Origin of the sequence: Peteryoungia rhizophila (genome assembly GCF_004912145.1) — a bacterium.
In the GTDB taxonomy this organism is placed as follows: domain Bacteria; phylum Pseudomonadota; class Alphaproteobacteria; order Rhizobiales; family Rhizobiaceae; genus Allorhizobium; species Allorhizobium rhizophilum.
The window spans coordinates 166,687-279,434 of sequence record NZ_STGT01000001.1; the positions used below are offsets into that span (position 1 = coordinate 166,687).

A 112,748-nucleotide genomic window follows, 5' to 3' on the forward strand; every position below is an offset into this window, starting at 1 on the left:
CGACCTGGGGTTCGCCCGCAGCGATCGCTGCGGACACGCCAAGACAGATCGCCACCGTGGCGGACAGAACGACTTTCAACTTCATCCGTTTTTCTCCATGAGCTCGGCCGGCGCACCGGCGATCGTTAGCGGGCAAGGTATGTTTGCCGTCTCCAAACATGTGAATGAAGTCACAAAGGAGTGATGCAAGGCACTGGAACCAACTTTCGGATATATATGACGAATTTCCGACAAAACTCTGTCAGCATCCTGTCAGGAAAGGTCGGTTTTCAAGGTCCTGGATGGCGCGAGGGGAAGGCTGCGGCTTGGTTCCCGGCCGTGGCCTGCAATCTCGATGTGGTCGTTGAACAGCGACAGGATGGCGAAGGCGTTGTCATGTTCGGTGTCGACCATGCCGTGAAAGTTGACAAAGTGGACATCGTCACGTTCGGCGCAATTGCCGCGGTGATCGTGACCGCAGAGATAGGCGATCGCAGCAGGAGACGCGGTGACCAGGTCGGCGAGGTGCTCCGCGTCCCACAGGGCATGATCGGATAGTGGATAGATGGGATAATGCCCGAGCAGGATCACTTTCTCGCCGGCCGCCTCCGCCGCCGAAAGCCGCGCAGCGAGCCAGCTCACCTGACGGTCGGACATACCACCATTCCAGTCATTGGCGTTCGGCGCGTCCATGGCCTTCATGCCAGCCAGACGCTGCTCGGCCTCCAATCGTCGGCTGTCCCCCACAGGTGGCGCAAACAAGGAGATCTCGTTGCCGTCGGTGACGAGCAGGCGCAGACCTTTGAGCTTTACCTCGTGATAAGGCGCCGGCATGCCAAGGGCGGCATGGACCGCAGACAGCCGGTCGGGCTCGACCAGAAAGTCGTGATTGCCCGGCAAGAGAATGCGCGGCGCATCGAGCGTGTCGAGGATTTCGAGCACCGGCGCCAGGCTTTCCCAATCACGATCGATGAGATCGCCCAGCACCACCACTGCGTCCAGCGCCTGGGTGTTGAAATGGGCAACCGCCTCGCGGAGCTTGGGCAGCGATCGGCGAAAATAGCGGTTCAGTCGGGTGTTCGGATCGAGGTCGGCATATTGGGGATCGGCGATGATGCCGAGCCTCAGGCGGGGTGTGTCAGTCGTCATGGCCCATCCTTACGGCTCCGCTCATTGTTCGGAGCGGAGCCATAAGGATAGCCCATGACGACCGGATGACACTCAGCCCGGCAGGTTGGGCTGTATCTTCGTCGGGGGCATCAGTCCGCCGTAGACCGTCATGCAGATCAGGGTGAGCGGCACGGCAAGCATGGCGCCGACGGCACCCCAGAGCCAGGTCCAGAAGACAATCGCGATGAAGAGCATGAAGGCGTTCATCTCAAGACGCTTGCCCATGACGGCCGGTATGAGGAGGTTTTCCATCAATCCGTTGAGCGTGAAGAAAACCAAGGCGGGCAGCAGGCCCAGCAGCAGGGTATCGTGCACCAGCAGCCCGGCAACGGCCATGGCGCCGGTCACCATGGCGATGCCGAGGAAGGGGATGAAGCTCAGGAGGAAGGAGGCCACGCCCCAAAGCGCGGGATTGCCCAGGCCACCAAACCAGGCCACGAGACCGGCCACCACCCCGAATATGCCATAGACGATGACGGCAGTGGCGAAATAGTAGCCCAGCGCTTCTTCGACTTCGTTCAGCATACGGATGGCCTTCAGGCGACGATCGCGGTGGGAAAAGGTGCGGATGAGCCCGCGCCGCAGCGCCAGGCGCGAGGACAGGAACAGCAGAAGGCTGGCGATGAAAATGAAAATCTGGATCAGGGCCGGCGTCACACCCGTCGCCACGGTGGACAGAATGGCGCCCGAGTTTTCCAGCATGGCTTCCATCGACTCCGGACCACGCGAAAGCACCCGCAGGGGGCCTTCGAGCCAGGAGACCTGCTGCAGGTATTCGATGGCTCGATTGACCATGTCCGGGCCGGTTTCGATGAGCATGCTGATCGGCGACCAGATGATGCTGACTAGAAATCCGAGGATGACAATGAAGAGGCTGGAGAGAATGATCGCCGTCAGCATCGGTGGCGAACCAAGTTTTCCGAGGCGGTCGGCGGCAAGCCCCAGGATGAGACCAACCACAATTGCCATGGTGAGCGGAATGAGCACGAAAGAGGCGAGATGCAGCGCGACCAGCGCGAAGATCCCAAAGAGGCCGATCACGCTCCAGGATACGACATAATCGAGTCCCGTCTTCTGGAAACGGACCTTGCGCGGCGGTTTTTGAAGATCAGCGACCTCGACGTTCACCGGCATGTCTCCGATGCGAGCCTGCAGGGCTGGCGTGACTTCATCATGACGTTGTTCCCCCTTCGAGATGCCTCTCAACGCTCGGGAACAATTTCCGTTCCACCAGGGAAACAAAGGACCTCGGGGGCCGGAGCCGGCCCCCTCCGGATCACGCCTGGTCGGCCACCAAGGTAATGCCGATGCCCCAGGGATCGGTCAGGCGATAGCCTTCGGCGCTCCGTTCGACCCTGATCTCGAGACCTTCGAGCGTTGTGAGCACCTTGTCGAGGGTCTCACGGTCGTTGAAGGCGAGCGCATAGTCCTGCAGACCCGTCATTGCGCCAGTGCGGGCGGGCGCATTGCGGCTGTTCCAGACATTGGCCGCCACATGATGGTGATAGCTGCCGGAGGCGAAGAAACTGGCGCCGGGATAGCTCGCCATCTTCTTCAGGCCGAGCACGCCTTCGTAGAACCGGTCCGCCTCGGGCACACTGCCGACCTGCAGGTGGATGTGGCCGAGTGCTGCCTCAGGTGACATGCCGGTCCAGGGCGTTTTGGCGGCGCTGTCGTAGAGCGCCTGCAGGTCGAGGCGGTTGGTTGCCATCTCCACCGTGCCGTCGGCATGATAGGTCCATTCCTCCGGCTTGCGATCGCGATAGACCTCGATGCCGTTGCCTTCAGGGTCCGAGAGGTAGATCGCCTCGCTCACCAGATGGTCGCTCGCGCCTTCGAATTGCAGGCCGAGTTTCGCGGCATGGGCGAGCCAGTGGGCGAGTTCGGCGCGATCCGGCATGAGGAAGGCGTTGTGGAAGAGACCGGCTGCATTTCGCGGCGCTTGAGCGGCATCGCCACGTGTGGTGAGCGTCAGCAGGGCGCGCTCGCCGGCGCCGAGTTCAACGCCGCTCGCGCTCTGCTCGAAGCGCTTCAGCCCGAGCGCCTGTTCGTAGAAGCCGGCCATGATGTCGAGGTCACGAACGACGAGATGGGCGCGCCCGACATGGACGGGGCGGCTGAGGGCAAAGGACTCGGCTTCACTGGTTCTTGCGGTCATCGGATAGTCTCCTTCTGCCTGTGCGGCACATGCACATGATATGGCGCAATTGCGTCGTTCACAAAAGATGGCAATCAATCGATAGATTGTTCGATAAAGCTTGACGATCAATCGCATCCCAAAGTTGATCTTGATCAATGCGTATTGCGCCGCCGAGACGCATTCTCTCCTCACAAAAGAGGAAGCACCCGGTGGGTGACAAAGGAGAGCAAGATGTACAAGAAAATCATCGTTCCGGTTGATCCTGCAGCTGCTGACGTTGGCGAGCGGACCCTGACCAAGGCCAAGTCCCTGCTCGACGCAGGCGGTGAGATCGTGCTCCTGACCATCATCGAGGATATTCCGGGCTATCTCGCCATCGACGTTCCCGTCGATCTGATCGAAGGCGCGATCAACGATGCCAAGGCCAAGCTCGTCGAACTCAAAGAGAAGACCGGAGTGACGGCCCATATCGAGATCCGCTCCGGTGCGCCCGCCCGCGAGATCCTGGCGACGGCCGAGGAGCACAAGGCCGACCTGATCATCGTCGGCTCGCATGTGCCCGACTTCTCCAACTATTTCATCGGCGCCACGGCCGACCGGGTGGTGCGCCATTCGAAGATTTCCGTTCTGGTCGACAGGTGAGATCATGCAGAACCCCGCACAGCCCATGGACACCGCCCATTTCGAACGCATCCTGCTCGCGCGGAAAGACGAGATCGGGCGGCGTCTGAAAAAAATCGACACAGACCTCGGCACGCTGAAAAGCGCCGATAGCACCGAGCGCGCGACGGAGTCCGAAAATGACGAGGTGCTGGAGGAATTCGGCCAGGTCGGCGAGGAGGAATTGCGGGCGATCGACGCCGCTCTGGACCGGATCGCCAATGGGCGGTATGGTCAATGCGTCACATGCGGTGAGCTGATTTCGATCGAAAGACTGAATGCCGTCCCGCATACGCCATTCTGCAAGGACTGCGCAGCCTCCCACTGAGAGGCGCTTTTCGGGGGCGATGGGCAGGCCGGAGTGATGAGCTCCGGCCTGTTTCTATTTGAGCGTTATTTCTTGCGCATGGCTTCGGCGAGTGCGGCCCCAAGGCCGCCCATGGCCGGCTGCTCCGGCTTCGGCGGGCGGGCGTTGGAATGCTTCATGGCATTGGCATTGCCCTTGGCATCGCCGCGCAGGGAGGGTTGCTGCGCCTCGCCGCCGTCTTTCCGCATGGTGAGCGCGATGCGCTTGCGCTTGACGTCGACTTCGACGACGCGAACCTTCACGACATCGCCGGCCTTCACCACCTCATGCGGATCTTTGACGAAGCGGTCGGCAAGCTGGGAGACGTGGACCAGACCATCCTGATGCACGCCGATATCGACGAAGGCGCCGAAAGCGGCGACATTGGTGACCGTGCCTTCGAGCGTCATGCCGATCTTGAGGTCGGTGATTTCGTCGATGCCTTCGGCAAAGGTCGCCGTCTTGAAGGACGGGCGCGGGTCGCGGCCGGGCTTTTCCAGTTCGGCGAGGATGTCCTTGACGGTCGGCAGGCCGAACTGATCGTCGATGAAGCGCTTGGGGTCGAGGCTCTTCAGCGTGGCGCTGTCGCCCATCAGCGAGCGCAGGTCGCGACCACAGGCGGCGACGATCTTCTTCGCCACGCCATAGGCTTCCGGGTGGACGGATGACGCATCGAGCGGCTCCTTGCCGTTCGGAATACGCAGGAAGCCGGCGCATTGTTCGAAAGTGCGGGCGCCGAGGCGCGGGACTTTCAGCAGATCCTTGCGGCTGGAGAAGGGACCGGTCTCGTCGCGATGGGAGACGATCGCTTCCGCCGTCGTCTTGCCGAGGCCGGAGACGCGAGCAAGCAGCGGGGCGGAGGCCGTATTCACATCGACGCCGACGGCATTCACCGCATCTTCAACGACGGCATCCAGCGAGCGCCCGAGGCGGCCCTGGTCGACATCATGCTGGTACTGGCCGACGCCGATCGACTTCGGCTCGATCTTGACGAGTTCGGCGAGCGGATCCTGCAGACGGCGGGCAATCGAGACGGCGCCGCGGAGCGATACGTCGAGATTGGGGAATTCCTTGGCGGCCGTTTCCGAGGCCGAATAGACGGAAGCCCCGGCTTCAGACACGATCACCTTGGTCGGCTTCGGCGCGGTGGACGGGAACTGGGCGAGCATATCGGCCACCAGCTTTTCCGTCTCGCGGCTGCCGGTGCCATTGCCGATCGAGATCAGCTCGACATTGTGCTTGCGAATGAGGCTCGCGAGTTCGGTCTGGCTGCCGCGGATGTCGTTGCGCGGCTGGAAAGGATAGACGGTGGTCGTCTCGACCACCTTGCCGGTGCCGTCGATGACGGCGACCTTGACGCCGGTGCGGATGCCGGGATCAAGGCCCATGGTCGGGCGGGAGCCTGCGGGAGCTGCGAGCAGCAGATCCTTGAGATTGCGGGCAAAGACATGGATTGCCTCTTCCTCGGAGCGCTCGCGCAGGTCGCGCATCAGGTCGAGCGAGAGGGAGACGGAGAGTTTGACGCGCCAGGTCCAGCCGGCGACCTCCATCAGCCATTGATCGGCGGGACCCTTGCCGGCGACGTGATAGGCGGCGGCGATCATGCGCTGGCTGGTCTTTATCGGGGACGTGTCGTCGCGGTCGACCTCGATGGAGAGCGACAGGAACTCCTCATTCCAGCCGCGCAGCATGGCGAGCGCCCGGTGGCCGGGCACGGTTGCCCAGCGTTCGAAATGGTCGAAGTAATCGGAGAACTTCGCTCCGGCCTCGGCCTTGCCATCGACGAGTTTGGAATAGAGGATCGCGCGATCCTTCATGTCGTTGCGCAGGCGACCGATCAGATCGGCGTTTTCCGAGATCTGCTCGGCGATGATGTCGCGGGCGCCTTCGAGCGCTGCCTTCACGTCAAGAACTTCCTCGGTGATATAGGCTGCGGCCAGCTTCTGCGGGTCGCTCGTGCGGTCGGCAAGGATGGCGTCGGCCAGCAGCTGCAGGCCCTTTTCGCGGGCGATCTCGGCGCGGGTGCGGCGCTTCGGCTTATAGGGCAGATAGAGGTCTTCGAGCTCAGCCTTGGTGGTGACCTGGGCGATCTTGCGGGCGAGGTCGTCGGTCATCTTGTCCTGGCCGTCGATGCTTTCGAAGATCGACTTGCGGCGGGCGGCAAGCTCGCGCAGATAGATCAGCCGTTCAGCGAGATTGCGCAACTGCGTATCGTCGAGACCGCCGGTCACTTCCTTACGGTAGCGGGCGATGAAGGGAACCGTGGCGCCCTCGTCCAGCAGGCCGACGGCCGATATGACCTGGTCGGGCCGGGCGTTGATCTCGGTGGCGATGAGGGCGGCAATGGATCTGATGTCGTCGGCCATGGGTCATCCGTCTGATCTGGTAAGCGGCGGACCATAGCGGGCGAATGCGGCAAGGCAACGGGCATGCGGCCCACTTCACAGGAAAGCATGGCCTTTGGAGGTCAATTCGGCTTGACCTTTGCCCCCTTCCCCCTTAACCGCCGGGCATTCCCTTGTGGCACTGGAGGCTGGTGATGAAGGTTTTGTTGATCGGTTCGGGTGGACGCGAACATGCGCTGGCCTGGAAGATTGCCCAGTCGCCTGATCTCACCAAGCTCTATGCCGCCCCCGGCAATCCCGGGATCGCCGAAGAAGCGGAACTGGTTGTCCTCGATACCGAGGATCACGCTGCTGTCGTCGCCTTCTGCAAGGACAAGGCCATCGACTTCGTCGTCGTCGGGCCGGAAGCACCGCTGGTGGCGGGTATTGCCGACCGGCTGCGCGAGGCCGGGATCGCCGTCTTCGGACCTTCCGCCGCCGCGGCCCAGCTCGAAGGCTCCAAGGGCTTTACCAAGGATGTCTGCGCCCGGTTCAACATTCCGACCGGCGCCTACCAGCGCTTCAACAATGCGCCGAAAGCCAAGGCCTATGTGCGCGAGCAGGGGGCACCGATCGTCATCAAGGCCGACGGGCTGGCTGCCGGCAAGGGCGTGACGGTTGCGATGACGCTGGACGAGGCGCTGGCGGCCATCGACGATTGCTTCGAGGGCGCATTTGGGGCTGCCGGTGCGGAAGTCGTGGTCGAAGCGTTCCTCGATGGCGAGGAAGCGAGCTTCTTCTGCCTCTCCGACGGAAAGTCACTGCTGCCGCTTGCGACCGCCCAGGACCATAAACGTGTGGGTGATGGCGATACCGGCCCGAACACCGGCGGCATGGGTGCCTATTCGCCAGCACCGGTCATGACGGCAGAGATGGTCGAGCGGACGATGAAGGAAATCATCGAGCCGACCATGCGCGGCATGGCGGAGATGGGGCATCCCTTCCAGGGCGTGTTCTTTGCCGGGTTGATGATCACGGCCAAGGGTCCGGAACTGATCGAATACAATGTCCGCTTCGGCGATCCGGAATGCCAGGTGCTGATGATGCGGCTGAAGAGCGATCTGCTGCCGATCCTCCATGCTTCCGCCACCGGAACGCTGGATAAGGTGACGGCCGAGTGGAGCGACGATCCGGCGCTGACTGTGGTGCTGGCCTCGAAGGGCTATCCGGGCGCTTACGACAAGGCGACGCCCATGACTGCTGTGCCAGAGGCAGGCGATGGCGCGAAGGTCTTCCACGCCGGTACGGCGCTTAAGGATGGCCAATTGGTCGCGACCGGCGGGCGTGTGTTGAATGCCACGGCGCGTGGCGCAACGGTGGCCGAGGCCCAGGCTGCCGCCTATGGCCTGGTCGATGCCGTCCAGTGGGAGAACGGCTTCTGCCGCCGCGATATAGGCTGGCAGGCGATTGCACGCGAAAAGGCCTGATTTGCGGCCGTTTTCCGGGTTCTTCGGGAGAAAATCCGTCCGTTCGTTCAAATTTTACCAAAGCTCCTGACCGGATCGAAAGAAACGCTTGCTAACGTTCATCCCAACAATCGGGGAAAAACGTGATGCGCCGTATCGCTTCGACAGCCATGATCCTTGTCACTTCCATGATCGCCACGCCGGTCCTGGCGGGATCGATCTCGATCGTCACCGGAATGGCGGCGAGCCAGCCGAGCGTGCTCGAGATCGACTGTGCCCATTGCCCGGCACCGGTCGTGAAGGCATCCAAGTCAGATTACCAGGTGCCGACTGTCCCCTCCGGCAGCCAGACGGCCGAAGTGGTCGATGTCAATGGCGAGAAGAAGCTGAAGCGGGTCGAAAGCTGGCTCGGCGGATCGCCGGTCGTGGTCTACACCTCGGCATCCGGCTGGGCGACCGACGGCTCGGCCATCGTCGCCGGCGCCTTGCCTTTGCAAAATGAAATCGACCATGATGCAACGACCGCTGCGGTCGACGCGCCCCAGGACGAGAAGCCTGCCCCGGCGCTGGCCGGTTTCGAACTTCGACTGAACTGATCCATTTCTCATCCGCCCGCCAAACGATCCGGGCGCGGCGGTCTCTCGTGGTCGACACGGACATAACGCCCGGCCCAGTCCCGGGCGTTATGCCGTAGGCACCCCCAGATTTTACCAGTATATTTTTATAGCGCCATATATTCAGGTGCTTAAAGTCATCTCAATCTTTGGCGATGAGACTCTGTCGCAATCCGTCGACACATGAAGTGCCGATCCTGTTCGCTTGTTCCTCCCCCGGCGCCCGAACCGCTCGACAGACGAAAGCTTCCCTCGCCATGAAGAATCTCAGGATTTCACTTCAGCTCATCATGCTGATCGGTGGACTGATGGCCGCCTTTGCGGCAGCTACCTTTTTCCAGGTCCGCTCCTCCACCGAAACCATTTACGAACAGCGCTACGAACTCCTGAGAACCCAGGTCGAGTCGGCGCTCTCCGTGATGAAGGACTACAACGAGCGGGCCGCCGCCGGTGAGTTCACGGTCGAAGAGGCGCAGAAGCTCGCTTATGGCCAGGTCGGCAAGATGCGATTCGAGCCGGATGGCTATTTCTTCGCCTATGACTACGACGTCGTGATGGTCTTCCATCCGAACACCAAGCTGGTCGGCAATTCCAGCAAGGGCAAGGGCGATACGAACGGCTTCCTCTACCGCGACGAACTGGTCAAGCTGGGCCGCGCCGGCGGTGGCTTCGTCGAATTCATCGGCCCGAAACCAGGTCAGGATCCGAACGACTACAGCTTCCCCAAGGCCGCCTATGGCAAGGCCTTCGAGCCCTGGAACCTCGTCGTCGTCACCGGTCTCTACACGGACGACCTGAAGGCCGAAATCCGCTCCAGCATCATCAAGACCGTCAGCCTGTCCGTCGGGATCTTCCTGTTCGCCCTGATCGCCGCATTCTTCGTCATTCGCAACATCACCAAGCCGCTCAAGGCCATCCATGATGCGCTCGAAGCTGTTGCCGACGAGAATGTCGATATCGCCATTCCGCACACGGACATGGGCAACGAGATCGGCATGATGGCCAAGGCGACCAAGAGCCTGCAGGACAAGGTACGAGAGCGCCACGCCATGACCGCCCGCCAGGAAGAGCAGCAGCGTGAGCTCGACAGCGAGCGCAGCCAAAATGCCGAGGCGCAGCTTTCCGAAGCGCGTCAGCAGGCGCACGTCGTCTCGACCATCGGCCAGTCGCTCGAACTTCTCGCCGATGGCGATTTGACCGTGCGCTGCGCCGATCTCGGCCCGAAATATGCCGGTCTGCGCGACAACTTCAACGAAGCGCTCGCCCGCCTCGAAGAAGCCATGGCCCGCGTCAACCTCAAGGGCAACGACATCGCCGTTTCGAAGGAAGAGATCCGTCGGGCGTCCGGCGAACTCGCCACCCGCACCGAGCGTCAGGCCGCCAATCTCGAAGAGACCTCGGCTGCCCTCGACGAACTGACCGTTGCCGTCCGCCAGACGGCAGACGGTGCACGTGAAGCGGCCAACCGCGTCGGCTCGGTCAGCGCCGAGGCCCGCCAGAGCGACGAGATCGTCACCAAGGCGATCAACGCGATGAGCGGTATCGAGCAGTCCTCCGCCGAGATCACCAAGATCATCGGCGTGATCGACGAGATCGCCTTCCAGACCAACCTTCTGGCGCTCAATGCCGGTGTCGAAGCGGCGCGCGCCGGTGAAAGCGGCAAGGGTTTTGCCGTCGTCGCCCAGGAAGTGCGTGAACTGGCCCAGCGCTCCGCGGCTGCCGCCAAGGAAATCAAGGACCAGATCGCCCGATCGTCCGCCCAGGTCGAACAGGGCGTGCAGCTGGTCGGCCAGACGGGCGAAGCGCTGAAGCGCATCTCCGGCCAGATCGCCAGCGCCAACGATATCGTCTCGAAGATCTCGCACAGCGCGCAGGAGCAGGACACGACCCTTCGGTCGATCTCGTCCGCGGTCAACCAGCTCGATACGGCGACCCAGCAGAACGCGGCCATGGCCGAGGAAACGACGGCTTCGGCCGAGGTTCTCGCCAACGACACCGGCGACCTGCTCGAGCTGATCCGTGGCTTCAAGACCAGCCAGTCGGGGGCCGGCCAGCAGCAGTATCGCATGGCGAGCTGAGTCTGGACGACATCAGAGATTTGGGGCCGTCGGAGCAATCCGACGGCCTCTTGCTTTTCAGGCGGTACCGTCCACCCGGGCTGCGAGCCTGTCGAGTTCGCGGTCTGAGAAAACCTCGATACCGGCTTGGCACATCAAGGCCGCCGTGACGCCGAAGCCGGGATGGCGGATGCCGGAGAAGGAGCCGTCATAGATGAAGCCGGAGCCGCAGGACGGGCTTCCATCGATGAGGAGTGCGAAACGACAGTTCTCGTCCTGCGCAAAGGCAACCGCCCTCTTCCCGCCTTCGATGAATTCCGCCGTCACATCGCCGCCCGTCACCTCCAGCACGCGTGCGCGGCCGGCCAGCACATCCTCGCCATTCATGCCGCCTTCGATCTCCGCCGGCGGACGCGGGGTCGACAGGCCACCGGCCTGTTCGGGACAATAGCCGACGAGGCGACCCTCGGCCTTCCAGCGCTCGATCAGCGGATCATGCAACGGCTTGCCCTTGCCGTCATAGCGGACGGGGCGGCCGAGCAGGCAGGCGCTGATGAGGATCTTGGGTGGCATGGAGATCATTCGTCTAGCATGCGCGAGATGTCTGCGCGCTCGTGAATGATACGAACGACCTCGACCATGCTATCCGCAAGAATTATATAGAAAATCAGATGTGAACCGGACCGGCGGCGGCGATAGCCTTGTCGAAGTGTGCCCATATCGGTACCCGAATACGGATGAGTTCCGATTTCGGCAATCGTACCCAGGATTTGCTTCAGGTAGTGCTCCGCCTGGGCCTCGGACCAACGATCCCGCGTGTAGTCACCGATATCGAGAAAGTCTAGTCGCGCTGCAGGACTGAGCCGGATCTCAAACACGGCTTTTCCATCTTTCCCAAACGGAAGTCATTAGATCTTCTGGATCGAAAGAAACGGAGGGCCCACTGTTCTCCCCCTCGATCAGCGCGTTGCGCAGCCATTCGATCCGGGCCTGCTCCTCCTTCAGAAGCTGCAAACCGGCCTCAACCACTTCTTCGGCCGATTTGAACTCGCCGCTTTCGAGCTGGGCATCGATAAAGCTGTCATAGGGTTCGGCGATGGTCACCTGGACGGGCTTGTTCATGCGGGTGGCCTCCGGCTTTCTTCGCGTCAAGAGTAACACAAGATATCGAGGTCGGAAAACGGTCACTAGAACTGAAAAACCCCGCCGAAGCGGGGTCTCAAATCGTCAGCCTGTGATCTTGGAGAAGTCCGCGACCGTTGCCGTCGCCTCGCGGATCGCCTTCAAGAGGGCGAGGCGGTTGGCGCGGATGGCGGCGTCCTCGTCGTTGACCAGGACGTCCTCGAAGAACTTGTCGACCGGGCCGCGCAGTGTCGAGAGCGCCTGCATGGCGGAGCGGAAGTCTTCCGCGGCGACCGCGTCAGCAGCCGATTTCGACGCCGACTGAATGGCCGCGAAGAGGGATTTTTCGGCGTCGAGCTTGAGCAACGCCTCCGAGACGCCATCGGCGACGACGGTGCCCTTCTTCTCTTCGGCAGTCAGCAGCTGGGTGGCGCGCTTGGTGCCGGCCAGCAGGTTCAGGCCGTCTTCCGAGGTGATGAAGGCGGTCAAGGCTTCGGCCTTGCGGGCGACCATCAGCAGGTCGTCGGCCTCGGGCGTCAGCACGGCATCGATGATGTCGTGGCGGGCGCCCTGGTCGCGCAGGTAGACCTTGAGACGGTCGTGGAAGAAGGAGAGGAGGTCGGCATCCTTGGCAACCGAGGCGATCGGTAGACGGATACCCTTCTCCAAAATCATGCGTACCACGCCGAGCGCCGCACGACGCAGCGCATACGGATCCTTCGAGCCGGTCGGCTTCTCGTCGATCGCCCAGAAGCCGACAAGCGTATCCAGCTTGTCGGCGAGCGCGACGGTGAGGCCGACGTTGTCTTCCGGCAGGCGGTCCGAAGGGCCGTTCGGCTTCCAGTGGTCTTCGATGGCAGCGGCGACGGAGGCATCTTCGCCCTGCAGGAGCGCATATTTGCGCCCCATGGCGCCCTGGAGTTCGGGGAATTCGCCGACGGCTTCGGTGCGCAGGTCGGCTTTCGCCAGCACCACGGCGCGGTCGACGAGGGCGGCATCAGCGCCAACGATCGGGGCCAGCACCTTGGCCAGTTCGCGAATGCGGGCGACGCGCTCCCCTTGCGTGCCGAGCTTGGCGTGGAAGGTGACGTTCAGCGCATCGAGCTTCGCCATACGCTGGTCGAGCGGCTTCTTGAGATCCAGGTCGAATTTGGCGGCCGAGGCCGTCAGCGTATCGAGGTCGGGCAGGTCGCCCTGGTCGCGCTTCCAGAAATGCAGAGCATCCGACAGGCGGGCGCGCACGACCTTGCCGTTGCCATGCATGATTTCCTTGCCGCCATCGGTGGCCTGGATGTTGGAAATCAGGATGAAATGGTTGGAGAGCTTGTCGGTCTCGCCTTGCGGCCGCACGACAAAGCACTTCTGGTTGGTCTTGATCGTCAGGCGGATGATCTCGGCCGGGATCGAGAGGTAATCCTCTTCAAACGTGCCGAGCAGAACCTGCGGCCATTCGACAAGGCCGGAGACTTCCTCCAGCAGGCCCTCGTCCTCGACGAGTTCGAGACCATTGGCGAAGGCGATGTCGCGGGCGTCGTGCAAGATCATGTCCTTGCGGCGCTCGGCATCGAGGATAACCTTGGCGCGTTCCAGGTTGGTGACGTAGTCGTCGAAGCGGCGCACGGTGATGGCGTCGGGCGCGTGGAAGCGGTGGCCATAGGTGATGTTCGAGGCGACGATACCGTCGATCTCGAAGGGGATGACCTGGACTTCGTCATGCTCGGGGCCGAAGGTGCAGACGATCGACTGCAGCGGGCGGACCCAGCGCAGGCTTTCCATGCCCTTGCCCTCGATGCCGCCATAGCCTGAGCCCTTGGGCATAGAGGCAAAGCCTGATCGCATCGATTTGGGCCAGGGGAAGGTCCGGATGATGCCGGGCATGACATCGGCAATGATCTCTTCCGCCGCACGGCCGGGCTTTTCCAGATAGGCGACGTAGAAATCGCCCTTCTTCGGATCGGTCTTGATGATCGCCTGATCGATCGAAGTGAGGCCGGCGCCGCGCAAAAAGCCGTCGATCGCACCCTGGGGGGCAGAGATGCTCGGACCCTTCTTCTCTTCCTTGACGTCGGCCGAGCGGGCGGTGAGGCCACGGATATCCAGCGTCAGGCGGCGCGGCGTCCAGTATTCGCGCGCGCCCTCATAGGTCAGACCCGCATCGACCAGCGCATCGGTGACCATCTTCTTCAGATCGCCAGCCGCCTTGCGCTGCATGCGGGCCGGGATTTCTTCGGAGCGGAGTTCGAGCAGGAGATCGGGCATCGATTGAGACTTTTTCGCTTGTTGCAGAAGGCTGCGGCGGACTTAGCAAGCCGCGCGGCAAAAGTCATCCATGGATGCGTGCAAAATGGCGGGTGGATCAGGCGGCGGACAATGGGATCATCAGCATTCAGCCAGTGGTCACCCCCACCCGCCGCTTCGCGGCGACCTCCCCCCTCAAGGGGGAGGTGGGTGGTGCGACGCCAGCGTCTCAACCACCCTCCCCTTGAGGGGGAGGGTCGGAGCGAAGCTCCAGGGTGGGGTGATCCGGCGGAGGCTGACGAACAGTGTTGGATGCTGGCACCGATCCGGGCCGGGCCGTTCTGCTGGAAGGCCAGACATTCGGGTGCAGTTCGAAGAATATCTCGCGTTCGCGGACCGCAGCGTAGATTGTGTCCAAGACGGCTTCGAGTTCCGTCAGAACTTCGGCGTTCCAGAAGCGGATCACTTTGTATCCCTGCTTCTCCAGAAAGGACGTCCGTGCAGCATCTCGCACCAATTCAGCATCCTTGGCATGCTGAGAGCCATCCAGTTCAATGATCAGCCCGATCTGGTGACAAGCGAAATCCGCGATGTAGGGCCCGATCGGAACCTGGCGACGGCAATGGCTACCGTCGATGGGAATGCGCCAGAGATGGCGCCAGAGTTTTCGCTCGGCATCCGTGCTGGTAGATCGCAGACGCTTGGCATTGGCGCGGCGAAAGCGATCCATGGAAGTGGGAGGTCTGGGCATGTCGCTGGTTCCCGAACCGTCATCTGTCCATGGAACTTCGAATCTCAGCGCGTTGCAACTCCGGGGATTGAGGGGAAATGCGAGAGCTTGGCCAGGATCACCCCCACCCGCCGCTTTGCGGCGACCTCCCCCTCTAGGGGGAGGTGGGTGATCACCACCCTCCCCCACCGCCGCCGCCGCCGCCGCCGCCGGAGGAGCCGCCGGAGAAGCCTGAGGAGGACGAGGAACTGGAAGGGGGTGGTGTCGGGATGGTCGAAGCAATCGTCGAGGCCATGGACGACGAGAAGCCGCCGATGCGGTCACCGAAGCCCCCGGGATTGCTGCCATGATACCAGACCGGGCTGTAGGCGGCGGCTGCAGCGCCGGCGGCGGCCGTCGCAAGCCAGGTCTCAAACGTTTGCGACCAGGGCTTTTCGACGCCCAGCGCGACAGCATAGGGCAAGAGCTTTTCGAAGTGGCTGGGCGACATGGTCGGGGCGCCTGCCATGTTCATGCGGTCCTTTTCGGCGAGCGTCAGATAGATGCGCAGACCCTCGATGCCATCCATCAGTTTGCGGCCGAGCGGCGTCGGCGCGCCCATGAGGTAGAAGAAGAGCAGGTTCACCAGGAGGATGCCGCCGAAGGCGATGAGGACCGGGAACTGGTGGGTGGATTCGAGATTCATCCACATGGAGATCAGCATCAGACCCATGGTGGAGAGCGCGACGAAGCCGATGAGGGAGAGCGCCACGATGGTGATGATCTTGCTGAATAGGGAGCGCCCGCGGCGCAGGCTGCGCCCCAAACCGATTGTGAAGGTGCCGAAGAACAGCGAAAAGAAGGTCGGCACGAAGATCAGCGCGTAGACGTCCTCGTTGAGGTCGCCGAAAATGAAGAGGGCGGCGACCACGGCGATCGAGAGGCCGATGCCGAGCGAGGTGTAGCCGGCATTGCCCTTGTAATACTTGTTGCGGTGTTCCTTTTCGATCGCCTGGCGGAAGCGATTGCCGACCGATTGCACCTTCTTGCCGTTGGCCTTGTCGATGACGAGCGTGTCATCGGCCGAGGGTATCTCGGCGATCAGGGCTGCCTGCCCCGCCGGTAGCTTGCCGTCCACCGGCTTTGCCGTTCGGCGGATGGTGATGCTTCTTTCGAGATCGTCGAGCTCGACATAGCCCTTGACCGCGAGGTCGAGCGCGGAGGCCGAGAGCGCTGTCCAGCCGGCACCGGAAAAGCCGGTGTTGTCGATATAATTGACCAGTGCCGGCGAGATACCATCGGGCGGATCCCAGCGCGGAACGACGACGCCCTTCGCGGGATCACGGCCGACTTTGAGCCAGGAGCGGAGGTAATAGAGGAAGATGACGGCGAGGCCGCCGAAGCCGATAATGGTGTTGAGGTTGTCGCGGATGAACCACCAGGTGCTGTCTTCCGACGTGGGCGCTGCGACCACCCCCTTGCCGAAGGCGAGCACGATGGTCAGGCCTTCGGCCGGGCCGAGCGGCTCTGTCGTTTCGAATTCCAGGCCGTCTGAGCCCGGGATCTCGCGGGCATCCTGCGCAGTCGAGCCGGAAGGGCCGGTATAGACAGTGGTTCTCGTCGGCACCGCATCGTTCGGCAAGGCAACTCTAGCACTCGCCTCTTCGATCGGGAAGAGCCAGCCATTGCCGGTGACGTTCCAGTAGAGTTCGTCGTGATCGTCGAAATAGCGGATCTGGCGGCCGGTGCGGTAGGTGATGGTGTAAGTGTATTCGCCCGGCTGCAGGAGGACATCGCCGGAGCCGGCATAAATGCGGATGCCGCCGCTCACCGACTCGGTGTGATTGGCTTCCGGCCGACCGTCGCGCTCGACCGAAATCAGCTCGAAATCGACCTTCTGGCGGTAGCCCCGCGCGTCCTGCGCGTAGAGCGGAAAATCGCGGAAAATGCCGCGCCTGATCTCATTGCCTTCGGCATTGACCGTGATCGTCTCCGTCACCTCGACCGTAGCGTCAGGCAGGACGGTGATGTCGGCATTGTAGTCGCGGATCACCTCTTCGGCCTGCGCGCCGCATGCCATCCAGATGAGGAGAAGGAAGGCGGAGCACAGGCGGAAGAGCGTGGTCATTTCTGGTCGTTCCTGACGAGGTCGACGCCGAGGGAAGCCAGCGCATCCCAGTAGCCGGGATAGGTCTTGGCCACACAGCCGGGGTCGAGAATGGTGATGTCGCGGATTTTGAGACCCGCGAGCGCAAAGCTCATGGCGATGCGGTGATCGGCGAAGGTGTCGATCTCGGCCGGCAGCGACTGGCCTGCGAGCGAGGGGGCAGAGAAGACCAGGAGGTCGTCGCCCTCTTCCTTGGCCAGACCCTCGCGGATGTTGTTGAGGCCCGTCGAGACGGCGCGGATGCGGTCGCACTCCTTGACGCGTAGGTTCTCGATGCCGACGAAACGCACCGGCGTCTCGTTGAAGGCGGCAAGCACCGCGATCGTCGGGATCGCGTCCTGCATCTGGCTGCCGTCGATTACGGCGGGCATGTTGGGGAACTGTGCGATCACGTCATAGGCCTTGGCGTCCGGCTGGGTGAAGTCACCCGACGGCGTGCCGATATCGATCTGGCCCTTGGTCAGCACTTCAGCGCCCCAGAGATAGGTGGCAGCAGACGCATCCGGCTCGATATGGAAATCGGTCGCGGTGTAACCGGTCGGCTGGATGACCCAGGACGACGGTGTCGGTTGTTCGACCTTGGCGCCGAAGGCACGCATGGCTGAAAGCGTCAGGTCAATATAACCGCGCGCGCCGATATCGGCACCGGCAAGCTCGATGGTGAACGGCTCGGAACCGCAGGCCGCTGCCATCTGGAGGGCGGAAACATACTGGCTGGAGAGGCCGGCATCGATCACGACGTGGTTCTTCCCGAAGGCACCCTTGGCATCGATGGCGACCGGCGGGCAGCCCGAGGGGGCGGCAATCGCCACGCCGAGCGACTGCAGCGCTTCGACCAGCGGCTTGATTGGGCGCTTGCGCATGTGTTCGTCGCCATCGACGACGTAACGGCCCTGGCCGAGCGCCAGCGCTGCCGTCAGGAAGCGGGTGGCGGTGCCGGCATTGCCGAGGAAAAGCGGCGCTTCGGGTGCCTTCAGTTCGCCAGTGCTGGTGACGACGAAGGTTGTCGCATCCGGCTCCTCGACGGTCACGCCCATCTGGCGCAGGGCTTCCGCCATGTAGCGGGTGTCGTCGCTCTTCAGCGCGCCGGTCAGCCGGCTGGTGCCCTTGGCGAGGCCTGCCAAGAGAAGCGCGCGGTTGGTGATGGATTTCGAACCCGGAGGGCTCACCTTGCCGGTCAGGGCATGGGTGGGCGGAAGGATGGTCACACTGTCAGTCGTCATGATCTCGGTCTCTAAAGGGACATCCGCCGAAGGACGTCAGAACTTGACCGTCGGTACCGCACGGTCGGCCTCGTTGGCAATCTCGAAATAGGGTTTCTTCGAGAAGCCGAACTGGCCGGCGACGAGGTTGTTGGGGAAGCTCTCGACCTTGACGTTGAGGTCGCGGGCCGCGCCATTGTAGTAGCGGCGCGACATCTGGATCTCGCCTTCCACGGTTTCGAGCGAACGCTGCAGCTCGAGGAAGTTCTCATTGGCCTTCAGATCCGGATAGGCTTCGGCAAGCGCGATGATCCTGCCCAGCGCCGCCCCGAGCAGGCCCTCAGCCTGGGCGCGGCCGGCGACGTCGCCTGCCGGCACGGCCTGCGCCTTGTTGCGCAATTCGACGACGTTCTCCAGCGTCTCCTTCTCGTGGCCGGCATAACCCTTCACCGTCTCGATCAGGTTGGGGATCAGGTCGGCACGGCGTTTCAGCTGCACATCGATGCCCGACCAGGCTTCCTCGGCCATCTGCCGGGCCTTCACCAGGCCATTGTAGATGAAGACGAGGTAGGCGCCGATGGCGGCGATGATGGCAAGCGTCGTGAACATGGATGGCAGTCCTCCCAAGAATTTCGCAGACGTTACACCAATATTCGCCGACTGGAAGCGGCATATTGTGACGGAAATGCTCGGACCGATCGCCGGCGCTGCTGCTTACGAGCGTGACGTACGGGATCGTTTGCAATTGCACTCAAAGGGAAAGGAAGCCAGGAGGACGGATAGAGCGATCGGTCGGCGCGCATCAATTTGACCGCAATGCGCGCCGAAGCGGCACTACTTTTCGTTAAAGACGGTGCAGAACAAGCGCAACCCCGAAGCGGCCCGCCTAAAAACGGTATAGGAAGCCAGCTCGAAGCCCCTGGATTTCCAGTATTTCTTGTTTTCTTCGAGATTGTTCCAACCATCGATACGCCAGTCGATGTTCTGACTGTTCGGCTTGTAGTGCAGCCGGACCAGGGCGCTTTCGACGCCCAGTCCACGCTCGCCACTGTCCTTGCATTCCATCTTGGTGACGATCATGCCATTGCTGCCGAGCTTGTCCGCGTATTTGAAAACGACCTTGCCCGACATCCAGTCGGAAGTTTCGGCCTGCGCCAGACCAGCTGCCGATGCGAGCGAGACTGAAAATGTAGCGAGAAATACGAGAGAACGACCGATATTCATTATGACCCCTATCCATAAACCCGAGGGGATCCTAACCAATCTCGACTTCAATTCAAGGTTGAATTTCACTGGGCTCACCAAGAGTTTTCAGTCCCTTAGGATCCGCCCTGGTCAGGCCGCCCGGCCGAAATTCACCCCACCCGCATCCGTCAGCAGAAACGCTTCGCCGCAGCTTTTTGCGAGCGTCCGGACACGGCCGATATAGGCCTGGCGCTCGGTGACCGAGATGACGCCGCGGGCGTCGAGCAGGTTGAAGATATGGCTTGCCTTGATGCACTGGTCATAGGCCGGGAAAACGCATTTGTGCAGGCGCTGGTTCTCGCTGTCAGCGGGGGCGCCGGCGGCAAGCAGGGCCTGGCATTCCTTCTCGGCATCGATGAAATGGCGATGCAGCATCTCGGTGTTGGCGAATTCGAAGTTGTGGCGGGAATATTCCTGCTCGGCCTGCAGGAAGACGTCGCCATAGGAGATCTTCTCTTCGCCTTCGCGACCGTTGAAGTTGAGGTCGTAGACGTTGTCGACGCCCTGGACATACATGGCGAGACGCTCGAGACCATAGGTCAGTTCGCCGGCGACGGGCGAGCAGTCGATGCCGCAGACAGCCTGGAAGTAGGTGAACTGCGAGACTTCCATGCCGTCGCACCAGCATTCCCAGCCGAGACCCCAGGCGCCGAGCGTTGGGCTTTCCCAGTCGTCCTCGACGAAGCGGATGTCATGCAGAAGCGGATCAAGCCCGATCGCCTTCAGCGAGCCGAGATAGAGCTCCTGGAGGTTGGACGGGTTCGGCTTCAGGATGACCTGATACTGGTAATAATGCTGCAAACGGTTGGGGTTTTCGCCGTAGCGGCCGTCGGAAGGGCGGCGCGAGGGCTGCACGTAAGCGGCGCGCCAGGGCTTGGGGCCAAGAGCCCGCAGCGTAGTGGCCGGATGGAAGGTGCCGGCGCCGACTTCCATGTCGTAGGGCTGGAGAACGGCACAGCCCTTGTCGGCCCAATAGGCATGCAGCGTCAGGATCAGCGCCTGAAAGGAGCGCTTGGGGTCCATGTGCGGGGCAAGGGGCATGGTCATCGGGCTATCCATCGGGTTGGCTCAGGTTGCGGCCCGTCTGGTGCCATGCGCAGAGAAAAGGGTCAAGCGTCTCGGCTGCCGGGACGCTATCTCAGGTCCGAATGCCGGTGCTTGTATCGGCCTTCAATGCTCGAGATCTGCCATCTGGTGCAGCTTGCCGACGAGCGAGAAAGCGACACCATCAGGCGCGAAATCGATCTTGGCCTGGCCCTTGAAGAGATCGGAGACGATGCGCTCCGTCAATCGTGAGCCGAAGCCGCGGCGGGTCGGTTCGACGACATGCGGCCCCTGACTTTCGCGCCAGTCGAAGGTGAAGTCGTCGCCCGACTGGTGAGACCAGGTGATATCCACCCGCCCCTGCGGCACCGACAGCGCCCCATATTTCGTCGCATTGGTGGCCAGTTCGTGGACGGCGAGCGACAGGCCCAGCGCCTGCTGGGCAGACAGGTAAACCGAGGGACCGGTGAGTTGGATGCGGTCGGCGCCGTCGCGGTGCGGGGCGAGGGCCGCATCCGTGATGGCGGTGATTTCGGCGGCTGTTACGCTCATGCCGGTCAGCAGGTCCTGCGCCTTGGCCAGGGTCTGTATGCGGGCTGCGATAATGGCGCTGGCATCGGCCACGGACGACGCATTGCGCAGGCTCTGGCTGACGATGGCCTGCACCATAGAGAGCGTATTCTTCATCCGGTGCGCAAGCTCGCGGTTGAGAAGCTTCAGCTCGCCTTCATATCGCGCACGCTCATCCAGATGCTTCTGTGTATCGAGATAGGCCTCCTCCAGCCCCTTGCGGTCAGCGACCGCTTGGGTGGTCTCGGTCACGGTATTCAAAAGCCCCGCGACGCGACCGTCGTCGTCATAGAGAGGGCTGTAGGAGAAGGTCCAATAGGTCTGTTCTTCATAGCCGTGGCGCTTCATCACTAGCGGCAGGTTTTCCTGCCACGTTCCCTCGCCCGAAAGAGCGGTCTGAATGAAGGGATAGACGGCGTCCCAGACATCGGGCCAGACCTCGCGAAAAGGCCGACCAACCGAGTGATCGACCCGGTTGCCCAACATGGGTAGATAAGCATCGTTGTGAAATTGCAAGAGGTCGTCGCCCCACCAGAAGGACATGGGCTGGCGGGAAGACAAGGCCGTGCGCACGATGGATTTGAAGGAAAGCGTCCAATCTTCGACCGGCCCCAGAGGAGTTGCCGCCCAATCCACCGCGTTCAGATGCCGCGCCACGTCACATTTGACGCCCAGGAATTCGTCGCCGTACTTCATCAAACTCCCGCGCCAGGCTCCAGGACAGCCATTAAAGGCGTCCGATTAGAAATTGTTCCCTAGCCATGGCAAAAAATCCCGGTTCTCGCTTGAGGCGAACAAGCTCAGACCTCATCCTCGCGGCGCGGGCGATATTCGCCTGTTTCGGGATCTTCGATCAGCGTGCCGACGGCCTGGTTCTCGCGTTCCTTTTCCTCGGCGCGGGACTTCGCCGCCAGCTTTTCAGCATCCGCCACGAAACGGCGGTAGAGTAGCCACGCGCCGCCTACCAGGATCGTCAAGAATATAAGCTGCGCCATGTCCCCTCGCCCGTCAGAACCGATGTTTCGCGCCGGTCAGAGACCGTAGCGACCCCATAGTGCCTTCTCTTCGAGGGTCTCTGCAAGACCGGCGACGGCCTGAACCGCGATCTGGTCTACCGATCCGAAGGCGCCGATGCCCGGTGCGCGGCGACCGAAAAGGCCCTTTTGGGCTCCGACGAGTTCCAGACGGGCATCCTTGCCATAGCGCGTCTTGATCTCCTCGCGCATACCGCCGAGGCGATCGACGAGGCCGAGTTCGAGGCCCTTGCGGCCGGTCCAGAAAAGGCCCGAGAACAGGGCGGGATCATCGGTAAGCTGCGCGCCACGGCGAGCCTTGACCATGTCGATGAAGATCTCGTGGATCTCCAGCTGCAGGGTCTTCAGGTATTCGATGTCGCTTTCCTTCTCCGGCTGGAAAGGATCGAGGATCACCTTGTTCTCACCGGCCGTATAGACGCGGCGCTCGACACCGATCTTCTTCAGCAGCTCCGGAAAACCGAAGCCGCCGGAGACGACGCCGATCGAGCCGACAATGGAGGTGGCGTCTGCGATGATCTCGTCACCGGCAATAGCGATCATGTATCCGCCGGATGCCGCGACGTCCTCGACGAAGACGAGCACGCGCTTGTTCTTTTCTTCGGCGAGTGCCCGAATGCGGTCGTAGATCATCCGCGACTGGACGGGAGAGCCGCCAGGCGAGTTGATCGAGAGCGCCACGGCGGGGCTATCCTTCATGCCGAAGGCTTTCTCCAGCTGGCCGGCGATCGAGGAGAGGTTGAGCGCCGGACGAAACCGCGAACCGCCGCTCATTATCGGACCGTGCAGCCGGACGACCGGAATGACGACGCCCTTCTTCTGGAAGCGCTTGGGAACCAGTCGTTTCAGAATGTCTGCCATGGTCGCGTTTCAACTCCTCACGATCTCTAATCTGACCCGAGATGTAAGGAGCCGGGGGCCGAACACAATGGTTCGGGCGAAAAATCAGTCTTTTCAACGCAGCCGTGAATACCCAGCCCGACCGTTGTTGAGGCTGTCGACGACAGGCGCGAAAGCGTGACTGTCGGGCCGGTCGTGCATCAGGAGCGGCGCACGCATCTGAAGGCGCGCGCGCGACCCCTTGATCCCGGTCACGAGGATCCGGGTGGCGTTTTCCCCTTCGCGCGGATGGATCGCCGTGATTTCGAGACCGCCGAAGCGACGGCCGCAAGCGGCGATGATCTCGGCGATCGACTGAGGCCGCGCAATCAACGAGAGCTGGCCACCGGACACCGTAATCCCGCCCGCAGTGCGGATCCAGCTTTCGAACAGGTTCCCGGTCATCGCATGGGCTTCTGCCTTCAAGGCATCCGGCGTCTTGCGGTCGCCGGGATCGTTGAAGGGCGGGTTCATGATGACATGGTCGAAACTGTTGTCGGCGAGCCCGACTTCGGCACGGGCACGACCGGTCAGCGTGACATCGGCCTCGATCACCGCAGCCCTTGTCGCGAGCTCCGCGTTTTCGGGCAGGGCGAGGCTCTTGCGAGCAAACTCGGCCATATCCGGCGAGCGCTCGACGAGGATGATAGACGCTCTCGAAAGACGGGAGGCGACGGCAAGCCCCGCTGCACCGGCACCAGCGCCCAGATCGGCGACGCGGACAGGCCGATCGTCAGCCACCAGGGAGGCGAGCAGCATTGCATCCATGCCGGCACGGTGACCGCGGCCGACGGGCTGGACGAGATGGAAACGGCCACGGTGGAAGGCGTCGATCGTCTCGGGCACGGCCTGTTGCTGATCGAACACGCGTGTCGCGACCATGGCGGGATCAGACCTCGCGGTCGCGCAGCTCGGCGCCGAGGCCAGCATCGGTCAGAATGCGGCGGGCCTGATCGATGCAGTCGGCATCCACAAGCAATCGACGCTGGAGCATGCCGAGCGAACCTTCCAGGATGCTCATCGACTGATCGGCGATCATCATGGCGATGCCGGCGTCTCGCATCAGGCTTTCGGCGAAGGACAGAAGGACGACGTCGTTGCTGCGAATGATCTCATGCATCGAATTCAGAACTCACTGTTAACGGGTAAAACCGGGTTCCAGCCGCCAGCCGAGGCAATTCGCCCCTTGCCGTGGCCTTCCCGGCTTTTTATTGTCGGCGACCAAACTGAACAGGAGTCCGGTGCGTTGGGCGTAGTCATACCGCTTGAGGAAAGCAAAAACAAACAGGCATCCGTCAAGCCTCTGGTGGACCTGACCAAAAACGGCATGGAGCGCGTCAATCAGCTGATCCTGTCGAAGGCCGGCTCCGATGTGCAAATGATTCCGGAAGTCGCCAATCACCTGATCTCGTCCGGCGGCAAACGCTTGCGTCCGATGCTGACGCTCGCGACAGCTGCGATGTTCGGCTACGAGGGCGATCATCACATCAAGCTCGCGACCTCGGTCGAATTCATGCATACGGCAACGCTGCTGCATGACGACGTTGTGGACGAGAGCGATCTGCGCCGCGGCAAGAACACAGCCCGCACCATCTGGGGCAATCAGGCGAGCGTCCTTGTCGGCGATTTCCTGCTCGGCCAGGCGTTTCGCATGATGGTCGAAGTGGGGTCGCTCGACGCGCTCGATGTTCTCTCGACGGCGGCCTGCGTGATCGCTGAGGGCGAGGTGCTGCAGCTTTCCGTCGCCAAGAACATGGAAACGACCGAAGACGACTATCTCGCCGTCATCCGTGCCAAGACGGCAGCGCTCTTTGCGGCCGCCGCCGAAGTCGGCCCGATCGTCGCCGGCACGGACAAGGCCACGCGCAGCGCGATGAAATCCTATGGCATGAATCTCGGCCTCGCCTTCCAGCTGGTCGACGACGTGCTCGATTACGGCGGCAAGGCTGCCGAGACGGGCAAGAATGTCGGCGACGATTTTCGCGAGGGCAAGATCACGCTGCCCGTGATTCTCTCCTACCGCCGGGGCACGGCTGCCGAGCGGGAATTCTGGAAGGAATCGATCGAAGGTGGGCAGAACGATGATGCGAGGCTTGAAAAGGCCCTCGGTCTGATCGGCAAGTATGGCGCCCTGTCTGAGACGATCCAGCGAGCGCAACATTACGGAACGATCGCACGGGATGCGCTGGCCCCCTTGCCGGAAACGCCTTGGAAGAGTGCCCTGAACGACGTGATCGATTTCTGCATTTCCCGCGTCAATTGACGCAGACGCCGCGATCGCCTTGCGGGGCTGCTTCAAAAAAGCCATTCTGTCCATGAATCATCGCTGATTGTCCGATCACGGACATCAGCGATCGAACCCCGGTTCTTGAAAGGCTCGTCATGCGGCAAAGCCCCGCCCTTCGCACTCTCGCCGGCACAGCGCTGGCACTGCTCCTGAGCGTCTCGCACGGACAGTTCGCGTCAGCCTCCTCGGCCCCAAACCAGGCGGGCTCGGAGAGCTTCGACATCCAGGGTGTCGATTCCTATGCCGGGGCCTTCCTGGCCGCGCGCACGGCAGAGGCCGACCGCGACTATCCGAGTGCGGTTAAGTTCTACAAGAAGGCGCTGGAATTCACCCCGAACGAGCTGGAATTGCAGCAGCGGCTGATGATCGCGCTCATCATGAACGGTGAATTCGATGAAGGGGCCGACCTCGCCAAGACGCTGGAAAGCGATCCGGCCGTGGAACGGGTCACTTCCGTCGCGCTCGGCTTCCGGACGATCCGCGACGGCGCCTATGCCGATGCCCTCAAGCATTTCAAGTATGAGGGGCCGAACGATCTCGACCGACTGATGAACCAGCTGCTCATCGCCTGGGCCATGGTTGGTGACGGCAAGGGCAAGGAGGCGCTGAAGCTCGTTCAGGATCTTCAGGGCCCTAGCTGGTATGGTATCTTCCGCAACTACAATGCCGGCGTCATGGCCGCGCAGATCGGCGACATCGATGCCGCCCGCAAGGCGCTGACTGAAACGGTGACGGATCGCAATGGCGGGGCAACCGCTCCCGACACATTCGCCCGGGCCGTCATCGCGCTCTCCACACTCGAGGCCGGCGCCGGCAACAAGCAGAAGGCGCTCGATGCGCTCGCGGCCGGCGACGAGCTGATCACCAATTTCGCGCCTTTCAACGCGCTACGCGACGCGATCGAGGCCGGCCGTCAGCCGGATCCCGTCGTCGCCAACGCGGCACAGGGGGCGGCCGGCGTGCTCTTCTCGATCGGTGGAGCCCTCAACCGTGAGGGTGCCGAAGACACGGTCATGCTTTACCTCCAGCTCTCCCATGCGCTGGACAGGGATGCGGCTGACACGCTGGTATTGCTCGGCGGCATCGCCGAAAACGCCAAGCAGCCGGAAAAGGCGATCGCCTTCTATCGCCAGGTGCCAGAGACGTCGCCGATGCGGCGCGTCTCCGAGCTGCAGCTTGGCCTGACGCTGGCCGAAACCGGCAAGGTCAAGGAAGCCCGTGAACACCTGCAGGGGCTGATTGCCTCCGACCCCGAGGATATCCGCAGCTATCTCGCCTATGGCAGCGTGCTGTCCGACGCCAAGGACTATGCTGCCATGGCGGAGAATTACGACAAGGCCGTCGAGATCATCGGACAGACGCCGGCGCGGAACCACTGGTCGGTCTTCTTCCAGCGCGGCATCGCCTATGAGCGCCTGAAGAAGTGGGACAAGGCGGAGCCGAACTTCAGCAAGGCGCTGGAACTCAATCCCGACCAGCCGCAGGTTCTGAACTATCTCGGTTATTCCTGGGTCGACATGAACCGCAACCTCCAGGAAGGCCTGGAGATGATCAAGAAGGCCGTCGAACTGCGTCCCGACGACGGGTACATCGTCGATTCGCTCGGCTGGGCCTATTATCGCCTCGGCCGTTTCGAAGAGGCGGTGGTCGAACTGGAACGGGCGATCGAGCTGCGCGCCGGAGACGCAACGATCAACGATCACCTCGGCGACGCCTATTGGCGCGTGGGCCGCAAGCTGGAAGCCACCTATCAGTGGAAGCGCGCGCTGGCATCCGAACCCGAAGAGGCGGAGGTGCCGAAGATCCAGGCCAAGATCAACAAGGGCCTGCCGCCGATCGAATCGGATGCTGCCAAGGTTGAGGCCAAGCCGGTCGACGAGCCGAAGAAAGACGACAAGAAGACCTGATCCGCATGAAATCTGTTGCAGAGCGCCGGCCGGAGCGGATCATCGAGACGGCTTGCGCCAAGATCAACCTCGCTCTGCATGTGACGGGCCGGAGGGATGACGGCTATCACCTGCTGGACAGCCTCGTCACCTTTGCCGAGGATGGCGACGAACTGGCCTTCGAGACGGCCGAGAGCGACAGTTTTCGCCTGATCGGCCGCTTTAGCGGCGAGCTCTCCGACGCCAACAATCTGGTTTTGAAAGCACGCGACCTGCTGCGTGCAGCGCTCGTCGATGCCGGTCAACCGCAGGGACCCGTCTCGATCACCCTCGACAAGAGCGTGCCGATCGCATCGGGTATCGGAGGGGGCTCGGCGGATGCGGCAGCTACACTTCGGGGCCTGCTCAGGCTCTGGAAGGCTGATCTGCCGGAGGCCACACTGCAACAGATCGCGCTCCAGCTCGGTGCTGACGTGCCGATGTGTCTCGCCTCTGTGCCGCTGCGCGCCCGGGGAATCGGCGAGACGATCGAAAAGGTGGTAATGCCGTCCGTACCCCTGGTGCTGATCAATCCGTTGAAACCGGTCTCGACGCCGGAGATATTCCGCAGCCTCACCCAGCGCGACAATCCGCCGATCTGCGAGGTATCCGGGACTACCGATGTTTCGACCTGGCTGCGCTCGCTGTCCACTCTGCGTAACGACCTGCAGCCGCCGGCGGAGACTCAGGTGCCCGAGATCGCAGAAGCTTGCGATCTTTTGGGTCAAAGCCTTGCGGGTTTCGTGCGCATGTCCGGCTCCGGGGCCACCTGTTTCGGGCTCTACGAGACGGAGGCGGCTGCGATGAAGGCGGCACTCGCGCTTTCCGCCTATCGACCGAACTGGTATGTGCTCCTGACGCGCACCATTCCGGGAGAGGCCTGATGAGCCGCATCGACGAAAGCCGCCTCTTCGTACCGGTCGGCATTGCCGTGCTGACGGTGTCCGACACCCGCAGCCTGGCCGACGACAAATCTGGGGACACACTGGTCGGCCGCATCGAGGAGGCAGGTCACCGGCTCATCACACGGGCGATCGTGAAGGATGACAGGCATGCGATCCGCGATCAGGTCGAGGCCTGGACGAAGCTGAGCGAGATCGATGTGGTGATCACCACAGGCGGCACGGGCTTCACCGGCCGCGATGTGACGCCGGAGGCGCTGGAACCGCTGTTCGAAAAGCGCATGGATGGCTTCTCGGAAGTCTTTCACCGGATTTCCTATGACAAGATCGGAACGTCGACCATCCAGTCGCGCGCGACGGGTGGTGTGGCGAACGCCACCTTCATCTTCGTGCTGCCCGGCTCACCCGGCGCCTGCAAGGACGCCTGGGACGGGATCATCAAGCTGCAGCTCGACTATCGGCACATGCCCTGCAATTTCGTGGAGATCATGCCGCGGCTCGACGAACACTTGAGACGCAGCCAGGGTTGATCAGCGGCGCGCTTCGCGGGCGACCCAGGACGGGATGATTTCGGAGGCGAGGCGGCGTGGCTTGTGGCCCATTGCCAGCTGCAACAGCTCCCTGCCCTCGCCCGCCAGACCAAGAGCCTGGCGCTTGGGAATCAGCAGACCGTTTTCCAGCAGGGGCCGGCTGCGGGTCAGGCGCCGATAGAAGGGAAGCCTGTAGAGACGCGATTCGGCAAAGCGGGCCGGCGCCTTGTTCACGGCGACATATTCGGCGACTTCATCCACCCATCCCTGGCACAGACGGGCCCCCGGCTCGATCAACAACAGCCATTCACCGCGCGCTGTCGCCAGCAATTCCTTCATGTCCCACTGCTGATAAAATCGGCAGCCGGCGGCATCGGCGACGATGGACGAGCCGTCGCTGGAGCCATGATCCAGCACGATGACATCGCTGACTAGGCCTTCGACTGCGCCTGCAACCAGCACGGACAGGGTCTGTGCGAGCTCGGGCTCCTGGTCGTGGCATTCCATGATCACTGTCAGCATTGCCTATATCTACCGCATTGCACAAAGTTTTGCCACAGTCCGTTTCCTCGAAGTTTGTTCTTGCAATGTTCTCTTTTCCGCAGTAGGAATATAGTCATTGAACGGGCGTGCCTAACCCGTGAGGAGCAAACATGAACGAGCTGTCTCTTGCGAGCCAGGCTGCCTTTCAGCCCGGCAATACGGCAGATATTGCCGATGCGCTGATGAACGCCTCCGGAATGCGGATCGACATCGATCGGCGGCGGGGCCGTGCGGCCGGGATCAATCCGGCCGGCCGTTTCGAGACCAAGGAACGCGTCGCCTTCGACGATGGTTGGCAGACGCTCGAAGACATGCCGCCTTTCCGCACCGAGGTGCAGGTGGAGAAGCCGCGCACGGTGATCACCCGCAACGACTCGCCCGATATTCCCTTCGACCGCTCGATCAATCCTTACCGCGGCTGCGAGCATGGCTGCATCTATTGCTTCGCCCGGCCGACGCACAGCTATATGGGCTTGTCCGCAGGGCTCGACTTCGAGGCGAAGCTGTTTGCCAAGCCGGACGCGCCGCGCCTTCTCGAGCGGGAGCTTTCGAAGCCGGGCTACAAGGTAAAACCGATTGCGATCGGCACCAATACCGACCCCTACCAGCCGATCGAGCGGGAATGGCGCATCATGCGGCAGATCCTCGAAGTGCTGGACAAGGCCAACCACCCTGTCGTGATCGTAACCAAGTCATCGCTCATCCTGCGGGATATCGACATTCTGGCGTCGATGGCCAAACGTGGTCTGGCCAAGGTCGGAATTTCGGTGACGACGCTCGACCGCAAGCTGGCACGGACGATGGAGCCGCGCGCTTCGACGCCGGCCAAGCGGCTGGAAGCGATCAAGGCTCTGTCGGAGGCCGGCATTCCTGTCGCCGTAATGATGGCGCCGGTCATTCCGGCTCTCAACGACCACGAGATCGAGCGCATCCTTGACAGTGGCAAGGCCGCCGGTGCTTCCGAGGCGAGTTACGTTCTCCTGCGCCTGCCGCTGGAGGTGAGCCCGTTGTTTCGCGACTGGCTGCTGCAGAACTATCCGGACCGCTATCGCCACGTGATGTCGCTGGTGCGCTCCATGCGTGACGGCAAGGATTACGACGCCGAATTCGGCAAGCGGATGAAAGGTGCCGGTCCCTATGCCTGGCAGATCAGCCGCCGGTTCGAAATGGCAACCAAGCGGCTCGGCCTGATGCGCCGCAGCCTGCATTTGCGGGAAGATCTGTTCGTCTCGCCGAATAGCGACGGGGTGCAGCTCTCGCTGCTCTGACAGAGTGTGATTTTGTAATTCCGGTGCTGTTGTCCGCCGCCTCGCACCGGATGTTGTCCCTGGTAAGCCGCCCCTGTCGCCATGATCGGCGATCGGGACCGGGGACTTGCAGGAGGTCGGGTGCGCGTGCGATTTCTGCCGCATGAAAATGCGCACGCCACCCGATTCTCCTGGCCTCTTTCCCGACCTGCCGCTGGTGCCGGATTTCTCCCTGGAAAGCCGCGCCAAGCGACGTGAGCTGTGGCCGGTGGCAGGTACGGACGAAGCAGGGCGAGGACCTCTGGCAGGCCCTGTGGTGGCAGCCGCCGTCATCCTTGACCCCAAGCGCATTCCTGAGGGCCTGAACGATTCCAAGAAACTGTCCGCCTCCCAGCGCGAAGTGCTCTATGAGCGGATCCTCTCCATGGCCACGGTTTCCATTGCCTCGTCCTCACCGAAACGGATCGATCTCATCGATATCCGCAAGGCGAGCCTGGATGCCATGCGCCGAGCCGTGGCCGGTTTGAGCCTCGAAGCCCGCCATGTGCTGGCCGACGGAAGAGACGTGCCCATGGGCCTCACCTGTTCCGGCGAGCCAGTGGTCAAGGGCGATGCGCGTTCGGTCTCGATCGCGGCCGCCTCGATCATCGCCAAGGTCATGCGCGACCGGATGATGATGCGGGCCGGTCTCGTCTATCCGGATTATGGCTTTGAAGTTCATGCCGGCTACGGGACCGATCGCCACCGCAGTGCCATCGTCACCCATGGCCCCTGTCCGCTACATCGGATGAGCTTTCGGCCTCTCAAGCTGGCAGCGATCGAAAGTGCAGGCGAAGGACCCGACTGACATGCGCCAACCGCCTGCGGCCGCCGGAAAGCTGAGCGCTCCATTGCCGCCGTTCAAGGTGCGCAGACCGCCAGAAACTCGCGGGCCGCATTCCCGGCGCTTGCCAGGGGGAGTTCCGTCACGTCCTTGCCAACGCTGACCTTCAGCACACCGGTCCCACCGAGCAGGCCCTTCAGCTCTTCGCCTCTCGGCAGGCGACCCTCCAGCATGAAGAGATCGTCCATCTCCATCCGGCTCCCGGTGGTCTCGGTCGTGAGAGCCTGGCTTCCGTTCTCGAGCGTTAGCCGGTAGGCGGATCCGTCCTGTGCACCCGCGGGTTCGTAGGGGAAAAACAACATCACAGGGCCGTCCGCGCTTTCACATGCCAGGGACAGGAGCACGTAATCGCTCTCCGCCATGCCGTAAACGAGCGACGCGGCGCCCTCCCCTGACCAAGCGTGCCAAGTGAGCTCTTCCTCGGCGAAAGAAGGTAGAGGTGCTGCCAGAAGGACGAAGGCAGAGAGTGCCGACAGCGATGAAAGGCGAATAATCTTCATTCCCTGTCCCTCCAAAAAGAAAACGCCCCGACCGGGCGAACCGATCGGGGCGTCGTGATCAGACAGCCTTTGAAGGCCCGTCGGCCGAACTCAGTTCAGGCGCGACTTTACCTCACCGACAGAGGCCCTGAACAGCGCCTGCTGCACAGTATCGTCGGTCTTCTTGGCAAGCACCTTCTCGGCGGCAGCGATGGCGAGATCGACGGCCGCAGCGCGAACGGCGTTCACGGCTTCGGTTTCGGCCTGCTTGATCTTCTGCTCGGAAAGCGCGTTGCGGCGGGCAACGAATTCCTCGGTCTTCTGCTTGGCTTCAGCCGTCAGGGCCGCCGCTTCGCGCTCGGCAGCTGCGACGATTGCAGCGGCTTCGGCTTCGGCTTCCTTGCGCTTGCGCTGGTATTCGGCCAGCAGGTGCTGGGCCTCTTCACGCAGGCGCTTGGCTTCGGCGAGCTCGTCGCGGATCTTGTCCGCGCGCTCGTCCAGCGCCTTGGCCATCATGCCCGGAACCTTCAGGTAAGCGAGCAGAACGAAGAAAAGAACGAGGGCAACGAGTGCGAAAAATGAAGCGTCCATGATGCTTACGCTCCCTGCTTGGCGACGCCGGAGACGGCAGCCTTGATGTCGGCTGCGGTCGATTTGGCGCCGATGAGTTGCTCGACGATCGTACCGACCGTGTCGATGGCGATCGTGTCGACTTCGGCAAAGGCGCGCGCCTTGATGTCGGCAATGCGGCTTTCGGCAGCCGTGATCTTGGCGGAGAGTTCCGCTTCGATGGCGGCGCGCTCGGCGTCTGCCTTGGCCTTGGATGCATCACGAGCGGCAGAAGCGATCTGGCCGGCTTTCGCCTTGGCCGCGGTCAGCTCGCGCTCATAGGTTTCGATGGCGGCATCGGCTTCGGACTTCAGGCGAGCTGCCTCGTCGAGATCCTGCGCGATACGGTCGTGGCGATTTTCGAGAATGCCACCGACCCTGGGTACGATGACCTTCTGCATGAGCATGTAGAAGACGCCGAACGCGATCACCAGCCAAAGGATCTGGGACGGAAAGGTCGTCGTATCAAACGGACCAAATACGGTCGCGCCGTGGCCATCGTCATGGGCAACGCCGGTCTCGGTGTGAAGCTGGCCTTCTGCAGGGGTTTCCTGGGCAAAGGCGGGGGTCACAAACATGCTCACCTCCAGGTGTATGCTCAAATGCGCGAGATCACGGCTGCCTTATCGGCGAGCCGTGATCTCGAACTCCAGCCGTTGATTAGACGACGAACAGGAGAAGGAGAGCAACGAGCAGCGAGAAGATGCCCAGAGCTTCCGTAACGGCGAAGCCGAATACCAGACGGCCAAACTGGCTGTCGGCAGCCGACGGGTTGCGCAGTGCGCCCGTCAGGTAGTCACCGAAGATACGGCCGAGAGCGAGAGACGTGCCAGCCATGCCGAGGCATGCGAGACCCGCGCCGATGTACTTTGCTGCTTCCGCTTCCATATGGATACTCCTTCGAATGGGTTGTTGCGGCTGTTTTTGACGCCCGGGTGGCCGGGGCCAGCGACTTTATTCTCAGTGACCACCATGCACGGCGTCGTTCAGGTACATGCAAGTCAGTACCGCGAACACGTAAGCCTGCAGGAAGGCAACGAGAAATTCGAGACCGGTCATCGCGACCGTCATGATCAGGGGCAGGACCGAGCCGGCAATGCCGAGGGGCCCAAGCGCGCCCATCGTAGCAACGAAGCCGGCGAAAACCTTCAGCGTGATGTGGCCGGCCAGCATGTTGGCGAAAAGACGAACCGAGAGGCTGATCGGACGCGAGAGGAAGGAGACGACCTCAATCGCAGACACGATCGGCAGAAGAGCACCCGGCACACCTGAAGGCGCAAAAATCGAGAGAAAGTGCAGCCCGTGCTTGTAGAAACCATAGACCAGCACCGTCAGAATGACGAACATAGCGAGCGCGAACGTCACGATGATCTGGCTGGTGATGGTGAAGAAATAGGGGAACATACCGAGCAGGTTCGCCGTCAGAACGAACATGAACAGCGAAAACACCATCGGAAAGAACTTCATTCCCTTGGCGCCTGCACCTTCGCGCAGCATCGACGCGATGAATTCATAGGCCATTTCGGCGACCGACTGCATGCGCGTCGGGATCAGACCACGGTTCGACGTCGACAGGTACAGGAAGCCCGAGGCTGCTGCGACCGTCGCCACCATGAACAGCGATGCGTTGGTGAACGAAAAATCAATCCCGCCGATTTCGATCGGTACAATCGGCTTCACAAGGAACTGGGAAGTGGGATCGTTTGCCACGTTCTGCTCTTTCGTTTTCGCCGCCGAGGCGGTCCATTCTCGTTCCGGGCCAGCCGCGTCAGCGACCGTCGCCCTTGTCGTCCAAGTCCATCTTGCGATCAGCCGGATGCGGCGATGCCACATATCCGACGACGCGCATGACGTTCAATACGCCGGCACAGAAGCCGATCAGGAGCATGACGATCATGCCCCACGGCCCCGTACCCACAAAGTGGTCGAAAAGATAGCCCAGAAGCGCACCGACGATGATAGCGGAGATGAATTCGCTCGAGATCTTCATCGCCATTCCGTAACCCTTGCGGGTCTGTTCGGCGTTGCTCTCGGCGCGTCCCTCGTCCCTGGCCTTCCCATCTCGCACCGCGAGTTCGCTGGCCAGTCGTCTGCGGCGCTCTTCCAGATCTTCTTCCCGGTGTTCCGTCATGGCTCTCTCCGTTACCTGTCTCAAGGGCCGTTCTTGCGCCCGAATTGAATGCAGAAACGGCGAGATAGAAACCTTTCTGGCCCGCTTTGAAGTCGGCCGCACCATAATTTTGAGCCCCTGCATAGTCAAGGCATCACAGCGCCAAGTTTCACCACAAATTAACCCCGAAAAATCATAGACTTAAGTCCAATATGGAGATTCATCGCAGATGACGGACGACAAATCCGGTCAATTGGCCGCAAGGAGCGGCCAGAATCTGCCATAATCATGGGGACAGCCGACGAATGTGGCATTCGTCGGCCGGAGGTCTGCCTCGACCTGCCGCGGGCGATGACAGTTCGGGTGATCGCCGCCGCATTTTCGGCAACGAGAGAGGTGGGAGATTCGGCGCAATCTGCTGCGCCTGATCGGATCAGCTCCAGCCGCCGCCATAGGTGCGATAGAAGATGTGCTTGCCGATCTTCTCGACCCGTTTCATCGTCGGGCCCCAGGCCGGGCGGACATAGGTCGCGTGGTAGTGGGTGGCCGAACCGACGTCCTTGAACCAGATCTTGCCGGCAGTCACCGCCATGGCGATATCCTTGGCGACCTTCCAGTGACGTGGCGAGGCGATGATATCCGGGATGCGGTCGCAGGCGAAGGAAAACTGGCAACGGTTACGCCAGTCCTCGTTCTGGTAGACGACGCCACAGATGCTGTCCGGATAGTGCGGGTTGCGCACCCGGTTCAGGATGACCTGGGCGACGGCCGCCTGGCCTTTGACTGATTCTCCGCGAGCCTCGAAGTAGATGCCCTCTGCGAGACACTTCTGTTCCTTGTCGGAAAAGACGCCGGCTGGCAGCGGAGTGGCGGCCCAGGCGTGATCCTTCGGGTCGATGTCGGGAATGAAGCGACCCTGGTCCGGCTGCTTGTCGGCAAGGATGCTGTCGAAAGGGGAGACGGAGGCATAATCCGGCGGCGGGGGCGCGTAGGCGGTCGCCAGGACATCCGGAATTGTGTTGGTGACGAGATCCGCGATCATGGACGGCATCGAAGGATCGATCGCTGGCTTCTCACGCTTGAAATAGAAACTCGCAAGTTCGACAGGCTTCGTCTTGTCGCCTTCACGGGCAAAGATCGATGGCGTCTTCAGTGCCGGCTCCATGAGGGAGCTGGAGCGCTGCAGGATCGATCCAGCGGAGAAGGCGCGTGGCGGCAACATCTGTTCGACGGCGACCACCCGGCCCTTCTTCTGGTCGCGGGTGACGCGCATTTCGTCCGGGATTGAATCAGGATCCGCCTTGCCGCCATCGAAGGCGATACGGCGGCCATCAGGCAGGATGAGGCCTGCGCCACCGGACAGCGCCTCGGAAGCCTCCCCTTCGGAAAATGCGAGATTGGCTTCGTGGATCGACCCCGCTGGCGTTGTCGTCATCACCATGCGCCAGTTGCTGGCGCCGCGATCGACACCAGCGAGAAGGCCAGCCAGATCGGCCTGAGCGGCGACGGTTGGGAAAATCAGCCAGGAAGCAAGGCCGAAGACCAGGGGAGAGGTCCAGTTCTCCAATCGGGAGAGGACCTTCTTCGAAGGACGAAACTTGGGACGCAAGGCCACACTCCAACTCATACCGACACGGGCTCCGGCGTGCCGGTCCCCAACAGGATTACATTAGAGAAATATCTCCTGTTAACCTTGATGCTTGGTTAACACCGGATCACAGGTTCGAGAGTGCGACAAAGATACGAAAAAGACCGCCGGTTGCGCCGGCGGCCTTTGCTGTTTTCGTGTGCGCGATCACCCTCAGATGACGACGTGCGAACCCAGTTCGATGACGCGGTTCGCCGGCAGGCGGAAATAGTCCGAAGGATCGGCTGCGGCTTCTGCGAGCGCGATATAGAGGCGATCCTGCCAATGGGGCATGCCCATGCCAGCGCCCACCACCAGCTTGCGACGGCCGAGATAGAAGGAGGTCGACATGATGTCGAACTTCAGCCCACCGCGGCGCAGGCTCGCCAGCGTCTTTGAGACATTCTGCGTTTCCATGAATCCGAAGCGAATTTCCACCCGCGAGAAGCGCTCCGAGATTTCGTCCACTGCGAAGCGATCCTGCTCGGCAATGCGCGGCCGGCCGAGCGTGCGGATGGTGAGGATGATGTTGCGTTCGTGGATGACGTGGTTGTGCTTCAGATTGTGCATCAGGGCCGCCGGCGCGCGGGTCGGGTCACTGGTCAGGAAGATCGCGGTGCCGGCAACGCAGGCCGGGGCATGCTCGCCCTTCTTCTCGATCATGCGGACGAAGTCTTCGAGCGGAATGTCGTCGCGGCGCGTCTTCTGGAAGATGATCGCCGTGCCGCGACGCCAGGTCCACATGACGATGGTGAAGGCGGCGGCAAAAAGCACGGGCACATAGCCGCCGTCGTGGATCTTCAAGAGATTGGCGCCGAGGAAGACCAACTCGAGAACAAGCAAGGGTGCGAGCACGCCGACTGCGAGCGGCAGGCTCCAGTTCCACTTCTTGCGGACGAATTCGAAGGCCATGATCGTGGTCACCACCATGGCCCCGGTGACGGAGATGCCATAGGCGGTGGCGAGCGCTTCGGAACTCTCAAACAGCAGGACGAGTGCCAGAACGCCGACCAGGAGCAGGGTGTTGACCGAGGGTAGATAGATCTGGCCGGTCTGGGTCTCCGAGGTGAAGAGGATCTGCATGCGCGGCAGGAAGCCGAGATGGATCGCCTGGCGAACCAGCGAGAAGGCGCCGGTGATGACTGCCTGGCTGGCGATAATCGTGGCGAAGGTCGCGAGAATGACGATCGGCAGCAGTGCCCAGGACGGGAACATCAGGAAGAAGGGATCCGACATGGCCGAGGGGTCGCTCAGCACCAGCGCGCCCTGCCCCAGATAGTTGAGGACCAGCGCCGGAAAGACCAGCGCGAACCAGGCGAGCTGGATCGGCTTGCGGCCGAAATGGCCGAGGTCGGCATAAAGCGCTTCCGCACCTGTCACCGTCAGGAAGACGGCACCAAGCACGACGATGCCGAGGAAGCCTTCTCGCACCATGAAGCTTGCCGCGTACCAGGGATTGAAGGCGGCGAAGATGCCGAGATCATCGAAGATGTGATAGATGCCGCCGGCCGCCATGACGATGAACCAGAGGGCTGTGATCGGTCCGAAGAAGCGGGCCACCGCACCTGTGCCGCGCGACTGAACGGCGAAGAGGCCGATCAGGATGGCGAGTGAAATCGGCACGATGTAGTCCGACAGGTCAGGGGCGACGAGCTTCAGGCCCTCGACCGCCGACAGCACGGAGAGCGCCGGCGTGATCATGGAATCACCGAGGAAAAGGGCGGCACCGATCAGGCCCAAAACCATCAGGATCGGCCCGTGGCCATTGGCGGTCTTCGACAGGAGCGCCAGCAGCGACAGCGTGCCGCCTTCGCCGTCATTGTCGGCGCGGAGCAGGAAAAGGACGTATTTCAGCGTGACGATGATGGTGAGCGACCAGATCATCAGCGAGATGACGCCGATGACCTCGATGCGGGTGATACCGTCGACCCCGATCGGCTTCAGCGCCTCGCGGAAGGCATAGAGCGGGCTGGTACCGATGTCGCCATAGACGACACCGACCGAGCCGAGCGAGAGGAGAAGCAGGCTGCGGGCATCCTTCGGACCAGCATGGGGCTGGTGATCGATCTGTTGCATGGGACTACAGGCTCTTCAGAGCCAGCCTTTCCAACGGAAAAACAGGAAGGGGATGATGGCGGACAAAAGCATGGCGAAAAGCGCCAGCGGGTATCCGAAGTTCCATCCGAGTTCCGGCATAAACTGAAAATTCATGCCGTAGATCGATGCGACCAGGGTGGGGGGCAGGAAGACCACCGAGGCGATCGAGAAGATCTTGATGATGGCATTCTGCTCGACATTGATCAGGCCGAGCGAGGCATCGAGCATGAAGGTGATGTTGGTACCGACGAAAGCCGCATGCTCGCCGAGCGACTGGATGTCCCTGGCGACGATGGTGCAGAGTTCGGCGGCCTCTTCCTCATGCCGCACGATCGGCTGCGACTGGAGGAAAATCACGAGGCGCGACAGCGAAACGAGGCTGTCGCGCAACTTGCTGACCAGCTGGTGATGGCTGGCGATATCGAGAAGCTTGTCTTCGAGAAAGCGCGGCGGCCGGCGCTTGGCAGCTTTTCGGTTGACAAAGATGGTGATCGACAGGGCATCGAGGCGGGCAGCAAGCATTTCCAGGATCTCGGCGGTGCGGTCGACGATTGCCTCGAGAAGGTGGCCGAGCAGCTTTGCGCCGGTATCGCACTGGCCATTCATCCGCAACAGGCTGGCGCTGAACAGCGCGAAGGATTTCGGCTCGGCGTAACGGATGGTGATCAGACGGCCGCGATACAGGATGAAGGCGACGTCGGTCAGCAAAGGATAGGTGGAATCTGTCCGGTACAGCAGCGAAGCAGTCATATAGATCGCGTCGTGCTCGACATAGAGACGGCTGGACGGCTCGATATCCTTCAGCTCTTCCGGCGTCGGAAGCGGAATCCCGATCCGGTCCTCGACGAGATGCTCTTCCTCGCGGGTCGGCTTGATCAGATCGATCCAGATGATGTCTTCGGAAAAATCGCCTTGTGCCGGCTCCATGCCGATGACTTCGACACTTCCGTCTCTTCGATAGGCCCTGATCAAGGACTGGTCACCTTCATGGCACGCGGCGCAATTAAAGCACGGACACAATCATAGACCCGGAACGAAAGCCAAAGCAATTGCTGCAGCACAGCAATGCAGCCGGTGCACGACTGGGCCCTACAACACGAGGGGGCCTTGCGGCGCTGCCGCCTCAGATCACTCGAAGACGATCGAGGGCGCCGCGCGACCGGAGCGGGCCTTCACCTGCTCCCAGACCTTCGTCGCGATGTCGCGATAGATCTTCGCCTGCGGACCGTCGGGCTCGCTGACCACGACGGGCGTTCCGGCATCCGAGGTCTCGCGGATGGAGATGGTGAGCGGCACCTCGCCGAGGAAAGGCACGCCGATGGTCTCGGCTTCCGTCCTCGCACCGCCATGGCCGAATATGTCGTAGCGATTGCCGGTATCGGGAGCGATGAAGTAGCTCATGTTTTCGACGATGCCGAGCACCGGCACCTCGACCTTGTTGAACATGTTCAACCCCTTGCGGGCATCGATCAGGGCCAAGTCCTGCGGCGTAGAGACGATGACGGCGCCTGACAGCGGCACCTGCTGGGCCATGGTCAGCTGCGCGTCGCCGGTGCCGGGCGGCATGTCCACCACGAGCACGTCGAGATCGCCCCAGGCGACTTCGCGCAGCATCTGCATCAGCGCCGACTGGACCATCGGCCCACGCCAGATCATCGCCGTGCCCTCGTCGACGAGGAAGCCCATGGACATGACCTTGATGCCATAATTTTCCATGGGCACGATGATGCGGTTCTCGATCTGCTGCGGGCGACCGGTAATGCCCAGGAGGCGCGGCATGGAGGGGCCGTAGACGTCGGCGTCGAGAATACCGACACGCAAGCCGTTGGCTTTCAGCGCGAGCGCCAGGTTGACCGCGGTCGTCGACTTGCCGACGCCGCCCTTGCCGGAGGCGACCGCGATGATGGCATCGATGCCGGGTACGCCGGCCTTCGTGCGTTGCGGACCACTCGGGGCCGGCCCATGATTGTGGGCGTGTCCATGCGCGGGCGCCGACGGCTGCGGCCGGGGCGGTGGTGGTGCAGAGCCCTGCTTGCGCTCGGCGGTCAGGCTGACCACGGCGCCCTTCACGCCCGGCAGCGCCTTGACCGTGCGTTCGGCGGCCTGGCGCAGCGGTTCGAGTGCCTGGGCGCGCTCGGCCGGCACATTGATGGAAAAATAGACCTTGGCGTCGGAAATGAAGACATCGGAGACCATGCCCAGATCGACGATATTGCCGTCGAGATCGGGCCCCCGGATTCCCTTCAGCGCCTCAATCACCTGATCACGCGACAGTTCGGTCATTTCAATATTCTTTCCGCTCGGTCTTCCATGTCTGCGAATGCAGATAATGGAGCAGGAGGCGTTCGCCAACAGCAAAAGCGGCGACGAGGTGCGACCATTGCGGCAGAAACAGACAAGCCGCCTGCGGAGAGCACCCCCCGCGGCGGCTTGTCAGGCTGCACCCTTTGTAGGGTGTCGTGCAACGTCCCCTCTGGACTGACACTTTGAATGCAGGAAGCGTGCCAGACGAAAAGTAACCGGAAATGCAGGCTGAAGGCGACACAAGGCGCCGAAGACAGGGCAAAATGCCAGCAAAGTAGGCGGCGCCCAGGCATGGCGCACAAAAATGCACCAGCGTTTACACTTACTTGATCAAGCCGAGGCGCAGCGCCTTGGCGACCGCCTGGGTGCGGTTCACCGCGTCCAGCTTTTTGGTGGCACGGTTGAGGTAGTGATTGATCGTGTGCTCGGAGAGGGTCAGGATCTCGGCGATCTCGACACTGGTCTTGCCGGCGGCCGTCCAGTTCAGGCAATCGAGCTCGCGTTCGGTCAGCATGTCGCTGCTGCGGCTGTCCATCTCGCGGATCTCGGCGAGCCGATTGAAGATATGGGCCGCGAGATAGGCGAGCTCCATCATTTCCCGGGTGTCGAAAGGCTCGCGATCACCGATGAAAGAGATGGCGCCGCGGGCGCCGGCCGCATCGTGAACCGGGAAGTAGGCCCCGCGGTTCATGCGGAAGCGGGTGAAAAGAGCCTTGGAAACTTCGCCGGACTTGGCGTCGCGCTGAAGTGCCACATCGTCGATGTCGAAGCGCAGCGGGATCGAAGAGCGCCGCAGATGCGCAAGCACTGGGCTTCCCGCCAATAGCGACACCTGATCGAATTCCGTCAGAAGATCGGCGGGCCAGTTGGTAATGATCGAACTGCTGCCCAGGTCCTGCGCGGTGGAGCCTGGCATGTTGAGCACCATGAAGGCGCGGGCGCCATAGAGTTCGGTCACGCGCTTCATGAAACGAAAGACGTCGAACTGGGTCTTGAAGACCTTTACATCGGCGACCAAGCCTTCGACGCGGGCGGCAGATGCCATGTCCTGGTTCGTCATCACACACAGATCCTAACCGGATCACCGGTCATGATTTTCGGGAAGCTTGTCGAAGACGTATACGTCAAATGTTTTAGCTACCTGCCATTGGCCACAAATCGGAAAGGCCTGATGAACTCCAAGCGTCACGCCATCACTTCAAGTCCGGCCACACACCTGTTCTTCGGACCTGCAACGGACTGTGAGAAAGACACCTGAGGTGATGCGAAAACGAATCTCTTCCCTCGGGTGCTGGAGCATAGACTTGTAAAGCTCACAGGGTCCAGATACCCCATCAATTTTACCGTAAACGGCTGTCTGCGACCGGAAACGCGCGGCTAGGTAGAGATCACCATCGACAAGGAGGACAGGCGTGATTGCGACAGAAAGCTTCAACGGCAAGGTACTGACCGAGGACCGCATGGAACTGGGCGAAGGTCCGACCTACGACCCGCTCTCAGGCTCGCTCTTCTGGTTCGACATCCTCGGCAAGACGCTGTGCGAACTCGACGTCAAAGCCGGCGGCCTGAAGAAACATGCGCTCCCTTTCCTCGGCAGCGTTCTGGCCGTGATCGACGAGACGCGGCAGTTGATCGCCTCCGACCAGGGGCTCTTCCTGCGCGACAGCGTCAGCGGCACCCTGTCTTCTTACGCCGCGATCGAAGACAAGCCGCAGAACCGTTCGAATGACGGGCGGGTGCATCCGAGCGGTGCGCTGTGGATCGGCACGATGAGCCGCACGGCCGAAACGGGAGCGGGCGCGATCTACCACGTGGCCGGCACCGTGGTGACCAAGCTTTTCAACGCCGTCAGCATTCCGAACGGCATCTGCTTCTCGCCCGACGGGTCCGTCGGCTATTTCAACGACTCGAAGGTCAATCACATGATGCGGGTGGCGCTCGACCCCGCGACCGGGCTTCCGGTCGCCGAGCCGACCGTCTTCATCGACCAATCCCAACGCGATGGCGTCATCGACGGCTCGGTCGTCGATCTCGAGGGCACGATCTGGAATTCGAACTGGGACGGCGGCGGCGTCGACCGCTACAGCCCGGACGGTCGCCATATCGCCCGCTACGCAGCTCCGATGCGCCGCCCCACCTGCCCCGCCTTCTTTGGCGAAGGTTTGGACCGGCTCGCCGTCACCTCGTGCTTCGAGGGACTGTCGGACGAGGAGCGGGCAGCCGATCCGCTTGCAGGAGCGACATTCGATCTCGGCGTAAGCGTGAAGGGCAAGGCCGAGCCACGCTTCAAGCTTTGATTTCATTCCGCAATTCAAGAAGTAGCCGGCCCTGATGCGGGGGCCGGCAAACCGCCGAACGGTCATTTTGTTCCCGTCAGACGGGTAAAATAAACCTGCATCTTCTGACGGAACGAAGCCGCCCCCCGGACATTTTCCTCTCGAACCGACGCCGCCGCAGTCACCAAGACAACAGGCAGCGTCAGTCGCAGACCATCTCAGAGGAAAGGTAGGTCCATCATGAACAAGTCTCTCAAGACCCTCGCCGCAGCCCTGCTGCTTAGCTCCACCGCCATGGCTCCGTTTGCCGTCGCACAGGATGCCACCGGCACCACGATGACTCCGCCGGCCGCAACCGATGGCGCAGCCACCCCGGCTCCCGTCACCCCTGACGCTTCCACGGACGGCACGACCGGCTCGATGGGCACCACTGCTCAGACCACGCCCGACGCTGCCGGCTCCGCCACCTATCTGACGGAACAGGCCGAAAGCCAGATCTCGGTCAACGATTTCATGGGTCAGCCGATTTACACCGCCGACAACCAGTCGATCGGTGACATCAACGACCTGCTGGTCGAAGACAATGGCGGCATCGTCGCAGCTGTCGTCGGCGTGGGCGGCTTCCTCGGGATCGGCGAAAAGAACGTCGCCATTCCGTTTGACAAGATCACCATCTCCCGCGAGATGGACGATTCTGCTGCCATGAACACGACGGACGGCACGGCAACGACCGGTACGGCGGCCACAACTGACACCACGGCGACGACGGATGTCGAACGGGTTGCTGATGCCGAAGTTCGCCTCACGACGACGGAAACTGCCGAAAGCCTGACCAACGCGCCGGAATTCCGCACGCTGGATGATCAGGCTGCCGATGCAAGCAGCACGGGCGGCACGACAATGCCGACCGACGGCACCACGACCTCTTCGACGGACAATTAATCCTCGAACGAGGGGCGTATCTCGGTCCTGACGGGCGGCGCTTCGGCGCCGCCTTTTCCGTTTCTGCTACAGCAAACTGCAATAACGCAGCGCATCATAGATTGCCGCATGGATATTGCGGCTCTCGACCGCATCGCCGATGCGCAACAGCTCGAACTCAGCCGCCTCGTCCTTCATCGGCAGCGGATACTGCCGTGCGATGAGAGCCGAATAATCCACAGCGCCCCGATTTCGCGACAGGGGCTTCAGCTCAAGGTAAAGATCGGCATTGGCCATGGTGCCATGTTCGACCACCACCTGGGCGACGCGGCGTTCCACGGTCACATCCGAAAAATCCGAGCCAAGCGTGGCGACCAGTCCATTGCCTTCCCGGCGAACACCGGCCAGCCTTGTATTGATCGTGACCCTGACGTTCTTCTCCGCAAAGGTCTTTGCGTAGGGCACATGGTTCATGCCGCCCATCTCGGGCGCAAAGAAGCGCTCGGGCGAAACCAGTTCAAGCTCGACACCCGCATTGGCGATGACTTCCGCAGCACTCATGCCCTGATGGCCGCCATTGTCGTCGAAGAGCAGGACGGGGCCTTCCGGCTTTACGGCACCGGCCAGGATATCCCAGCTCGACGTGACGAGATCCTCGCCATGTTCGAGTTCCGACGACTGGGCTATGCCGCCGGTGGCGACCACGACCACATCCGGCTCGAAGGCGAGCACGTCGTCAGCGCCAGCATAGGTGTCATAATGGATGGTCACGCCGAGACGATCCAACTCGGCCAAGCGCCAATCGACGATACCAACCATTTCCCGGCGGCGCGGATTGCGAGTGAGCAGGTTGACCTGACCACCGGCCTTGCCCGAGGCTTCGAGGACTTCGACCTGGTGGCCGCGCTCGGCCAGCACGCGGGCAGCTTCCAGCCCGGCCGGCCCTGCCCCGACGACCACGGCCTTGCGAGCTCTCTCTGCCTTGGGCAATTCGTGGGGGATCAGTGCTTCACGGCTGGTCGCAGCATTGTGGATGCAGAGAGCTTCGCCCCCTTCATAGATGCGGTCGAGACAGTAGGTCGCACCGACGCAAGGGCGGATCTGGTCCTCGCGGCCCTCGACGATCTTCCGGACGATGTGCGGATCGGCGATATGGGCACGGGTCATGCCTACCATGTCGAGTTTGCCCTCGGCGATCGCATGGCGGGCCGTTGCGACATCGGCAATGCGGGCGGCGTGGAAGACGGGGAATTTGGTCGCCGCGCGGACGTCGCCGGCGAAATCGAGATGCGGCGAGGCCGCCATGCCCTGGATCGGGATGACATTGTTGAGCGCGGCGTCGTGCTCGATGTGGCCTCTGATGATGTTCAGGAAGTCGATCTTGCCGCCAGCCGCGAAGCGCTTGGCAATTTCCACGCCCTCGTCGCGGGAAAGGCCCTTATCCCAGTCCTCGTCGGCGACCATGCGGATGCCGACGATGAAATCCGGGCCGACAGCCTTGCGGACGGCCTCAATGACCATGTTGGAGAAGCGCATGCGATTGTCCAGCGAACCGCCGAATTCGTCGTCACGGCGATTGGTCGCAGGCGACCAGAAGCTGTCCATCAGGTGGCCATAGGCTTCAAACTCGATGCCATCGAGGCCGGCCTCCTGCATGCGGGCGGCGGCACTCGCATAGTCGGCGACGATGCGCTCGATGTCCCAGTCCTCGATTTCCTTGGGGAAATGGCGGTGCGCCGGTTCTCGGATCGGCGAAGGTGCCAGCACCGGAAGCCAATCCCCCTTGTTCCAGTTGGTGCGACGGCCAAGATGGGTGAGCTGGATCATCACGGCGCAGCCATGCTCGTGACAGTCGTCGGTCAGGCGCTTCAGATGCGGGACAACCTCGTCCTTCCAGGCGAGCAGGTTGCCGAAGGCGGGCGGGCTGTCGCGGCTGACGCTGGCGGAACCCGCCGTCATGGTGAGCGCAATGCCGCCCTTGGCCTTTTCAACATGATAGAGCCGGTAACGCTCGGTCGGCATGCCGGCTTCCGAATAGGCCGGCTCGTGCGCCGTCGACATGATGCGGTTCTTGAGGGTGAGGTGTTTCAGCTGGAAAGGCTGGAGAAGCGGGTCCCGGCTCTCATTCATGCTTCATGCGTCCTATTCAATACCAGGCGTCCGGCTTGGCGCGCTTCGTCCGATCCACATAGTCTAGGAGCGCCTCGTCGATGGCGATGTCCAAAGGCGGCGCTTCGTATTCGGCGAGCGTCTTTTTCCAGCGCGCATTCGCCCTTGTCGCCATGTCGGTGGAACCGGCCTCGGACCACTTCTCGAACGGTTCGTTGTCCGACAGTGCAGAGTCCCAGAAGGCGGTCTGGTAATTGCGCATCGTATGGGCCGAGCCGAGGAAATGGCTGCCCGGGCCGACTTCCTCGAAAGCATCCATGGCGAGCGTGTTGTCATCCACGACCACACCGGCGAGGTAGGAATGCAGGGCGCCGCAGAAATCAGTGTCCATGACGAATTTCTCGTAGGACATGGCAAGCAGGCCATCAACGAAGCCGGCCGAATGCAGGACGAAGTTGGCCCCGCAATGCACGGCCGAAAGCATCGACATGACGCCCTCCTGCATGGCCTGGGCATCGGGCAGCTTGGAATTGGAGAAGTTGCCGGCGCAGCGGAGCGGTAGTTTCAACCTTCGCGCCAATTGCCCGATGACCATCGAGCCGATCGCCGGTTCCGGCGTGCCGAAGGTGGGCGAGCCCGAACGCAGCGACATGGAAGACAGGAAATTGCCGAAGATGACAGGCGCGCCACGGCGCTCGAGCTGGGTGAGCGCACAGCCGGCCATGGTTTCCGCCAGGGCCTGGGCGATCGCACCGGCATTGGTGACCGGGCCCATGGCTCCGCCGAGGATGAAGGGCACGATCACCGCGGCCTGATTGGCGCGGGCATAGGCCCTGAGAGCCCTCGTCATCGTGCCGTCCCAGACCAGCGGCGAGTTGACGTTGACATTGCCCAGGATGACGCAGTTGGCGTCGACGAAATCGGCGCCGAAGAGGATGCGGGCCATCTCGATCGATTCCTCGGCGCGGTCCTCGGCGGTCACCGAGCCCATGAAGGCGCGGTCGGAATATTTCATATGGCTGTAGACCATATCGAGATGGCGCTTGTTGACGGGAACGTCGACCGGCTCGCAGATCGTGCCGCCGGAATGGTGCAGCCAGGGCGAGGACTGGGCGAGCTTGATCAGGTTGCGGAAATCCTCGATCGTGCCGTAGCGGCGGCCCTTGTCGAGGTCCATGACGAAGGGCGAGCCGTAGGCCGGTGAGAAGACCACGGCATTGCCGCCGATCTCGACATTGTTGGCCGGATTGCGCGCGTGCTGGGTGAAAATAGATGGGGCAGAGGCAAGAATTTCGCGCAGCATGCCCTTGGGGAAACGAACGCGAAGGCCATCCATCTCGGCTCCGGCCTCGCGCCACAGGTCGAGGGCTGCCGGATCGTCACGAAACTCGATGCCGATCTCGGCCAGGATGCGATCTGCAACCGCCTCGATCCGCAGCAGGTTTTCCTCCGACAGGATGTCGTAGGTCGGGATGTTGCGCCGGATGAAAGGCACCACCAGCGGCGAGACGATCGCTCCACCGCGCCGCGTTGGGCGCTGTCTGCGAGTTGCCGGATTTTCCGCAATTGCCTGGTCCATGGCTTTTCCCCTCATTTTTGAGAAGGCTATTCGAGGCCTACCTCCCTGTGACGCTGGAAAAATGCTGGAGATGCGATAAGCTCACCTTATGACAAGCTTTCGCAGTCTCATTCCCTCGGCCAATGCGCTCGTGATCTTCGAGGCGGCCGGCCGACACGAGAACTTCACCCGTGCAGCTCAGGAACTGGGCATGTCGCAGGTCGCGGTATCCTATGCGATCCGCGGTCTGGAACAGCAGCTCGGGACACCGCTCTTCGAACGTCAGCACAGGGCGGCCAGACTGACCGAGGTGGGCGAGCGGTTTCATGCCGATGTTTCGGCTGGACTTTCGCGCATCGGGCGGGCGGCGGAGGAGATCCGCAGCAAGGGCCGCGAGGTGAACGTCACGCTGGCTGCTTCCACGGCATTCGCCTCGATGTGGATGTTGCCGCGGCTTTCGGCGCTTCGGGACGACCTGCCCGATATCGATCTCAGGATCCAGACGAGCGTGCGCGATCTCGACCTCGATGAGGAGGATATCCCGCTCGGGGTGCGCGGTGGCGATCCCACGGACTGGCCGCATTATCATTCGGCCGAACTCGCCGCCGAAGTCGTGTCAGCCGTTGCGAGCCCCGCTTTCGTCGAGGCGAACGGGCTGCCGGACAGCCCGGCGGCTCTATCGCGGCATCGGCTGATCTGGCTGGAAGAGCCGGTACGCCAAGCCTGCAGCTGGCCGGAATGGTTCGCCTCTGCCGGCATCGATTATCGGCCGACCGGGCGGCGGCTCGCGATCAACGACTATGTGCTTGTCATCCAGGCGGTGCTGGCGGGCCAGGGCATATCGCTCGGCTGGCGGCATCTGGTGGAACGGCTGGTGAGCCAAGGACAGCTCGTCGAGGTGGGCGGTCATGCGCTCCGGACAGGGCAGGCCTTCCATGTGGTCTGGCCAAGGTCACGGGAGCTGAGTGCGGCCGCGACACGGGTGCGCGACTGGCTGCTGAAGCAGACCTGAGCGACAGCAGGATCAGGCGGTCGCGCGATCGACGAGTGCGAAGTCGTGATGATGCTCGGCGAGGTAACGCAGGGTGGTGGCGGCATCCGCAGGCCTGCCGAAATAATATCCCTGCCCCATGCCGCAACCGAGTTCTCGCAGCTTCTGCGCTTCGCATTCCGTCTCGATGCCTTCCGCGACGACCTCGAGGTCGAGACCTTCGCACATGCTGACGATCGCCTTGATAATGTGTTCGGAGGTGCGGTCGGTGGTGATCGCCGAGACGAAAGCGCGGTCGATTTTCACCTTGTCGAAGGTGAATTCGCGCAGGCGACCGAGGCTCGACTGGCCAGTGCCGAAATCATCCAACGAGATGCGGATGCCGGCATCCTTCAACTCCTTGATGATGCGCCGAGCGGTGTCGGCCGAGGACATGACCGCCGTCTCGGTGATTTCGAGTTCCAGCCGACGCGGATCAAAGCCGACGCTGTTGAGGATCGAGAGCGTGTTGAAGGATGTCCGGAGGTCCATCAGCTGGACCGAAGAAAGATTGAAGGAGAGGAAGAGATCGCGCGGCCAGGCGAGCGTCGCTTCGGCGGCCTTGCGCAGCAGCGTTTCCGACAGCGTGTCGATGAAGCCCCGCTCTTCGGCGAGCGGTACGAAGACGGCCGGCGAGACGAAGCCGAGATCAGGATCGATCCAGCGGGCAAGCGCCTCGAAGCCGACGACCCTGTTGTCGCGCAACCGGACGATCGGCTGGAAGTGGACATCGACGGTGTCGTTGATGATGGCGTTGCGCAGCGCCTGTTCGAGCTGCGTCGCCTGTTTCATCTCCTGGGCGATCTCACGGGAATAAACGGTGATCTGGCCACGGCCACGGCGCTTCGAGCGGTAAAGCGCCGTCTCGGCGCTCTTCATCAGCTCTTCGAAATCCTCGCCGGCAAAGGGATAGACGGCGAAACCGAGGGACGCGGAAAGGCGCACATTGCGGTCGCCAAGGTCGTAAGGGGCCGACAGGACGTCCTTGATCAACTGGCCGGCGCGTTCGGCGCCGAGGCGCTCGAAGACCAGCGGCAGGACGATGGCGAATTCGTCGCCGTCGTGGCGGGTGACGGTGGCACCGTCCGGGGCGCAGGCTTTCAGGCGGTGGGCGACCTGGCAAAGGATTTCATCGCCGGCGGCCTGGCCGAAAAGATCGTTGATCGGTTTGAAGCCATCGAGATTGACGATGCCGACGGTGAAGGGAGCGGGATCGGTCGCGCGATCGGCGGCAAGCTGGCGCACCTTGTCGCCCAGCCGGTGGCGGTTGCCGAGGCCGGTCAATCGATCGGTATAGCCTGTCGTCTTCTGGTCGCCCTGACCATGCGGGTCAGAGGCGATTCCGGCGGCACCCATTCATGCTCCTGGTACGGTTCTATCCACGCGTGCCAGAATGGGGCTAAAACATTAAAACTATCATATCGATACACGCAGAGCAGACGCCAGAAACACCTCAATAATCGGGTGTTCAGGCGGTCGAGGCGAGCCGGGCGATGTCAGGTACGAGGCGGCGGATCGCCTGCTCGATGACATCGGGGCTGAGCGGCTTCAGGATCACATCGTCCATGCCGGAGGCGAAACAGGCCTCGCGGTCGCGATCGAAAGCTTGCGCGAGAACACCAATGATGGGTGTTGGTGCCTGCCCCACCTGCGGCATTTGACGGATGCGGCGGGCCGCCTCAAAGCCGTTGATGCCGGGAAGCGTGACATCCATCAGAATGATCGCCGGCTTCAATTCACCCGACAGGCGGACCGCCGTCTCGCCATCGACACAGATGCGGTAGGCATAACCCAGACCTTCGAGGATCTGGGAAAAGACGATCTGGTTGATCTCGTTGTCTTCCGCGACGAGGACCAGCGAGGGAGACGGCGGGGCAGCCGCCGGAGCCGGGACGGGGTGGCTGCTGATATCCGGGAGCCTCGCCTCGGGACGCGGCACCTGGGCAGGCATGGGCGGCGGCGGGGACTCTTCCGTGGAGATTTCCCAGTCGTCTGCCGGCAGGGGGGCAGCCCTGAGTGCGGTCATGCGATCGAGCACACTGAAGGCAAGGTCGCCGACGATCTCCGATGCCGGCAGCGTGATGTAATCGACATCAACCGCCTGCAACAGTTCGAGGCAGCGCATGTCGAGATCGACGTCGACGATCGCAAGATCGACCACCACGCCGACCGAACGGGCAACGGACAGGAAGGCGTCGAGCTCCTGGTCGTCGCGGACACAACAGCTGTCGAGACCGAGCAGCTGCAGGATTTCGAGGGCGCGGGTCTCGAATTCGCGGTCGCCTGTGACGAGCAGGGCCTTGCGGCCGGTGAGCCGTCCGTCGACCACGCCATGATCATGGGCGGCATCATATGGCGAGGCGACCGGCTCAACCGGATAGGAGGGTTCCATGTCCGCCGTGACGCCCACCTCACCGAGGCTCGCCACGACGAGGTAGCGGCCTGGCTTACCGACACGCTGCACGTGAACGAGATTTGGGCGCGCCGGATCACCATAGAGCCGCATCGGCACGGTGAGCGAGGATGTGACGCCTGTCTCCAGGACCTGGAGCGAGGCGGCCGACAGTCGGGCGGCGACCTCGGGCTCGAAGAAACTGGTGATCGATCCGCCAAGCGCATTGTCCGCGCCGACGGCAACGGCCGAGCAGAAAACCTTATTGACTGCGACGAGCTGGAGATTGCGATCCTGGACGAAGACCGGATGGGCGAGATTGTCGAGGATTTCCTCGGTCAGCTGCACACGCTCGATATCGGCGCGCCACTGGTCCTCGCGGCGCTTCTGCTCTGTGATGTCGCTCATCAGGCAGAAGCCGAAACCAGTCGAAAGGCGGCGCTTGGAGAAGCGGGTCCAGCGCTTGCCATCGGACGTGGACTGAAATTCCGAACGTTCTTTCCAATGGGCGGCGATCTGGCCGGTCAGCCATTCCTCACGGCTCAGCGGAGCGCTTTCGGACTGACCACTGGCCGCATGGCGAAGCCCCGCATCGTAAGCTGCACCGAGAATGTCTCGCAGGCGGGTTCCGGGCGTAAAAAAGGACGACGGCAGCGGCATGAACTGGCGGGCGCTGCGGCTGGCGAAAATCAGACGGTCGTGGCGATCGTAGACGATGAAGGCCGCGGAAAAGGCTTCCGAAACGGCATCCAGCAGGGCAGCGTCGAGGGAGGCTTCGGTCGACGGAGTGTCGTGCCCCTCAACTCTCTTGTCCAGGCCGGGGACCGGTGGAAACTCGCTCACACTGCTGCCTCTGGGAACCTCGCCGCTGATGGCAGCGAGTATTGCATCGGGCCGATGCCATGACGGACGCATGCCGGGGAGCCTTCGGGCAGGGGTGAAATCGAGGAGCACTCCGGCCCGTGTCCTCATTCCGCTGCCAGCAGACCTGCTGCAGAGACATTGCAAGTCATTGTTCAAACTAGAGACATTCCGTTAAGGCCCGCTTAATGATGGGCATGAGCGGCCACATCTTGCGATTTCACCTTTCGTCGGCGACCCGAATCCGCGAAAATGGTCCGATGAACATCAAGCAGCTCTCCGAAACGCTCATCAACCAGATCGCAGCGGGCGAGGTCATCGAACGGCCGGCCAGTGCAGCGAAGGAATTGATCGAGAACGCGATCGACGCAGGCGCTACCCGGATCGAGGTGGCGACGGCCGGCGGCGGCAAGACGCTGTTGCGCGTGATCGACAATGGCTGCGGCATGGGGCCGGAGGATCTGGCCCTCGCCATTCGCCGGCATTGCACCTCGAAGCTCAGCGAGACGCTGTTCGACATCCGCTCGCTCGGTTTTCGCGGCGAGGCCCTGCCATCGATCGGCTCGGTCGCGAAGCTGACGATCACCAGCCGTCCGTCCGGCGCCGACAGTGGCGCGGAAATCGCGGTTGTCGGCGGCAAGATGGGCGATGTGCGCCCGGCAGCGGCCAATCCGGGCACGACGGTCGAGGTGCGCGATCTCTTCTTTGCGACACCCGCGCGCCTGAAGTTCATGAAGACCGAAAAGGCCGAAGCGGGCGCGATCACCGAGATCGTCAAGCGCATGGCGATTGCCTTCCCGGCAATCCGCTTCGTGCTTTCGGGCACCGACCGCTCGACGCTCGAATTTCCCGGCACCGGCGACGACCATCTGGCGCGCATCGCGCAGGTCCTGGGGGCCGAGTTCAAGGACAATGCGATCGAGCTCGACGCCGAGCGCGAAGATGTGCGACTTTCCGGCTTTGCCGGCGTGCCGACCTTCAACCGGGGCAATTCCGCCCATCAATATGCCTTCGTCAACGGGCGGCCCGTGCAGGACAAGCAGATCCTGTCTGCGATCCGCGGCGCCTATGCCGAGACGATCCCGCAGGGGCGCTATCCGGTGGCCGTGCTTTCGCTGACGCTCGATCCAGCGCTGGTCGACGTCAACGTGCATCCGGCGAAATCGGATGTGCGCTTTCGTGATCCGGCGCTGGTGCGCGGCCTCATCGTCGGTGCTATCAGGCAGTCCCTGCAAAGAGAAGGCGACCGGGCGGCGACCACGGGCGCCGGCGGCATGCTGCGCGCCTTCCGTCCCGGGTTCTCGCCGCAGCCGGCCCAGGCGTGGTCGCCGGCCAATTCGCCGTCGCGGCCGCTCTACGGCAGTGCGCCGAGCTTCAGTGGCGGCTTTGCTGCTGCGGCGGCACCTGCCGCACATGGCTTTGCCGAGGCGGCGCAGGTTGCATTCGACAGCCTGTCCATGCCAACTGCCCGGAGCGAACCGGCTCCGGCCTCCCCTGCCCCCCAGGGCGGTTCGGTCGAGGCAATCGCGAGTTATCCGCTCGGGGCCGCGCGGGCGCAGGTGCATGCCAATTACATCGTGGCGCAGACGGAAGACGGGCTCGTGATCGTCGACCAGCATGCGGCCCATGAGCGGCTGGTCTTCGAGCAGATGCGCAAGGCATTGACCGGCCGCCGTCTTCCCTCGCAGGGCCTGCTCATTCCAGACATCGTCGATCTTCCGGAAGAGGATTGCGACCGGCTGATGACCCATGCCGAGAGCCTGGAGCAGCTGGGGCTTGCGATCGAGCGCTTCGGTCCGGGAGCGATCGCCGTGCGCGAGACGCCGGCGATGCTGGGCGAGATGGATGCGGCGCAGCTGGTGCGCGACCTCGCCGACGAGATCGCCGAATGGGACACGGCCGACCGGCTGTCGGCCAAGCTGGAACATGTCGCAGCGACCATGGCTTGCCATGGGTCTGTACGATCAGGCCGGCGACTGCGGGTCGAGGAGATGAACGCGCTTTTGCGGCAGATGGAGCAGACGCCGGGCTCCGGGCAGTGCAATCACGGGCGCCCGACCTATGTGGAGCTCAAGCTCTCTGACATCGAACGGCTGTTCGGGCGTAGCTGAGCGGCCGGATGCCAGGTTTTGCGGCGAGCCATCTTTCAATCGCCCGGAGGGCGCTGTATTGCAATTCCGTGACACGCGGCGCAGGAGAAGAGTGATGAACCGTTTCGAAGGCGGCGGCAACCGCGAGGCCAAGATCCGCTATCTCGATGCCGATTTCCAGATCCTGACACCGGGGACCTTCGTCACCTGCGCGATCACCGGGCGCCCGGTGCTGGTCGACGAATTGAAATACTGGAGCGTGGCGCGGCAAGAGGCCTACGCGGATGCAGCCGCTTCGCTGGAAGCGGAAAAGCGCGTGGGCGCCCTGCCCAACCAGCGGCGCTGAGGCTCAGGCCTTCGTGCCGAGACGCCGGCGCCGGCAGGCCTCGATCGCCCGGTCGATGATCAGGTCCGGCGCCTTCGGGTCGTCGAAGATCATATCGACATCCACGACCCTCGATCTTTCCTGAAGCTCCCCAGACCTGCCATGGCCGCCCGACAGACGGACACTGTCCTTGGCCGTGGTCACCAGCTGCAGACCCTGCCTTTCGGCGCGGGCGAGCAGATCGGCGATTTCGTCGTCGGCCAGGTGATGGTGGTCGGGGAAATCCTGGCGGTCGGCGATCACCGCGCCCAGTTCCTGCAGCGTGCGATAGAACTTGTTGGGATCGGCAATGCCTGCGTAAGCCAATACCGACCGACCGATTAGATCCTCGCCTGCCTGTGGCACGACATTGGCGACCAGGACCGGCTTGCCGCTCCGCGAGGCCTGACGGACGAACTGGTCAGCGGCGTCGCCCTTGCCAACCTTCAGGATGGCGTCGAGTTGGCGCATCTGGACGCCGAGCGGCGCACGGACGGGGCCTGACGGCACGACCCAGCCATTGCCGATGCCGCGCATGCTGTCGACAACGATCAGCGCATAGTCGACCAGGAGACGGGCGCTCTGGAAGCCGTCATCCATGATGACCAGGTCGACGCCTTCCGCCACCAGCTTGTCGGCCCCGGCCACCCTGCGGCGGGAGATCACCGTCAATGCCTCGCGGGCGAGCAGCAGCGGCTCGTCGCCGACGGCGGTCGAGCGGTGGTGATGGGGATCAACGACAGTGGTGACATCGAGGGAGCCGCCATAGCCGCGACTGAGAAAACCGGGGGTCAAACCCTTCGCCTTTGCGGCCCGTGCAATGGCGATGGCGGTCGGGGTCTTGCCAGCGCCGCCGATGGTGAAATTGCCGATACAGATCACGGGGACCGGCAGGACGTGACCGCGTCGATGGCGCATGACTGCGCCTGAAATCCGACCGTAGACGAAGGAGAGCGGATAAAGGCAGATCGCCTGCCAGCCGGTCTTGGTCCACCAGAAAGGCGGTGCCTCGGATACCATTCTCGTCCCTGTCCGTCCTCGGCGCCCCTCTGGCGCCTTCCCTTGGGCGCAACAAGAACCACTGGCCCGCCCGATGGTCAAGCGGAGCCGTGCCGAAATGACACGCCAACCCTCAGTTGATCGCCGCTTCGAGCTCGGTGATATCAGCCAGGACCAGGTCGGAGTGAAGGGCAAGCGTCTCCCGCGAGCCGGTTCCGGAGAGAACACCGATCTTGAGTCCGGCACCGGCATTGTGCCCCATGTGCAGGTCGTGATTGTTGTCGCCGACGACGGCGACCTCGGACGGCACAAGACCCGTCGCGGCACAGAAGCCGAGCACCATGCCGGCCTCCGGCTTCTTGCCATGGCCGCTGTCGTAGCCGGCGACGAAATCGACATAGGGCAGGATGCCAAAGCGTTCGGCGGCGACCCGGATTGAGCGCTCATTATCACTCGAGGCGATGCCGAGACGCAGACCCTTGCCATGCAGCCTGGAAAAAAGCGGCTCGAGCTCGGTGACCGGCACGGAGAGTTGGGCTGCTTCAGCGAAGCAGTCGTCGATCTTCGGCACCAGGGCATCCCGTGTGAAGGGGGAGCCGGCGTCGATCATGCCGTCGGCGATCTCAACCGTATTGGCAGATGCAAACAGGCTGTCCGGCACAATCGCACCGGTAACGGGATCCATGCCGCACGCGGTCAGCAGGCGGTCCGCAAGGGCCGCGTCGCCATCGGCGGCCATGAGTGCCACCCGGCGATTGACGGGGCCCCAGCTCGCGTCGAAATCGAGCAGCGTCCCGTCCTTGTCGAACAGAATGCCGGCAATTCGGGGCTTCTCATGCATGGGCGAGATCCTGGTTCAAGTATCAGCCCTGGCTGGCACTGCGCGGTTCGAGTTTGGCCTTGACCGAGAGCGGGCTGACATAGGGTTCGAGCCCCTTCAGGGTCGCCGTCAGCGCACCGCGCATTTCCTGCATACTCTCGAGGCCGGCATCGATCATCTTGGACCGGGCCACATCGTTGCTCAAGAGGAAGTGTACGGCCTTGGCGAGCATTTCGGCATCGCGGATGATCCGGGCCGAGCCCTTGCGCACGAGCCGCTGGTAGCTCTCGCGGAAATTGCTGACCTGGGGGCCCGACAGCACGGCGCAGCCGAGCATGGCCGGCTCCAGCGGGTTCTGGCCACCCTCGGCCGAGAGCGAGCGTCCGACAAAGGCGACTTCGGTCAGACGCAGATAGAGCCCCATCTCGCCGATCGTATCGCCGAGGAACACGTCGGTTTCCGCCGTGATGACATCACCGCGCGTGCGCCGGGCGACCACGAGCCCTTTTTCCACCAGCATGGCCTCGATCTCGTCGCAGCGGTCCGGATGGCGTGGCACGAGCACCGTCAAAAGCCCCGTATGGGCCTTCAGCGCCCTATGCACCATGGAAGCGACCTTTTCCTCGCCTTCAAAGGTGGAGATCGCGGCCCAGGTCTTGCGCGTGCCGATCTGCTGGCGGTAGCGCTCCAGCACCTGCTCGTCGCAGGGCGGCGCATCGCTGTCGACCTTGATATTGCCAGAGACGCTGACCGGCCAGGCGCCGAGATCGCGGAAACGTTCCGCATCGAGATCGGATTGCGCGATCACCAGAGCGAGCTTGCCGAACAGGGTTTCGGCGATCGCCGGATGGCCCTTCCAGCGGTCGAAGGAACGATCGGACATGCGGGCATTGACGAGGATCTGGGGAATGTGACGCCGATGAAGCTCGGCGAGCGTCGTCGGCCAGATCTCGGATTCGACGCCGATGGCGACATCCGGCTGCCAATAATCGAGGAAGCGGCGGACCGGCGGCAGAAGGTCGAGCGGCACATATTGATGCAGAACCATGTCGCCGAGACGGTTCTTCGCGACCTCCGCGGAGGTGACGGTACCGGTTGTCAGGAGAACATGGATGTCGCGGCGGCGAAGTTCACGCATCAGGGCCAAAACCGCCGTCGTCTCGCCGACGCTTGCCGCATGGATCCAGACGAGCGGCCCCGCAGGCCGGGGCAGGCTCGGATTGCCGAAGCGCTCGGCCCGGCGGGCACGATCTTCCTTGCCCTTGGCCGCACGATAGGCCAGCAAGGGTCGCGACAGAGGATAAGCCGCAAGACCCAACCAGCCGTAGGACGTCAAGGCAAAGGAGGCCAGGCCATCGCTCAGTGCCATCGGTCGAACCTGCTCATCTTCATCGAGAATGCCATTCTGCCCGTTCAGGAGGCGCCACTACGCCACAAGTGAGAGATGCAAGAAGACTGAGTTCAAAACGTGACCCTTACGGGCCATCCACAGCGGCCTTCAAAGGACCGCCGCCCTTGGGCTCACTTGTCCGACGGGTTCAGCAGCCGGTGCATGTGCACGATGAAGTAACGCATATGCGCATTGTCGACCGTTGCCTGGGCTTTCGCCTTCCAGGCCACCAGGGCGCTGCCGTAGTCGGGAAAGATGCCGACGATGTCCAGCCCGTTGAGATCACGGAACTGCACTTCTTCGAGATTCGACAGTTCACCGCCAAAAACCAGATGGAGAAGCTGCTTGTTTTGGTTGGTTTCCGTCATGTTTTCTGCCTGTCCCATTCATAAATAGTCGTCACCCATCTGCGCGATTTCGCCCCAAAGGTCAACTCCGGGGAATTCGGGAGATGTTCTTCAGCAATGCCGGAAGAATGTCGGCCGATGCTGCACAGAGCACCGGATGCGTCACGTCTTCCCTGTTGTATACCAGTGATTGTCCATCGAGATCGGTGACCGATCCTCCGGCCCGCGCAAGGATCAGGTCGGCGGCTGCGAGATCCCAGTCATGCGCGCTCTTCTTGACCAGCGTCGCATCGATGCGCCCGTCGGCGACGAGCGCCAGCCGATAGGCGAGCGAGGGGATGTGGTCCACCCGTTCGATCCGGGGCCGCAAGATCGGGCTGAAAATCGCGACCATGTCCTGGGCCGAAGCGAGTTTGAGGCTGTCCTCGATGCCGGCCGTGGAAACGGCGATGTCCTGGCCGTTGCGACGGGCGGGCCCATCGATCGTCGCGGTGAATTCCTCATGGAGCGACGGCGCGACCAGAATGCCAGCGACCGGCTTTCCCTTGTGGACGACGGCCACCGATACGCACCAGGTATCCTTGCCGGCAAGGAAGGCGCGGGTGCCGTCGATCGGGTCGATGACAAACAGCGTGTCGCAGGACAGGCGCGCCGGATCGTCGTCCGTTTCCTCGGACAGCCAACCATAATTCGGCCGGGCATGGCGGAGGATTTCTTCCAGAATGCGATTGGCGGCATAGTCGGCGGCGCTGACCGGCGAGCGGCCCTCGTTCTTCCACCAGACCTCCGGCGACTGGCCGAAATGCGCCATAGCCACCTTGCCGGCCTCGCGCGCGGCATCGGCGATCAGGGCGAGATCCGCCTGCCAGTCGAAGCGCGGCGCCGCCGGGGCCAGAGGCTTTTTGTCAGATTCCGGCAAGGGTCATACCCTCGATGGCAAGTGTGGGAGCGGCGACGCCGAACTTGCGGTCGATGTCGTTGGCCGGCGTGATCCGCATGAACATGTCCTTGAGATTGGACGCGATGGTGATCTCGGAGACAGGATAGGTCAATTCGCCGTTCTCGATCCAGAAGCCGCTGGCGCCGCGGCTGTATTCACCGGTGATCATGTCGACGCCCTGGCCGATCATGTCGGTTATGTAGAGACCCGTGCCGATGTTGCGGATCAGGTCTTCTGGCGCGATCTCGCCGGGCTCCACGGCGAGATTGGTGGAGGACGGCGAGACCGATGTACCGCCACGGACGCCACGGCCGTTGGTCTTGAGACCGAGCTCGCGGGCAGCGGAGGAGGACAGGAACCAATGCTTCAGCACGCCGTCCTCGATCATCGTGAGCGGCTTGCCCGAGATGCCTTCGCCATCGAAGGGACGCGAGGACGAGCCGCGCACCTTGAGCGGATCATCGGTAATGTTGAGGCCTGATTTCAGGACCTGCTGGCCCATCTTGTCGCGCAGGAAGGAGGTCTTGCGAGCCACCGAGGCGCCGTTGATCGCGCCGGCGATCGTGCCGACGAAGCCACGGGCGACGCGCGGGTCGAAGACGACAGTGAGGTTGGATGCCGTCGGCACCTGGCGCGGGTTCAGCCGGCGGATGGCGCGCTCTGCCGCACGGCGACCGATTTCCTCCGGGCTGTCGAGCTCGGCGAAATAGAGGCGGCTGTCATAGTCATGGTCGCGCTCCATCTTCGTGCCTTCGCCGGCGATGACGCCGACGGAGCGTGAGAAACGCGAGCCGGCATAACTGCCGGAAAAACCGTGCGAGGTGACGAGCACCAGGCCACCCATGCCGGCCGATGCACCGGCGCCGAGCGAATTGCTGACGCCATTGACGGCGCGGGCCGTCTCTTCCATGGCGAGCGCGCTCTCGCGCAGCTGGTCGCTCGACACTTCGGTGTCGTCAAAGAGTTGAAGATCAGGAATGTTACGGGCGAGATCGCTCTCGTCGGCCAGCCCGGCAAAAGGATCCTCGGGCGAGACCTTGGCCATGGCGACGGCGCGCTCGGCCAGCGCCGTGAGGTCGAAGCCGGGATTGGCCGAGACGGACGCCACCTTTCGGCCGATGAAGACGCGCAGCGAAAAGTCGTCGCTCTCGGAGGCCTCGGTCGATTCGACCTTGCCGAGGCGGACGCTGACCCCCTTGGAGCGGGAGCGCACGACCACCGCGTCAGCCTTGTCGGCACCCGCCTTGATGGCGAGGTCGACGAGCTGTTCGGCGCGTTCGAGGAGGTTGGCGGAATCGATTTGATGGGGCATGGGTTGGCCTTTCCTTCCCGCTCCATTTATTGTGCCTTACAAGGGGCATCAAGGGCGGTTCGGGCTTTTCCGTTCACTTGCCCGGCATAGGTTCCATTCCAGTCCGCTCGATCCCGGAAAACGAGGAGAATTCCCTTGGCCAGCGCAACCGAAGCCCTGTTCGCCCAACCCCTGCTCCTTCTCGGCGGCGCGGTCATCGCAGCCCCGATTTTCCGCAAGCTTGGGCTCGGGACCGTACTCGGCTACCTAGCGGCCGGCGTGGTGATCGGGCCGGTGCTGCACCTCATCGGTGGCTCCGGCGAGATCCTGGCTGTGGCCGAACTCGGCGTCGTGCTGCTGCTGTTCATCATCGGGCTGGAGCTCAAGCCCAGCCGATTGTGGCACATGCGGCGGGACATCTTCGGGCTTGGCACGAGCCAGGTCGTGTTCACAGGCCTCATGCTGACGGCGCTGGTTTACGCAGCCGGTCTGCTCGACTGGCGCGGAGCCTTGGTTGCCGGCTTTGGTCTCGCATTATCCTCCACCGCGTTTGCGCTGCAATTGCTCGAAGACTATGGCGACATGAACAGCCGCTATGGACAGCGCTCCTTCTCGATCCTGCTCTTTCAGGACCTCGCCATCGTGCCGCTGCTCGCCATGGTCTCGGTGCTCGGCGCACAGGGCAGCGAGGCGCAGCAGTCGCCCGTGGTGGAAATCGGGATCGCGCTCGGTGCCGTGATCGGCATGATCCTCGCCGGTCGCTATCTCCTGACCCCCATGTTCCAAATCATCGCCCGGACCGGGGCACGCGAGGTGATGATTGCAGCCGCCCTCTTCGTGGTCCTGGGATCGGCTTATCTGATGCAGGTCGCCGGGCTTTCGATGGCCATGGGCGCCTTCCTCGCCGGCGTCATGCTGGCCGAATCCTCCTATCGCCATGAGCTGGAGGCCGATATCGAGCCTTTCCGCGGGCTGTTGCTCGCACTTTTCTTCATCGCGGTCGGCCTGTCGATGGAATTGCAGGTCATCGTCGACAACCTGGCTCTGATCGCCATCGCCGTGCCCGTGCTGATGGCGGTGAAGGCGCTCGTCATCTTTGCGATCTGCCGCGTCTCAGGCTCTTCACGCAACGACGCGATACGCATCGGCATGCTCCTGCCCCAGGGCGGTGAATTCGGTTTCGTGCTCTTCACCACGGCGGCAGCCGCCGGCCTCTTCTCGGGCGCGCAGTCGTCCCTGCTCATTTCCATCGTCACCCTCTCCATGGCGCTCACGCCGCTGACCGCATTGATCGGCCAACGCTTGCTGGCCCGTGACACACGGGAGAAGGAGGAGATGGAGGAGGATTTCGAAGGGGCAGGATCTGATGTCTTGATGATCGGCTTTTCCCGTTTCGGCCAGATCGCAGCGCAAATCCTGCTGGCCAGCGGACGCGACGTCACCATTCTCGACGACAGCCCGGATCGCGTGCGCCAGGCGGCGACCTTCGGCTTCCGCATCTATTTCGGCGACGGCACGCGCCTCGACATGCTGCGGGCCGCCGGAATCGAAAAGGCAAAGATCGTCGCGGTCTGCACGCACAGAAAGGATATCACCGACAAGATCGTCGATCTCATCCGCTCCGAATATCCTGATGTGCGTCTGTTCGTGCGGTCCTATGACCGCATCCACAGCCTCGAACTCAGGGCCCGCGACGTGGAATACGAGCTGCGCGAAACCTTCGAGTCCGGTCTGCTCTTCGGGCGCCGCACGCTGGAAGGGCTCGGCGCGACCGAGGACGAGGCTTACGAGGTGGGCGAGGACATCCGCCGCCGCGACGAGGAGCGTCTGAGACTGCAGGCGCAGGAAGGCATTCTCGCGGGCCGTGAACTGATGCACAAGCGGCCGGTGAAGCCCGAGCCGCTAATCAAGCCGAAGAAGCCGATCCAGGCGGTCGAAACCCCGACGGAAGCGCCCGCCGCCTGATCGCTCAGCGGCGGACGAAATCCTCGATGCGGGCGGCGAGATCCCGCTTCAGCGGTTCTTTCAGGCGATCGCAGATTTCGAGGATCTGCCGGGCCTTGAAGAAGTCGAGCACCTTGTAGCTGTTGACCTCCGGCCGGATATAGATGTCCGGCTGGCAGATCTTCATCTTCAGGGCGATATGCGACTGCATCATCAGCTGCGAGGCGCCGAAGAGGCTGTCGATGCGGTTGGGCATCAGCGAACCATCGCCCTCGGGCGCACCGATCACGTCAATGGCGACCATGATGTCGACCTTGCCGACGAGGTGGTCGTAGGGCACCGGATTGAAGATGCCGCCGTCAATCATTAGCCGGCCGTCGATGGTGACCGGCGCAAAAAGTGCGGGAATGGCAGCCGAGGCGGACAAGGCCTCGTAGAGGTCGCCTTCGTTGCGGACCATCTCGCATTGCCCGTAATAGTCGGTGGCGATGACCGTCAGAGGGAGCTTCAGCTTTGCAAAGTCCTCGGGGATGGCAGGCGGCAGGAAAGCGCGCAGCAGCCGTGGCAGGTTGAACTGGCCGAGACGGAAGCCGCCCAGAGCGCGGATGCTGGCCGGTCTGAGGCCCCAGAACCGGTTGAGGACGAGCCCCCTGTTGTCGGCGAGTTCCAATGTATAGTCGCGGATGTCGCGACCGCTCATGCCGGCGGCGTAGCCGGCGCCGAGGATCGCGCCCATGGAAGAGCCGGCGATCAGGGCGGGTTTGATGCCGAGTTCGTCAAAGACTTCGAGAACCGGAATATGCGCGAAGCCGCGTGCGCCCCCTGCCCCAAGTGCGAGACCAATGGTCGGATCGGCCTTCACGGCATTCGACGGAATGGGGGTTTTAGCGACGAGATCCATGGGCCAGCTTTTCTCCGTTTCGGGGATCAGGCTGGCCTATAGGAAAAGAAGTACATTTTCGTGTCACCGAAGGTGCGCTCTTCCAGGAAGGCGAAGACCGGATCGAGGAAAACCTGCACGTCGCCACGCTCCTCGAGGATGACGAGGGCATCCTTTGCCAGCCAGCCGCCCCGATGGGCCGACTGCAGCGCCTTCTCGCCCAGACCCTTGCCATAGGGCGGATCGGCGAAGACCAGTTCGAAGGGCTCGATGTTGTTGGACGGGCCGAGATCGGTGGCGTCGCGCCTCAGCATGCGGGCACGGCCATGCAGGCCGAAGGCATCGATGTTTTCCCACAGCAGGCCGCGACCCTCGACGCTGTTTTCAACAAAGAGCGCAGACTTGCAACCCCGCGACAGCGCTTCGATGCCGACGGCACCTGTGCCGGCGAAGAGGTCGAGGATGCGGGTGCCATCGAGCACGCCGGGATGGGCGTGCGCGAGGATGTTGAACAGGCTCTCGCGCGTCCGATCGACGGTCGGCCGGATGTCATTGGACTTCGGCGTGGCCAGCGTGCGGCCACGAAATTCACCGCCGACGATGCGCATGCCGGCTTACCTCTTGCCCTTCGGGGCGCCCGTGCGGGGACCGGAGGGCTTACCGCCCGGGCCGCCAGAGCGTGGGCCACCGGAGGCACGTCCGCCCGGCTTGCCGCCGAAGCTTTTTCCACCACCGGGCTTGCCGCCAAATGACTTGCCAGCCGGACGGCCAGAGGGCTTGCCGAAGGACTTGCCTGCAGGCTTGTCGCCGAAGGAGCGGTCGCCCGCGGGCCTTGCGCCGCGCGGCTTGTCGCCGAAGGGCCTGTCGCCGGCCGGACGCTCGCCCCGGGGACGATCATCACGAGGTCTGGCGTCACGAGGGCGGTCGTCACGCGGCCTGTCATCGCGGGCGCGATCCGGCGTGAACCGTTCCGTGCGCGGACGATCCGGCTTGTCGCCGAAAGGCTTGCGAGGACCGCGATCGCCGAAGTCCTTGCGCGGGCCACGGTCTTCACCTTCCCGGCGCGGTGCACGTTCGGCACGATCACCAAAATCACGCTTGGGGCCGCGATCGGAACCCTCACGACGTGGAGCACGATCGTCACCGTCGCGGCGAGGCGGACGGGCGCCGAAGCCGCCAGGCTTTCCACCACGGCCGCCATCACGACCGCCGGGCTTCTGGTCCGGGCCGTCGGCGCGGATCCAGTCACCCTCTTCGTCCCGGGCGCGGGTAATCTGAACGGTCGAGGTCGGACGGTCGTCGAAGCGGTCTGCGGGCTTGGCGCCACGCGGATCGGGCCTGCGGCGGGCGGCGGCAGCTGCCGCCTTCTCGCCGAGCGGACGGGCGCCGGGCGCCATCCAGACATTGGCGGTGCGGCCCTTCGTGTTGCCCGCTGGGCGCTTCGGCTTGTCGGCGAACTTGTCGCCGGGCTTGCCATCGTCGCGGCGAGTATCGAGGCGTCCAAGCGCACGCTCGCGGCGGTCGCCCTTGTCGGACCAGTCCTTAGGCGCGGCGCGCTTCTTGTCTGTCGGCCGCTCGTCGCGAGCCCACTCCGGCTTTGCCTCGCGGCTGGGCTTCTTCGCAGAGGCCGCCGCCTCTTCCTCGTCGACTTCGACACCATGGGCGTAAATCGGCGCGTCGAAATTGGCCTTGGATTCCTCGATCAGGCGAGGGCCGAGCTGGTCGCGCAGCATGCGGCCACGCACCTCCTGGACCTTGCCTTCCGGCAGGTCGCCGAGCTGGAAGGGACCGTAGGACACGCGGATCAGGCGGTTGACCTCGAGGCCGAGCGCGCCGAGCACGTTCTTGATCTCGCGGTTCTTGCCTTCGCGCAGACCCATGGTGATCCAGACATTGTGGCCCTGCTTGCGGTCGAGCGTTGCGTCGATCGCACCGTAGAGCACGCCGTCGACGGCGATGCCTTCCTTCAGCGCGTCGAGCGCCGGCTGGTCGACTTCGCCATAGGCGCGCACGCGGTAGCGGCGCAGCCATCCGGTGGTCGGCAGTTCCAGCACGCGGGCAAGGCCACCGTCATTGGTGAGCAGCAGCAGGCCCTCGGTATTGATGTCGAGGCGGCCGATCGACATGACGCGCGGCAGTTCTTCCGGCAGGTTTTCGAAGACCGTCGAGCGGCCTTCCGGATCGGAATTGGTGGTCACCAGGCCAGCCGGCTTGTGGTAGAGCCAGAGACGGGTGCGCTCGATGCCACGGATTGGCTGGCCATCGACTTCGATCGTGTCGGCAAGCGTGGCGTTGAGGACCGGGGTCTCCAGCACCTTGCCGTTCACGGAAACGCGGCCTTCCATGATCATGCGCTCGATGTCGCGCCGCGAGGCGACGCCGGCGCGCGCGAGCAGCTTGGAAATGCGCTCCGGCTTTACGACATCCTCAGCCGCGGAGGCTTCGGCGCGGGGAGAGCGGGCGGGCTTCGACGCGGGCTTGTCTTCGAATTGATCGGCCGACTTGGCGGACGGTTTTCTGGTTTGCGGCTTGCCGCTGCGGTCGGAGGGCTTGCCCGCCGGACGCTTGGACTTGTCTTTGAATGTCATTTGTTGTTTGCCTGTGGTTTGGGCTGTCGTATCAGGTCACGCGGCTCGGGTTAAGTGGAAAGTTCGTGCATGGGGAAGACAAACGGCTTCATGGAGGCGGCCTTCGCGGAGGCGCGCGCTGCAGGCGCCCGCGGCGAGGTTCCCATCGGTGCCGTGGTCGTGCGCGACGGCGAGATCATCGGGCGAGCCGGCAATGAGACGCGGTCGCTGAACGATGTCACGGCCCATGCCGAGATCCTTGCCATCCGACGCGCTGCGGTGACCGTGGGCGACGAGCGCCTTGTCGAGGCCGATCTCTATGTCACGCTTGAGCCCTGCACCATGTGCGCTGCGGCAATCTCCTTTGCCAGGATCAGGCGACTCTATTATGCTGCGGGGGATGCAAAAGGCGGGGCGGTGGAGAGCGGCATACGCTTCTACCAGCAACCGACCTGCCACCACATCCCGGAAGTCTATTCCGGCATTCGCGAGAGCGAAGCCGCCGAGATGCTGAAGGGCTTCTTCCAAGACAGGAGGGACTGATGATCTATGCCGCGCTCATCCTGTCGATCGCCGGCATGGCTGCCATTGCCATATGGGCCTATCGCAATGTGGCGCCTGAGCGGGCGCACCTGCCGATGCAGTGGTCGACCAACGGTACTGTCAACTGGCGGGCACCGCGTCTGGTCGCCATCGCCGCGACACCTTTGCTGATGCTCGCCCTGATCGGCCTGGTTTTCGTGCTGTCCCGCGATGACCATGCCGAACGCGACATGGCGCTGTTGTGGATTTCCTTCATCGCTCCCGCACTGCAGGCGATGCACATGGCGCTGGTGGCGCGCACGGTCGAGAACGAGGAGTGAGTCAGAGCTCTCGCCTGCGTCAGTCGGCGCGGGCGAAGGTTTCGAGCTTGTCACCGGCCAGCCGGTAGCGGATCCATTCCGTCTGCGGTTCGGCACCGATAGCGTCATAGACGCGGATGGCCGGGGTGTTCCAGTCGAGAACGCTCCATTCGAAGCGGCCACAGCCCCGTTCCACCGCAATGCGCGCGAGATGTTTCAGAAGCAGCTTGCCGGCACCCGAACCGCGGTAATCCGGCGAGACATAAAGGTCCTCCAGATAGAGACCGTTCTTCGCCTGCCAGGTGGAATAGCTGTGGAACCAGACGGCAAATCCAGCCGGGTGGCCATCGGCCTCCAGGATCACTGCTTCCGTCACCGAGCCTTCGCCGAAGATGGAGGTGCGGATCGTCTGCTCGGTCGCTTCCACCTCATGGCCCGCCTTTTCATAGACGGCGAGTTCGGTGATGAAGCCGAGAATGGTGGCCGCGTCCTCAGGCGTTGCCGGGCGGATGGTGAAGTTCATGGGTCGACCTCAAGCAAAAGGGCAGGTCGTTTCCGCCCTGCCCTGGAGAATTCTAGATCGGAAAGCGCTTATTGGAACGGCATCCACCAGGAGCTGTTCTGCTGGGCTGCCTTGGCTTCCTTCTTGCGGCGCTTTTCCTTCTTGAGTTCCGGCTCGCCGAGATCGGTCAGCGCGACTTCCTGCGTCTGGCGATATTCGGTCGGCGGATCGGAGAGAAGGCGGCGCTGGTCGAGATAGGCGCCCTTCTGCAGCTGACGGGCGTCACGGAATGCCTGCCACTTCTGCGTCTCGGTCATGGTGCCGGCCGTGCCGTAACCGGCGAGCAGCGGCGAGCGATAACGCGGGTTGTCGGCATTGGCGTCGGCTTCGGCCACGAGACGCTCACGCGCCTCTTCCGGCGATTCCACCCATTCGGGATTGTTTTCGCGGCTGGCGGCCGACTGTTGCGGTGCGACGAGCCCGGCCGTCTGGGCGCCACCCGGCGGCAGGACCAGATCCGGACGCGGATTGTATTTGGTGCCCTTGTTGGCGGCTTCGCGCGGGGCAATCGAGACGGCCGAGCCGACGTCGTCCACCAGCTGCTCCATTGCCGTCTTGTCGGTGCCATAGGTCGGGCTGCCGACGCAGCCGGAGAGACCGGACGTGACGCCGACAAGGCCAACCAGACCGAGGCCAACTCTGAACAGATATGCCGATTTCATGAATGCCTACCAGTCTCGCCGCAGTTTCATAAGTCGTGCCGAATACACGTGACCAGCCCTGCCGGTCGATTTCGGCCAATTTCAGGCAGTTTTACCGGATGACCCGCAAAAGCGCAAATCATCCGGTCAAATTTCCTTATCCGCGTGCTGCAAGCTCGCGGAGCGCCTGGGCGTCGCGGGCCGAAACATCAGGATACTCGGCATCCGAACCGACATCCTTCGTGATCTTCCAGGAGCGGGCACACTTCGTGCCCTCGGCCAGCTTCGGCTCGACGGCGACCTTGGTGCCATCGTCGAGACGGAAGGCTTCCGCCGGGCCCTCACCCGAGACAACAGAGATATCCGAGGTGATGCAGATCTCTGCAAAGTCGAGACCGTCGAGCGCCTTCAGGAGCTCGGCGTCCGCCACATGGACGACCGGGGCTGCTTCCAGCGAGGAGCCGATGCGCTTTTCCTTGCGCTCGCTTTCCAGCGCGCCGGTGACGGTACGGCGGACGGCGCGAACGCCCTTCCACTTTTCGGCAACCGCCTCGTTCGACCAGTCGGCCGGCACGGTCGGGAACTGCTCGAGATGCACCGATTCGGCCTTGGGATCACGCGAGAGCCAGGCTTCTTCCGTCGTGAACGGCATCATCGGGGCAAACCATAGGACCAGGCAGTCGAAGAGCTTGCGGATGACGAAGAGGGCAGACCGACGCTTCAGGCTCGACGGGGCGTCGCAGTAAAGCGTGTCCTTGCGGATGTCGAAATAGAAGGCCGAGAGTTCGACATTGGCGAAATCCGAGAGTGCACGGACGATGCGCTTGAAGTCGAACTCGTCGTAGCCCTTGCGCACGATCTGATCGAGTTCGGACAAGCGATGCAGCATCAGCTTTTCGAGTTCCGGCAGATCGGCATAGGCGATCTCGTCGCCATGGTCATGGGCGAGCGTGCCGAGCATCCACCGAACAGTGTTGCGGATCTTGCGGTAGCTGTCGATGTTGGTCTGGATGATCGTCTTGCCGAGGCGCTGGTCTTCCCAGTAGTCGGTGTTCATCACCCAGAGACGCAGGATATCGGCGCCCGACTGGCTCATGACTTCCTGCGGCGTCACCGTGTTGCCGAGCGACTTCGACATCTTGCGGCCGTCTTCGGCCATCGTGAACCCGTGGGTGACGACGGCATTGTAAGGCGCGCGGCCACGGGTGGCGCAGCTTTCGAGCAGCGAGGAGTGGAACCAGCCGCGATGCTGGTCGGAGCCTTCGAGATAGACATCGGCCGGCCATTTCAGGTCCGGGCGATCTTCCAGGGTGAAGGTGTGGGTCGAGCCAGAGTCGAACCAGACGTCGAGGATGTCTGACACCATCTGCCACTCTTCGCCGCCGTGCTCGGAGCCGAGGAAGCGTTCCTTCGCGCCTTCGGCAAACCAGGCGTCCGCGCCTTCCTTCTCGAAGGCTTCGAGGATGCGGGCGTTGACCGCCTCATCCTGCAGCACATTGCCTTCGGCATCGGCGAAGACGCAGATCGGCACACCCCAGGCGCGCTGGCGGGAGAGAACCCAATCCGGGCGCTGCTCGATCATGGCGCGCAGGCGGTTCTGGCCGCCGGCGGGGACGAAGCGGGTCTGGTCGATCGCGTTGAGCGCGCGGGTGCGCAGCGTCGTGCCGTCGGCGAGGTCCTTGTCCATATAGACGAACCACTGCGGCGTGTTGCGGAAGATGACCGGCTTCTTGGAGCGCCAGGAATGCGGGTATTCATGCTTGATGCGGCCACGGGCGAAGAGGTTGTTGGCCTTGATCAGCGCGTCCATGACGCGTTTGTTGGCGTCGCCCTTCTTGCCGTTGTCGTCGAGCACGCGGGCGGCGCCGCCTTCGGCCGAGGGGCCAAAACCGGGGGCGTCTTCGGTGTAGAAGCCGGCGTCGTCGACCGGGAACGGGATCTTCACGTCGATGCCAAGGGCTTCGAGCGGACGGACATTCGCCATCCAGGCTTCAAAGTCTTCGCGACCATGCGACGGGGCCGTGTGGACGAAACCGGTACCGGCGTCATCAGTGACGTGGTCGCCGTCGAGCATCGGGACGGCGAAGGTGTAGCCGAGGTCGGCCAGCGGATGGGCGCAGGTGATGGCTCCGAGTTCAGCACCGGTCACGTCGCGGACGAGCTTGAAGGTCACCTTGGCCTTGGTTGCCGCATCTTCGGCGAGGCGCTTGGCGAAGATCAGCTTTTCTCCCGGCTGCGGGCCGAAGTCATTCGTCGCTTCCGTGATCTCGTAGAGACCGTATTCGATCTTCGACGAATAGGAGATCGCGCGGTTGCCGGGAATGGTCCAGGGCGTGGTCGTCCAGATGACGACGGAGGCACCATAAAGGTCATCATTGAGTGAACTCGTGTGTGTCATCACCCGGTCCATTTTCTCCGGATGCGTCCGAGTGATGGCTTCAACCACCGGGAACTTCACCCAGATCGTGTCGCTCTCGACCTCGGCATATTCCACTTCGGCTTCGGCCAATGCCGTGCGCTCGACGACCGACCACATGATCGGCTTGGAGCCGCGATAGAGCTGGCCGGACATGGCGATCTTCAGCAGTTCGCCGGCGATGCGGGCTTCCGAGTGGAAGGCCATGGTCGTGTAGGGATTGTCGAAATCACCCTCGATGCCGAGGCGGCGGAACTCGTCCGACTGCTTGTCAATCCATCCTTGCGCGAACTCACGGCATTCCTGGCGGAATTCGTTGACCGGGACTTCGTTCTTGTCCTTGCCCTTCTCGCGATACTTTTCCTCGATCTTCCACTCGATCGGCAGGCCGTGGCAATCCCAGCCGGGCACGTAGTTCGAATCGAAGCCGCGCATCTGGAAGGAGCGGGTGATGACGTCCTTCAGCACCTTGTTCAGCGCATGGCCGATATGGATGTTGCCGTTGGCATAGGGCGGGCCGTCATGCAGGACGAATTTTTCGCGGCCGGCGGCGGAGGCGCGGAGCTTCTTGTAAAGACCCATCTCTTTCCACTTCGCCGCCATTTCCGGCTCCTTCTGAGGAAGGCCGGCGCGCATCGGGAATTCGGTCTCGGGCAGATAGAGGGTCTTGGAGTAGTCGATCTTTTCAGGGGTATCGGTCATGGATCAGCCATCGGATGGGGCGACCTCAAGCGGTCGCGGAATTATGTCATGGGTTGGCGGCAAGCGGGCGCTAAGGCTTTCAGACCCAACGCCAAAAACCCGGACCTTCCCGCAGCTCTTCAAGCCGCCGGGAGGGCCGGGCCAATAATTCGAATGATCCGGGCCGCCGAAAGATACGTCATGGCCGCGTTCTTTAGGGGTTTTTCGCGCCGAAAGGAAGGGGCAAGATGGGCGAGATGGACAGGGCCTGGCGACATGCCTAGACTGTGTTCATCACCCCATGTCTGCGGGCCATTTAATATCAGGGCGGAGACGGCATGACACGCAAAGCGCAGCTCCAGGTCGACCTCGACGCCAAGCTCGCCGATGACTTTGCCGCGGCGGTCACATCCGCACAGACGTCAGAAAGCGACGTCCTGCGGGAGATGGTGCAGGATTATGTCGAGAGGCAGAAGGTCGATAGCGACTATCGTCAGTTCCTGGAGGCTAAGGTTGCGCGTGGTCGCGAAGACGTGGCTGCGGGAGAGGTCGTAGCGGCAGACGATGCCGAACGGATGTTTGCGGCGCGACGGGAAATGGCTCTCAAAGCGAGCCGCTCATGATCGTTCGATGGACGCGCCAGGCCATTCGTGACCGCGCTTCCATCTTCGACTATCTTGCGGAAAAGAACCCGCTTGCCGCACTGTCCATCGACCATACCTTCGAACTGGCTGCCATTCAGCTTGGCCAGTTTCCCCATTCCGGCAAAATCGGCCTAGTCCTTGGCACTCGCGAACTCTTGCCGCATCCGAGCTATCGCCTCGTCTATGAGGTGACTAACGGCCAGCTCGCCATTCTCGCAATCGTCCACACCTCACGGCAATGGCCACCGACCGACAGCGATTGAAACCATTGCCGGCTTTACTCGCCGCCGTCAGCCTCGACGACCGCACGCAGAGCATCGTTGATGCGGTCCTGCCAGCCGGGGCCGTCCTTCTGGAAATGGGCGAGGATTGCGCTGTCGAGCTTGATCGAGACGAGTTCCTTGACGTCCGGTGCTGCGCGGCGCTCGACCGCCGGGGCCACGGGTTTTGGAGCCGGCCGGAACAGGGCTTCTGCGGCATCCTTCGGGTTCACGGGTCTGCGCGGCGTCATGGCCATGGGGTGCCTTTCGGGCTGTCTCAAGGGATTTGATGGGCGCACTAGGCGGCAATGAAGAGGCAGCGTCAAGCGCCATCGGCTCGCTACAAGCGTCAGAAGGCGATTGCCGCGTCCAATGCTCCGATTGGCTTCACGCCCGAAAGCAATCCCCTCGCTTCGTCCGCATCCTTGTGGATCTGGGCGACCAGCGGATCGAGGCCGTCGAACTTCCACTCGTCGCGCAGGAAGCCGAAGAGCGAGACGGAACAGACCTCGCCATAGAGATCGCCGAAGAAATCGAAGACGAAGGTTTCGAGCCAGGGATCGCCATTGCTGGTGACGGTGGGACGATAGCCGAAGCTCGCGACGCCATCGCGGATGATGCCGTCGGGACGACGGAAGCGGACGGCGTAGATGCCGGGTCGTAACGTCGCTTCCGGCGGCAGATGCATGTTGGCGGTCGGGAAACCGAGGGTCCGGCCGAGCTGCTGGCCCTTCATCACCTCCGCTTCGACCGTGTAGCGATAGCCGAGGAGACCGGCGGCCTGTGAAACGTCGCCGTCTGCGATCAGGCCGCGGATACGGCTAGAGGAGACGACCTCAGTGCCCTCATCGCGGAAGGCGTCGACGAGGCTGACGCCGAACCCATGGCGGCCGCCGGCCTGCATGAGATAGGCGGGGCCGCCTTCCCTGCCCTTGCCGAAATGAAAATCGAAGCCGGTGACGACTTCGCGGGCACCCAGCCAGTCCCGCAGGATCGCCTCGACAAAGTCTTCCGCCGAGCGCTGCGAGAATTCACGGTCGAAGGGATATTCGATCACCGAATGGAAGCCCATGGCTTCCAGGATGCGGGCGCGCAAGGATGGCGGCGTTAACCGGAAGACAGGCTTGTCGGGATTGAAGACGGTGCGCGGATGCGGCTCGAAGGTGAGGACCAAGGCAGGCACGCCGAGCGCTTCGGCCCGCTCCAAGGCCCGGTTCAACACCGCCTGATGGCCGCGATGCACGCCGTCGAAGTTGCCGATCGCCACGACGCCTCCGCGCAGGGCATCGGGCAACGGCTCCTTCTTTTCGTTGCGGTGAAAGACTGTCATCGATGCCTGCGCCTCATGCCAGCCTGTGCATCCAGAATTGCGGCGCGACCTTTTCCCGTTCCAAGAAGAGATTGAGCCTTGCCTCGTCGGTCACGTTGTTCGTCGCGTAGTCGGCGGCGTGAATGCCGCCCGAGATATAGAGAAGGTCGAGGCCTGCATCGACGGCGCCCTTGACGTCGGTCGGCATGCCGTCGCCGATGGCGAGCACGCGGGCCTTGTCGAAATCGCCGCGGGCTTCGCGGGCGGCAGCCAGCGTTGCTTCATAGATCGGCTTATGGGGCTTGCCGGCGATGCGGGTTTCGCCACCGAGTTCCGTGTAGAAGGCAGCGACCGCGCCAGCGCAGGGGATGATGCGATGGCCGCGCTCGACCACCAGGTCGGGATTGGCGCAGATCAGCGGCACCTTGCGTCCGACGAAATCTGTCAGCATGTCGCGGTAATCTTCCGGCGTCTCCACCTCGTCGTCGAAGAAGCCGGTGCAGACCACGCAATCGGCCTCTTCCCTGGAGACGACCTCGACATCCAGGCCATCGAACAGCGGCAGGTCGCGCTCGGGGCCGAGCAGGTACACTTTCTTCGGGCCAGCGGCGATCAGGGTGCGGGTGACATCGCCCGAGGTGACGATGCGGTCATAGGCGCTGTCAGGCACGCCAATGGCGCGCAGCTGCGGAATGACGCCGATGGCGGGCCGTGGCGAATTGGTGATGAGGACGACGGTCAGGCCCTTGGCGCGGGCAGCCTCCAGCGCCTCGGAGGCAAGCGGAAAGGCATCGATGCCGTTGTGCAGCACGCCCCAGACGTCGCAGAGAATGACGTCGTAAGCTCCGGTCACGTCGCCGAGGGTGGAAATGCTGCGGGTCATCGTGTGTCCTGACTGCTGAAACTGTGTTCGGTGACATGGCAAAGGACGGGCGGCAAGGCAAGGGGCAAGCGTGCCGGAGGCCGAAAATGGCAACCCATGCTTCCTTGTCAACTCAAAGGAGGAAACGCGCGGCGAGCCCGAGCAGACCTGCCACGATCAGTGTCTTGCCGATGCCGAGATGGAAGCGGAAGATCATCACGGCCGCCACCAGAGCGATCACCAGGGCCTGCCAATCCAGAGACGACCAGACCGGGAGCGGGACGGAAAGCGAGAGTGGTCCGAAGTTCGCGAGATTCACCGGCTCTACGCGGGTAAAAATGACATGCAAGGCGAACCAGACGGCGAGATTGAGGATGACGCCGACGACGGCGGCAGTGATGGCCGACAGGGCTGCACTGAGGAGACGGTTGCCGCGCAGCCGCTCGATATAGGGAGCGCCGGCGAAGATCCAGATGAAGCTCGGGATGAAGGTGGCCCAGGCGGCGATCACGCCACCGAGCAGCCCGCCGACCAAGGGATTTAGTACCCCGCTCTCACGAAAACCGGCGAGGAAGCCGACATAGGAGAGCACGAGAACCAGCGGGCCGGGCGTCGTTTCGGCAAGTGCCAGCCCGTCCAGCATCTCGCCGGGTTTCAGCCAGGCATAGTGATCGACCGCGACCTGGGCGACATAGGCGAGCACGGCATAGGCACCGCCGAAGGTGACGAGCGCCATCGTGGAGAAAAACGTCTGGACCTCGGGAAGTGCGGTTTCCGGAAGGAGCAGCCAGAGAAGCGGCAGGGGTGCCAGCCAGACGGCGACCCAGAACAGCAGTGTTGCGAACTGGCGGAGAAGTGGTGGCCGTGCGCGGACTTCCTCGGAGATCTCGACGGCCGCTGATGGTACGCCTCGGGCGTGGACGAGGCCGATCATGGCGGCCGCAAGCACAACAAGCGGGAACGGCAGGGAGAAAAAGAAAAGCGCGATGAAGGCGGCCGCCGCGAGGCCGCGGTGGAAACCGCTCTTCAATGCCCGTTTGCCGATCCTCACGACGGCTTCGACGACGATCGCCAAGACCGCCGCCTTAAGACCGAAGAACATGCCCGTGACGAGGCTCGCCTCCTGATAGAGCGCATAGAGACTGGACAAACCGAGGATGATGGCGAGCCCCGGCAACACGAAGAGCAGACCGGCGACGATGCCGCCGCGCACTCCATGGAGCAGCCAGCCGATATAGGTCGCGAGCTGTTGGGCTTCGGGGCCAGGAAGCAGCATGCAATAGTTCAGGGCATGCAGATATCGGTCTTCGTCGATCCAGCGCTTCTCCTCGACGCAGATCTTATGCATCAGCGCAATCTGGGCTGCCGGCCCGCCGAAGGACATGAGGCCGATGCGGGCAAAGGCAGAGACGAGTTCGGCAAATGTCGGCCGGATCTCGGTGACCGTGTCCGGACCGTCTACGGCGATGCTCATGGCTTTCCCTCAGTGCGCGGACCGCGGGCGATCCAGTCATGCTTTTCGTCCATGGCGTCCCGCGCCCATCGGTACAGGGCATCGTAGATCACGAGCCCCTGCTCCAATTGATGAAGGTCGCTGGAATGAAGCCTCGACAGGCCAAGCGAGACCGCCAGCAGGCCGGCAGCCTCCGGCGCGAGATCGAGCCGGTTGGTATCGGCGCCACGGACGATGCGTGCCAGCGTCATGAGCGCTGGCGTTTCGAGCCCGAATTCGGCGAGCATGGTATCGAAGGTGCAGAGCTCGCCGCGATGGCTCCAAAAGCCTTCGTCCATATCGAACGGGATCGCGCCGAACCGCTCGGCGACGGCGTCGACTTCCGAGGGAGACACGAACAGGAAGCGGGCGAATGGATCGACGAAACGGCGGATCAACCAGGGGCAGGCGATCCGGTCTATCTTTGGCCGGTTGCGCGTCACCCAGAGCGTCCCGCCGGTGCGCGTCGGGAGATGCACCATGGGTACGCGGGGCAGCCCTGCCTCAGCCCAGGCGAGGGTGCCGCCATCCAGCACCTCTGCCGAGATCCCCAGAAGGCGCAGATGTGCTGCCACACCTTCCGAGAGCTTGCGCCCCTTCTGGCAAATGACCACGACGGAGGAGGATTTGATCTCGGGAGCCCATTGCTCGACGGTGCGATGATCGCGCCGAACGGCTACCGGCAAAAGCATGGGGTCGGCCTCGACATCCTCGTCGATGCGCACGTCCACGAGAAGGGGCGACTGGGATGAACCGAGCAAGCGAAAGAGTTTGTCTGCGGAAATTGCGCCAAAGGGTGCCATGTTCGAGGTCCGTTGTCTGGAGAATGACGGATGCGAAATTCCGGCATGGCGCCTCATGGAGGTTTCGCGCACTCCACGCCTCGACATTTTCAGATCTGAATGGAGCTGTCAAACACTTCAATGGCTTGCGGGGGACGAGACGGAGCCGGCTGGGAAGCCGGCCAGCGGCGAGTCGCCAGGCAATCGTCGGGACGGAAAAAGCGCATCGGCGGGACGGGACAGCAGCGATGTTTTTCGTCAACGCGCTTGACTCGGTCGAGCGCTGTTCTTATCTCAAGCTCGCTGGCACTCACCAAGAGCGAGTGCTAACAGTATCGATGCGGACCCGCTCTGCGGTCCGCGAATGTCATTTGATCGAGGGATTAGACAATGGCAAGCACAACTTTCCGTCCGCTGCACGACCGCGTTGTAGTCAAGCGCGTCGAGTCCGAAGCAAAGACCAAGGGCGGCATCATCATTCCTGACACTGCCAAGGAAAAGCCTGCTGAAGGCGAAATCGTCGCTGTTGGCCCTGGCGCCCGCGACGAAAGCGGCAAGCAGATCGCTCTCGACGTCAAGGTCGGCGACCGCGTCCTGTTCGGCAAGTGGTCCGGCACCGAGGTCAAGCTCGACGGCGAAGACCTGCTGATCATGAAGGAAGCCGACATCATGGGCGTCATCGGCTGATCTCAGCCTGATACCCGTCTTCCTCTTTAACAATTCACCAATGGGCTAGATGCCCGGGAGTTTTGACAATGGCTGCTAAAGAAATCAAGTTTGGCCGCACCGCGCGCGAAAAGATGCTGCATGGCGTCGACATCCTCGCTGACGCCGTGAAGGTAACGCTCGGCCCCAAGGGTCGTAACGTCATCATCGACAAGTCCTTCGGCGCACCGCGCATCACCAAGGACGGCGTATCGGTCGCCAAGGAAATCGAACTTGAAGACAAGTTCGAGAACATGGGCGCCCAGATGGTCCGCGAAGTTGCTTCGAAGACCAACGACATCGCCGGTGACGGCACCACGACTGCAACCGTTCTTGCCCAGGCCATCGTTCGCGAAGGCAACAAGGCTGTTGCAGCCGGCATGAACCCGATGGACCTGAAGCGCGGCATCGATCTGGCCGTCGCAGAAGTCGTCAAGGACCTCCAGGCCAAGGCTAAGAAGATCTCGACTTCGGAAGAAGTCGCACAGGTCGGCACGATCTCGGCAAACGGCGACGCACAGGTCGGCCGTGACATCGCTGAAGCCATGCAGAAGGTCGGCAACGAAGGTGTCATCACCGTCGAAGAAGCCAAGACCGCTGAGACCGAACTCGAAGTCGTCGAAGGCATGCAGTTCGACCGCGGCTACCTGTCGCCCTACTTCGTGACCAACCCGGAAAAGATGGTCGCCGATCTCGACGACGCCTACATCCTCCTGCACGAAAAGAAGCTCTCGAACCTCCAGGCTATGCTGCCGGTTCTCGAAGCCGTCGTTCAGACCGGCAAGCCGCTCGTCATCATCGCTGAAGACGTCGAAGGCGAAGCTCTTGCTACGCTCGTCGTCAACAAGCTGCGTGGCGGCCTGAAGATCGCTGCCGTCAAGGCTCCTGGCTTCGGTGATCGCCGCAAGGCCATGCTGGAAGACATCGCCATCCTGTCGGGCGGCACTGTCATCTCGGAAGACCTCGGCATCAAGCTCGAGTCGGTCACGCTCGAAATGCTCGGCCGCGCCAAGAAGATCTCGATCACCAAGGAAAACACCACGATCGTCGACGGTGCCGGCCAGAAGTCGGACATCGAAGGTCGCGTTGCGCAGATCAAGGCGCAGATCGAAGAAACCACCTCTGACTACGACCGCGAAAAGCTGCAGGAACGTCTTGCTAAGCTCGCCGGCGGCGTTGCCGTGATCCGCGTTGGCGGCTCGACGGAAATCGAAGTCAAGGAACGCAAGGACCGCATCGACGACGCGCTGAACGCAACGCGCGCTGCCGTTCAGGAAGGCATCGTCCCCGGCGGCGGTACCGCACTCCTGCGCTCCTCGACGAAGATCACCGTCAAGGGTGCAAACGACGACCAGGAAGCTGGCATCAACATCGTGCGCAAGGCCCTGCAGTCGCTGGTTCGCCAGATCGCAACCAATGCCGGTGACGAAGCATCCATCGTTGTTGGCAAGATCCTCGACGGCGACACCGACAACTTCGGCTACAACGCCCAGACGTCGGAATATGGCGACATGATCGCCATGGGTATCGTCGACCCGGTCAAGGTTGTTCGCACGGCCCTGCAGAACGCAGCTTCGGTTGCCTCGCTGCTGATCACCACCGAAGCCATGATTGCCGAACTTCCGAAGAAGGAATCGGCTGGCGGCATGCCAGGCGGCATGGGCGGCATGGGCGGCATGGACATGATGTAAGACCCATCGGGTCTTACAATCTGAGCCAACCGGTTCAGTATTCGAGAAGGGCGGCCCTCGGGTCGCCCTTTTTCATGGCCAGCGCTGCTAGTTCTTGAAAACAGTGCAAGGAACGCCCGCAGCCCTGATGTCGGCGCAGAGCTTGTTCGCCTCCTGACGGGTTTCGCGGCCGATCCTTGCGGCATAGCGGGGGCTGTAGCCGAAATTGCCGCCGCGCTGGCGCACGATCAGGGCGCGCTCGGCGTTGAGTGGCGCCGGCAGGCGGCTGAGGGCGCGCGTGAACAGCTGGTCGACGATGGCTGGGCGGAAATGTGCGGCCAATTGCACGCCCCATGGCGCCCAATCAGCAGAGCCTGCAAAGACTGGCTCCTTCATCCGGCGCTTGTCTGCGAGAACCACACAGGCATCCTGAAAGCTCGAGGTTTCGTCCAATGTCGGCGCTGCGATCTCCGGCGGCTGATCCCGCCACATCTCGACCGTCGCACCAGTGATGGCGAAGACATAGTCCCGCGTTTCGATGGGCAGGCGCTCGGTGGACAGGAATCGTGAAAAACCATTTTCGCCGGCGTTGTACGCTGCCGCAGCGAAGCCGAAATTTCCGAAGCGGGTCCTCAGTTCGACCAGATAGCCGGCAGACGCATCGAGCGCCTCAAGCACGTCAAAACTGTTGGTTAGCCCGCGCATGCGCGCTGTACCGGGCATGAACTGGGCGATGCCTTCCGCCCCTTTCGGACTGACCGCCTCTGGCCGGAAGAGACTTTCCCGCCAGATCAGGCGAGCGAAAAACGCAGGAGGCACGTCGTGCACTTCCGAAAAATGGCCGATCGCGCGGCAGAGATCGGCGTTGAAGCTGTCACGCCTGATACAAAGAGAAGACGAGCCATAGATGCCCGCATAGAGGCATGCCGGCTCGTCTGTTGAAATCGGCGGCTCGGCATGCGCGCTCGTGGTGCCGGACGCGACCGCTGTCACGAGAATGCCACCCGCAAGAATGAGGGCTCGCCGCGTGATATCCATCCAGACCTGCCCCCCGTCGACGGAAAGATGGATCCGATCGTATTCGCTTTCGCCACCAGCGCAATCGATTCGCCTTGTCGGCCTTTCATCTGGACCAGAAAGTTCAGTCTTCGAGAAGGGCGACCCCGGGTCGCCCTGTTTACGTGCTGGCTCGTGGTGCGCCCAAAGATGGAGCAGCCGCATCTGTCAGCAGCGGTTGACAGTAGCCTGCCCCATGCAACAAATTGCGCCGCACCGGAGATCGGCGGCAAGTCGAGTCGAGTTGCCCACCTTATCCAATATTCTTAATATTTCATCATTCTAATACTTTTAAGCTTTCAGAATTGAAACAGTTCCTGCACCAATTCGGAACGTGAGCCGTTTTCACGTTGAATAAATCATGGTATCGAAACCGTTAATTCCGGCGCGTGCAAGATTTTCTTCTTCAACCTTCTTGTGGGAGACGGTTGAAAGCCTGCTCTAGCTTGCGCGCAAAGAGCACGCATCGTGGCGACGGGGGCAACTCGCGACGGTGGTTTACGCCTGCTGACCCTTCGGATCGACCGAAAGGTCTCAGCATCGACATCGTGTGTTCCCGAAGGACGGAAGCACGGTGTCTGCGGTTTGGCGGATCGCTTGAGGAACCTGGTGAACGGGCATCCGTTCGCCAGCGTTTCCGGTTTTGGCCGGATGGGGGTCGGCTTTGGAGAGCAAATCTCCAGGGCTGGAAAAATTGGGGCCAGTTCTGGCTATCGACTTGGGGATCGCCTTGTTCAAAATCGCGAATGCAGATCTTGCGACCACCTTTATGGTGAGCGAACAGGAAGGAGACGGCTTGCTGGGACAGCATGCCTGCCGCTTCGGCCTGTCGGAAGACTGGACGGGCGACCTGACTAACGGCCTTCTGAAACTGGGGGAGAGTGCGCGCGCGCTGCACGGCCTCAACACGCATGAATGCGGGCTGCTGACGGTCATGCGCTGCTATGATCCGGCGGATCGCGGACACATTCTGCGGCTCTTCGAACAGGCCGCCACGCAGCCGTCCCGCTTCTGCTACTCGACCACCATCGTCGCGGCATCCCAGCACCGCCAGCCGGTCTTCTGCATCGGCGAGTCCTCCGGCTTCGAAAACACCGGCGGCAACATGGTCGGGCTTTTCATCTTCCCGCGTTTCCAGTTGCCGACGACAGCCTCCGTCACGCCCGCCTGAGATCCCGCCAAGCCAGCACCCTGTGGCCTCAATCAATGGGGGGGCATGGAAGCTGATGCTGGCCTCTTATCGTTTCCTTTTTGTGAACGATCAGTCAAAGACTGTTCATCTATGCCTGCGACAAAAAAGCAGGCATCTAGGCTCCCGGAACTGAGACCACCGGTGAAACAGGGGTTTCAGGCATCAACGCCAAATGGAGCCTCCCCCATGTCGTCCACCAATAATACACTTCTCGTTCTCGTCCGCGTTCTCCTCTCCTTCATGTTCATCATGTCGGGCTTCGGCAAGCTTGCCGACCCTGCCGGAACCGCCGGCATGATCTCGGGTGCCGGCCTGCCTGCTGCCGACCTGCTCGCCTACGCCGCCGGTCTCTTCGAACTCGTCGCAGGCCTCTTCATCCTCGTCGGCTTCCAGACCAAGATCACTGCCTGGACCGTCGCACTGTTCTGCGTATTCACCGGTCTCGTCTTCCACACCGGCACGGTTGCCATCGAAGGCTGGCCGGAAGGCGCACTCGGCTGGATCAACACGCTGAACCAGATCATGGTGATGAAGAACATCACGCTGGCCGGCGGCTATATCGCGCTTGCCATCGTCGGCGCCGGCGCCTACTCGATCGACGCACGCCGCGGTTCGGCACAGGCCGTCGCCGCCTGATATCCCTGCCCCACAAGGCAAAAAGAAACCCGCCGGAGCGATCCGGCGGGTTTTTTCGTATCTGTGCCTGCCACTAAGCCTTTTGCGCCAGCCAGACGGTTGCGCCGCCGCATGCGGGGTCTTCGACCACGTGCTGCAGGACCACGAAGCCGTTTTCCGACAGGAGGGATCGATACTCCTCGGGATCGAGGCTCGCGTGATAGAGTGGCTCGCCCTCGAACTCGCCGATTGCCACAGCGGCTGCCGGTCCCGATGTGAACATCAGGGTGCCACCACTGCCGGCATGTGATGCGAAGCGCGGAAACATCGCCCGCTGTGCCTCAGGCGTGAGATGGAAAAAGCTGTGCCAGGCGACGATCGCATCGAATGTCCGATCGAGAGACAGATCCCGCATATCGCCGACATGAAAGTCGTGTGCCGGGAACCTCTCACGGCAGAGGCGGACAAGGGGTTCGGACACGTCGAGCCCGGTGACGACAAAGCCTCTGCCGATAAGGTCCGCCGCGATGGGTTCGCCAGAGCCGCATCCGAGGTCGAGCACATGGGCACCGGGCTGCAACGGTGCGACAAGCCGATCGAGCCAAGGACGCTCGAAGAGGTCTCTTCCCCGCACGCGATCAAAGGCTTCGGCGTGACGCGCATACAATCCTGGAATGGCATCCGCGTGTGACATGGGGCCCTCAGAGCACGCCGCTGATGGCCTCGACGATGCGACCGATCATAGGATTGCCCTCATGCTCGGGCTTCCTGGCGCGCACGAGGCAAGCTTCGGAGCGCAGGATGACTCCATCTGACAGCACCTTCAGGTGGTTGGCGCGCAAAGTCGAGCCAGTCGAGGTGATGTCGACGATGATATCGGCCTGGCCGGCAGCGGGGGCGCCTTCGGTGGCGCCCAGGCTTTCGACGATGCGATAAAGCTGAATGCCGTGCTGGCGCGAAAAATGCTGCTGCGTCAGGCGCCAGTATTTGGTGGCGATCGCGAGGCGCCGGCCATGGCGGGTGCGGAATTCGGCGGCGACGTCGCCGAGATCAGCCATGGTGTCGACATCGTACCAGACCTCGGGCACGGCCACGATTACATCCGCATGGCCGAAGCCGAGGCGGGCCGATATCTCGACGCGGGCGTCTGCTTCCGCCAGCCCCTCGCGGATCAGGTCTTCGCCGGTCACGCCGAAATCGACGGTGCCATTGCCGATCTCGCGTGAGATCTCGGAGGCCGAGAGATAGGCGATCTCGACTTCATCGAAGCCTTCAACGCGACCGCGATAGGAGCGGTCATTGCCGACGGCAACGATCTTCATGCCGGCACGCTCGAAGATGGCGGAGGCATCGTCCTTCATGCGGCCCTTGGAGGGCAGACCGATGGTGATGGTCATTTTGCGCTCCTTTCCATCTCGATGCGGTCCAGCCAGAGCGAGAAGCCGACGGCCGGAATATGGGTCTCGGCGCCGAGCAGCGTCAGCAGTCGGTCGAAGCGGCCACCACCGGCGAGGACTGCGGGTTTGTCCTTCACCGCCACTTCGAAGACGAGGCCGGTATAATAATCCAGCGGACGACCGAAGGCGGCGCGGTAGGTGATCAGGTCGAGATCGACGCCGGTGCTGGCAAGCGCCGCAACGCGCTCGTCGAAGCGGCTGAGAGCTTGCCCGAGCTTCAAGCCGGCGGCATCAGCAAAACCGGCAAGGGCTGCCGAAGCATCGCCAAGCGGCAGTTCGAGCGAGAGGAATTCGCGCAGCAGCAGCAGGGCCGCACCGTCTAGCCGGGTCTCCGAGAGCTCCAGCTTTTCCTTCAGGCGGCGGGCGATCTCGGCCGGCGTGCGGCTGGCATTGGTGAGATAGCCGGTTTCCTGCATGGTCGCATCGATATGCGCAATCAGGGCGTCCTGGTCGCCGCTTGCGAGCAACTCTGACACTTGCGGATCGAGACCTGGCACCGGCGTCGGCGTGGCAAGCTTCCGCAGCAGCTGGTCGATCTGATCGGGATTACCGAAGGCCTGGATCAGGCGCTTCTGCCAGCCGGCGGGCAGGCCGAGCGCCTTGACCACGGCCTCAAAAACGGACTGGTCGCCGAGGGTGACTGCGAGCGGCTTGGTCGGCAGCAGGCGGGTGAGGATGGCGACGCTGTCTGAAATCGCGCGGGCATCCGAAGCGGCGACCGCGATGTCGCCCAGGTCTTCAATGCCGGCCTGGTAGAATTCCTGCGGGCCTTCCCGGCGCTGGCGGAAGACTTCGCCGAGATAGGCATAGCGCTTCGGCGTTCCGGTCGCGGTTTCGATATGGCGCAGGCAGACGGGAATGGTGAATTCCGGGCGCAGGCAGAGGCTTTTGCCGCGCTCGTTCTCGGTCAGGAAGATGCGCCGACGCAGGTCTTCACCCGCCATGTCGAGGAAGGGGGCGGCCGGCTGGATCACGGGCGTGTCGACGCGGGTGGTGCCGCGCGAGACGAATTCCTGCAGGATGGTGCCGGCGAAATCCGGCATGTCGGTCAGTGGCATGGGGTTGGTCCTGCGATTGGGAAGGATTGCCCCTCATCCGCCTGCCGGCACCTTCTCCCCGCAAGCGGGGAGAAGGCGAAAACGGCAGCGTTTCGGCCAGACGCCGTCCGCGCCTGGGGCACGTCCCCTCTCCCCGCTTGCGGGGAGAGGGTTAGGGTGAGGGGCAAGCTTCGCATAGGGTGCTTTATCCCTTCGCCCGACGACGGTCTTCCGCCTGGGCGGCGAGGATTTCCTTGACCTTGGCGACCAGGTCCGCCTCGGCCACGACTTCCTGCGCCACACGGGCTTCGCGCCATTCGGCATTGTCGGTGATCTCGCCGGAGAGACGCTTGCCCTCGATCAGATCCTTGATCTGCACCACTGGAGGGAGAGCGTTTCCGTTCTCATCCTTGGGCTCGCGCTCATCTTTGCCCTGAATGATCGCAATGGGAGCATTGCGGCGGTCGGCATATTTCAGCTGGTTGCCGAACTTCTTCCAGTTGCCCTGGTACATTTCGGCGCGAATGCCCTTCGGGAACATTTCGCACTTGGCGTCGCGCAGTTGTTGCGTGAAGCGCTGGTAGCGGCCCATGCTCTCGACATCGCCATCCATGACGGTGACGAGGACGGGGCCGAGCACGTCGTCCTGTCCGAGCTTGCCGAGGTTCTTCAGCGCCGTCATCAGGCGCGAGACGCCGATCGAGAAGCCCGTCGCCGGGACCGGCTGGCCCATGAAACGAGAGACGAGGCCATCATAACGCCCGCCACCACCGACCGAGCCGAAGACGACCTTTTCGCCCTTTTCATTGGTGACGTCGAAGGTGAGTTCGGCTTCGTAGACGGGGCCGGTGTAGTATTCGAGGCCGCGGACGACGGACGCTGTGAACCAGATGCGACCTGGTCCGTAACCGGCGCTTCTACACAGTCCGATCATGTGTTCCAGCTCGCTGACACCTTCTTGGCCTGTTTTGGATTCACCGACGGCATCACGCCACGCGGTGATAGACATGTTGTCCGAAGGATAAACATCCTCACCCGGAAAATTCATCAATGGGGAGGTCTCTCCACCAGCTCTAGCGGCCTTAGAGATCTCCGCCGAACCCTCGTGGTAACCAGTCGTTACGTAACGCAAAACTCGATCAATGTTCTGCTCGCTCAGTCCTGCCCCCTTGGTGAAGTCCCCGGACTCGTCCTTGCGACCTTCGCCGAGCAGCAGCTTCACGCCTTCCGGGCCAAACTTGTCGAGCTTGTCGATGGCGCGCAGCACGCCCAGACGCCGCCCGGCATTCTCTTCGCCGCCAAGGCCGATGGCTTCCATCACGCCGTCCAGAACCTTGCGGTTGTTGACCCGGATCACGTAGTCACCGCGCTTGATGCCAAGCGCTTCCAGCGTATCGGCCATCATCATGCACATTTCGGCATCGGCCTGGACGCCCGGCGCACCGACGGTATCGGCGTCGAACTGCATGAACTGGCGGAAACGGCCCGGGCCCGGCTTCTCGTTGCGGAAGACGTAGCCGGCGCGATAGGTGCGGAACGGCAGCTGGATCGCTTGAAAATTCTCCGCGACATGGCGGGCCATGGGGGCGGTCAGGTCGTAGCGCAGCGACATCCACTGCTCGTCATCGTCCTGCAGCGAAAAGACGCCTTCGTTCGGGCGGTCGCTGTCGGGCAGGAATTTGCCGAGCGCGTCGGTATATTCGAAGAGCGGCGTCTCGATCGGGTCGAAGCCGTAGCGCTCATAGACCTCGCGAATGGTCTCCATCATCTGGTTGGCAGCGCGGATGTCGGCAGCCTCGCGATCGACGAAGCCGCGCGGCAGGCGGGCCTTCAGCTTCTGGGGCTTCTTGTTCTTATCGCTCATGATGACAACCGGAATTTTCGTTTCAAAAAGGTGCCGGTGTCTTAGAGGATCAAGGATTTGGCGGCAAGGGCGAAGGCGGGCGCGGCTGAGGCCGGATGCTGGAAAACGGGTGTGTTCGGTGGTAAGTTTGCACTCGAAACCAGAGGTTGGACCGATGAACAAGCGCGTCACGCTCGAGATGCCGGAAGAAATGCATCAGTTGATCGTCGAATACGCGTCAGAGGCGGGTGCCGAGCCGGATGACTATCTGCGTCAGATGATCCAGCGCGAACTGGAGAATCTGCAGGATCTCGCTGCGGCGGACGAGGCCATGAAGCGCATCAAGAGCGGCGAGGACAAGGTTGTCAGCTCCGAGGAGTTCTGGCGTGGCCTGGACGATTGAGTATCGTCAGCCCGTTCGGAAAACGATCGACAAACTCGATCCCGTCATTCGCCGCCGTATAAAACAGTTTCTGGAAGAGCGGCTTGCCAAACACGATAATCCCAGAAGCTTTGGAGACCCGCTCCAAGGGAGCAAACTCGGTGCCTATTGGCGCTACACAGTTGGCGACTACCGGATCATCTGCGATATCCAGGACGGCAAACTCATCGTGCTCGTGGTCGAGATCGGCCATCGCAGCTCCGTCTATCGGTAAGACATGATCCTCGAAGCCCTGAACTATGCCGCGAGTTGGCCGCTGACCTCGGCCGCGCATCGGCTCTTCATCCGTTCCTCTGTCAATCTCTGGGCGCGGGCAAACCGTTGCGCCACAGCCTGGGCCGAGCACGAGCGCCGGACGAAGGCGGCCATTCTCGCGGCGGCTGAAGGATGCCGGCAGCGGCGGACGGTGGTGGTCCTCGGTTCCGGGCTGTTGCGCGATGTGCCGGTCGTGGAGCTGTCGCGCTTGTTCGACACGGTGGTGCTCGTCGATCTCGTGCATCTCGCCAGCGTGCGGGGCTGGCTGGCGATGAAGCGGCTGAAGAATGTCCGGCTGATCGAGCGGGATCTCTCGGGGCTCGATCCGCTGCTTGACGGCCAGCCTTTGGAACCGCTCGCGTTTCTCCGACAGGTGCCCTATCTCGATCTCGTTGTCTCAGCCAATCTGCTGTCGCAGATCGGGATTGGCGCCGCGCGACGGTTGGACGGTCAAGCGGACAAGGGCCCCCTTCTTCGTCAGGTGATCGGCGCGCATGTCGAGGGTCTGGCGCAGGTTTCGGCCGAGACCTGCCTCGTCACAGATATCAGCTACACGGTCATCGACCGCAGCGGGGGACGTCACGAAACGGTCGATCTGATGCATGGAGCAGATCTGGGGGATGTCCGGGCCGAGTGGGACTGGCCGGTGATCCCCTTCGGCGAGGAAAGCCGGGACTACCAGATCCTGCATCATGTGATTGCGCGGTAAATTGCACGGCCTTGCTTTCGTCCCGATCGCAGCCCATCTTCCCTCCATGACATCACTCGCCCGCCTTCTGCTGCTCATTGCTGCCCTTGCCTATGGCGCCATGCCCATGACCGGCATGTCGGCCATGGCGATGCCTGCGGCGCATGCGATGGATGCGAGCGGCGATCTTGGCGAGCCAGTCGCTTCATCAACGGAGATGGCAGATATCGATTGTCCACATTCGGCTGCGGGACTTTCCGTCGCGGATGCTGCTGATAGCGATCTCGATCATCCTTCCAAGCCGATGAAATCGGTCTGGCATTGCGCGGCCTGTCTCACGCTGCCCGCCGATACCGTGCTTGCCGACAGCGGCAAGCCGGCACGGGCTGCAGAAGCCTCAGCGCTTCCCTCAAGGCTCGTGTCACAGCTGAGGGCACCTGCGACGCCCCCTCCCCGCGCCTGATCCGATGACACCGCGCAGCCTTTGGCTTCGCGCAATCCCATCATCGATCAGCACAGGAGATTTCAATGCTGAAGACCATTCTCGTTGCGGCGTCGCTTGCGACCGCCCTTTCCACGTCCGCTGTCCTGGCCCAGGACAACACCATGCATCAGGGCCATGACATGTCCTCCATGGACCATGGCAGCATGGATCACGGCGCGATGGGCGACAGCCCGTCGTCCAAGGCCTTTGCCGAGGCCAATGCCAAGATGCACAAGGACATGGCCGTGCCGCTCACCGGCAATGCCGATGTCGATTTCGTCCAGGGCATGATCCCGCATCATCAGGGCGCGATCGACATGGCGGAGATTGTGCTCGAACACGGCAAGGATCCCGAGATCCGCAAGCTCGCCGAAGAGGTGATCGCCGCCCAGGAAGGCGAGATCGCCATGATGAAAGAGTGGCTCGCCAAAAACGGTCAGTAAGACCTGCCAAATCTGGAAACTGCAATGGCGCTTTCGGGCGCCATTGCTTTGCCCGAGAGACGGATTAGTCTGCCCCTCCTGATCGAAAAGGAGGCGTCATGTCCAACCGCCCTGTCTCCGTGATCGGCTTCGATGCCGACGACACGCTCTGGCAGAACGAGCAGTATTACAAGCTGACCGAAAGCCATTTCCGCGGCCTGCTCTCCGAGTTTGCCGAGGGAGACCATGTCTCAGAACGTCTGCTGGAGGCCGAAAAGCGCAATCTCGCCCATTACGGTTTCGGCATCAAAGGCTTTACCCTCTCGATGATCGAGACGGCGCTCGAGATCACCGAGGGGCGTGCGCCCTCCTCCGTCATCAGCGAGATCCTCGCCATCGGCCGCGATCTCTTGAGCCATCCCGTCGAATGCCTGCCGCATGCTCGCGACGCGCTGGAGGCGCTGGCAGGCAGGTATTTCCTGGTGCTCATCACCAAGGGTGATCTCTTCGACCAGGAACGCAAACTGGCGCAATCCGGGCTCGGCGACTATTTCGATGCGGTCGAGATCGTCTCCGACAAGACCGCCACCACCTATCGGCGGATCTTCGGCAAACATGGCGAAGGACCGGAGCGGTCGATGATGATCGGCAATTCGCTGAAATCAGACATCGTGCCGGCGATCGCGACGGGCGCCTGGGGCATTTTCGTGCCGCATGAGCTTACCTGGGTGCTGGAGCATGTCGAGAAACCCGAGAAGGCGCCGCGCTTCCGCGAGATCCCGGATCTCGGGCATGTTCCCGATCTCGTTTCCGGTCTCGGCTGATTAAGGCCGAATGAACTCGGACCTCAACTTCTCGTTCCGGGCCCGGCAACAGCAGCCTTCGATGTGGTCGTTGACCAAGCCCATGGCCTGCATGAAGGCATAGACCGTGGTCGGGCCGACAAAGCTCCAGCCACGCTTCTTGAGGTCCTTGGACAGGCGGATCGAGGTGGGCGATGTCGGATTGGCCCTGAGTGTCGCGTAGTCCATGCGCGGTGGGCGTTCCGAGGTATCGGGTTCGTAACTCCAGAAGTAGCGAGAGAGCGAGCCGAATTCCGCCTGCAGGTCGATCGCGCGGCGGGCGTTGTTGACGGTCGAGACGATCTTGCCGCGGTGGCGGATGATGCCGGCGTCCTCGAGGCATCGGGCTATGTCGTCATCACCGAAGCGGGCGACCTGATGGAAATCGAAGCCGGCGAAGGCTGCGCGGAAGTTTTCTCGCTTTCTGAGGATCGTCAGCCAGGAGAGGCCGGACTGGAAACCTTCGAGGCAGATCTTCTCGAAGAGCCTGATCTCGTCGGTGACCGGGCGACCCCATTCCTCGTCATGGTAGCGGCGATAGTCCTCCAGCCCGCCATGCCAGAAGCACCGGTCGAGACCGTCTTCTCCCCGGATCAGGCCTTCCGCGATCATGTCCATGCGATTCTCCCCCGATGCGGAAACGCGTTTACCATTTGTTCACGAGTTTTCCAAACCGGACGCTAACCCTTCCGAAAGGTTTACGGCCGCGATCGCATTTTCATGAATGCCTCTTTACCAATTGGCGCGCTGGCTCTGGCACGATCCGGTGGAATTGGCGGCATGTCCTGCCGCCGCATCCGGTCCCAAGTTCATGAGTTGTCCGATGTCGAAGAAATCCCTGCTGTTGGCCGTTCTAGCCTGCCTGCCACTTGCCCTGCCCGCCCATGCCAATGACCGCTATCAGAGCCGTCCGCCGGTCATGGTGAGCCCTGATCTGCAGGCCTCCTGGGTGTTGCAACTGGGTGGCGTTCCCGCGCAGACGCGCAGTTCCGCGATGCCGCAGCGCCAGCGCCAGGTCGTTCCGGCCGGCCGCCAACGGCTGGTCGTGCAGCCGCAGCAGGTGCTTCGCCAGCAGCCGGTGCAACAGCGTCGTCTCGTCCAGCAGCGTCGCGTGCTTTTTCCGCAGCAGCAGCCGTCCACGCAGCAGGTCGCGATGCGGCCGGACAAGCCGGTTCGCACCCAGATCGACCCGCAGTTCCTGCCGCAGATGGTTCAGTACCAGACCAAGCAGAAGCCGGGCACGATCGTCATCGATACGCGCGAGCGCTTCCTGTATCTCGTCATGGCAGACGGCATGGCCAAGCGTTATGGCGTCGGCGTCGGCAAGCCGGGCTTCGAATGGGCCGGCACGCACAAAGTCACATCAAAGCGCGAATGGCCGGATTGGCGCCCGCCGCAGGAGATGATCGCCCGCGAGGCGGCCAAGGGCCACTTCCTGCCTGCGCATATGCCCGGCGGTCCGGAAAATCCGCTCGGCGCCCGCGCACTCTATCTGGGCTCAACGCTCTACCGCATTCATGGGACCAACGCCCCGTGGTCGATCGGCAACGGGGTTTCCTCCGGCTGCATCCGCATGCGCAACGAGGATGTCACCGATCTCTATGAGCGGGTGAAGGTCGGCACCAAGGTCATTGTGATCTGAGGCACTGAGCCGATCACAAAGCGTGGATTAGCCCTTGCTTTGCAAAAGGAAGAAGCTAGGCTTCAACCCTGCAAATTCAGGGGATAGGATATGCTCAAGACCATCACGAAGAGCGTCACCGCGGCCATGCTTGCGGTGACTTTTGCCATGCCGCTGCCGGCATCTGCCATCAGCCTCGACCGCATCCAGACCACCAGTGACGTGACGCTCGTTGCGCAGCAGCGCAGGGAAGTGCCTGACAAGTTCAAGCGCAAGGTCGTGCGCCTGACGACGGACGAGAAGCCGGGCACGATCATCATCGATACGAACAACAAGTTTCTCTACTATGTCGAGGGCAAGAACCGCGCGACCCGTTACGGCGTCGGCGTCGGTCGCGAAGGCTTCGGCTGGTCGGGCGTGGTGAAGATCGGCCGCAAGGCGGAATGGCCGTCATGGCGCCCGCCGGCAGAAATGCGCCGCCGCGAAGCAGCCAAGGGCCATATCCTGCCGGTCGTGCAGGAAGGCGGCCCCGACAATCCGCTCGGTGCACGCGCCATGTATCTCTACAAGGGCGGCCGCGACACGATCTTCCGTATCCATGGCACCAACCAGCCCTGGACGATCGGTCTCAACATGTCGTCCGGCTGCATCCGCATGATGAACAAGGATGTCGAGCACCTCTATGACCGCGCGTCGATCGGCTCCAAGGTAATCGTGATCGGCCCCGGCGGTCGCCAGGGTGACGTCTCCTTCGACGACAAGGGCGTGGATATCCTGCGCACGATCTTCGGCGGCTGAGCCAGCCTCCATCACCGAGCTAAGAACGGCCGCGCCCCTAAAGCGCGGCCTTTTTCGTGACCTGATGCTGGTGGCTTGAAGGTGTAATCTTCGCAGGCACCAGGGCTGAGTCCGCGCCTGCTGCCGGTTCTGGCGTCAACGCTTGATGTCGCAAAAAATGGCGCCTTCATGAGCGATGATCGTCTCGGCGCCGACGGTGCTGCCCATTTTCAGCTTCTCGACCTTCAGGTCGTAACGGCCCTTGAAGCGCGTGGCCGAACTCTTGTCCGTGATCATCGACATGGTGACCCGAAAGAGAGGCTCCCTTTCCGGTGCGAACGCATGAATGCTGAAGCGCAGATCGCGATCATCGATCCAATACTGGCGCAACATGCTCGAACTGATCTGGAAACGGCGAAAGCCGGAAGGGGCTGCCTTGTCCTTGACGCCCGCCATGCCGCGAAAATGCACGAGCTTTTCCTGGTCCTTGCTGCTGAAGCCGCTTTCGAGCGACAGGTCGACCACCGGATCGGAAGAGGCGCAGTAAATGCGCTCCGCCGCCTCGGCCGATAGAGCGATGGGACAGAGAAACAACAGCGCGGCAAGCAAGGGTCTAGTGCACATGATCGGCCTTCCAGGATGTACCATCCTGAGGCTCACTCTAGAAGAAATCGCTTAACAATTCGCTCAATCGGTCGCAGTCCGCTCGAGACCTTTCGGGCGCGGGCCACCATAGGCCCAGTCGAGTAGTTCAACCGTGTGCACGACCGGAATGCCGGTGGCCGAGCCGATCTGGGTCATGCAGCCAATATTGCCGGCGGCAATGACGTCGGGCTTCGTCGACACGATGTTCTTCACCTTGCGGGCCTTCAGCCTGGCTGAAATCTCCGGCTGCATGATGTTGTATGTGCCGGCGGAGCCGCAGCAGAGATGGCCTTCCGGCGGGTCCTTCACGGTAAAGCCGGCCGCCTTCAGTAAAAGCTTGGGCGCCATCGTCACCTTCTGGCCGTGCTGCAGGGAGCAGGCGGAGTGATAGGCAACTGTCATGCCCTTGGTTTCTGCGATCGGCAGGTCGAGGGTGGCGAGATATTCGGTGACATCCTTGGCAAGAGCCGAGACCCGCGCCGCCTTTTCGGCATAGGCGGGGTCGAGGCGCAACATGTGGCCGTAATCCTTGATCGTCGTGCCGCAGCCCGAGGTCGTGACGATGATCGCATCGAGGCCGCCGTCTTCGATGGCGCGGGTCCAGACATCGACATTGCGCCGGGCACTGTCGAGTGCCTGGTCCTCGCGGCCCATGTGGTGGACGAGCGCGCCACAGCAGCCCTCGCCCTGGGGCACGACCACCTCGACGCCGAGGCGGGTAAGAAGCGAGATCGCCGCTTCGTTGATGCCGGGATCGAGGACCGGCTGGGCGCAGCCGGTGAGGATCGCGACACGGCCACGACGTGCAGCGGTCGCGGCATGGGTGGCGGGCCTGGCGAAGTCCGAGGGCGGCGCAACAGTCGAGGGCGCGAGGCGCAGCATGGCAGCCATCGGCTTGAGCGACTTCACCTGGTCGAAGAGGCCGGCGAAGGGGCGTCCGAGTGCGGCGAGCTTCAGCGCCAGGCGGAAGCGGCCCGGATAGGGCAAGACCATGGCCAGCATGTTGCGCGTCAGCCGGTTCATCAGCGGGCGGCGATAGGTCTTTTCGATGTGGGTGCGGGCATGGTCGACCAGATGCATGTAGTCAACGCCCGAAGGACAGGTCGTCGTGCAGGCGAGGCATGAGAGACAGCGGTCGATATGGGTGACGATCTGCTCGTCGGCAGCGCGGCCGTTTTCCAGCATGTCCTTGATCAGGTAGATGCGGCCACGCGGGCTGTCGAGCTCGTTGCCGAGCGTCACATAGGTGGGACAGGTGGCAGTGCAGAAGCCGCAATGCACGCATTTGCGCAGGATGCTTTCGGCTTCCGCGACATGGGGATCGGCGAGCTGCTCGGCGGTGAAATTGGTCTGCACGCTTTTCCTCCCCCGGAGCGGCCGGCATGGCCGCTCCCATGGCTTCTACTCAGATCCACCAGCTGGTGGGACGGGCGATGGGTTCGCCGGCAGAGGCCTTCTGCAGGCCGATAACGCAGCGGACGGCGATCCAGATGGCGACGCCGAAGATCAGGATGACGCCGATGGCCACGAGCATCAGGATGGAGGCGATCAGCGCGTAGAGCAAACCTATCCAGAAGGTGCGGATGGCGTAGGTGTAGTGTGTATCGACCCAAGCCGGGCCCTTGCCGCGGTTCACATAGGCCATGATCAGACCGACGATGCCGGTCAAGCCGACGACGAAGCTGACGAGATAGAGGACATAGACCACCTGGACATTCATGCGGCCGGGGGAAAACCAGCCCTCGCCGCCAGAGCCCGCTGGTGGCTGGTAATTCGGATCAGTCATGACAAAACTCCTTGCACCATCAAACCGGGATTGAAGATCCCGTGTGGATCGAGTTTTGCCCTGACTCGAGCGGAAAGCAAAGCGACGGCAGGCGCTTGCGGCTCGAAGGCGGGGACTTCGGAGCGGATCTGCGGTGCGGCCCTCAGCAGCGTGGCATGGCCGCCACCCAGGGTGCGGATGCCATGGCGCAAGACCTCGGCCTCAGGATCGGCCTCCATACGCATCCAGACGAGACCGCCCTGCCAGTCGTAATAGGCGTCGATGCCGGCCCGGAGCCTAAGACCTGCCACCAGCTTCCAGGCTTGTGACGGGGCCATTGACAGGCGCCAGAGCGGACGGGCCGTGCCATCGGCATAGGGCATGACATCGCGGATTTCGGCCCAGAGCGCTTTGGTCTCTTCAGCGTCGAGACGGCTGACCGGGCCGAGGCCCGCAACGGCCGCCATCAGCTTTTCGGAACGCACCGCGACAGAGGCTTCCAGACCCTCCAAACGCATCACGGTCGCGGCACCTTCGGGAAGCTTGCCGCCGATGAAGCGACCGCGCACGCTTTCCGGCAGATGGGCCGCACCGGAGACCTCGACCGAGAGGGACAGGGCTGCGGCGAGCGCTTTCATCGCCTGCTCATCCTCCAGGCCTGAGATCACGATGGTAGCAGCCGTCTTCGGCACGGGTAGCACCTTGAAGGTGACTTCGGTGAGGAAGCCCAGCGTGCCATGGGAGCCGGCGAGCAGTTTGACGAGGTCGAGGCCAGTGACGTTCTTCATCACCTTGCCGCCGGCCTTGACCACTTCGCCCGCCCCGTTGACGAAGCGGACGCCGAGCAGGTGGTCGCGGGCAGCACCTGCCGTGAAGCGGCGCGGACCGGAGCTGTTGACCGCAAAGAGGCCGCCGATGGTGGGCGTGCCCGAGGTGCCCATGGCGCCGCGATGGTCCATGGGTTCGAAGGCCATGGCTTGTCCGTTTTCAGCAAGGGCCGCCTCGATCTCCGCAACGGGTGTGCCGGCGCGGGCCGTGATGACCATTTCGGCGGGATTGTATTCGACGATGCCGGTGAGTGATGAGGAGGACAGCACTGTTTCGACCGCCACGGGATTGCCGAAGCCCGCACGGCTGCCTCCGCCCCGGATGTGGAGCGGGGTTTTGCGGGAGGCATGGTCGCGGATGAGGTCGGCGACTTCGATTTCGGTCGAGGGGGTCAGTATGCTTGGCATCATCCCCTCCCCTCCAGCGGAAAGACCTTCGACGGATTGAGTATCCAATCGGCATCAAAAGCGGAGCGCACGGCCATCTGCTGGTCGAGATCGACCTGGGTGAACTGGTGCAGCATCAGATCTCGTTTTTCGATGCCGACGCCATGTTCGCCGGTGAGGCAGCCGCCGGCGTCGACGCAGAGCTTGAGGATCTCCATGCCGGCGGCTTCCGCCTTGGCTGCGTCTTCCGGGTCGTTGATGTTGTAGAGGATCAGCGGGTGCATGTTGCCGTCGCCGGCGTGGAAGACGTTGGCAACGCGCAGGCCGTAGCGGTCGATGATCTCGGAGGTCTTGCGCAGGACGTAGGCCAGCTGGCTGAGCGGCACCGTGCCGTCCATGCAGATATAGTCGGCGATGCGGCCGGTGGCGCCGAAGGCGGATTTGCGGCCTTTCCAGATGAGCGCCGCTTCCGTCGCCGACTGGCTTTCGCGCACGGTCTTCACGCCATGGCGCTTGGCGATCTCGACGATGGCGGCAAGCATGGCGTCCATCTCGGCTTCGGAGCCCTCGACTTCGACGATCAGCAAAGCCTCAACGTCGAGCGGATAGCCGGCCTTGGCAAAGGCTTCGCAGATCTCGATCGCGGGCTTGTCCATGAATTCGATGGCGACCGGAATGATGCCGGCGCCGATGACATCGGCGACGCAGGAGCCGGCTTCCTCGGCGCTGTCGAAGCCGAAGAGCACGGGGCGCGCGCCCTCGGGCTTGGCGAGCAGGCGAACGGTCGCTTCGGTGACGATGCCGAGCTGGCCCTCCGAGCCGCAGACGAGGCCGAGCAGGTCGTAACCCTCGGCGTCAAGATGCTTGCCGCCGAGATCGACAATCGTCCCGTCTGCGAGGACCATTTTCACGCCGAGCAGGTTGTTGGTGGTGACACCATATCTCAGACAGTGTGCGCCGCCGGAGTTCATCGCGATGTTGCCGCCGATGGTGCAGGCGAGCTGCGAGCTTGGATCTGGCGCGTAGAAATAGCCGTCTGCACCGACGGCATCGGAGATGGCGAGGTTTGTGACGCCGGCCTGGACCGTGGCGCAGCGATTGGCGTAGTCGACCTCGATGATGCGGGTCATGGCGGAGAGGCCGAGCACGACGGCATCTTCCTGCGGGATGGCGCCGCCCGAGAGCGAGGTGCCGGCGCCGCGGGGGACGACGGGGATGCCGTAGCGATGACAGTATTTCATGACGGCCGCGACCTGGGCTGTCGTCTCGGGCAGGACGACGGCGAGCGGGCGGCGGCGATAGGCGATGAAACCATCGGTCTCGAAGGGCACGAGCGCGTTTCGCTCCTCGACGAGGCGGCCTTGCGGCACCAGCTCCTTCAAGTCGGCGAGGATCTCCGCACGACGCGAGAGAACCTCTGGTCGCGGCGGCAAAAAGGCGATGGCCTCGCTCATGTCGGTTTCCTCCCTGATTGCCCGCGATCCTAGCTGCATCGAGGCCAGCGCTCAACTGGTCAAATTTTCTTACCACTAGGACTTTCGCAGGGCAAATGCTATGCACTTATGACCAAATCGGAAAAAGTAGCACGCACTCATGACCAATCTCGGTGATCTCGAAGTCTTCGTCCGGGTGATCGCGGCCGGCAGCATGTCGACCGCGGCGCGCGATCTCGGTCTTTCGCCCGCCGTTGTCTCCAAGCGCATCAAGCGGCTGGAGGACAAGCTCGGCACCCGGCTCCTGCAACGCACGACGCGGCAGATCTCGCTGACCGAGGCCGGACAGGGATTTCACGAGCGGGTGCTGACGGTGCTTGGCGGGCTGGAAGAGGCGGAGGCCTTTGCCTCGGGGCGCTCTTCCGAGGTTAACGGCACGCTGAAGATCTCGGCATCGACCTCGTTTGGGCGCATGCATGTGGCGCCGCACTTGAAACCCTTCATGGAGGCGCATCCGGACCTCGCCATCCATCTGGTGCTGTCGGACGACTTCACCGACATTGTCGGCGGCGGCTTCGATCTCGCGATCCGCATCGCGGAGCTGAACGATTCCTCGCTCGTAGCACGCAGGCTCGCGCCCGTGCGTCGCGTGCTGTGTGCGGCGCCGAGTTATCTTGCAGAGCACGGGACGCCTGAAACACTCGACGACCTGAAGAAGCACCGCTGCCTGCCGGCGCATAACCATGAATCCTGGCGGCTGGAAGGGCCGAACGGACCGGTGGCACTTCGTCCGGAGGGCATGCTGATCACCAATTCCAGCGAAGTGCTCCGCGAAGCCGTGATCGCCGGCCTCGGGATCGCGCTGCGCTCCACCTGGGATGTCGGCGCGGAACTGACGAGCGGTAAGCTCGTGCAGGTGCTGCCGAAATATGAAAGCTCGCGGAACGTGGCGCTGTCTGCGGTCTACCCGAGCCGCCAGTTCCTGCCGGCCAAGGTTCGGCTGTTCATCGACTATCTGGCGGAGTTGTATGGGCCGGTGCCCTATTGGGAGCGCTAGGTTTGGCCCACGAAATAAACTCCGCAACTTCTGAGGTTTCTCTGAACATATATGACGCGATAGGCACCTCAACCGTGAGGGGCTTTCGGCAGTCGTCAACAAAACTGCTGTTTCACCTTGTTCTCTATCTCTCGTTCATAGGCGGGAGCATATGGCTGACATGGGAATTCTATGTCACGGATGATGCCAGATTTCTGGTCGTTCTTGCTTGCTTGGCTTTCTTTGCCGTCGCCCTCGTCGCGACCATACATAGACTTCTTGTGTTGAGCGGAGACGTGGTGATCCTCTCCCCAGAGGGCTTCCACGACCTGCGTTTGACGGCGAAGCTTGTACCTTGGAACCTCATCGAGGACGTCTCGGATTGGCGCTTGCGCGGCAAGTCTGCCTCTACAATCATTTTAAAGCTTCATGGCGATGCAGAAGACAGCCTCCCACTAACCCTCTATGGTCGATCGATGCGCCCCTATGAAAGGCTACTCGGGATCCAGGGCATCGCTGTGCATACCTGGACCCTCGACATCTCCCACGTCAGGCTCTTGCGGCTCGTCCACGCTTACGTGGCAGCGGCGAAAAAGTCAGACAGCGCGTAACAATCCCACACACTCAACCGCCTGAAAGCCCACCCGGCACCGAACTCCAAAAGCCATATTTCTTCGAATGATTGCGCCGCAGCTCCGCGAGGAAGGCGGCATGGGTGGATAGACCGTGGCCTTCTGGCAGGTTCGGCATGAGGCGTGCGAGTTCGCCGACGTAACGTCCGGCATGGGGATAGGCCATGCCGATGCCGCGTCGCAGGATATCTTCGACGAGCACACGGTAGAGCACCACGGCGGCCAGCGGCTCTTTGGCCGAGAGCGCTTCTGCGGCGGGGGCGAGGTCGTCGTAGTGGCGACCTTCCCAGTCGTGTTGATGGCGCAGCACATGGGCGGCGGCGAGATCGAGGCGCGGCCAGGCGAGGAAGAAGTCGAGCCCGAGATAGATGTCCTCGTGCTCTTTGGCCAAAGCCAAGGCACGGTCGAGCTCGTCGAATTCGGCGAAATCGTCGAGCTTGGACAGGTAGAGCTTGAGGACGGCTGGATCGAGGGTTTCGCCGAACTCCCGCCAGCGCAGTTCCTGCGCGTCTTCGCGGCGCTTCAGCTTGTCCAGGATCTCGGCCTCCAGCAGGCGGCGTTCGTGGGCGCCGTAGTCCGGACCGACGGAGGCGAGCACACCATTGACCGGGATGAGACGCACGCCGCGCGGGCGTTCGCGCACCCATTCCAGCGCATCCTCGAAACGTCCGGCCTGATGCAGCATGTCGGCCACGGCCAGCGTATCGCGGCGGTTGTCGGGCTTCTGACGTTCGAGCGCCAGGAAGTCGTCGATGTCACCCTGATGCAAAGCGAGCGACTGGAGGAGATCGAGGGCGCCGAGCTTCAGGGGCTCCGATGGCAGGAGCTCGGCCAGCACCTTGCGCCAGGCCTTGGCCGTTGGCGCCGAGACGACGCCCGTGAGTGCGCGCAGAAAACCGGTGTGTTCGCCGTAGCGATCCCTGAGCCGCAGACGCTCCAGATGCGGCACCAGCAGGGCCTGGTCCTCGGCACCAACGCTCTTGATGAGCTCAAGCGTGGCAAGTTCCGTATCTTCGAAGACCTTCCAGAGACGGGCATTGTCGGTGGCGAGACGGGCGGAGACAGGGAAGCGCAGGCCGAGGAAACGAACAATGCGCTCGGCTGCGGCCTGGGGATCGGCTGACCCCAATTCGGAGAGGATGTTGCGGGCAAGGGCTGCGAATTCACCGGCGAGGTCACGGGCGCGTGCCCGATTGATACGTGTCGTCGAATGGTCGATCGCGTCGAGGCGCTTGTCGATCAGGCGCGCCATCTCGTCCGGACCGGTCTCGCCGGCCAGTGCCGTCTGGAGCCTCGCCTTCAGCGCCTTGTTGGCGGCGGATTCCTCCAGGAGAATATCGACCAATTTCTCGAGCCCAAGGCCAGTGAGGCCCTTCTTGTCGAGTTTCGCCTTGGTCTGCTTCGCCATTCTGCCTGTCACCTGCCGCCGTTCGCGGCTTTATATCGACCAGAGAGGCGCAGCAGCAAGGGCTGATCAGCCTTCCCGGTCATGACTGCGGCGGATCCGTCTGACGATCCACCAGACGCCGAGGACGGCGAGCGGCACCGAGAGGCCGGTGATGATCGCGGGATCGAACGGCAGGGCGTCTTGTGGGATGGCTTTCACGGCATAACCGACGAGGCCGACGACATAGTAGGAGATGGCGGCGACCGAGAGGCCTTCGACCGTCTGCTGCAGGCGAAGCTGCATTTCGGCGCGGCTGTTCATGGCGGTCAAAAGGTCGGAATTCTGCCGCTCCAGCTCCACATCGATCCAGGAGCGAACCAGCGCCGTGGCGCGCGAAAGCTTGCGCGAAAGGTTGGCCTGGCGTTCCTCGACCGATTGGCAGGTGCGCATGGCAGGCGCCAAGCGCCGTTCGAGGAAGGCGCCGAGCGTCTCGTAGCCGGGCACCGGCGTTTCATCGAGCGTCTTGATGCGCTCGCGCACGATGCCGTCATAGGCTCGGCTGGCCCCGAAACGGTAGAGGCTCAAGGCGGCATTGGCTTCTAGCTCGGCGGCCAGGCGCGTGAGTTCCGAGAGCATCTCGTCGGACTCGTTGCGGGCATGGGCCTTCATACGTTGGGTCACGGCGGTCAGGCCGTCTTCGATGCGGCGGATCTCCGGTGACAACGTCTGGGCAAGCGGCAGGCCGAGCATGGCCGTTGTACGGTAGGTCTCGATGTCGAGCAGGCGCTGGACCACGGCGCCGCGACCGGCCTCGGTCATGCCGCGATCGATGACGAGGATCTGGGTGAGGCCGTGACCGTCCTGTCGGAAGTCGGTGAGGACGGCGGCCTGACCGTTTTTCAGCTCGCTGTAGCAGAGGCTGGCCGGATCGAAGGCGGCGCGGGCATCGGCGATTTCGGGACCATCGGGGCGCAGCTCAAGGCGGATCCCCGAAATCAGCGGACCGGGGGCGATGAAGCCGTCGCCGAAGGGATGGATCGGCACATCGCCGCCGAAGCTTTCCGGCAGCGGCCCATCCCAGAACCAGGTGGAAAATTCGGTGTGGCGCTCCCAGCGTAGGGTGCCCTGCCCCCAGGCCAGCGAATGATAGCGTCCCTGCTTTTCTGGGGGCGCGACACCGCGTGCGCGCGACAGTTCGGAAATGGCCGCGTGATGCACGGCCGACCCGCCATCCATCATGAAGGCGAGCTGGAAGATGACCCGGCCGGATTTTACCAGCGCATAGGGCCGCGCGTGGATTTCCCCGAGCGCCAAAGCGCGCTCCGGTGCCATCGGAAATGCGAAATCACCCTTTGCCACGCAGCGGTCTCCCTTGCCCAAGATCAAGCTAGCAGTGCTGTGTCCCCAGCGCAAAGGCGCAAACGTCACAGTGCGGAACCCGATGGCTTCAACTGCAATGCACCAAGTGGACAATAAAATTGACCAATTGCCGCGAGGCTTGTTATGAAAGTTCACGGAGGGTGCGATGACCGACGATGACGAGAGACTGTTTTCAGGCGTGAGCCACAGCCGGACCGCCGACGAGGTGGTGCAGCAGATCGAGCTTCTGATCCTCGATGGGGTGCTGCGCGACGGCGACCGGCTGCCAGGCGAACGGGAGCTCGCACAATCGCTGGAGGTCTCGCGGCCGATCCTGCGGGATGCGCTGAAGGAACTCGAAAACCGCGGACTGCTGGTCAGCCATCATGGCGATGGCACCTTTGTCGCCGACATCATCGGCCAGGTCTTTTCCAAGCCCATCATCGACCTCATCTCACGGCATGCGCGGGCGACGCGGGATTATCTCGAATATCGCCGCGAACTCGAAGGCCTGACGGCAGAGCTTGCGGCACAGCGTGCGACGGAGACCGACAAGGCGCTTCTGTCCCGCATCATCGAGGACATGCGGCGCGCCCATGCCGAGGCGCAGCCGGAGGACGAACTTGTGGCGGATGTGGAATTCCACAATGCTGTCGGCGAAGCGGCCCACAACATCATTCTTCTCCATACCATGCGCGCCTGCTACCGGCTTCTGTCGGAGGGCATCTTCTTCAACCGCAAGGCCGTGTTCTCACTGCCGAATGCGCGGGAACGGCTGCTGGAACAGCATGTGGCGATCCATGACGCGATCATCGCCGGCGATCCGGCAGCTGCCAAGGCGGCAGCGCAGGCGCATATCGACTTCGTCATGCGTGCCGCAGACGAAAGCGCACGGGCCAACGAATGGGGCCGCGTCGCGAAACTCAGGCTGATCCGGCGCGATGGCAGCCGCGGGACGCGCGCAGCAGGAACTGCCAGGACGGAGACGAAAGCGTGAGCCAAGCCCAGAACCGGCCGAAAGTCGGCCTTTTCGCCACCTGTCTGGTCGATCTCTTCCGGCCGAGCGTCGGGTTTTCGGCCGCCAAGCTTATCGAGGAAGCGGGCTGCGACGTGCATGTGCCGATCGCCCAGACCTGTTGCGGCCAGCCGGCCTATAATTCCGGCGATACCAAGGATACGCGCGATCTTGCCAAACAGGTGATCGAGCAGTTCGAGGGCTTCGACTATGTCGTCGCCCCTTCCGGCTCCTGCGGCGCCATGCTGAAGATGCACTATCCGGAACTGTTCAATGGCGACGCGCTCTGGGAGGAGCGCTGTCGGCGCTTCTCGGACAAGGTGTTCGAGCTCGTTTCCTTCCTCACCGACGTGCGCGGCATGACCGAAATTCAGGTCCGGCTCGACAAATCCGTCACCTATCACGACAGCTGTTCGGGGCTCAGGGAGCTCGGCATCGCCAGGCAGCCGCGCCAGTTGCTGGCGACCGTCGAGGGACTGGAGCTCAAAGAGATGGCCGGCCCGGACGTGTGTTGCGGCTTCGGCGGCACCTTCTGCGTCAAATATCCCGACATCTCCGGCAAGATCGTCTCGAAGAAGACCGCGGCGATTGCCGAGAGCGGGGCCGACATGCTGCTGGCCGGCGACATGGGCTGTCTGATGAACATGGCCGGCAAGCTGAAGCGCGAGGGTTCGACCATCGAGGTCCGGCATGTCGCGGAGGTCCTGGCCGGCATGACCGAAAGCCGGCCGATTGCCGGCAGCGGCAAATAGACGACACGGGAGGAGGAAGACATGCAGTTCACCGCTCCGCAGTTCAAGGACAATGCCGCCAAGGCGCTTGCCGACCGCCAGCTGCAGAAAGCGCTCACGAATGTCGAGAAGGGCTTCATCGGCAAGCGTGCCGCCGCCGTCGCGGCGCTTCCGGAATTCGATGCGCTCCGCGACAAGGGACGCGAGATCAAGAACCATACGCTCACCCATCTCGATCTCTATCTCGAAACCTACGAGAAGAAGGTGACCCAGTCGGGTGGGCATGTGCACTGGGCCGAGAGCGCCGAGGATGCGCGCCGGCTCGTGCTCGACATCTGCCGACGCGTCGGGGCGAAGACCGTGACCAAGGGCAAGTCGATGATCACGGAGGAGATCAACCTCAACGACTTCTTCTCCGATCACGCGATCGAGCCGGTCGAGACCGATCTCGGCGAATACATCATCCAGCTCCGGGGCGAACATCCGAGCCACATCATCGCGCCTGCCGTGCATCTCAACAAGGAGCAGGTGGAAGAGGATTTCCGCCGGGTGCATACACATCTCGACCCGAAGCGCGACCTGACGGCACCGGAATCGCTTCTGTCGGAGGCGCGGCAGGTGCTGCGCAAACGCTATTTCCAGGCCGATGTCGGGATTACCGGCGCAAATTTCCTGATTGCCGAGACGGGCACTTCGGTGATCGTCACCAATGAGGGCAATGGCGACCTGACGCAGTCGCTGCCGAAGGTGCATATCGTCGTCGCCTCGATCGAGAAGCTGGTGCCGACTCTGGAGGACTGTTCGCAGATCCTGAGGTTGCTCGCCCGCTCGGCGACAGGTCAGGACATTTCCGTCTACACGACCTTCTCCACTGGACCGCGCCGGGCCGAGGATCCGGATGGCCCCGAGGAATATCACGTCATCCTGCTCGACAACGGCCGCACCGCCATGCTCGGCAGCGAGTTTCAGGACATGCTCCGCTGCATTCGCTGCGGCGCCTGCATGAACCACTGTCCGGTCTATCATGCCGTCGGTGGCCACGCTTACGGATCGGTCTATCCGGGACCGATGGGCGCGGTGCTGACACCGTCGCTCTTCGGTGTCGACATATCGGGCCACCTGCCGAATGCCTCGACCTTCTGCGGGCGCTGCGAGAGTGTCTGCCCCATGCATATCCCCCTGCCGAAGATGATGCGGCACTGGCGGGAGCGCGAATTCGAGAAGCACCTCAATCCCGCCACGGCGCGCTACGGCCTCGGGGTATTTGCCTTTATTGCCAAGCGACCAAAGCTCTACGGGCTTACGATCTCGATCGGTGCACGTTTGCTGAACCTGATCGGCGGATCCAAGGGCCGGATCACCGCCCTGCCCTTCGCCTCGGGCTGGACCAGCATCCGCGACCTGCCGGCGCCCGAAGGCCAGACCTTCACGCAACAATGGGCCGCGCGCCAGAAACAGGGGGCCTGAGCCATGGACAGCCGCCAAGCCATTCTTTCCCGGATCCGGACCTCGCTGAAAGTGAGCGGCGACGATGCCGAGCGCGCCGCGACCGTTTCGATCCGGATTGCGGAGCACCCGCTCGGCATCATTCCAAAACGTGGGCAGTTGCCAGCCGCAGAACGGCTCGCGCTCTTCATCGGCATGGCCGAGAAATACAACGCCACAACGGAGCGTCTGCCTTCCCGCGAGACCTTGCCGACAGCCGTCGCCGATTATCTCAAGCAGCGGAACCTGCCCGCCGCGATCCGCATCGGCGCCGATGCCCGGCTCGTGGACCTGCCCTGGCAAAAGGCCGGTGCAATGGAGATCCGGCACGGCGCCTCTGATGGCAACGACCTCGTGGCAGTAAGCCATGCCTTTGGCGGCATCGCCGAGACGGGAACGCTCTGCCTGCTCTCCGGCCCGGACAATCCTGTGACACTCAACTTCCTGCCAGACCATCATATCGTCGTGGTCGAGGCGTCCGACATCGTCGGCGACATGGAAAGCCTCTGGGCGAACCTGCGGGCGGCGCAGGGGCAAACCATGCCGCGAACGGTCAACATGATCACCGGACCGTCGCGTTCCGCCGATATCGAGCAGACGCTGCTGCTCGGCGCGCACGGTCCCCGAGCACTTCATGTCGTCGTCGTCGGAGAGGCCGAGGCTCGCCTGACCTGAGCAACATGCCACGGCAGCTCAAATGCGACAAAGGCGCGTCATTTTGAAAATTTCATCCAAAATTTGAAACTTTTCCTCGTTTCGTGCATTATCATTCCCGCTTCTCAAGAACGAAATTTTCAAGAGTGGGGATTTATGGCACTTTCAACGGACCCGTATGAGACGCCGCGCATTGCGCTCGTTTCCACGCATGGCTACGTCGCCGCGCAACCGCCTCTCGGGGCTGCCGATACAGGCGGCCAGGTCGTCTATGTTCTTGAACTGGCGAAGAAACTCGCCCAGCTCGGCCACAAGGTCGACATCTTTACCCGCCGTTTCGAAGACCAGCCCGAGATCGACGAAGTGGACGAAAATGTCCGCGTCGTGCGCATTCCCTGCGGCGGTCGCGACTTCATCCCGAAGGAATATCTCCATCGCCATCTGACCGAATGGAACGAGAAGGCCCTGCGCTGGATCAAACAGGAGGGCCTGACCTATCTCTTCATCAACAGCCATTACTGGGATGCCGGCGTGGCTGGGCAACGGCTATCGGAAGCGCTCCGCGTGCCGCATATCCATACGCCGCATTCGCTCGGCATGTGGAAGAAGCGACAGATGGAGACGGACTATCCGGAGCGTGCGGACAAGTTCGAACAGGAATTCAACTTCAAGGAACGCATCCAGCACGAGTTGATCGTCTATCGCAGCTGCCAGTTGGTGATCGCGACCACGCCGATCCAGCTGGACATGCTGACGGAGGATTACGGACTGGCGCGCAACCGCGTACACATGATTCCGCCAGGCTACGACGACAATCGCTTCTATCCCGTCTCGGAAGCCTCGCGCAAAATGGTGCGCCAGCGTCTCGGCTTCGAGGGGACGACCGTGCTGGCGCTCGGGCGGCTCGCGACGAACAAGGGCTACGATCTCCTGATCGACGCGTTCTCAGTTCTGGCCGAACGTATGCCGGACGCGCGACTTCGGTTGGCCGTGGGCGGCGAGAACATGGATCCGCAGGAGGAGACGATTCTCGCCCAGCTCAAGCAGCAGGTCTCAAAGCTCGGCATCGCGGACAAGGTGGACTTCTCCGGTTTCATTCCCGACGAGGATCTGCCGGACATGTACCGCGCCGCCGACCTCTTCGTCCTGTCGAGCCGCTACGAGCCATTCGGCATGACCGCGATCGAAGCGATGGCAAGCGGTACGCCGACGATCGTCACCATCCATGGCGGATTGTTCCGGGCGGTCAGCTATGGGCGCCACGCGTTGTTTGCCGATCCCTTCGACAAGTATGATCTGGGGATCACCATGATGAAGCCGCTCAAGCATCAGCGCCTCTACGGGCGGCTGTCGCGCATGGGCGCGCACAAGGCGCGCAGCCTCTTCACATGGACCGGCATCGCCCAGCAGCTCGTTGCTCTTGTTGAAGGCCGTCCAGTGGCGCAAGCTCTCGAGGAAAGTGACTGGGCCGAACCATGGAACGACGGGGATTGAAACAGATACGCCTCTTCTCCTCCGATCTGGATGGCACGCTGGCGGGTGACCGCGAGGCGTCGCAGGCGTTCGCGCAGCTGTGGCAGGCTCTGCCCGATGGCGAGCGACCGCTGCTTGTCTACAACAGCGGCCGCCTGATCGAGGATATCATCGAATTCACGGCGGAAGAGGGATTGCCGACTGCCGACTTCCTGATCGGTGGGGTCGGCACCATGGTGCATTCGGAAACACATCCGCATCTGACTGCCGAGTATCAAACACTGATTGGCGAGGGCTTCGACGCCGACCTGATCGAGGCCGAACTCGTCATGATCGAGCGTCTCAAGCGGCAGCCGGCGCAATATCAGCACGACTACAAGTCGAGCTGGTATCTGCATGATGCGACGGCCGAAGAAATCTTGGAACTGGAACAGCTCCTCGCCGGTTCGGGGCACCGAGCACGCATCGTCTATTCGAGCAAGCGGGATCTGGATGTCCTGCCGGAGGTTGCCGACAAGGGACGGGCTCTCACGTGGCTCTGCCAGACGCTCGCCATCGGTCTGGACGAAGTGGTGGTCGCCGGTGATACAGGCAATGACCGGGCCATGTTCGAACTCGAGGACGTGCGCGGCATCATGCCCGGCAACGCCCTTTCTGAGCTCGCCAGCCTCGCGCAGGCAAAGGCCGGCATGATCGCCACCGAAGGCTTTGCTGCCAGAGGCGTGATCGAGGGCCTGAAGCACTTCGGCGTGTTTGCGGCATCTAAACCGACGTAAATGTCGGAAAAAGCGACTTTGGGGCACCAAATGTCGCATTGAATTGAACGCATGGCGCTCACACCTGATAGGCAGCAATAACCATTGCGTGAAAAACGCCGCAACGCGGCGACAGCAGGCATTTTATGACAGCATTCTCGCGTATTCTAATCAACGAATCGAGGTGAAACTTCTTTGGGTATCATTGGCCGCATCACATCCGACCTCAAGCTCATGCTGCAGCGTCCGCCGCGGCAGCAATTCGCTGCGATCTGTCATCGCAAGAAGAAGAAAACGGGCGATCTGGAGGTCCTGCTGATCACAAGCCGTGATACGGGCCGCTGGGTCATTCCGAAGGGTTGGCACATGCCGGGCAAGCAGCCGCACAGCATTGCCGAGCGCGAGGCCTTCGAGGAGGCCGGCATCAAGGGCAAGGCAACGTCGGATCCGATCGGCTTCTACACCTACATGAAAAAGATGCGCGGCGGGCACAAGGTGCCGACCCGGGTCCAGGTCCATGCACTCGAGGTCAAGGGCGCCGTCAAGGAGTTTCCGGAGAAGGGCGTGCGCCGTCTGGAATGGGTCACCTGCGACGAAGCTGCTGCTCGCGTCGAGGAGCCGGAGCTGAAGTCGCTGTTCGCCGAATTTGCGAAAATGTCACAATATGCCCTTCCCGCGGCAAAAAAGGCTGCAGAACGCGCCTGAAAGCTGCTGTCACAAAACTGTCATATTGCGGCCAGGCCCCTTTGTCGCTAGGGGCTTCTGCGACCCGATGAATTTTGTCGCGCGCGGCCAGCGGCCCACGGCTTAGGCTTCATCATCAAACGTTAGACTGCAGACCGAGGATCCCGACATGGCGCCTCGTCCGGAGACACCCAGCATGGGCAAGACCAAGCCGAAACTCGTCAAGCCGACACTCGACAAGGATCTCGACAAGATCGCCCATGTCGAAGAAGCGGCACATCACGTCTCGCGCGGATTTGCTCCTCTCGGGATCGCACTGATCTTCCTGGTGCTCGCAACCTTGCTCGCCGGTGCGCTCGCCATGGATCGACCGGGCGCGTGGATCATCGTCGCCGCAGCAGCAATCGGCGCCTACATGGCGATGAACATCGGCGCCAACGACGTCACCAACAATGTCGGGCCGGCTGTCGGCGCGCGTGCCATGACCATGGGCGTCGCACTCGCGATCGCCGTGGTCTTCGAAACGGCGGGTGCGATGATTGCCGGCGGCGACGTCGTGTCGACGATTTCGCGCGGGATCGTCGATCCCGCCAAGATGCCGAATGCAGACGTTTTCATCTGGGCGATGATGGCTTCGCTCCTCTCGTCGGCGCTCTGGGTCAATCTCGCCACCTGGATCGGCGCGCCGGTTTCGACGACCCATGCGGTCGTCGGCGGTGTTCTCGGCGCGGGTGTTGCCGCCGCCGGCATGTCGGCGGTCGACTGGGGCGTCATGGGCGGCATTGCCGCGAGCTGGATCATCTCGCCCGTGCTCGGTGGCATCATCGCCGCGCTTTTCCTTGCCTTCATCAAGGAATTCATCATCTACCGCGAAGAAAAGATCGCGGCGGCACAGCGCTGGGTGCCGGTGCTGATCGGCATCATGTCGGGCTCCTTTACCGCCTATCTCGCGCTCAAGGGCCTGAACAAGGTCTTTGCCGTCAGCCTCATGCAGGCCTGCCTGATCGGTCTTGGCTTCGGTCTTCTGTCCTGGTGGCTGAGCGTACCATTGATCCGCCGGCAGTCGCGCGGGCTCGAAAACCGCAACCAGTCTCTGCGCAAACTTTTCCAGCTGCCGCTGATCTTTGCAGCCGCCCTCCTCTCCTTCGCGCATGGCGCCAATGACGTGGCCAATGCGATCGGGCCGCTGTCGGCGATCGTGCATGCCGCGCAGGACCACGAAATCTCGGGACAGGTCACGGTGCCGCTCTGGGTCATGGTCATCGGTGCTGTCGGCATTTCGCTCGGCCTGCTGCTCTTCGGTCCGCGCCTCATCCGTCTGGTGGGCGAGCAGATTACCAAGCTCAACCCGATGCGGGCCTTCTGCGTTTCGCTTTCGGCTGCCATCACCGTCATCGTCGCCTCGGCGCTGGGTCTGCCGGTGAGCTCGACGCATATCGCGGTCGGCGCCGTGTTCGGCGTTGGCTTCTTCCGCGAATGGTACACCCGCAATTCGAAAAGGCGCATGGCCTACATGCGCAACAAGGCCGAACGCTTCGAGATCGAGCCTAAGCCGGAACGCAATCCGGAAGAGATCCGCCGTCGTTATCTCGTGCGCCGGTCGCATTTCATGACGATCGTTGCTGCGTGGATCATCACCGTTCCGGCGTCCGCCGGACTTGCAGCCGTGTTGTATTGGGTTATGTCTCACCTCGTCCTTTGATCCCGGAGACGAGACTTCCATGCGTGCCAATTACCGGATGCAGCGGCTCTACGTGACCGCCGACTTGAGTTTGAACCAGGCCTTCGAGGCGACGGCGGAGCAGTTCAACTATCTCGCCAACGTGCTGCGCTTTGAAGAAGGGGCGGAGATTCTCGTATTCAACGGCCTGCATGGCGAGTGGAGAGCGTCCGTCCATTTCCCATCACGCAAGAAGATCCTGCTGACACCGATGGAAGAGACGCGTCCGCAGCCTGCGGACTGTGACCTGCATTTCCTCTTTGCGCCTCTCAAGGTGGGACGGATGGATTATCTGGTGCAGAAAGCCGTGGAAATGGGAGCAGGCATCCTGCAGCCGGTGATGACTCAGCACGTGCAGGGCAAGATCGGCAGCGTCGAGAGATTGCAGGCCAATGCGGTGGAAGCGGCCGAGCAATGCGGCATCCTCGCCATTCCCAAGGTCTCCGAGCCGGTCAAGCTGCGCGACCTGCTCGACCGCTGGCCGGCAGACCGGCGTATCATCTATTGCGACGAAGACAGCGCGACGCAAAATCCCCTTGCCGCGCTGTCGCGCATTTCGGAAAAATCGCTGGCGCTGCTGGTCGGACCCGAGGGTGGTTTTTCGGAAGAAGAGCGCGTTCTGCTGCGCTCCATGCCCTTCGTGACGGCCATTCCGCTTGGACCTCGCATTCTTCGTGCCGACACCGCAGCAGTTGCCGCCATGGCTGTCGTTCAGGCTGCCATCGGCGATTGGCGCTAACCGTCTGCAGCACCATTTCACGTTCCGGTTTTTTGAGCCGTGCTTGAGAGAATTTCACTTGCGCGGCACATAAATCCGGTTCAATCAGCCAAGGTGCTGGGCGAAATCTTGCCCCTCTGAGACGACCACCAAGGTAGCTTTCATGGCTCGTGATACCACTGACCAGACCCCTCTCGGCACTCTCGACGACATGGCGGCCTACATGGCCGCCGGGTCAAAGCCGAAGGAGCAATTCCGGATCGGCACCGAGCATGAGAAGTTCGCCTTCTTCCGCGCTGACAACAGCCCCGTACCCTATCATGGTGAAGCCAGCATTTCGGCGCTCCTGACGGGCATGCAGTCCAAGCTCGGCTGGGAGCCGATCATGGATGGCGAGAACATCATTGGGCTCGGCGAAGAACACGGCATGGGCGCGATCTCGATCGAGCCGGGCGGCCAGTTCGAACTGTCCGGCGCGCCGGTCGAGACACTGCATCAGACCTGCAAGGAATCGAACCAGCACCTCGCCGTCCTGCGGGACGTGGCGGAGCCCATGGGCATCCGCTTCCTCGGTATCGGTGGCAGCCCGAAATGGTCGCTGGCCGAGACGCCGCGTATGCCGAAGTCGCGCTACGAGATCATGACCCGCTACATGCCGAAGGTCGGCAGCCAGGGGCTGGACATGATGTACCGGACCTGCACGATCCAGGTGAACCTCGACTTCTCCTCCGAAGCCGACATGCGGCAGAAGATGCGGGTTTCGATGAAACTGCAGTCGCTGGCGACCGCGCTCTTCGCCTCTTCGCCATTCACCGAAGGCAAGCCGAACGGGCTCGTCTCCTGGCGTGGCGACATCTGGCGCGATACCGACAACCAGCGCGCCGGCGTGCTTCCCTTCACCTTCTCGAAGGACTTCTGTTTCGGCGACTACGTGAACTGGGCGATCGATGCGCCGATGTACTTCATCGTGCGTGACGGCCGTTATCACGACTGTACCCACATCACCTTCCGCCAGTTTATGGATGGCGCGCTCAAGGGCGAAATCGCCGATTGGGAACCGCAGCTGGGCGATTGGACCAACCACCTTTCCACGCTGTTCCCGGATGTGCGGCTGAAGCGCTTCCTCGAGATGCGTGGTGCCGATGGTGGTCCGTGGCGGCGCATCTGCGCCCTGCCCGCGCTCTGGGTCGGCTTGCTCTATGACGAAACGGCGCTCTCGGCTGCAGACGCGCTGACGGCTGACTGGACTGTCGAGGATGTCATCGCCATGCGCGACGCGGTGCCGGCTCAAGGGCTGAAGGCTTCGGTTGCCGGACGTCCGCTGATGGAGGTCGCCCGAGAAGTCGTCGAAATGTCGCGCTCAGGCCTCAAGGCCCGGGGTCGACTGAATTCCGAAGGCCAGGACGAGAGCGTCTTCCTCAACACGTTGGACGAGGTTCTGGCGAAGCGCACGACCCTGGCGGACGATATGCTGGCGCTCTATCACGGCCGCTGGAACGGCTCCGTGGAGCCTGTCTTCGAGGAATATCAGTACTGAGACATGGCTGCAGGAGCTGCGTGCGTGTGGGTGCACCGGCAAAAAGCGGTTTGCCTCGGGGCCTTTCCGGATATAGTGCTGAATCAGCTACACTAATCTGGGGAGGTTGCCATGCTGCCACTGTTCGACATGATGATGCAGGCGCAGAACGGCATGGCGATGGACGCCATGGCCAAGCAGTATGGCCTGGCGCAGGAACAGGCTGCCAAGGCGGTCGCGTCACTGATGCCGGCCTTTGCCTCGGGCTTCAAGCGCAACACCACCAACCCTTATGACTTTTCCGCCCTACTCCAGTCGATGACCTCGGGCAGCTATGCCAAGTATTTCGAGGATATGAGCTCGGCCTTTACGCCGCAGGGCATTGCCGATGGCAACCAGGTTCTGCAGCAGCTCTTCGGCTCGAAGGAAGTCTCGCGCGCGATCGCGGCACAGGCCGCACAGCTTTCGGGTATCGGCCAGGACATCCTGAAGCAGATGATGCCGGCCATGGCCGACACGCTGATGGGCGGGCTTTTCAAGCAGACGACGGGACAGTTCCCGGGCGCCAACGCCTTTGCCGGCACGCCGATGGCCGCGATGATGCAGCAATGGCTGGAAAGCACCGGCATGCAGCCCAAGCCGCAGGCCCAGGCTGCGACCATGTTCGACAACCCGTTCACGCGCGCCTTCCAGGAGATGATGGGCGGGCAGAAGAAGCCGGAACCGCAGGCCGCTGCCAATCCCTTCCTCGACAACCCCTTTACGAAGGCTTTCCAGGACATGGCATCCGCTTATACCGCTCAGATGACCGGTCAGCCGGCAGAAGCGCCGAAGGCGGCACCGGAGCCGGCAAAGACGCCGGAAAACGAAGCGCAGGAAGGTTTTGCCGCGATGATGAACACCATGTTCGACAGCGGGCTAGAAGTGCAGAAGAGCTACCAGAAAAGCATGGAGCAGATCTTCGACACCTATCTGACCGCCTCGCGCAAGGACGTATCGGAGCCTCCAGAGCCTGAGCCAAAGGCCTGACCCATCCAGCTTTCGCAGAAACGAAAACGGCGCGGTCTCCCGCGCCGTTTTGTATTTAAGGGCCGAGCGTGGCTCAGAACTCTTCCCACTCGCCGTCGGACTTGCTGTCCTTGGCCTGGGTCAGCTTCGCCCCGAGCCCGATCGAGATCTTGTCCATCAGGGAGCGAGCCGGCGAGGCAACGGCGCGGTTGCCGGCTTCGGCCGGGGCGACTTTCGGCTTCAGAAAGGAGCGCGTGGCCGGCTTGGCGGCTGCCGGTGCGGGCTGGGAGATAGGCGGCTGCGTCGGACGGCTGAAGCCCGTGTCGCGCTGATCGGCGAAGCGGTTCTGCAGGGTCGAGGCACCCGCTTCGACCGTGAACTGGCCGACCAGACCCGACAGCATTTCGGCATCGCGCGTGAGGCCTGCCATTTCCGTGTTCGTCTGTTCGGCGGCCCGGGCATTCTGCTGGGTGACGTTCTCCATGCGGGCAACCGCATCATTGATTTCGTTCAGGCTGGCGGACTGCTGTTTGGAGGTGGAGGCGATCGAATGGATATGATCGCCGATCTGCACCACCTGGCCGGCGATGGACGAGAGGACCGTTCCCGTTTCCCGCACGAGACCGACGCCGT

The 112,748-nt window shown here is 62.6% G+C and carries 113 protein-coding genes (2 of these 113 only partly in view); 46 read left to right on the forward strand and 67 right to left on the reverse strand.

Annotation, left to right across the window (positions count from 1 at the left end; genetic code table 11):
* From E9677_RS00855 to E9677_RS00870, 4 genes are all read right to left on the reverse strand, one after another.
* Positions 1-85, reverse strand: partial view of a c-type cytochrome gene (locus tag E9677_RS00855; protein ID WP_136556215.1) — the beginning only. It extends 359 nt beyond the left edge of the window; 85 of the gene's 444 nt are visible here — the first part of the coding sequence; the start codon lies at positions 83-85; the stop codon falls past the left edge of the window.
* Between the two features lie 167 nt (positions 86-252).
* Positions 253-1,128, reverse strand: a complete 876-nt coding sequence (locus tag E9677_RS00860; protein ID WP_136556216.1) for a metallophosphoesterase — start codon at positions 1,126-1,128, stop codon at positions 253-255.
* A 72-nt stretch (positions 1,129-1,200) separates the two neighbouring features.
* Positions 1,201-2,277: an AI-2E family transporter gene (locus E9677_RS00865; RefSeq protein WP_136556217.1), complete on the reverse strand. Its 1,077-nt coding sequence runs from the start codon at positions 2,275-2,277 to the stop codon at positions 1,201-1,203.
* Positions 2,278-2,425: 148 nt separating this feature from the next.
* A complete protein-coding gene (locus E9677_RS00870) occupies positions 2,426-3,307 on the reverse strand; it encodes a VOC family protein (protein ID WP_136556218.1) in 882 nt (293 codons plus the stop codon).
* Between the two features lie 213 nt (positions 3,308-3,520).
* Here E9677_RS00870 and E9677_RS00875 point away from each other — a divergent pair, with 213 nt between their 5' ends.
* The gene (locus tag E9677_RS00875; protein ID WP_136556219.1) at positions 3,521-3,931 is read left to right on the forward strand and encodes a universal stress protein; all 411 of its coding nucleotides are present in this window, start codon (positions 3,521-3,523) and stop codon (positions 3,929-3,931) included.
* A 25-nt stretch (positions 3,932-3,956) separates the two neighbouring features.
* Complete coding sequence (locus E9677_RS00880) at positions 3,957-4,277, forward strand: TraR/DksA family transcriptional regulator (RefSeq protein ID WP_168801132.1); 321 nt, start codon at positions 3,957-3,959, stop codon at positions 4,275-4,277.
* Between the two features lie 65 nt (positions 4,278-4,342).
* Here the strand turns inward: E9677_RS00880 and E9677_RS00885 are convergent, their stop codons facing one another.
* Positions 4,343-6,661, reverse strand: a complete 2,319-nt coding sequence (locus E9677_RS00885; protein ID WP_136556221.1) for a Tex family protein — start codon at positions 6,659-6,661, stop codon at positions 4,343-4,345.
* Positions 6,662-6,834: 173 nt separating this feature from the next.
* On the opposite strand from E9677_RS00885, the gene purD reads away from it, so the two are divergent.
* From purD to E9677_RS00900, 3 genes are all read left to right on the forward strand, one after another.
* Positions 6,835-8,106: a phosphoribosylamine--glycine ligase gene (purD, locus tag E9677_RS00890; protein WP_136556222.1), complete on the forward strand. Its 1,272-nt coding sequence runs from the start codon at positions 6,835-6,837 to the stop codon at positions 8,104-8,106.
* Positions 8,107-8,231: 125 nt separating this feature from the next.
* Positions 8,232-8,681 (forward strand): plant virulence effector HPE1-like domain-containing protein, encoded by a 450-nt coding sequence (locus tag E9677_RS00895; protein ID WP_136556223.1) that lies wholly within the window; start codon positions 8,232-8,234, stop codon positions 8,679-8,681.
* A 275-nt stretch (positions 8,682-8,956) separates the two neighbouring features.
* Positions 8,957-10,777, forward strand: coding sequence for a methyl-accepting chemotaxis protein (locus E9677_RS00900; RefSeq protein ID WP_136556224.1), 1,821 nt, complete (start codon positions 8,957-8,959; stop codon positions 10,775-10,777).
* Between the two features lie 57 nt (positions 10,778-10,834).
* Here the strand turns inward: E9677_RS00900 and E9677_RS00905 are convergent, their stop codons facing one another.
* From E9677_RS00905 to E9677_RS00975, 15 genes are all read right to left on the reverse strand, one after another.
* Positions 10,835-11,338, reverse strand: coding sequence for a DUF523 domain-containing protein (locus E9677_RS00905; RefSeq protein WP_136556225.1), 504 nt, complete (start codon positions 11,336-11,338; stop codon positions 10,835-10,837).
* Positions 11,335-11,634, reverse strand: a complete 300-nt coding sequence (locus E9677_RS00910; protein ID WP_136556226.1) for a type II toxin-antitoxin system RelE/ParE family toxin — start codon at positions 11,632-11,634, stop codon at positions 11,335-11,337. Before E9677_RS00910 ends, E9677_RS00905 begins: the two co-directional genes overlap by 4 nt.
* Positions 11,627-11,878: a type II toxin-antitoxin system ParD family antitoxin gene (locus E9677_RS00915; RefSeq protein WP_136556227.1), complete on the reverse strand. Its 252-nt coding sequence runs from the start codon at positions 11,876-11,878 to the stop codon at positions 11,627-11,629. Before E9677_RS00915 ends, E9677_RS00910 begins: the two co-directional genes overlap by 8 nt.
* Before the next feature lie 105 nt (positions 11,879-11,983).
* The gene (gene glyS / locus E9677_RS00920) at positions 11,984-14,137 is read right to left on the reverse strand and encodes a glycine--tRNA ligase subunit beta (protein ID WP_136556228.1); all 2,154 of its coding nucleotides are present in this window, start codon (positions 14,135-14,137) and stop codon (positions 11,984-11,986) included.
* A gap of 208 nt (positions 14,138-14,345) precedes the next feature.
* Complete coding sequence (locus E9677_RS00925) at positions 14,346-14,867, reverse strand: endonuclease domain-containing protein (RefSeq protein ID WP_168801087.1); 522 nt, start codon at positions 14,865-14,867, stop codon at positions 14,346-14,348.
* A 151-nt stretch (positions 14,868-15,018) separates the two neighbouring features.
* Entirely contained in the window at positions 15,019-16,953 is a 1,935-nt protein-coding gene (locus tag E9677_RS00930; protein WP_136556229.1) for a DUF2207 domain-containing protein, read from the reverse strand.
* Entirely contained in the window at positions 16,950-18,215 is a 1,266-nt protein-coding gene (locus tag E9677_RS00935; RefSeq protein WP_136556230.1) for a 3-phosphoshikimate 1-carboxyvinyltransferase, read from the reverse strand. The genes E9677_RS00930 and E9677_RS00935 overlap by 4 nt, the downstream gene beginning before the upstream one ends.
* Before the next feature lie 36 nt (positions 18,216-18,251).
* On the reverse strand, positions 18,252-18,803 hold the full coding sequence (locus E9677_RS00940; RefSeq protein ID WP_054148853.1) for a LemA family protein: 552 nt from the start codon (positions 18,801-18,803) through the stop codon (positions 18,252-18,254).
* 225 nt (positions 18,804-19,028) lie between these two features.
* Positions 19,029-19,487, reverse strand: a complete 459-nt coding sequence (locus E9677_RS25470) for a hypothetical protein (RefSeq protein WP_235882820.1) — start codon at positions 19,485-19,487, stop codon at positions 19,029-19,031.
* A 42-nt stretch (positions 19,488-19,529) separates the two neighbouring features.
* Positions 19,530-20,462: a glycine--tRNA ligase subunit alpha gene (locus tag E9677_RS00950; protein ID WP_136557145.1), complete on the reverse strand. Its 933-nt coding sequence runs from the start codon at positions 20,460-20,462 to the stop codon at positions 19,530-19,532.
* A gap of 147 nt (positions 20,463-20,609) precedes the next feature.
* Positions 20,610-21,749 (reverse strand): sensor histidine kinase, encoded by a 1,140-nt coding sequence (locus E9677_RS00955; protein WP_235882821.1) that lies wholly within the window; start codon positions 21,747-21,749, stop codon positions 20,610-20,612.
* A 104-nt stretch (positions 21,750-21,853) separates the two neighbouring features.
* Entirely contained in the window at positions 21,854-22,048 is a 195-nt protein-coding gene (locus tag E9677_RS00960; protein WP_136556231.1) for a hypothetical protein, read from the reverse strand.
* 36 nt (positions 22,049-22,084) lie between these two features.
* Positions 22,085-22,948 (reverse strand): S49 family peptidase, encoded by an 864-nt coding sequence (locus tag E9677_RS00965; protein ID WP_136556232.1) that lies wholly within the window; start codon positions 22,946-22,948, stop codon positions 22,085-22,087.
* 93 nt (positions 22,949-23,041) lie between these two features.
* Complete coding sequence (locus E9677_RS00970) at positions 23,042-23,848, reverse strand: tRNA1(Val) (adenine(37)-N6)-methyltransferase (RefSeq protein WP_136556233.1); 807 nt, start codon at positions 23,846-23,848, stop codon at positions 23,042-23,044.
* A 7-nt stretch (positions 23,849-23,855) separates the two neighbouring features.
* On the reverse strand, positions 23,856-24,086 hold the full coding sequence (locus tag E9677_RS00975) for a putative signal transducing protein (protein ID WP_136556234.1): 231 nt from the start codon (positions 24,084-24,086) through the stop codon (positions 23,856-23,858).
* Between the two features lie 126 nt (positions 24,087-24,212).
* Between E9677_RS00975 and E9677_RS00980 the strand changes: the two genes are divergently transcribed.
* The 4 genes from E9677_RS00980 to moaB all read left to right on the forward strand — a co-directional run bounded on the left by E9677_RS00980 (position 24,213) and on the right by moaB (position 28,610).
* On the forward strand, positions 24,213-25,229 hold the full coding sequence (locus E9677_RS00980) for a polyprenyl synthetase family protein (RefSeq protein ID WP_136556235.1): 1,017 nt from the start codon (positions 24,213-24,215) through the stop codon (positions 25,227-25,229).
* Between the two features lie 119 nt (positions 25,230-25,348).
* On the forward strand, positions 25,349-27,160 hold the full coding sequence (locus E9677_RS00985) for a tetratricopeptide repeat protein (protein ID WP_136556236.1): 1,812 nt from the start codon (positions 25,349-25,351) through the stop codon (positions 27,158-27,160).
* Positions 27,161-27,165: 5 nt separating this feature from the next.
* The gene (locus E9677_RS00990; protein ID WP_136556237.1) at positions 27,166-28,062 is read left to right on the forward strand and encodes a 4-(cytidine 5'-diphospho)-2-C-methyl-D-erythritol kinase; all 897 of its coding nucleotides are present in this window, start codon (positions 27,166-27,168) and stop codon (positions 28,060-28,062) included.
* Complete coding sequence (gene moaB, locus E9677_RS00995) at positions 28,062-28,610, forward strand: molybdenum cofactor biosynthesis protein B (protein WP_136556238.1); 549 nt, start codon at positions 28,062-28,064, stop codon at positions 28,608-28,610. Before E9677_RS00990 ends, moaB begins: the two co-directional genes overlap by 1 nt.
* On the opposite strand, the gene E9677_RS01000 is transcribed toward moaB, so the two are convergent.
* The gene (locus tag E9677_RS01000) at positions 28,611-29,132 is read right to left on the reverse strand and encodes a glycosyltransferase family protein (protein WP_136556239.1); all 522 of its coding nucleotides are present in this window, start codon (positions 29,130-29,132) and stop codon (positions 28,611-28,613) included. It abuts the gene before it with no gap.
* Between the two features lie 131 nt (positions 29,133-29,263).
* Between E9677_RS01000 and E9677_RS01005 the strand changes: the two genes are divergently transcribed.
* Positions 29,264-30,421 carry a PA0069 family radical SAM protein gene (locus E9677_RS01005; RefSeq protein ID WP_136556240.1) on the forward strand — a complete coding sequence of 386 codons (1,158 nt, stop codon included), beginning with the start codon at positions 29,264-29,266 and terminating at the stop codon, positions 30,419-30,421.
* 142 nt (positions 30,422-30,563) lie between these two features.
* Positions 30,564-31,247, forward strand: coding sequence for a ribonuclease HII (locus tag E9677_RS01010; protein ID WP_136556241.1), 684 nt, complete (start codon positions 30,564-30,566; stop codon positions 31,245-31,247).
* 53 nt (positions 31,248-31,300) lie between these two features.
* On the opposite strand, the gene E9677_RS01015 is transcribed toward E9677_RS01010, so the two are convergent.
* The 11 genes from E9677_RS01015 to E9677_RS01065 all read right to left on the reverse strand — a co-directional run bounded on the left by E9677_RS01015 (position 31,301) and on the right by E9677_RS01065 (position 41,554).
* Complete coding sequence (locus E9677_RS01015; RefSeq protein WP_136556242.1) at positions 31,301-31,783, reverse strand: hypothetical protein; 483 nt, start codon at positions 31,781-31,783, stop codon at positions 31,301-31,303.
* A 90-nt stretch (positions 31,784-31,873) separates the two neighbouring features.
* Positions 31,874-32,353 (reverse strand): F0F1 ATP synthase subunit B, encoded by a 480-nt coding sequence (locus E9677_RS01020; protein ID WP_136556243.1) that lies wholly within the window; start codon positions 32,351-32,353, stop codon positions 31,874-31,876.
* A gap of 5 nt (positions 32,354-32,358) precedes the next feature.
* The gene (locus tag E9677_RS01025; protein ID WP_136556244.1) at positions 32,359-32,949 is read right to left on the reverse strand and encodes a F0F1 ATP synthase subunit B; all 591 of its coding nucleotides are present in this window, start codon (positions 32,947-32,949) and stop codon (positions 32,359-32,361) included.
* 82 nt (positions 32,950-33,031) lie between these two features.
* Complete coding sequence (locus E9677_RS01030) at positions 33,032-33,259, reverse strand: F0F1 ATP synthase subunit C (RefSeq protein ID WP_136556245.1); 228 nt, start codon at positions 33,257-33,259, stop codon at positions 33,032-33,034.
* Between the two features lie 72 nt (positions 33,260-33,331).
* A complete protein-coding gene (locus E9677_RS01035) occupies positions 33,332-34,081 on the reverse strand; it encodes a F0F1 ATP synthase subunit A (RefSeq protein WP_136556246.1) in 750 nt (249 codons plus the stop codon).
* 58 nt (positions 34,082-34,139) lie between these two features.
* Positions 34,140-34,502 carry an AtpZ/AtpI family protein gene (locus E9677_RS01040; RefSeq protein ID WP_136556247.1) on the reverse strand — a complete coding sequence of 121 codons (363 nt, stop codon included), beginning with the start codon at positions 34,500-34,502 and terminating at the stop codon, positions 34,140-34,142.
* Between the two features lie 412 nt (positions 34,503-34,914).
* A complete protein-coding gene (locus tag E9677_RS01045) occupies positions 34,915-36,108 on the reverse strand; it encodes a cell wall hydrolase (RefSeq protein WP_408014657.1) in 1,194 nt (397 codons plus the stop codon).
* A gap of 174 nt (positions 36,109-36,282) precedes the next feature.
* Positions 36,283-38,184 (reverse strand): potassium transporter Kup, encoded by a 1,902-nt coding sequence (locus E9677_RS01050; protein ID WP_136556249.1) that lies wholly within the window; start codon positions 38,182-38,184, stop codon positions 36,283-36,285.
* Between the two features lie 15 nt (positions 38,185-38,199).
* A complete protein-coding gene (locus tag E9677_RS01055) occupies positions 38,200-39,177 on the reverse strand; it encodes a magnesium transporter CorA family protein (protein WP_136556250.1) in 978 nt (325 codons plus the stop codon).
* A 156-nt stretch (positions 39,178-39,333) separates the two neighbouring features.
* Complete coding sequence (gene apbC / locus E9677_RS01060) at positions 39,334-40,488, reverse strand: iron-sulfur cluster carrier protein ApbC (RefSeq protein ID WP_136556251.1); 1,155 nt, start codon at positions 40,486-40,488, stop codon at positions 39,334-39,336.
* A gap of 343 nt (positions 40,489-40,831) precedes the next feature.
* Positions 40,832-41,554: a LuxR family transcriptional regulator gene (locus E9677_RS01065; protein ID WP_168801134.1), complete on the reverse strand. Its 723-nt coding sequence runs from the start codon at positions 41,552-41,554 to the stop codon at positions 40,832-40,834.
* Between the two features lie 415 nt (positions 41,555-41,969).
* On the opposite strand from E9677_RS01065, the gene E9677_RS01070 reads away from it, so the two are divergent.
* Both E9677_RS01070 and E9677_RS01075 read left to right on the forward strand, forming a co-directional pair.
* Positions 41,970-42,806, forward strand: coding sequence for an SMP-30/gluconolactonase/LRE family protein (locus E9677_RS01070; RefSeq protein WP_136557147.1), 837 nt, complete (start codon positions 41,970-41,972; stop codon positions 42,804-42,806).
* Positions 42,807-43,025: 219 nt separating this feature from the next.
* Positions 43,026-43,727 (forward strand): PRC-barrel domain-containing protein, encoded by a 702-nt coding sequence (locus E9677_RS01075; RefSeq protein WP_136556253.1) that lies wholly within the window; start codon positions 43,026-43,028, stop codon positions 43,725-43,727.
* Between the two features lie 66 nt (positions 43,728-43,793).
* Here E9677_RS01075 and E9677_RS01080 read toward each other — a convergent pair whose 3' ends face one another.
* A complete protein-coding gene (locus E9677_RS01080) occupies positions 43,794-45,836 on the reverse strand; it encodes an NADH:flavin oxidoreductase (RefSeq protein ID WP_136556254.1) in 2,043 nt (680 codons plus the stop codon).
* A 16-nt stretch (positions 45,837-45,852) separates the two neighbouring features.
* Positions 45,853-47,394: a trimethylamine methyltransferase family protein gene (locus E9677_RS01085; protein WP_136556255.1), complete on the reverse strand. Its 1,542-nt coding sequence runs from the start codon at positions 47,392-47,394 to the stop codon at positions 45,853-45,855.
* Positions 47,395-47,482: 88 nt separating this feature from the next.
* Here E9677_RS01085 and E9677_RS01090 point away from each other — a divergent pair, with 88 nt between their 5' ends.
* A complete protein-coding gene (locus E9677_RS01090) occupies positions 47,483-48,385 on the forward strand; it encodes a LysR substrate-binding domain-containing protein (protein WP_136556256.1) in 903 nt (300 codons plus the stop codon).
* 12 nt (positions 48,386-48,397) lie between these two features.
* Here the strand turns inward: E9677_RS01090 and E9677_RS01095 are convergent, their stop codons facing one another.
* Complete coding sequence (locus E9677_RS01095; protein WP_136556257.1) at positions 48,398-49,759, reverse strand: putative bifunctional diguanylate cyclase/phosphodiesterase; 1,362 nt, start codon at positions 49,757-49,759, stop codon at positions 48,398-48,400.
* 112 nt (positions 49,760-49,871) lie between these two features.
* On the reverse strand, positions 49,872-51,638 hold the full coding sequence (locus E9677_RS01100) for a response regulator (RefSeq protein ID WP_235882822.1): 1,767 nt from the start codon (positions 51,636-51,638) through the stop codon (positions 49,872-49,874).
* Between the two features lie 278 nt (positions 51,639-51,916).
* Between E9677_RS01100 and mutL the strand changes: the two genes are divergently transcribed.
* Positions 51,917-53,767, forward strand: a complete 1,851-nt coding sequence (gene mutL, locus E9677_RS01105) for a DNA mismatch repair endonuclease MutL (protein ID WP_136556259.1) — start codon at positions 51,917-51,919, stop codon at positions 53,765-53,767.
* A gap of 94 nt (positions 53,768-53,861) precedes the next feature.
* Entirely contained in the window at positions 53,862-54,092 is a 231-nt protein-coding gene (locus E9677_RS01110; RefSeq protein ID WP_168801088.1) for a DUF2093 domain-containing protein, read from the forward strand.
* A 3-nt stretch (positions 54,093-54,095) separates the two neighbouring features.
* Here the strand turns inward: E9677_RS01110 and lpxK are convergent, their stop codons facing one another.
* The 6 genes from lpxK to E9677_RS01140 form a co-directional block, all read right to left on the reverse strand.
* Complete coding sequence (gene lpxK, locus E9677_RS01115; RefSeq protein WP_136556261.1) at positions 54,096-55,130, reverse strand: tetraacyldisaccharide 4'-kinase; 1,035 nt, start codon at positions 55,128-55,130, stop codon at positions 54,096-54,098.
* Between the two features lie 112 nt (positions 55,131-55,242).
* Entirely contained in the window at positions 55,243-55,950 is a 708-nt protein-coding gene (locus tag E9677_RS01120; protein ID WP_136556262.1) for an HAD family hydrolase, read from the reverse strand.
* Between the two features lie 22 nt (positions 55,951-55,972).
* A complete protein-coding gene (waaA, locus tag E9677_RS01125) occupies positions 55,973-57,292 on the reverse strand; it encodes a lipid IV(A) 3-deoxy-D-manno-octulosonic acid transferase (protein ID WP_235882859.1) in 1,320 nt (439 codons plus the stop codon).
* Between the two features lie 158 nt (positions 57,293-57,450).
* On the reverse strand, positions 57,451-57,687 hold the full coding sequence (locus E9677_RS01130; RefSeq protein ID WP_136556264.1) for a DUF4170 domain-containing protein: 237 nt from the start codon (positions 57,685-57,687) through the stop codon (positions 57,451-57,453).
* A 61-nt stretch (positions 57,688-57,748) separates the two neighbouring features.
* Complete coding sequence (locus E9677_RS01135; RefSeq protein ID WP_136556265.1) at positions 57,749-58,585, reverse strand: 3'(2'),5'-bisphosphate nucleotidase CysQ; 837 nt, start codon at positions 58,583-58,585, stop codon at positions 57,749-57,751.
* Positions 58,572-59,918, reverse strand: a complete 1,347-nt coding sequence (locus E9677_RS01140) for a TldD/PmbA family protein (protein WP_136556266.1) — start codon at positions 59,916-59,918, stop codon at positions 58,572-58,574. Before E9677_RS01140 ends, E9677_RS01135 begins: the two co-directional genes overlap by 14 nt.
* Before the next feature lie 135 nt (positions 59,919-60,053).
* Between E9677_RS01140 and E9677_RS01145 the strand changes: the two genes are divergently transcribed.
* Positions 60,054-61,862 carry a monovalent cation:proton antiporter-2 (CPA2) family protein gene (locus E9677_RS01145; protein WP_136556267.1) on the forward strand — a complete coding sequence of 603 codons (1,809 nt, stop codon included), beginning with the start codon at positions 60,054-60,056 and terminating at the stop codon, positions 61,860-61,862.
* A 4-nt stretch (positions 61,863-61,866) separates the two neighbouring features.
* Here the strand turns inward: E9677_RS01145 and E9677_RS01150 are convergent, their stop codons facing one another.
* Genes E9677_RS01150 through E9677_RS01160 form a run of 3 tightly spaced genes read right to left on the reverse strand, consistent with a single transcriptional unit; the run spans position 61,867 to position 65,309 of the window.
* Entirely contained in the window at positions 61,867-62,742 is an 876-nt protein-coding gene (locus E9677_RS01150) for a patatin-like phospholipase family protein (RefSeq protein WP_136556268.1), read from the reverse strand.
* A 26-nt stretch (positions 62,743-62,768) separates the two neighbouring features.
* Complete coding sequence (rsmD, locus tag E9677_RS01155; RefSeq protein ID WP_136556269.1) at positions 62,769-63,329, reverse strand: 16S rRNA (guanine(966)-N(2))-methyltransferase RsmD; 561 nt, start codon at positions 63,327-63,329, stop codon at positions 62,769-62,771.
* Positions 63,330-63,335: 6 nt separating this feature from the next.
* Complete coding sequence (locus E9677_RS01160; RefSeq protein WP_136556270.1) at positions 63,336-65,309, reverse strand: pseudouridine synthase; 1,974 nt, start codon at positions 65,307-65,309, stop codon at positions 63,336-63,338.
* A gap of 69 nt (positions 65,310-65,378) precedes the next feature.
* Between E9677_RS01160 and E9677_RS01165 the strand changes: the two genes are divergently transcribed.
* On the forward strand, positions 65,379-65,831 hold the full coding sequence (locus E9677_RS01165) for a nucleoside deaminase (protein WP_136556271.1): 453 nt from the start codon (positions 65,379-65,381) through the stop codon (positions 65,829-65,831).
* Entirely contained in the window at positions 65,831-66,151 is a 321-nt protein-coding gene (locus E9677_RS01170; RefSeq protein WP_136556272.1) for a hypothetical protein, read from the forward strand. The genes E9677_RS01165 and E9677_RS01170 overlap by 1 nt, the downstream gene beginning before the upstream one ends.
* Positions 66,152-66,170: 19 nt before the next feature.
* On the opposite strand, the gene E9677_RS01175 is transcribed toward E9677_RS01170, so the two are convergent.
* The 3 genes from E9677_RS01175 to ileS form a co-directional block, all read right to left on the reverse strand.
* Positions 66,171-66,653, reverse strand: a complete 483-nt coding sequence (locus tag E9677_RS01175; RefSeq protein WP_136556273.1) for a GNAT family N-acetyltransferase — start codon at positions 66,651-66,653, stop codon at positions 66,171-66,173.
* A 68-nt stretch (positions 66,654-66,721) separates the two neighbouring features.
* Positions 66,722-67,354, reverse strand: coding sequence for a hypothetical protein (locus tag E9677_RS01180; protein WP_136556274.1), 633 nt, complete (start codon positions 67,352-67,354; stop codon positions 66,722-66,724).
* 136 nt (positions 67,355-67,490) lie between these two features.
* Entirely contained in the window at positions 67,491-70,451 is a 2,961-nt protein-coding gene (gene ileS, locus E9677_RS01185) for an isoleucine--tRNA ligase (RefSeq protein WP_136556275.1), read from the reverse strand.
* A 317-nt stretch (positions 70,452-70,768) separates the two neighbouring features.
* Between ileS and E9677_RS01190 the strand changes: the two genes are divergently transcribed.
* Together E9677_RS01190 and E9677_RS01195 are read left to right on the forward strand one after the other, a co-directional pair.
* Positions 70,769-71,053, forward strand: a complete 285-nt coding sequence (locus E9677_RS01190; protein ID WP_136556276.1) for a hypothetical protein — start codon at positions 70,769-70,771, stop codon at positions 71,051-71,053.
* A complete protein-coding gene (locus tag E9677_RS01195) occupies positions 71,050-71,337 on the forward strand; it encodes a type II toxin-antitoxin system RelE/ParE family toxin (protein WP_136556277.1) in 288 nt (95 codons plus the stop codon). The genes E9677_RS01190 and E9677_RS01195 overlap by 4 nt, the downstream gene beginning before the upstream one ends.
* 14 nt (positions 71,338-71,351) lie before the next feature.
* Here E9677_RS01195 and E9677_RS01200 read toward each other — a convergent pair whose 3' ends face one another.
* The 5 genes from E9677_RS01200 to E9677_RS01220 all read right to left on the reverse strand — a co-directional run bounded on the left by E9677_RS01200 (position 71,352) and on the right by E9677_RS01220 (position 75,800).
* Positions 71,352-71,591 carry a BrnA antitoxin family protein gene (locus tag E9677_RS01200; protein WP_136556278.1) on the reverse strand — a complete coding sequence of 80 codons (240 nt, stop codon included), beginning with the start codon at positions 71,589-71,591 and terminating at the stop codon, positions 71,352-71,354.
* A 92-nt stretch (positions 71,592-71,683) separates the two neighbouring features.
* A complete protein-coding gene (locus E9677_RS01205) occupies positions 71,684-72,664 on the reverse strand; it encodes a bifunctional riboflavin kinase/FAD synthetase (protein WP_136556279.1) in 981 nt (326 codons plus the stop codon).
* A 13-nt stretch (positions 72,665-72,677) separates the two neighbouring features.
* Complete coding sequence (locus tag E9677_RS01210; RefSeq protein WP_136556280.1) at positions 72,678-73,526, reverse strand: TIGR01459 family HAD-type hydrolase; 849 nt, start codon at positions 73,524-73,526, stop codon at positions 72,678-72,680.
* A 112-nt stretch (positions 73,527-73,638) separates the two neighbouring features.
* Entirely contained in the window at positions 73,639-74,979 is a 1,341-nt protein-coding gene (gene chrA, locus E9677_RS01215; RefSeq protein ID WP_136556281.1) for a chromate efflux transporter, read from the reverse strand.
* The gene (locus tag E9677_RS01220; protein ID WP_136556282.1) at positions 74,976-75,800 is read right to left on the reverse strand and encodes a chromate resistance protein ChrB domain-containing protein; all 825 of its coding nucleotides are present in this window, start codon (positions 75,798-75,800) and stop codon (positions 74,976-74,978) included. Before E9677_RS01220 ends, chrA begins: the two co-directional genes overlap by 4 nt.
* 369 nt (positions 75,801-76,169) lie before the next feature.
* On the opposite strand from E9677_RS01220, the gene groES reads away from it, so the two are divergent.
* Both groES and groL read left to right on the forward strand, forming a co-directional pair.
* The gene (gene groES / locus E9677_RS01225; RefSeq protein WP_076392581.1) at positions 76,170-76,466 is read left to right on the forward strand and encodes a co-chaperone GroES; all 297 of its coding nucleotides are present in this window, start codon (positions 76,170-76,172) and stop codon (positions 76,464-76,466) included.
* A gap of 68 nt (positions 76,467-76,534) precedes the next feature.
* Positions 76,535-78,175: a chaperonin GroEL gene (gene groL, locus E9677_RS01230; protein ID WP_136556283.1), complete on the forward strand. Its 1,641-nt coding sequence runs from the start codon at positions 76,535-76,537 to the stop codon at positions 78,173-78,175.
* 87 nt (positions 78,176-78,262) lie between these two features.
* Here groL and E9677_RS01235 read toward each other — a convergent pair whose 3' ends face one another.
* Positions 78,263-79,192 carry a lytic transglycosylase domain-containing protein gene (locus tag E9677_RS01235; RefSeq protein WP_136556284.1) on the reverse strand — a complete coding sequence of 310 codons (930 nt, stop codon included), beginning with the start codon at positions 79,190-79,192 and terminating at the stop codon, positions 78,263-78,265.
* Positions 79,193-79,940: 748 nt separating this feature from the next.
* On the opposite strand from E9677_RS01235, the gene E9677_RS01240 reads away from it, so the two are divergent.
* Positions 79,941-80,381, forward strand: coding sequence for a hypothetical protein (locus E9677_RS01240; protein WP_136556285.1), 441 nt, complete (start codon positions 79,941-79,943; stop codon positions 80,379-80,381).
* Between the two features lie 207 nt (positions 80,382-80,588).
* Positions 80,589-81,038 carry a DoxX family protein gene (locus E9677_RS01245; protein ID WP_136556286.1) on the forward strand — a complete coding sequence of 150 codons (450 nt, stop codon included), beginning with the start codon at positions 80,589-80,591 and terminating at the stop codon, positions 81,036-81,038.
* A 73-nt stretch (positions 81,039-81,111) separates the two neighbouring features.
* Here E9677_RS01245 and E9677_RS01250 read toward each other — a convergent pair whose 3' ends face one another.
* The 4 genes from E9677_RS01250 to hisS all read right to left on the reverse strand — a co-directional run bounded on the left by E9677_RS01250 (position 81,112) and on the right by hisS (position 85,375).
* Complete coding sequence (locus E9677_RS01250; RefSeq protein WP_136556287.1) at positions 81,112-81,711, reverse strand: class I SAM-dependent DNA methyltransferase; 600 nt, start codon at positions 81,709-81,711, stop codon at positions 81,112-81,114.
* Between the two features lie 7 nt (positions 81,712-81,718).
* Complete coding sequence (gene hisG / locus E9677_RS01255; protein WP_136556288.1) at positions 81,719-82,414, reverse strand: ATP phosphoribosyltransferase; 696 nt, start codon at positions 82,412-82,414, stop codon at positions 81,719-81,721.
* Positions 82,411-83,532 (reverse strand): ATP phosphoribosyltransferase regulatory subunit, encoded by a 1,122-nt coding sequence (locus E9677_RS01260; protein ID WP_136556289.1) that lies wholly within the window; start codon positions 83,530-83,532, stop codon positions 82,411-82,413. Before E9677_RS01260 ends, hisG begins: the two co-directional genes overlap by 4 nt.
* A gap of 184 nt (positions 83,533-83,716) precedes the next feature.
* Positions 83,717-85,375, reverse strand: a complete 1,659-nt coding sequence (hisS, locus tag E9677_RS01270; RefSeq protein ID WP_136556291.1) for a histidine--tRNA ligase — start codon at positions 85,373-85,375, stop codon at positions 83,717-83,719.
* Between the two features lie 154 nt (positions 85,376-85,529).
* Here hisS and relB point away from each other — a divergent pair, with 154 nt between their 5' ends.
* The 6 genes from relB (at position 85,530) to E9677_RS01300 (ending at position 88,469) form a co-directional block, all read left to right on the forward strand.
* Positions 85,530-85,757: a type II toxin-antitoxin system RelB family antitoxin gene (gene relB / locus E9677_RS01275; protein WP_136556292.1), complete on the forward strand. Its 228-nt coding sequence runs from the start codon at positions 85,530-85,532 to the stop codon at positions 85,755-85,757.
* Positions 85,741-86,010, forward strand: coding sequence for a type II toxin-antitoxin system RelE family toxin (locus tag E9677_RS01280; protein ID WP_136556293.1), 270 nt, complete (start codon positions 85,741-85,743; stop codon positions 86,008-86,010). Before relB ends, E9677_RS01280 begins: the two co-directional genes overlap by 17 nt.
* 3 nt (positions 86,011-86,013) lie before the next feature.
* A complete protein-coding gene (locus tag E9677_RS01285; RefSeq protein WP_136556294.1) occupies positions 86,014-86,760 on the forward strand; it encodes a hypothetical protein in 747 nt (248 codons plus the stop codon).
* Between the two features lie 46 nt (positions 86,761-86,806).
* On the forward strand, positions 86,807-87,202 hold the full coding sequence (locus E9677_RS01290; RefSeq protein WP_136556295.1) for a hypothetical protein: 396 nt from the start codon (positions 86,807-86,809) through the stop codon (positions 87,200-87,202).
* Between the two features lie 65 nt (positions 87,203-87,267).
* Positions 87,268-87,666, forward strand: coding sequence for a CopM family metallochaperone (gene copM, locus E9677_RS01295; RefSeq protein WP_136556296.1), 399 nt, complete (start codon positions 87,268-87,270; stop codon positions 87,664-87,666).
* Between the two features lie 98 nt (positions 87,667-87,764).
* Positions 87,765-88,469, forward strand: a complete 705-nt coding sequence (locus tag E9677_RS01300; RefSeq protein WP_136556297.1) for an HAD family hydrolase — start codon at positions 87,765-87,767, stop codon at positions 88,467-88,469.
* On the opposite strand, the gene E9677_RS01305 is transcribed toward E9677_RS01300, so the two are convergent.
* Positions 88,470-89,099, reverse strand: coding sequence for a DNA-3-methyladenine glycosylase I (locus tag E9677_RS01305; protein ID WP_136557148.1), 630 nt, complete (start codon positions 89,097-89,099; stop codon positions 88,470-88,472).
* A gap of 211 nt (positions 89,100-89,310) precedes the next feature.
* Between E9677_RS01305 and E9677_RS01310 the strand changes: the two genes are divergently transcribed.
* Both E9677_RS01310 and E9677_RS01315 read left to right on the forward strand, forming a co-directional pair.
* A complete protein-coding gene (locus tag E9677_RS01310) occupies positions 89,311-90,129 on the forward strand; it encodes a L,D-transpeptidase (RefSeq protein ID WP_136556298.1) in 819 nt (272 codons plus the stop codon).
* 90 nt (positions 90,130-90,219) lie between these two features.
* Positions 90,220-90,906: a L,D-transpeptidase gene (locus E9677_RS01315; RefSeq protein ID WP_136556299.1), complete on the forward strand. Its 687-nt coding sequence runs from the start codon at positions 90,220-90,222 to the stop codon at positions 90,904-90,906.
* 135 nt (positions 90,907-91,041) lie between these two features.
* Here the strand turns inward: E9677_RS01315 and E9677_RS01320 are convergent, their stop codons facing one another.
* From E9677_RS01320 to E9677_RS01340, 5 genes are all read right to left on the reverse strand, one after another.
* Entirely contained in the window at positions 91,042-91,509 is a 468-nt protein-coding gene (locus E9677_RS01320; RefSeq protein WP_136556300.1) for a hypothetical protein, read from the reverse strand.
* Positions 91,510-91,572: 63 nt separating this feature from the next.
* A complete protein-coding gene (gene glcF, locus E9677_RS01325; RefSeq protein WP_136556301.1) occupies positions 91,573-92,886 on the reverse strand; it encodes a glycolate oxidase subunit GlcF in 1,314 nt (437 codons plus the stop codon).
* Positions 92,887-92,935: 49 nt separating this feature from the next.
* Positions 92,936-93,316 (reverse strand): DUF4870 family protein, encoded by a 381-nt coding sequence (locus E9677_RS01330; protein ID WP_136556302.1) that lies wholly within the window; start codon positions 93,314-93,316, stop codon positions 92,936-92,938.
* Positions 93,313-94,521, reverse strand: a complete 1,209-nt coding sequence (gene glcE / locus E9677_RS01335) for a glycolate oxidase subunit GlcE (RefSeq protein ID WP_136557149.1) — start codon at positions 94,519-94,521, stop codon at positions 93,313-93,315. Before glcE ends, E9677_RS01330 begins: the two co-directional genes overlap by 4 nt.
* Positions 94,522-94,529: 8 nt before the next feature.
* Positions 94,530-95,963 carry an FAD-binding oxidoreductase gene (locus E9677_RS01340; RefSeq protein ID WP_136556303.1) on the reverse strand — a complete coding sequence of 478 codons (1,434 nt, stop codon included), beginning with the start codon at positions 95,961-95,963 and terminating at the stop codon, positions 94,530-94,532.
* 139 nt (positions 95,964-96,102) lie between these two features.
* On the opposite strand from E9677_RS01340, the gene E9677_RS01345 reads away from it, so the two are divergent.
* Positions 96,103-96,999: a LysR family transcriptional regulator gene (locus tag E9677_RS01345; RefSeq protein ID WP_136556304.1), complete on the forward strand. Its 897-nt coding sequence runs from the start codon at positions 96,103-96,105 to the stop codon at positions 96,997-96,999.
* A gap of 2 nt (positions 97,000-97,001) precedes the next feature.
* Positions 97,002-97,589: a hypothetical protein gene (locus E9677_RS01350; RefSeq protein WP_136556305.1), complete on the forward strand. Its 588-nt coding sequence runs from the start codon at positions 97,002-97,004 to the stop codon at positions 97,587-97,589.
* A 13-nt stretch (positions 97,590-97,602) separates the two neighbouring features.
* Here the strand turns inward: E9677_RS01350 and E9677_RS01355 are convergent, their stop codons facing one another.
* Both E9677_RS01355 and E9677_RS01360 read right to left on the reverse strand, forming a co-directional pair.
* Positions 97,603-99,018, reverse strand: a complete 1,416-nt coding sequence (locus tag E9677_RS01355; protein WP_136556306.1) for a DUF6880 family protein — start codon at positions 99,016-99,018, stop codon at positions 97,603-97,605.
* Positions 99,019-99,084: 66 nt separating this feature from the next.
* A complete protein-coding gene (locus E9677_RS01360; protein ID WP_136556307.1) occupies positions 99,085-100,356 on the reverse strand; it encodes a DUF3422 family protein in 1,272 nt (423 codons plus the stop codon).
* Positions 100,357-100,522: 166 nt separating this feature from the next.
* Here E9677_RS01360 and E9677_RS01365 point away from each other — a divergent pair, with 166 nt between their 5' ends.
* From E9677_RS01365 to E9677_RS01415, 11 genes are all read left to right on the forward strand, one after another.
* Complete coding sequence (locus E9677_RS01365) at positions 100,523-101,353, forward strand: FadR/GntR family transcriptional regulator (RefSeq protein WP_136556308.1); 831 nt, start codon at positions 100,523-100,525, stop codon at positions 101,351-101,353.
* Positions 101,350-102,123, forward strand: a complete 774-nt coding sequence (locus E9677_RS01370; protein ID WP_136556309.1) for a (Fe-S)-binding protein — start codon at positions 101,350-101,352, stop codon at positions 102,121-102,123. The genes E9677_RS01365 and E9677_RS01370 overlap by 4 nt, the downstream gene beginning before the upstream one ends.
* A gap of 21 nt (positions 102,124-102,144) precedes the next feature.
* Positions 102,145-103,569, forward strand: a complete 1,425-nt coding sequence (locus tag E9677_RS01375) for a LutB/LldF family L-lactate oxidation iron-sulfur protein (RefSeq protein ID WP_136556310.1) — start codon at positions 102,145-102,147, stop codon at positions 103,567-103,569.
* A gap of 3 nt (positions 103,570-103,572) precedes the next feature.
* Positions 103,573-104,262, forward strand: a complete 690-nt coding sequence (locus E9677_RS01380; RefSeq protein ID WP_136556311.1) for a LutC/YkgG family protein — start codon at positions 103,573-103,575, stop codon at positions 104,260-104,262.
* Between the two features lie 135 nt (positions 104,263-104,397).
* Entirely contained in the window at positions 104,398-105,735 is a 1,338-nt protein-coding gene (locus tag E9677_RS01385; RefSeq protein WP_136556312.1) for a glycosyltransferase family 4 protein, read from the forward strand.
* Positions 105,732-106,490, forward strand: a complete 759-nt coding sequence (locus E9677_RS01390; protein ID WP_136556313.1) for an HAD-IIB family hydrolase — start codon at positions 105,732-105,734, stop codon at positions 106,488-106,490. Before E9677_RS01385 ends, E9677_RS01390 begins: the two co-directional genes overlap by 4 nt.
* Positions 106,491-106,664: 174 nt before the next feature.
* Complete coding sequence (locus E9677_RS01395; RefSeq protein WP_187182154.1) at positions 106,665-107,174, forward strand: NUDIX hydrolase; 510 nt, start codon at positions 106,665-106,667, stop codon at positions 107,172-107,174.
* A gap of 175 nt (positions 107,175-107,349) precedes the next feature.
* Positions 107,350-108,855: an inorganic phosphate transporter gene (locus E9677_RS01400; RefSeq protein ID WP_136557151.1), complete on the forward strand. Its 1,506-nt coding sequence runs from the start codon at positions 107,350-107,352 to the stop codon at positions 108,853-108,855.
* A 19-nt stretch (positions 108,856-108,874) separates the two neighbouring features.
* Positions 108,875-109,612: a 16S rRNA (uracil(1498)-N(3))-methyltransferase gene (locus tag E9677_RS01405; protein ID WP_136556314.1), complete on the forward strand. Its 738-nt coding sequence runs from the start codon at positions 108,875-108,877 to the stop codon at positions 109,610-109,612.
* A 142-nt stretch (positions 109,613-109,754) separates the two neighbouring features.
* Positions 109,755-111,128 (forward strand): glutamate--cysteine ligase, encoded by a 1,374-nt coding sequence (locus tag E9677_RS01410; RefSeq protein WP_136556315.1) that lies wholly within the window; start codon positions 109,755-109,757, stop codon positions 111,126-111,128.
* Positions 111,129-111,239: 111 nt separating this feature from the next.
* Positions 111,240-112,136, forward strand: a complete 897-nt coding sequence (locus E9677_RS01415; protein WP_136556316.1) for a DUF937 domain-containing protein — start codon at positions 111,240-111,242, stop codon at positions 112,134-112,136.
* A gap of 73 nt (positions 112,137-112,209) precedes the next feature.
* Here E9677_RS01415 and E9677_RS01420 read toward each other — a convergent pair whose 3' ends face one another.
* Positions 112,210-112,748 carry the end of a methyl-accepting chemotaxis protein gene (locus tag E9677_RS01420; protein ID WP_136556317.1) on the reverse strand. Its footprint extends 1,960 nt past the window's final position, so the window shows 539 of its 2,499 coding nt (coding positions 1,961-2,499); its start codon lies beyond the right edge, outside the window; the stop codon is at positions 112,210-112,212.

Coding starts and splice junctions, on each gene's coding strand:
- E9677_RS00860 (WP_136556216.1), bottom strand. CDS start 1,128: ATGACGACTGACACACCCCGCCTGAGGCTCGGCATCATCGCCGATCCC.
- E9677_RS00870 (WP_136556218.1), bottom strand. CDS start 3,307: ATGACCGCAAGAACCAGTGAAGCCGAGTCCTTTGCCCTCAGCCGCCCC.
- E9677_RS00875 (WP_136556219.1), top strand. CDS start 3,521: ATGTACAAGAAAATCATCGTTCCGGTTGATCCTGCAGCTGCTGACGTT.
- E9677_RS00880 (WP_168801132.1), top strand. CDS start 3,957: ATGGACACCGCCCATTTCGAACGCATCCTGCTCGCGCGGAAAGACGAG.
- E9677_RS00885 (WP_136556221.1), bottom strand. CDS start 6,661: ATGGCCGACGACATCAGATCCATTGCCGCCCTCATCGCCACCGAGATC.
- purD (WP_136556222.1), top strand. CDS start 6,835: ATGAAGGTTTTGTTGATCGGTTCGGGTGGACGCGAACATGCGCTGGCC.
- E9677_RS00895 (WP_136556223.1), top strand. CDS start 8,232: ATGCGCCGTATCGCTTCGACAGCCATGATCCTTGTCACTTCCATGATC.
- E9677_RS00900 (WP_136556224.1), top strand. CDS start 8,957: ATGAAGAATCTCAGGATTTCACTTCAGCTCATCATGCTGATCGGTGGA.
- E9677_RS00905 (WP_136556225.1), bottom strand. CDS start 11,338: ATGATCTCCATGCCACCCAAGATCCTCATCAGCGCCTGCCTGCTCGGC.
- E9677_RS00915 (WP_136556227.1), bottom strand. CDS start 11,878: ATGAACAAGCCCGTCCAGGTGACCATCGCCGAACCCTATGACAGCTTT.
- glyS (WP_136556228.1), bottom strand. CDS start 14,137: ATGCCCGATCTCCTGCTCGAACTCCGCTCCGAAGAAATCCCGGCCCGC.
- E9677_RS00925 (WP_168801087.1), bottom strand. CDS start 14,867: ATGCCCAGACCTCCCACTTCCATGGATCGCTTTCGCCGCGCCAATGCC.
- E9677_RS00930 (WP_136556229.1), bottom strand. CDS start 16,953: ATGACCACGCTCTTCCGCCTGTGCTCCGCCTTCCTTCTCCTCATCTGG.
- E9677_RS00935 (WP_136556230.1), bottom strand. CDS start 18,215: ATGACGACTGACAGTGTGACCATCCTTCCGCCCACCCATGCCCTGACC.
- E9677_RS00940 (WP_054148853.1), bottom strand. CDS start 18,803: ATGTTCACGACGCTTGCCATCATCGCCGCCATCGGCGCCTACCTCGTC.
- E9677_RS00950 (WP_136557145.1), bottom strand. CDS start 20,462: ATGGACCCCAAGCGCTCCTTTCAGGCGCTGATCCTGACGCTGCATGCC.
- E9677_RS00955 (WP_235882821.1), bottom strand. CDS start 21,749: ATGAAGTACGGCGACGAATTCCTGGGCGTCAAATGTGACGTGGCGCGG.
- E9677_RS00960 (WP_136556231.1), bottom strand. CDS start 22,048: ATGGCGCAGCTTATATTCTTGACGATCCTGGTAGGCGGCGCGTGGCTA.
- E9677_RS00965 (WP_136556232.1), bottom strand. CDS start 22,948: ATGGCAGACATTCTGAAACGACTGGTTCCCAAGCGCTTCCAGAAGAAG.
- E9677_RS00970 (WP_136556233.1), bottom strand. CDS start 23,848: ATGGTCGCGACACGCGTGTTCGATCAGCAACAGGCCGTGCCCGAGACG.
- E9677_RS00975 (WP_136556234.1), bottom strand. CDS start 24,086: ATGCATGAGATCATTCGCAGCAACGACGTCGTCCTTCTGTCCTTCGCC.
- E9677_RS00985 (WP_136556236.1), top strand. CDS start 25,349: ATGCGGCAAAGCCCCGCCCTTCGCACTCTCGCCGGCACAGCGCTGGCA.
- E9677_RS00990 (WP_136556237.1), top strand. CDS start 27,166: ATGAAATCTGTTGCAGAGCGCCGGCCGGAGCGGATCATCGAGACGGCT.
- moaB (WP_136556238.1), top strand. CDS start 28,062: ATGAGCCGCATCGACGAAAGCCGCCTCTTCGTACCGGTCGGCATTGCC.
- E9677_RS01000 (WP_136556239.1), bottom strand. CDS start 29,132: ATGCTGACAGTGATCATGGAATGCCACGACCAGGAGCCCGAGCTCGCA.
- E9677_RS01005 (WP_136556240.1), top strand. CDS start 29,264: ATGAACGAGCTGTCTCTTGCGAGCCAGGCTGCCTTTCAGCCCGGCAAT.
- E9677_RS01010 (WP_136556241.1), top strand. CDS start 30,564: ATGAAAATGCGCACGCCACCCGATTCTCCTGGCCTCTTTCCCGACCTG.
- E9677_RS01015 (WP_136556242.1), bottom strand. CDS start 31,783: ATGAAGATTATTCGCCTTTCATCGCTGTCGGCACTCTCTGCCTTCGTC.
- E9677_RS01020 (WP_136556243.1), bottom strand. CDS start 32,353: ATGGACGCTTCATTTTTCGCACTCGTTGCCCTCGTTCTTTTCTTCGTT.
- E9677_RS01025 (WP_136556244.1), bottom strand. CDS start 32,949: ATGTTTGTGACCCCCGCCTTTGCCCAGGAAACCCCTGCAGAAGGCCAG.
- E9677_RS01030 (WP_136556245.1), bottom strand. CDS start 33,259: ATGGAAGCGGAAGCAGCAAAGTACATCGGCGCGGGTCTCGCATGCCTC.
- E9677_RS01040 (WP_136556247.1), bottom strand. CDS start 34,502: ATGACGGAACACCGGGAAGAAGATCTGGAAGAGCGCCGCAGACGACTG.
- E9677_RS01045 (WP_408014657.1), bottom strand. CDS start 36,108: ATGAGTTGGAGTGTGGCCTTGCGTCCCAAGTTTCGTCCTTCGAAGAAG.
- E9677_RS01050 (WP_136556249.1), bottom strand. CDS start 38,184: ATGCAACAGATCGATCACCAGCCCCATGCTGGTCCGAAGGATGCCCGC.
- apbC (WP_136556251.1), bottom strand. CDS start 40,488: ATGACCGAACTGTCGCGTGATCAGGTGATTGAGGCGCTGAAGGGAATC.
- E9677_RS01065 (WP_168801134.1), bottom strand. CDS start 41,554: ATGGCATCTGCCGCCCGCGTCGAAGGCTTGGTCGCCGATGTAAAGGTC.
- E9677_RS01070 (WP_136557147.1), top strand. CDS start 41,970: ATGGAACTGGGCGAAGGTCCGACCTACGACCCGCTCTCAGGCTCGCTC.
- E9677_RS01075 (WP_136556253.1), top strand. CDS start 43,026: ATGAACAAGTCTCTCAAGACCCTCGCCGCAGCCCTGCTGCTTAGCTCC.
- E9677_RS01080 (WP_136556254.1), bottom strand. CDS start 45,836: ATGAATGAGAGCCGGGACCCGCTTCTCCAGCCTTTCCAGCTGAAACAC.
- E9677_RS01085 (WP_136556255.1), bottom strand. CDS start 47,394: ATGGACCAGGCAATTGCGGAAAATCCGGCAACTCGCAGACAGCGCCCA.
- E9677_RS01090 (WP_136556256.1), top strand. CDS start 47,483: ATGACAAGCTTTCGCAGTCTCATTCCCTCGGCCAATGCGCTCGTGATC.
- E9677_RS01095 (WP_136556257.1), bottom strand. CDS start 49,759: ATGGGTGCCGCCGGAATCGCCTCTGACCCGCATGGTCAGGGCGACCAG.
- mutL (WP_136556259.1), top strand. CDS start 51,917: ATGAACATCAAGCAGCTCTCCGAAACGCTCATCAACCAGATCGCAGCG.
- E9677_RS01110 (WP_168801088.1), top strand. CDS start 53,862: ATGAACCGTTTCGAAGGCGGCGGCAACCGCGAGGCCAAGATCCGCTAT.
- lpxK (WP_136556261.1), bottom strand. CDS start 55,130: ATGGTATCCGAGGCACCGCCTTTCTGGTGGACCAAGACCGGCTGGCAG.
- E9677_RS01120 (WP_136556262.1), bottom strand. CDS start 55,950: ATGCATGAGAAGCCCCGAATTGCCGGCATTCTGTTCGACAAGGACGGG.
- E9677_RS01130 (WP_136556264.1), bottom strand. CDS start 57,687: ATGACGGAAACCAACCAAAACAAGCAGCTTCTCCATCTGGTTTTTGGC.
- E9677_RS01140 (WP_136556266.1), bottom strand. CDS start 59,918: ATGCCCCATCAAATCGATTCCGCCAACCTCCTCGAACGCGCCGAACAG.
- E9677_RS01150 (WP_136556268.1), bottom strand. CDS start 62,742: ATGGATCTCGTCGCTAAAACCCCCATTCCGTCGAATGCCGTGAAGGCC.
- rsmD (WP_136556269.1), bottom strand. CDS start 63,329: ATGCGCATCGTCGGCGGTGAATTTCGTGGCCGCACGCTGGCCACGCCG.
- E9677_RS01160 (WP_136556270.1), bottom strand. CDS start 65,309: ATGACATTCAAAGACAAGTCCAAGCGTCCGGCGGGCAAGCCCTCCGAC.
- E9677_RS01165 (WP_136556271.1), top strand. CDS start 65,379: ATGGGGAAGACAAACGGCTTCATGGAGGCGGCCTTCGCGGAGGCGCGC.
- E9677_RS01170 (WP_136556272.1), top strand. CDS start 65,831: ATGATCTATGCCGCGCTCATCCTGTCGATCGCCGGCATGGCTGCCATT.
- E9677_RS01175 (WP_136556273.1), bottom strand. CDS start 66,653: ATGAACTTCACCATCCGCCCGGCAACGCCTGAGGACGCGGCCACCATT.
- E9677_RS01180 (WP_136556274.1), bottom strand. CDS start 67,354: ATGAAATCGGCATATCTGTTCAGAGTTGGCCTCGGTCTGGTTGGCCTT.
- ileS (WP_136556275.1), bottom strand. CDS start 70,451: ATGACCGATACCCCTGAAAAGATCGACTACTCCAAGACCCTCTATCTG.
- E9677_RS01190 (WP_136556276.1), top strand. CDS start 70,769: ATGACACGCAAAGCGCAGCTCCAGGTCGACCTCGACGCCAAGCTCGCC.
- E9677_RS01195 (WP_136556277.1), top strand. CDS start 71,050: ATGATCGTTCGATGGACGCGCCAGGCCATTCGTGACCGCGCTTCCATC.
- E9677_RS01200 (WP_136556278.1), bottom strand. CDS start 71,591: ATGGCCATGACGCCGCGCAGACCCGTGAACCCGAAGGATGCCGCAGAA.
- E9677_RS01205 (WP_136556279.1), bottom strand. CDS start 72,664: ATGACAGTCTTTCACCGCAACGAAAAGAAGGAGCCGTTGCCCGATGCC.
- E9677_RS01210 (WP_136556280.1), bottom strand. CDS start 73,526: ATGACCCGCAGCATTTCCACCCTCGGCGACGTGACCGGAGCTTACGAC.
- chrA (WP_136556281.1), bottom strand. CDS start 74,979: ATGAGCATCGCCGTAGACGGTCCGGACACGGTCACCGAGATCCGGCCG.
- E9677_RS01220 (WP_136556282.1), bottom strand. CDS start 75,800: ATGGCACCCTTTGGCGCAATTTCCGCAGACAAACTCTTTCGCTTGCTC.
- groES (WP_076392581.1), top strand. CDS start 76,170: ATGGCAAGCACAACTTTCCGTCCGCTGCACGACCGCGTTGTAGTCAAG.
- groL (WP_136556283.1), top strand. CDS start 76,535: ATGGCTGCTAAAGAAATCAAGTTTGGCCGCACCGCGCGCGAAAAGATG.
- E9677_RS01235 (WP_136556284.1), bottom strand. CDS start 79,192: ATGGATATCACGCGGCGAGCCCTCATTCTTGCGGGTGGCATTCTCGTG.
- E9677_RS01245 (WP_136556286.1), top strand. CDS start 80,589: ATGTCGTCCACCAATAATACACTTCTCGTTCTCGTCCGCGTTCTCCTC.
- E9677_RS01250 (WP_136556287.1), bottom strand. CDS start 81,711: ATGTCACACGCGGATGCCATTCCAGGATTGTATGCGCGTCACGCCGAA.
- hisG (WP_136556288.1), bottom strand. CDS start 82,414: ATGACCATCACCATCGGTCTGCCCTCCAAGGGCCGCATGAAGGACGAT.
- E9677_RS01260 (WP_136556289.1), bottom strand. CDS start 83,532: ATGCCACTGACCGACATGCCGGATTTCGCCGGCACCATCCTGCAGGAA.
- hisS (WP_136556291.1), bottom strand. CDS start 85,375: ATGAGCGATAAGAACAAGAAGCCCCAGAAGCTGAAGGCCCGCCTGCCG.
- relB (WP_136556292.1), top strand. CDS start 85,530: ATGAACAAGCGCGTCACGCTCGAGATGCCGGAAGAAATGCATCAGTTG.
- E9677_RS01285 (WP_136556294.1), top strand. CDS start 86,014: ATGATCCTCGAAGCCCTGAACTATGCCGCGAGTTGGCCGCTGACCTCG.
- E9677_RS01290 (WP_136556295.1), top strand. CDS start 86,807: ATGACATCACTCGCCCGCCTTCTGCTGCTCATTGCTGCCCTTGCCTAT.
- copM (WP_136556296.1), top strand. CDS start 87,268: ATGCTGAAGACCATTCTCGTTGCGGCGTCGCTTGCGACCGCCCTTTCC.
- E9677_RS01300 (WP_136556297.1), top strand. CDS start 87,765: ATGTCCAACCGCCCTGTCTCCGTGATCGGCTTCGATGCCGACGACACG.
- E9677_RS01305 (WP_136557148.1), bottom strand. CDS start 89,099: ATGATCGCGGAAGGCCTGATCCGGGGAGAAGACGGTCTCGACCGGTGC.
- E9677_RS01310 (WP_136556298.1), top strand. CDS start 89,311: ATGTCGAAGAAATCCCTGCTGTTGGCCGTTCTAGCCTGCCTGCCACTT.
- E9677_RS01315 (WP_136556299.1), top strand. CDS start 90,220: ATGCTCAAGACCATCACGAAGAGCGTCACCGCGGCCATGCTTGCGGTG.
- E9677_RS01320 (WP_136556300.1), bottom strand. CDS start 91,509: ATGTGCACTAGACCCTTGCTTGCCGCGCTGTTGTTTCTCTGTCCCATC.
- E9677_RS01330 (WP_136556302.1), bottom strand. CDS start 93,316: ATGACTGATCCGAATTACCAGCCACCAGCGGGCTCTGGCGGCGAGGGC.
- E9677_RS01340 (WP_136556303.1), bottom strand. CDS start 95,963: ATGAGCGAGGCCATCGCCTTTTTGCCGCCGCGACCAGAGGTTCTCTCG.
- E9677_RS01345 (WP_136556304.1), top strand. CDS start 96,103: ATGACCAATCTCGGTGATCTCGAAGTCTTCGTCCGGGTGATCGCGGCC.
- E9677_RS01355 (WP_136556306.1), bottom strand. CDS start 99,018: ATGGCGAAGCAGACCAAGGCGAAACTCGACAAGAAGGGCCTCACTGGC.
- E9677_RS01365 (WP_136556308.1), top strand. CDS start 100,523: ATGACCGACGATGACGAGAGACTGTTTTCAGGCGTGAGCCACAGCCGG.
- E9677_RS01375 (WP_136556310.1), top strand. CDS start 102,145: ATGCAGTTCACCGCTCCGCAGTTCAAGGACAATGCCGCCAAGGCGCTT.
- E9677_RS01380 (WP_136556311.1), top strand. CDS start 103,573: ATGGACAGCCGCCAAGCCATTCTTTCCCGGATCCGGACCTCGCTGAAA.
- E9677_RS01385 (WP_136556312.1), top strand. CDS start 104,398: ATGGCACTTTCAACGGACCCGTATGAGACGCCGCGCATTGCGCTCGTT.
- E9677_RS01400 (WP_136557151.1), top strand. CDS start 107,350: ATGGGCAAGACCAAGCCGAAACTCGTCAAGCCGACACTCGACAAGGAT.
- E9677_RS01405 (WP_136556314.1), top strand. CDS start 108,875: ATGCGTGCCAATTACCGGATGCAGCGGCTCTACGTGACCGCCGACTTG.
- E9677_RS01410 (WP_136556315.1), top strand. CDS start 109,755: ATGGCTCGTGATACCACTGACCAGACCCCTCTCGGCACTCTCGACGAC.
- E9677_RS01415 (WP_136556316.1), top strand. CDS start 111,240: ATGCTGCCACTGTTCGACATGATGATGCAGGCGCAGAACGGCATGGCG.